The 115,343-nt window shown below is 69.6% G+C and carries 90 protein-coding genes and 1 pseudogene (2 of these 91 running past the window's edge); 49 read left to right on the top strand and 42 right to left on the bottom strand.

Features of this window, described 5'->3' with window-relative positions:
* The 5 genes from FK531_RS15105 to FK531_RS15085 all read right to left on the bottom strand — a co-directional run.
* On the bottom strand, positions 1-1,799 hold the 5' end (the start) of the coding sequence (locus tag FK531_RS15105) for a nitrate reductase subunit alpha (protein WP_142100679.1). Its footprint begins 1,906 nt before the window's first position; 1,799 of the gene's 3,705 nt are visible here — the first part of the coding sequence; it begins with the start codon at positions 1,797-1,799; its stop codon lies beyond the left edge, outside the window.
* Between the two features lie 52 nt (positions 1,800-1,851).
* Positions 1,852-2,178 (bottom strand): nitrite reductase (NAD(P)H) small subunit, encoded by a 327-nt coding sequence (locus tag FK531_RS15100; RefSeq protein ID WP_142100678.1) that lies wholly within the window; start codon positions 2,176-2,178, stop codon positions 1,852-1,854.
* On the bottom strand, positions 2,175-4,649 hold the full coding sequence (gene nirB, locus FK531_RS15095; RefSeq protein WP_142100676.1) for a nitrite reductase large subunit NirB: 2,475 nt from the start codon (positions 4,647-4,649) through the stop codon (positions 2,175-2,177). Before nirB ends, FK531_RS15100 begins: the two co-directional genes overlap by 4 nt.
* Positions 4,650-4,763: 114 nt before the next feature.
* Positions 4,764-5,624, bottom strand: a complete 861-nt coding sequence (locus FK531_RS15090; protein ID WP_142100674.1) for a haloalkane dehalogenase — start codon at positions 5,622-5,624, stop codon at positions 4,764-4,766.
* 110 nt (positions 5,625-5,734) lie between these two features.
* Positions 5,735-6,631, bottom strand: a complete 897-nt coding sequence (locus FK531_RS15085; protein ID WP_142100672.1) for a PAC2 family protein — start codon at positions 6,629-6,631, stop codon at positions 5,735-5,737.
* 51 nt (positions 6,632-6,682) lie between these two features.
* On the opposite strand from FK531_RS15085, the gene metH reads away from it, so the two are divergent.
* From metH to hisG, 8 genes are all read left to right on the top strand, one after another.
* On the top strand, positions 6,683-10,252 hold the full coding sequence (metH, locus tag FK531_RS15080; RefSeq protein WP_142100670.1) for a methionine synthase: 3,570 nt from the start codon (positions 6,683-6,685) through the stop codon (positions 10,250-10,252).
* Between the two features lie 8 nt (positions 10,253-10,260).
* Positions 10,261-10,932 (top strand): HAD family hydrolase, encoded by a 672-nt coding sequence (locus FK531_RS15075; protein ID WP_142100668.1) that lies wholly within the window; start codon positions 10,261-10,263, stop codon positions 10,930-10,932.
* 31 nt (positions 10,933-10,963) lie between these two features.
* Positions 10,964-12,472, top strand: coding sequence for an ABC transporter substrate-binding protein (locus FK531_RS15070; protein ID WP_142100666.1), 1,509 nt, complete (start codon positions 10,964-10,966; stop codon positions 12,470-12,472).
* Between the two features lie 5 nt (positions 12,473-12,477).
* Entirely contained in the window at positions 12,478-13,428 is a 951-nt protein-coding gene (locus FK531_RS15065) for an ABC transporter permease (RefSeq protein WP_142100664.1), read from the top strand.
* Positions 13,425-14,240 (top strand): ABC transporter permease, encoded by an 816-nt coding sequence (locus FK531_RS15060; RefSeq protein ID WP_142100662.1) that lies wholly within the window; start codon positions 13,425-13,427, stop codon positions 14,238-14,240. Before FK531_RS15065 ends, FK531_RS15060 begins: the two co-directional genes overlap by 4 nt.
* The gene (locus FK531_RS15055; RefSeq protein ID WP_142100660.1) at positions 14,237-15,880 is read left to right on the top strand and encodes a dipeptide ABC transporter ATP-binding protein; all 1,644 of its coding nucleotides are present in this window, start codon (positions 14,237-14,239) and stop codon (positions 15,878-15,880) included. The genes FK531_RS15060 and FK531_RS15055 overlap by 4 nt, the downstream gene beginning before the upstream one ends.
* An 83-nt stretch (positions 15,881-15,963) precedes the next feature.
* Positions 15,964-16,227 carry a phosphoribosyl-ATP diphosphatase gene (locus FK531_RS15050; RefSeq protein ID WP_142100658.1) on the top strand — a complete coding sequence of 88 codons (264 nt, stop codon included), beginning with the start codon at positions 15,964-15,966 and terminating at the stop codon, positions 16,225-16,227.
* Positions 16,228-16,280: 53 nt separating this feature from the next.
* Complete coding sequence (gene hisG / locus FK531_RS15045) at positions 16,281-17,132, top strand: ATP phosphoribosyltransferase (RefSeq protein ID WP_142100656.1); 852 nt, start codon at positions 16,281-16,283, stop codon at positions 17,130-17,132.
* Positions 17,133-17,204: 72 nt separating this feature from the next.
* On the opposite strand, the gene FK531_RS15040 is transcribed toward hisG, so the two are convergent.
* Together FK531_RS15040 and FK531_RS15035 are read right to left on the bottom strand one after the other, a co-directional pair.
* Entirely contained in the window at positions 17,205-18,014 is an 810-nt protein-coding gene (locus FK531_RS15040) for a thioesterase family protein (protein WP_142100654.1), read from the bottom strand.
* Positions 18,014-18,931 (bottom strand): RecB family exonuclease, encoded by a 918-nt coding sequence (locus FK531_RS15035; protein WP_246098172.1) that lies wholly within the window; start codon positions 18,929-18,931, stop codon positions 18,014-18,016. Before FK531_RS15035 ends, FK531_RS15040 begins: the two co-directional genes overlap by 1 nt.
* An 86-nt stretch (positions 18,932-19,017) precedes the next feature.
* Between FK531_RS15035 and FK531_RS15030 the strand changes: the two genes are divergently transcribed.
* On the top strand, positions 19,018-19,872 hold the full coding sequence (locus FK531_RS15030) for a tRNA (adenine-N1)-methyltransferase (RefSeq protein WP_142100652.1): 855 nt from the start codon (positions 19,018-19,020) through the stop codon (positions 19,870-19,872).
* 68 nt (positions 19,873-19,940) lie between these two features.
* On the opposite strand, the gene FK531_RS15025 is transcribed toward FK531_RS15030, so the two are convergent.
* Positions 19,941-20,405, bottom strand: coding sequence for a WKL family lipoprotein (locus FK531_RS15025; RefSeq protein ID WP_142100650.1), 465 nt, complete (start codon positions 20,403-20,405; stop codon positions 19,941-19,943).
* Between the two features lie 175 nt (positions 20,406-20,580).
* Here FK531_RS15025 and arc point away from each other — a divergent pair, with 175 nt between their 5' ends.
* A complete protein-coding gene (gene arc / locus FK531_RS15020) occupies positions 20,581-22,356 on the top strand; it encodes a proteasome ATPase (RefSeq protein ID WP_142100648.1) in 1,776 nt (591 codons plus the stop codon).
* Positions 22,357-22,426: 70 nt separating this feature from the next.
* Here arc and FK531_RS15015 read toward each other — a convergent pair whose 3' ends face one another.
* On the bottom strand, positions 22,427-22,951 hold the full coding sequence (locus FK531_RS15015) for an NUDIX hydrolase (protein ID WP_142100647.1): 525 nt from the start codon (positions 22,949-22,951) through the stop codon (positions 22,427-22,429).
* A 35-nt stretch (positions 22,952-22,986) separates the two neighbouring features.
* On the opposite strand from FK531_RS15015, the gene FK531_RS15010 reads away from it, so the two are divergent.
* The 12 genes from FK531_RS15010 (at position 22,987) to FK531_RS14955 (ending at position 35,821) form a co-directional block, all read left to right on the top strand.
* A complete protein-coding gene (locus tag FK531_RS15010; protein ID WP_142100645.1) occupies positions 22,987-23,370 on the top strand; it encodes a nitroreductase family deazaflavin-dependent oxidoreductase in 384 nt (127 codons plus the stop codon).
* A 298-nt stretch (positions 23,371-23,668) separates the two neighbouring features.
* The gene (dop, locus tag FK531_RS15005; RefSeq protein ID WP_142100643.1) at positions 23,669-25,168 is read left to right on the top strand and encodes a depupylase/deamidase Dop; all 1,500 of its coding nucleotides are present in this window, start codon (positions 23,669-23,671) and stop codon (positions 25,166-25,168) included.
* Between the two features lie 126 nt (positions 25,169-25,294).
* Entirely contained in the window at positions 25,295-25,489 is a 195-nt protein-coding gene (locus tag FK531_RS15000; RefSeq protein ID WP_077041654.1) for a ubiquitin-like protein Pup, read from the top strand.
* On the top strand, positions 25,486-26,370 hold the full coding sequence (prcB, locus tag FK531_RS14995) for a proteasome subunit beta (protein ID WP_142100641.1): 885 nt from the start codon (positions 25,486-25,488) through the stop codon (positions 26,368-26,370). Before FK531_RS15000 ends, prcB begins: the two co-directional genes overlap by 4 nt.
* A complete protein-coding gene (gene prcA, locus FK531_RS14990) occupies positions 26,367-27,167 on the top strand; it encodes a proteasome subunit alpha (protein ID WP_142100639.1) in 801 nt (266 codons plus the stop codon). Before prcB ends, prcA begins: the two co-directional genes overlap by 4 nt.
* A 166-nt stretch (positions 27,168-27,333) precedes the next feature.
* Positions 27,334-28,692, top strand: a complete 1,359-nt coding sequence (pafA, locus tag FK531_RS14985) for a Pup--protein ligase (protein WP_181762974.1) — start codon at positions 27,334-27,336, stop codon at positions 28,690-28,692.
* Between the two features lie 26 nt (positions 28,693-28,718).
* Complete coding sequence (locus FK531_RS14980) at positions 28,719-29,714, top strand: helix-turn-helix transcriptional regulator (RefSeq protein WP_142100635.1); 996 nt, start codon at positions 28,719-28,721, stop codon at positions 29,712-29,714.
* Positions 29,711-30,718: a helix-turn-helix transcriptional regulator gene (locus tag FK531_RS14975; protein WP_142100633.1), complete on the top strand. Its 1,008-nt coding sequence runs from the start codon at positions 29,711-29,713 to the stop codon at positions 30,716-30,718. The genes FK531_RS14980 and FK531_RS14975 overlap by 4 nt, the downstream gene beginning before the upstream one ends.
* A gap of 72 nt (positions 30,719-30,790) precedes the next feature.
* Positions 30,791-31,057 (top strand): Sec-independent protein translocase subunit TatA, encoded by a 267-nt coding sequence (tatA, locus tag FK531_RS14970; protein WP_142100631.1) that lies wholly within the window; start codon positions 30,791-30,793, stop codon positions 31,055-31,057.
* A 71-nt stretch (positions 31,058-31,128) separates the two neighbouring features.
* Positions 31,129-32,076, top strand: a complete 948-nt coding sequence (tatC, locus tag FK531_RS14965) for a twin-arginine translocase subunit TatC (RefSeq protein WP_142100629.1) — start codon at positions 31,129-31,131, stop codon at positions 32,074-32,076.
* 121 nt (positions 32,077-32,197) lie between these two features.
* Complete coding sequence (locus FK531_RS14960) at positions 32,198-34,915, top strand: DEAD/DEAH box helicase (protein ID WP_142100627.1); 2,718 nt, start codon at positions 32,198-32,200, stop codon at positions 34,913-34,915.
* Between the two features lie 111 nt (positions 34,916-35,026).
* Positions 35,027-35,821: a DUF4333 domain-containing protein gene (locus FK531_RS14955; RefSeq protein WP_142100625.1), complete on the top strand. Its 795-nt coding sequence runs from the start codon at positions 35,027-35,029 to the stop codon at positions 35,819-35,821.
* 48 nt (positions 35,822-35,869) lie between these two features.
* Here FK531_RS14955 and FK531_RS14950 read toward each other — a convergent pair whose 3' ends face one another.
* Complete coding sequence (locus FK531_RS14950; RefSeq protein ID WP_142100623.1) at positions 35,870-36,751, bottom strand: class I SAM-dependent methyltransferase; 882 nt, start codon at positions 36,749-36,751, stop codon at positions 35,870-35,872.
* Between the two features lie 85 nt (positions 36,752-36,836).
* Between FK531_RS14950 and FK531_RS14945 the strand changes: the two genes are divergently transcribed.
* Entirely contained in the window at positions 36,837-37,529 is a 693-nt protein-coding gene (locus tag FK531_RS14945) for a TetR/AcrR family transcriptional regulator (protein WP_246098171.1), read from the top strand.
* Positions 37,530-37,574: 45 nt separating this feature from the next.
* Here the strand turns inward: FK531_RS14945 and FK531_RS14940 are convergent, their stop codons facing one another.
* Complete coding sequence (locus FK531_RS14940; protein WP_142100621.1) at positions 37,575-38,537, bottom strand: 5'-3' exonuclease; 963 nt, start codon at positions 38,535-38,537, stop codon at positions 37,575-37,577.
* 37 nt (positions 38,538-38,574) lie between these two features.
* Here FK531_RS14940 and FK531_RS14935 point away from each other — a divergent pair, with 37 nt between their 5' ends.
* Positions 38,575-39,714 (top strand): M24 family metallopeptidase, encoded by a 1,140-nt coding sequence (locus FK531_RS14935; RefSeq protein ID WP_142100620.1) that lies wholly within the window; start codon positions 38,575-38,577, stop codon positions 39,712-39,714.
* Positions 39,715-39,795: 81 nt separating this feature from the next.
* Positions 39,796-40,755 carry a R2-like ligand-binding oxidase gene (locus FK531_RS14930; RefSeq protein WP_142100618.1) on the top strand — a complete coding sequence of 320 codons (960 nt, stop codon included), beginning with the start codon at positions 39,796-39,798 and terminating at the stop codon, positions 40,753-40,755.
* A gap of 258 nt (positions 40,756-41,013) precedes the next feature.
* Here FK531_RS14930 and FK531_RS14925 read toward each other — a convergent pair whose 3' ends face one another.
* Complete coding sequence (locus tag FK531_RS14925; RefSeq protein ID WP_142100616.1) at positions 41,014-41,457, bottom strand: winged helix DNA-binding protein; 444 nt, start codon at positions 41,455-41,457, stop codon at positions 41,014-41,016.
* A 131-nt stretch (positions 41,458-41,588) separates the two neighbouring features.
* Here FK531_RS14925 and FK531_RS14920 point away from each other — a divergent pair, with 131 nt between their 5' ends.
* Positions 41,589-42,209, top strand: coding sequence for a TetR/AcrR family transcriptional regulator (locus FK531_RS14920; RefSeq protein ID WP_142100614.1), 621 nt, complete (start codon positions 41,589-41,591; stop codon positions 42,207-42,209).
* Between the two features lie 113 nt (positions 42,210-42,322).
* On the opposite strand, the gene FK531_RS14915 is transcribed toward FK531_RS14920, so the two are convergent.
* The 3 genes from FK531_RS14915 to FK531_RS14905 form a co-directional block, all read right to left on the bottom strand.
* A complete protein-coding gene (locus FK531_RS14915; protein ID WP_142100612.1) occupies positions 42,323-42,577 on the bottom strand; it encodes a hypothetical protein in 255 nt (84 codons plus the stop codon).
* A 47-nt stretch (positions 42,578-42,624) separates the two neighbouring features.
* On the bottom strand, positions 42,625-43,077 hold the full coding sequence (locus FK531_RS14910) for a hypothetical protein (protein ID WP_142100610.1): 453 nt from the start codon (positions 43,075-43,077) through the stop codon (positions 42,625-42,627).
* A gap of 92 nt (positions 43,078-43,169) precedes the next feature.
* Entirely contained in the window at positions 43,170-43,583 is a 414-nt protein-coding gene (locus FK531_RS14905; RefSeq protein WP_142100608.1) for a TIGR03618 family F420-dependent PPOX class oxidoreductase, read from the bottom strand.
* A gap of 31 nt (positions 43,584-43,614) precedes the next feature.
* Between FK531_RS14905 and dprE2 the strand changes: the two genes are divergently transcribed.
* The 5 genes from dprE2 to FK531_RS14880 all read left to right on the top strand — a co-directional run bounded on the left by dprE2 (position 43,615) and on the right by FK531_RS14880 (position 48,105).
* Positions 43,615-44,352 (top strand): decaprenylphospho-beta-D-erythro-pentofuranosid-2-ulose 2-reductase, encoded by a 738-nt coding sequence (dprE2, locus tag FK531_RS14900; protein ID WP_142100606.1) that lies wholly within the window; start codon positions 43,615-43,617, stop codon positions 44,350-44,352.
* Positions 44,331-45,593: a precorrin-6y C5,15-methyltransferase (decarboxylating) subunit CbiE gene (gene cbiE / locus FK531_RS14895; RefSeq protein WP_435531056.1), complete on the top strand. Its 1,263-nt coding sequence runs from the start codon at positions 44,331-44,333 to the stop codon at positions 45,591-45,593. The genes dprE2 and cbiE overlap by 22 nt, the downstream gene beginning before the upstream one ends.
* Positions 45,590-46,339 carry a precorrin-4 C(11)-methyltransferase gene (cobM, locus tag FK531_RS14890; RefSeq protein ID WP_142100604.1) on the top strand — a complete coding sequence of 250 codons (750 nt, stop codon included), beginning with the start codon at positions 45,590-45,592 and terminating at the stop codon, positions 46,337-46,339. Before cbiE ends, cobM begins: the two co-directional genes overlap by 4 nt.
* The gene (locus FK531_RS14885; RefSeq protein ID WP_142100603.1) at positions 46,339-47,079 is read left to right on the top strand and encodes a cobalt-precorrin-6A reductase; all 741 of its coding nucleotides are present in this window, start codon (positions 46,339-46,341) and stop codon (positions 47,077-47,079) included. Before cobM ends, FK531_RS14885 begins: the two co-directional genes overlap by 1 nt.
* 108 nt (positions 47,080-47,187) lie before the next feature.
* Positions 47,188-48,105 (top strand): NAD-dependent epimerase/dehydratase family protein, encoded by a 918-nt coding sequence (locus tag FK531_RS14880; protein WP_142100601.1) that lies wholly within the window; start codon positions 47,188-47,190, stop codon positions 48,103-48,105.
* Positions 48,106-48,129: 24 nt separating this feature from the next.
* Here the strand turns inward: FK531_RS14880 and FK531_RS14875 are convergent, their stop codons facing one another.
* The 3 genes from FK531_RS14875 to FK531_RS14865 all read right to left on the bottom strand — a co-directional run bounded on the left by FK531_RS14875 (position 48,130) and on the right by FK531_RS14865 (position 50,879).
* Positions 48,130-49,008, bottom strand: coding sequence for an IclR family transcriptional regulator (locus tag FK531_RS14875; protein WP_142100599.1), 879 nt, complete (start codon positions 49,006-49,008; stop codon positions 48,130-48,132).
* A gap of 213 nt (positions 49,009-49,221) precedes the next feature.
* Complete coding sequence (locus FK531_RS14870; RefSeq protein ID WP_142100597.1) at positions 49,222-50,448, bottom strand: RNA polymerase sigma factor; 1,227 nt, start codon at positions 50,446-50,448, stop codon at positions 49,222-49,224.
* A 74-nt stretch (positions 50,449-50,522) separates the two neighbouring features.
* Positions 50,523-50,879 (bottom strand): YciI family protein, encoded by a 357-nt coding sequence (locus FK531_RS14865; RefSeq protein ID WP_142100595.1) that lies wholly within the window; start codon positions 50,877-50,879, stop codon positions 50,523-50,525.
* A gap of 211 nt (positions 50,880-51,090) precedes the next feature.
* On the opposite strand from FK531_RS14865, the gene FK531_RS14860 reads away from it, so the two are divergent.
* On the top strand, positions 51,091-51,735 hold the full coding sequence (locus FK531_RS14860) for a dihydrofolate reductase family protein (protein ID WP_142100593.1): 645 nt from the start codon (positions 51,091-51,093) through the stop codon (positions 51,733-51,735).
* Positions 51,736-51,750: 15 nt separating this feature from the next.
* On the opposite strand, the gene cobJ is transcribed toward FK531_RS14860, so the two are convergent.
* Genes cobJ through cobG form a run of 3 tightly spaced genes read right to left on the bottom strand, consistent with a single transcriptional unit; the run spans position 51,751 to position 55,041 of the window.
* Positions 51,751-53,238 carry a precorrin-3B C(17)-methyltransferase gene (gene cobJ / locus FK531_RS14855; RefSeq protein WP_142100591.1) on the bottom strand — a complete coding sequence of 496 codons (1,488 nt, stop codon included), beginning with the start codon at positions 53,236-53,238 and terminating at the stop codon, positions 51,751-51,753.
* Positions 53,238-53,864, bottom strand: a complete 627-nt coding sequence (locus FK531_RS14850; protein ID WP_142100589.1) for a precorrin-8X methylmutase — start codon at positions 53,862-53,864, stop codon at positions 53,238-53,240. Before FK531_RS14850 ends, cobJ begins: the two co-directional genes overlap by 1 nt.
* A gap of 19 nt (positions 53,865-53,883) precedes the next feature.
* Positions 53,884-55,041, bottom strand: coding sequence for a precorrin-3B synthase (gene cobG, locus FK531_RS14845; RefSeq protein ID WP_142100587.1), 1,158 nt, complete (start codon positions 55,039-55,041; stop codon positions 53,884-53,886).
* Between the two features lie 197 nt (positions 55,042-55,238).
* Here cobG and cobN point away from each other — a divergent pair, with 197 nt between their 5' ends.
* Entirely contained in the window at positions 55,239-58,928 is a 3,690-nt protein-coding gene (cobN, locus tag FK531_RS14840) for a cobaltochelatase subunit CobN (RefSeq protein ID WP_142100585.1), read from the top strand.
* A gap of 69 nt (positions 58,929-58,997) precedes the next feature.
* On the opposite strand, the gene FK531_RS14835 is transcribed toward cobN, so the two are convergent.
* Positions 58,998-60,359 (bottom strand): MFS transporter, encoded by a 1,362-nt coding sequence (locus FK531_RS14835; protein ID WP_142100838.1) that lies wholly within the window; start codon positions 60,357-60,359, stop codon positions 58,998-59,000.
* A gap of 235 nt (positions 60,360-60,594) precedes the next feature.
* Here FK531_RS14835 and FK531_RS14830 point away from each other — a divergent pair, with 235 nt between their 5' ends.
* Positions 60,595-60,975, top strand: a complete 381-nt coding sequence (locus tag FK531_RS14830; RefSeq protein ID WP_142100583.1) for a PPOX class F420-dependent oxidoreductase — start codon at positions 60,595-60,597, stop codon at positions 60,973-60,975.
* A gap of 18 nt (positions 60,976-60,993) precedes the next feature.
* Here FK531_RS14830 and FK531_RS22430 read toward each other — a convergent pair whose 3' ends face one another.
* The 11 genes from FK531_RS22430 to FK531_RS14775 form a co-directional block, all read right to left on the bottom strand.
* The gene (locus tag FK531_RS22430; protein ID WP_181762973.1) at positions 60,994-61,851 is read right to left on the bottom strand and encodes a hypothetical protein; all 858 of its coding nucleotides are present in this window, start codon (positions 61,849-61,851) and stop codon (positions 60,994-60,996) included.
* Positions 61,852-61,992: 141 nt separating this feature from the next.
* Positions 61,993-62,853, bottom strand: coding sequence for a hypothetical protein (locus FK531_RS22425; RefSeq protein ID WP_181762972.1), 861 nt, complete (start codon positions 62,851-62,853; stop codon positions 61,993-61,995).
* A gap of 140 nt (positions 62,854-62,993) precedes the next feature.
* Positions 62,994-63,380: an RNA-binding S4 domain-containing protein gene (locus tag FK531_RS14815; RefSeq protein WP_142100579.1), complete on the bottom strand. Its 387-nt coding sequence runs from the start codon at positions 63,378-63,380 to the stop codon at positions 62,994-62,996.
* A 24-nt stretch (positions 63,381-63,404) separates the two neighbouring features.
* Positions 63,405-64,841: a lipase maturation factor family protein gene (locus FK531_RS14810; protein WP_142100578.1), complete on the bottom strand. Its 1,437-nt coding sequence runs from the start codon at positions 64,839-64,841 to the stop codon at positions 63,405-63,407.
* Between the two features lie 138 nt (positions 64,842-64,979).
* Positions 64,980-65,339: a hypothetical protein gene (locus FK531_RS14805; RefSeq protein WP_142100576.1), complete on the bottom strand. Its 360-nt coding sequence runs from the start codon at positions 65,337-65,339 to the stop codon at positions 64,980-64,982.
* A gap of 163 nt (positions 65,340-65,502) precedes the next feature.
* Positions 65,503-66,834, bottom strand: a complete 1,332-nt coding sequence (locus tag FK531_RS14800) for a sensor histidine kinase (protein WP_142100575.1) — start codon at positions 66,832-66,834, stop codon at positions 65,503-65,505.
* The gene (locus FK531_RS14795; RefSeq protein WP_142100573.1) at positions 66,831-67,526 is read right to left on the bottom strand and encodes a response regulator transcription factor; all 696 of its coding nucleotides are present in this window, start codon (positions 67,524-67,526) and stop codon (positions 66,831-66,833) included. The genes FK531_RS14800 and FK531_RS14795 overlap by 4 nt, the downstream gene beginning before the upstream one ends.
* A 47-nt stretch (positions 67,527-67,573) precedes the next feature.
* A complete protein-coding gene (locus tag FK531_RS14790) occupies positions 67,574-67,867 on the bottom strand; it encodes a hypothetical protein (protein ID WP_142100571.1) in 294 nt (97 codons plus the stop codon).
* Between the two features lie 148 nt (positions 67,868-68,015).
* Complete coding sequence (locus FK531_RS14785) at positions 68,016-68,414, bottom strand: YchJ family protein (protein ID WP_246098170.1); 399 nt, start codon at positions 68,412-68,414, stop codon at positions 68,016-68,018.
* The gene (locus tag FK531_RS14780; RefSeq protein ID WP_142100569.1) at positions 68,411-69,775 is read right to left on the bottom strand and encodes a metallopeptidase TldD-related protein; all 1,365 of its coding nucleotides are present in this window, start codon (positions 69,773-69,775) and stop codon (positions 68,411-68,413) included. The genes FK531_RS14785 and FK531_RS14780 overlap by 4 nt, the downstream gene beginning before the upstream one ends.
* Positions 69,772-71,316 (bottom strand): TldD/PmbA family protein, encoded by a 1,545-nt coding sequence (locus tag FK531_RS14775; protein WP_142100568.1) that lies wholly within the window; start codon positions 71,314-71,316, stop codon positions 69,772-69,774. Before FK531_RS14775 ends, FK531_RS14780 begins: the two co-directional genes overlap by 4 nt.
* 146 nt (positions 71,317-71,462) lie before the next feature.
* On the opposite strand from FK531_RS14775, the gene FK531_RS14770 reads away from it, so the two are divergent.
* Positions 71,463-72,620, top strand: coding sequence for a sensor histidine kinase (locus FK531_RS14770; RefSeq protein ID WP_142100566.1), 1,158 nt, complete (start codon positions 71,463-71,465; stop codon positions 72,618-72,620).
* Between the two features lie 10 nt (positions 72,621-72,630).
* On the opposite strand, the gene FK531_RS14765 is transcribed toward FK531_RS14770, so the two are convergent.
* The 3 genes from FK531_RS14765 to FK531_RS14755 form a co-directional block, all read right to left on the bottom strand.
* Positions 72,631-73,776 carry a site-specific integrase gene (locus tag FK531_RS14765; protein ID WP_354003514.1) on the bottom strand — a complete coding sequence of 382 codons (1,146 nt, stop codon included), beginning with the start codon at positions 73,774-73,776 and terminating at the stop codon, positions 72,631-72,633.
* A 111-nt stretch (positions 73,777-73,887) separates the two neighbouring features.
* Positions 73,888-74,685, bottom strand: a complete 798-nt coding sequence (locus FK531_RS14760; protein WP_142100564.1) for an SDR family NAD(P)-dependent oxidoreductase — start codon at positions 74,683-74,685, stop codon at positions 73,888-73,890.
* 182 nt (positions 74,686-74,867) lie between these two features.
* The gene (locus FK531_RS14755; protein WP_142100562.1) at positions 74,868-75,794 is read right to left on the bottom strand and encodes an esterase/lipase family protein; all 927 of its coding nucleotides are present in this window, start codon (positions 75,792-75,794) and stop codon (positions 74,868-74,870) included.
* Positions 75,795-76,057: 263 nt separating this feature from the next.
* Between FK531_RS14755 and FK531_RS14750 the strand changes: the two genes are divergently transcribed.
* On the top strand, positions 76,058-76,789 hold the full coding sequence (locus FK531_RS14750) for an HAD family hydrolase (protein WP_181762970.1): 732 nt from the start codon (positions 76,058-76,060) through the stop codon (positions 76,787-76,789).
* Between the two features lie 74 nt (positions 76,790-76,863).
* Here FK531_RS14750 and FK531_RS22420 read toward each other — a convergent pair whose 3' ends face one another.
* The gene (locus FK531_RS22420; RefSeq protein ID WP_181762969.1) at positions 76,864-77,031 is read right to left on the bottom strand and encodes a hypothetical protein; all 168 of its coding nucleotides are present in this window, start codon (positions 77,029-77,031) and stop codon (positions 76,864-76,866) included.
* A 231-nt stretch (positions 77,032-77,262) separates the two neighbouring features.
* Between FK531_RS22420 and FK531_RS14745 the strand changes: the two genes are divergently transcribed.
* From FK531_RS14745 to FK531_RS14735, 3 genes are all read left to right on the top strand, one after another.
* A complete protein-coding gene (locus FK531_RS14745; RefSeq protein ID WP_142100558.1) occupies positions 77,263-78,366 on the top strand; it encodes a coiled-coil domain-containing protein in 1,104 nt (367 codons plus the stop codon).
* Positions 78,367-78,592: 226 nt separating this feature from the next.
* Positions 78,593-78,940 (top strand): hypothetical protein, encoded by a 348-nt coding sequence (locus FK531_RS14740; RefSeq protein ID WP_246098169.1) that lies wholly within the window; start codon positions 78,593-78,595, stop codon positions 78,938-78,940.
* Between the two features lie 339 nt (positions 78,941-79,279).
* The gene (locus FK531_RS14735) at positions 79,280-79,711 is read left to right on the top strand and encodes a hypothetical protein (protein WP_142100555.1); all 432 of its coding nucleotides are present in this window, start codon (positions 79,280-79,282) and stop codon (positions 79,709-79,711) included.
* A 73-nt stretch (positions 79,712-79,784) separates the two neighbouring features.
* Here FK531_RS14735 and FK531_RS22735 read toward each other — a convergent pair whose 3' ends face one another.
* Positions 79,785-79,994 carry a hypothetical protein gene (locus tag FK531_RS22735; RefSeq protein ID WP_246098168.1) on the bottom strand — a complete coding sequence of 70 codons (210 nt, stop codon included), beginning with the start codon at positions 79,992-79,994 and terminating at the stop codon, positions 79,785-79,787.
* A gap of 409 nt (positions 79,995-80,403) precedes the next feature.
* Between FK531_RS22735 and FK531_RS14725 the strand changes: the two are divergent.
* A pseudogene (locus tag FK531_RS14725) lies at positions 80,404-80,806 on the top strand (transposase); the annotation flags it as partial.
* Positions 80,807-81,146: 340 nt separating this feature from the next.
* Positions 81,147-81,728, top strand: a complete 582-nt coding sequence (locus FK531_RS14720) for a hypothetical protein (protein ID WP_246098191.1) — start codon at positions 81,147-81,149, stop codon at positions 81,726-81,728.
* A gap of 299 nt (positions 81,729-82,027) precedes the next feature.
* On the opposite strand, the gene FK531_RS14710 is transcribed toward FK531_RS14720, so the two are convergent.
* From FK531_RS14710 to FK531_RS14700, 3 genes are read right to left on the bottom strand one after another with little or no spacing between them, the layout of a single operon-like run.
* Positions 82,028-83,269 (bottom strand): RNA polymerase sigma factor, encoded by a 1,242-nt coding sequence (locus FK531_RS14710; RefSeq protein ID WP_142100551.1) that lies wholly within the window; start codon positions 83,267-83,269, stop codon positions 82,028-82,030.
* Positions 83,256-83,597, bottom strand: coding sequence for a YciI family protein (locus FK531_RS14705; RefSeq protein WP_142100549.1), 342 nt, complete (start codon positions 83,595-83,597; stop codon positions 83,256-83,258). The genes FK531_RS14710 and FK531_RS14705 overlap by 14 nt, the downstream gene beginning before the upstream one ends.
* A 13-nt stretch (positions 83,598-83,610) precedes the next feature.
* Positions 83,611-84,012: an SgcJ/EcaC family oxidoreductase gene (locus FK531_RS14700; RefSeq protein WP_142100547.1), complete on the bottom strand. Its 402-nt coding sequence runs from the start codon at positions 84,010-84,012 to the stop codon at positions 83,611-83,613.
* 203 nt (positions 84,013-84,215) lie between these two features.
* Here FK531_RS14700 and FK531_RS14695 point away from each other — a divergent pair, with 203 nt between their 5' ends.
* The 6 genes from FK531_RS14695 (at position 84,216) to FK531_RS14670 (ending at position 91,989) form a co-directional block, all read left to right on the top strand.
* The gene (locus FK531_RS14695) at positions 84,216-84,875 is read left to right on the top strand and encodes a response regulator (RefSeq protein WP_142100545.1); all 660 of its coding nucleotides are present in this window, start codon (positions 84,216-84,218) and stop codon (positions 84,873-84,875) included.
* Between the two features lie 92 nt (positions 84,876-84,967).
* Entirely contained in the window at positions 84,968-85,549 is a 582-nt protein-coding gene (locus FK531_RS14690; protein WP_142100543.1) for an FxsA family protein, read from the top strand.
* A 6-nt stretch (positions 85,550-85,555) separates the two neighbouring features.
* The gene (locus FK531_RS14685) at positions 85,556-87,133 is read left to right on the top strand and encodes an amidohydrolase (protein ID WP_142100541.1); all 1,578 of its coding nucleotides are present in this window, start codon (positions 85,556-85,558) and stop codon (positions 87,131-87,133) included.
* Positions 87,123-88,733, top strand: coding sequence for an apolipoprotein N-acyltransferase (gene lnt, locus FK531_RS14680; protein ID WP_142100539.1), 1,611 nt, complete (start codon positions 87,123-87,125; stop codon positions 88,731-88,733). Before FK531_RS14685 ends, lnt begins: the two co-directional genes overlap by 11 nt.
* A 52-nt stretch (positions 88,734-88,785) precedes the next feature.
* Complete coding sequence (locus FK531_RS14675; RefSeq protein ID WP_142100537.1) at positions 88,786-89,577, top strand: polyprenol monophosphomannose synthase; 792 nt, start codon at positions 88,786-88,788, stop codon at positions 89,575-89,577.
* Positions 89,578-89,622: 45 nt separating this feature from the next.
* A complete protein-coding gene (locus FK531_RS14670) occupies positions 89,623-91,989 on the top strand; it encodes an amino acid permease (protein ID WP_142100535.1) in 2,367 nt (788 codons plus the stop codon).
* 99 nt (positions 91,990-92,088) lie between these two features.
* Here FK531_RS14670 and FK531_RS14665 read toward each other — a convergent pair whose 3' ends face one another.
* Positions 92,089-92,427: an RNA polymerase-binding protein RbpA gene (locus FK531_RS14665; RefSeq protein ID WP_142100533.1), complete on the bottom strand. Its 339-nt coding sequence runs from the start codon at positions 92,425-92,427 to the stop codon at positions 92,089-92,091.
* Between the two features lie 454 nt (positions 92,428-92,881).
* Between FK531_RS14665 and FK531_RS14660 the strand changes: the two genes are divergently transcribed.
* Together FK531_RS14660 and FK531_RS14655 are read left to right on the top strand one after the other, a co-directional pair.
* Complete coding sequence (locus tag FK531_RS14660) at positions 92,882-93,214, top strand: hypothetical protein (RefSeq protein WP_142100531.1); 333 nt, start codon at positions 92,882-92,884, stop codon at positions 93,212-93,214.
* A 165-nt stretch (positions 93,215-93,379) separates the two neighbouring features.
* On the top strand, positions 93,380-115,343 hold the 5' portion of the coding sequence (locus tag FK531_RS14655; protein WP_142100529.1) for a non-ribosomal peptide synthase/polyketide synthase. Its footprint extends 5,042 nt past the window's final position; the window shows 21,964 of its 27,006 coding nt (coding positions 1-21,964); it begins with the start codon at positions 93,380-93,382; its stop codon lies beyond the right edge, outside the window.

The raw sequence follows: 115,343 nt of genomic DNA, 5'->3' as shown, positions 1-115,343 counted from the left end.
GGCCGGGACCAGTCGGAACCGAACGCCAGTGTCGCCCAGCCGGTGACTGGGCGGCACTTCTCCTGCCCGACGTAGTGCGCCCAGCCGCCGCCGTTCACGCCCTGGCAACCGGTGAGCATGGTCAGGGTCAGGAAGGACCGGTAGATCTGGTCGGAGTGGAACCAGTGGTTGGTGCCCGCGCCCATCAGGATCATCGAGCGACCGCCGGAACGATCGGCGTTGTCGGCGAACTCACGCGCGACCCGTGCCGCCGCGGCGGCGGGGACGCCGGTGACGGTCTCCTGCCATGCCGGCGTGTACGGCTCCTCGGTGTCGTCGTAGCCGGTGGGCCAGGTGCCCGGCAGGTCCGGGCGTCCGACGCCGTACTGGGCGAGCATCAGGTCGAAGACGGTGGTGACGAGCCGGCCGGCCACCGTCCGGGTGGGCACGCCGCGCCGCAGTACGCCGGGCGTCGAGGTGTCGTAGCGCGGGAAGTCGACCGCGACGGCGGTAGCGGCCATGTCGGCGTCGTCGTACATCGTCATCAGCGGGTCGACGCCGTGCAGGTCGAGGTTCCAGTGGCCCTTCCCGGACTCGGTGAACCGGTGTCCGAGGGAGCCGCCCGGTACCACAGTCTCGCCGGTCTCGGAGTTCAGCAGCACCGTCTTGTGCTCGGCGCCCTCGGAGGTGTCGCCGAGATCGGCTGCGGTGAGGAACTTTCCGGGGACGTAGCCGCCGGGTTCGCCGTTGACACCGCCACGTTCGTCCAGGGTGATCAGGTACGGCAGGTCGGTGTAGCGCTTGACGTAGTCGGTGAACCGCTCGGTGGTCTTCTCGACGAAGAACTCCTTGAGGATCACGTGCCCCATCGCCATCGCCAGGGCGCCGTCGGTGCCGGGCCGCGCGGGCAGCCACTGGTCCGCGAACTTCGTGTTGTCCGCGTAGTCGGGGGAGACCACGACGACCTTCTGGCCGCGGTAGCGGGCCTCGGTCATGTAGTGCGCGTCCGGGGTTCGGGTGACCGGGACGTTGGAGCCCCACATGATCAGGTAGCCGGCGTCGAACCAGTCGGCCGACTCGGGCACGTCGGTCTGGTCGCCGAACACCTGCGGCGAGGCCTCCGGCAGATCCGCGTACCAGTCGTAGAAGGACAGCATCGCGCCGCCGAGCAGCGAGACGAACCTCGTGCCGACCGCGTGCGAGACCATCGACATCGCCGGGATCGGCGAGAACCCGGCGACGCGGTCCGGTCCGTACTTCTTGATGGTGTGCACGTGCGCGGCCGCGACGATCTCGGCGGCCTCCCACCACTCGGCCCGCACGAAGCCGCCCTTGCCGCGAGCGGACTTGTAGCGCTTGGACTTCTCCGGGTCGGTGACGATGTCGGCCCAGGCGAGCACCGGGTCCTTCAGGCGCTCCTTGCCTTCCCGGTACATCTCGAGCAGTTCACCGCGCACGTACGGGTAGCGGACCCGGGCGGGCGAGTAGGTGTACCAGGAGAACGAGGCGCCGCGCGGGCAGCCACGCGGCTCGTACTCGGGCTTGTCCGGTCCGATCGACGGGTAGTCGGTCTGCTGCGCCTCCCACGTGATGATCCCGTCCTTGACGTAGATCTTCCACGAGCACGATCCGGTGCAGTTCACGCCGTGGGTCGAGCGGACCACCTTGTCGTAGGACATCCGGTCCCGGTAGAAGTCGTCGGAGGTGCGGCCGCCGATCTGGTGCAGCGTGCGCAGGTCGGGGGAGGCCTCGCCGCGCTGGAAGTGCTTGCCGAACTTCAGCAGTGCGTCCGCGTCCAACGTGCTGGGGTTCTGGGACATGAATACCTCTCGGGAAGAGCTCACGGGCCGGGCTGGGCTGTGATGACGACGGTCAGATCTCGACGTACACCGTGTCGCCGCGGATGCGGGCCGGGTAGGTGCGCACGGCGGGGACACCGTCGGAGGTGCAGACGCCGGTGTCGAAGGCGAAGACGTACTGGTGCAGAGGGCAGGTGACGGCGGCGCCGTCGAACTGGCCGTCGGCGAGGGGACCGGCCTTGTGCGGGCACACCGCGTCCATCGCGCGAACGGTCCCGTCCGCCAACAGGAACACCGCGACCTGGCGGCCCTGCACGGCGTAGGTCCGGCCCTCGCCCGGGGTGAGGTCGGTGACCGGGCCGACCGTCACCTCGGCCGCGGTGTGCGTCGGCGCGGTCATCGGACCGGCACCTGCGGCAGCGGAAGCAGCGGCAGCGACGGCGTGAACTGCGCGGGCGACTTCGGCTCGCTGCGCTCGAGCCAGGGGTCGCGGTAGCCCGCGACCGCCGATGTCATCCGCTCGTCCAGTCCGGCCACGACAGCCTCCTCGTCTCGAATCAGCAACGCCTGCAACCGTTCGAGTCCGATCCGCGGCACCCAGTCGTAGGTTCTCTCCAGCCACTTCGCGTCCTCGCGGTAGAACTGGATGAAGCGGCCGGCCAACTGCAGGACCGCATCCGCGGAGTCCACCGTGGCGAGCAGATCGCCCTTGCGGATGTGTGCCCCGGCGGCGCCGCCCACGTAGACCTCCCAGCGCCCGTCCCCGACGGACACGACGCCGAGATCCTTGCACAGCGCCTCGGAACAGTTGCGCGGGCAGCCCGCGACCGCGAGCTTGAGCTTGGCGGGGGTCTCGAGTCCCTGGAACCGTTCCTCGAGCGCGATGCCCAGCGCGGTCGAGTCGCCGAGACCGAAGCGGCAGAAGTCGCTGCCGACGCAGGTTTTCACCGTCCGCATGCTCTTGCCGTAGGCGTATCCCGACGGCATCCCGAGGTCGCCCCACACCTTCGGCAGGTCCTCCTTGCGGATGCCGAGCAGGTCGATGCGCTGGCCACCGGTCACCTTCACCAGCGGCACCTCGTACTTGTCGGCCACGTCGGCGATGCGCCGCAACTGGTCCGGGGTGGTCACCCCGCCCTTCATCTGCGGCACCACCGAGAAGGTGCCGTCGCGCTGGATGTTCGCGTGCACCCGGTCGTTGATGAACAGGGCGCCGCGCTCGTCCACCCAGTCCGGTCCCCAGACGGTGCGCAGCAGCGAGGCGAGCGGCATCTTCGCGGTCGCGTCCTCGCGGCCGTCGACGGCGAGCTCGGCGAACACCTGCGAGACCGCCCGCAGGTCGCGTTCGCGCACCGCGGCGATCAGTTCCGCCTTCGTCATCGGCACACACGGCACGTACCAGTCGGCAGCCGGATCCGCCTGCAGCGCACCGCCTGCCGCGCAGGCCACGATGTCGGCGACCAGGCCCTTGCAGGAACCGCAGCCCTTGCCCGCGCGCGTCTTCGCGACCACCTCGCCGAGGGTCGAGGCGCCGGCGTGCACGCACGCGACCAGGTCACCCTTGCTGACGCCGTTGCAGTTGCACACCTGCGCCTCGTCGGGCAGGTCAGCGGCAGTGGTGGTCGACCCGTCGGCGAGGTCGAACAGCAGCGTCAGGCGGTCCTCGGGGAGTTCGACCTTTCCGTCGAACGCCTGGGTGAGGAAGCCCGCTTTGCCGATCTCGCCCATCAGGGTCGCGCCGATCAGCTTGCCGTCCCGCACCACGACGTTCTTGTAGGTGCCGTTGCGCGAGTCGTAGAACTGCAGGAACTCGTCGCCGTCGAGTTCGGGACCCTTGACGCCCATCGCCGCGACGTCGACGCCGGCGACCTTCAGCTTCGTCGTCGACCGCGAACCCTGGTAGGCGGCTTCGGGATTCGTGCCGGTCAGGTGCTCGGCCAGGACGACGGACTGCTCCCACACCGGCGCGACGAGACCGTACGTCTCACCGCGGTGCTGGGCACACTCGCCGACCGCGTACACCGAACCCTCGTCCTCGCAGCGCATCTGGTCGTCGACGACGATGCCGCGCTCGACGACGAGGCCGCCCGCGCGGGCCAGTTCGGCGTTGGGGCGGATTCCCGCCGCGACCACCACCATGTCCGCCTCGAGGATGCTGCCGTCGGTGAACGACACCCCGGTCACGGCGCCCTTCTCGTCGCGCAGCACGGCACTGGTCCGTGCCGAGGTGTGCACGCCCACTCCCAGTGCCTCGATCTTGGCGCGCAGCACCGAGCCACCGCGCTCGTCGAGCTGCTGGTTCATCAGGTGTCCGGGGGAGTGCACGACGTGCACCGCGAGTCCCTGGGTGCGCAGGCCGTACGCCGCTTCGAGCCCGAGCAGTCCGCCGCCGATCACCACCGCCGTCACGCCGTCGCGGGCCTGGGCCATCTGCAGCATGCCGTTGGTGTCGGCGATCGTCCGGAACCCGAACACGCCGCGGGCGAGGCGACCGTCCGGCTCGCGCAGTCCGTCCATGTTCGGGAAGAAGGTGCTGGAGCCGGTCGCGACGACCAGCACGTCGTAGTCGACGACCCGGTCGCTCTCACAGGTGACGGACTTGGCGAACCGGTCCAGCCGCACGGCCCGGTCGCCCGCGAACAGCGTGACCCCGTTCTCCCGGTACCAGCTCATCGGGTTCAGGATCAGGTCCTCGTCGTCGGCGGAGGACTCGCCGGCGAGCACGTGCGAGAGCATGATGCGGTTGTAGTTGCCGTACGGCTCGTCACCGATCATCGTGATGTCGAACAGGTCGCGGCCGCCGCGACCGAGGATCTCCTCGACTGTGCGCGCGCCCGCCATGCCGTTACCGACCACCAGCAGTTTCCTCATGTATCGAGGGTGGGGCGTCCCGGTGACGCGGCGACTGCGAGGACGTTACGCCCGAATCAGGAAGTACTCACGAGTCGGTGGACCGCATTGTCAGGGTTCGTACACACGGCGGACTCAGCCGAAACGTTCGGCGATTGCGTCCGCGATCACGTCCGGCGCGTCCTCCTGGATGTAGTGCTTGGCGGTGGGGAGCTCCACGAGCACGTGATTCGGGAAGGTCGCCTTCATCCGGGGCAGGCAGGCGCCGGGCTTGAACGCGGTGTCCTTCATGCCCCACACCAGCAGCGCCGGTTTCGCTCCGAGTCGTGTCGGCACATCGGCGGCGAGCCGGCGCAGCAGCGGCTCCGCGGCGAGGATCTGCCGGGGCATCTCGGCCACACCCCGGCGCGCCCCCGGGGAGGGTTGCACCGCGCGGTAGTGATCCATCTCGCGTGGCCCGAGGCCGCGTGCCGTCCCCCGGGGAATCAGGCGTTCGACGAAGAAGTTCCTCTCGAGGATCGCGCGCTGCATCCATCGGGTGGACATCACGCGGCTGAAGCCCTTCATGGTCAGGTTGTCGGCAGGCCAGAACCAGGTGTTGCCCAGCACCACGCCGCGGACCCGGTCGGCGCGGTCGACGTCGACGGCCATGCTGATCGGTCCACCCCAGTCCTGGCCCATGGTGACGAACCCGTCGAGACCGAGATGGTCGACCAGCGCCCCGACAGTCCGCGCATGCTCCTCGATCGTGTAGCCGAAGTCGGCGGGCCGGTCGGAGAGGCCGAAGCCGAGGTAGTCGACGGCGATGCACCGGAAGTGCTCGCGCAGTCGGGTGACGATGTGCCGGTAGAGGAAGCTCCAGGTCGGGTTGCCGTGGCACAGCAGGATCGGGGTTCCTGCGCCCTCGTCGATGTAGTGCAGGCGGCCCGGCGCCGCGTCGAACCACCGCGATTCGAAGGGGTAGAGCGCCGGGTCCGGTGTGAAGTCGATTGTCATCACGGCTCCTCTGCCGCGGGTCCGTCCCGTTCCATGCTGCGCCCACCGCGCCGGTTTCGGAAGGCTGAGCCCCGGATTCCGGGGTTCAGCCTTCCGAAGTCGTCAACGGATCACATACCGCCGAAGCTGCCCGGACCGCGCCGACGCAGGTAACGCTCGAACTCGGCGGCGATCGCGTCACCGTCGATCTTGGAGATCACCTCGGAGATGTCGACCTCCGCGTCGCCGCGCTCCTCGAGCGACCGGACGTACTCGGCGATCTCCTCGTCCTCGGCCGTCATCTCGGTCACCGACTGCTCCCAGTCCTCCGCGAGCGACGGCAGCTCGCCGAGCGGGACCTCGACGTCGAGGACGTCCTCGACCCGCTGCAGCAGTGCCGCGGTGGCCTTCGGGTTCGGTGGCTGCGAGACGTAGTGCGGGACCGCGGCCCAGAACGAGATGGCGGGCACGCCCGCCTTGACGCACTCGTCCTGCAGCACGCCCGTGATGCCGGTCGGACCCTCGTAGCGGGTCTGCTCGAGGTTGAACCGTTCCGCCGACTCGGTGCTGTACGCGGTTCCGGTCACTGGCACCGGCCGGGTGTGCGGGGTGTCCGCGAGCAGTGCGCCGAGGATCACCACGGTGGTCACCCCGAGGTCCTCGATGATCTCGAGCAGGTCGTCGCAGAAACTCCGCCAGCGCATGTTCGGCTCGATCCCGCGCAGGAGCAGCACGTCGCGTTCGCTGCCGGGGGGCGAGCACACCGAGATCCGGGTCGCGGGCCACTGGATCTCGCGCGTGACGCCGTCGACCTGCCGGACCTGCGGCCGGTTGACCTGATAGTCGTAGTAGTCCTCGGAGTCCAGCTCGGCCAGCGGGCGTGCGTCCCAGGTCAACTCCAGATGTTCGACGGCGCCGCTGGCGGCGTCACCCGCGTCGTTCCAGCCCTCGAACGCGGCGACCAGAATGGGGTTACGCAGCGTGGGCACGTCGCCATCGGGCGTGACAAGGGGTTCGGTTGGACTCACCTGCCTAGCCTACGACCAGGGTGGTTCGCATCGCCCACTACTCTGGACGGCATGTCTGCCCCATTCCACTCCGCCCTGCTGGATGCGCTGTCACAGCGCGTTGTGATCGGCGACGGTGCCATGGGAACCATGCTGCAGGCCGCGGACCTCGGACTCGACGACTTCCTCGGCCTCGAAGGCTGCAACGAGATCCTCAACGAAACCCGCCCCGACGTGCTGCGCGACATCCACGCCGCGTACTTCGAGGCCGGCGCCGACGCCGTCGAGACGAACACCTTCGGCTGCAACCTGCCGAACCTCGCCGACTACGACATCGCCCACCGGATCCGTGACCTGTCCGAGCGTGGAACCCGCATCGCCCGCGACGTCGCCGACGAGATGGGTCCCGGCCGCGACGGCATGGCCCGCTTCGTGCTCGGCTCGATGGGACCCGGCACGAAGCTGCCCACCCTCGGCCACGCGCCGTTCGCGGTGCTGCGCGACGCGTACACCGAGTCCGCGCTGGGCATGATCGACGGCGGCGCCGACGCGATCCTCGTCGAGACCTGCCAGGACCTGCTCCAGGTCAAGGCGGCGATCATCGGCAGCCAGCACGCCATGGACCAGCTCGGGCGCCGCATCCCGATCATCACCCACGTCACCGTGGAGACCACCGGCACCATGCTGCTCGGCAGCGAGATCGGCGCCGCGCTGACCGCGCTCGAACCTCTCGGCATCGACATGATCGGGCTCAACTGCGCCACCGGCCCGGACGAGATGAGCGAGCACCTGCGGCACCTGTCCAAGCACTCGCGGCTGCCCGTGTCGGTCATGCCGAACGCCGGTCTGCCGGTGCTCGGTGCCAACGGAGCCGAATACCCGCTCACCGCAGAGGAACTGGCGATCGCGCTGAGCGGTTTCGTCACCGAGTTCGGCCTGGCGATGGTCGGTGGCTGCTGCGGCACCACCCCCGAGCACATCACCCGCGTGGCCGAGGCGGTCCGGCTGGTCGAACGCGGCGTGCGCAAGCCCAACCCGGAGCCGGGCACCTCGTCGCTGTACTCGGCGGTTCCGTTCGAGCAGGACGCAAGCATCCTGATGATCGGCGAGCGGACCAACTCCAACGGCTCGAAGGCCTTCCGCGAGGCCATGATCGCCGAGAACTACCAGAAGTGCATCGACATCGCGAAGGACCAGACCCGCGACGGCGCGCACATGCTCGACCTCAACGTCGACTACGTCGGCCGGGACGGCGCGCTGGACATGGCCGCGCTCGCAAGCCGATTCGCGACCGCCTCGACCCTGCCGGTGATGCTGGACTCCACCGAGCCGGAGGTGCTCCGCGCCGGTCTCGAGCATCTCGGTGGCCGCTGCGCGGTGAACTCGGTGAACTACGAGGACGGCGACGGGCCGGACTCCCGGTTCCAGAAGATCATGCGGCTGGTCAAGGAACACGGCGCCGCGGTCGTCGCCCTGACCATCGACGAGGAGGGGCAGGCCCGCACCGCCGAGCACAAGGTGCGGATCGCGCAGCGCCTCCTCGAGGACATCACCACCAACTGGGGCCTCGACGAGTCCGACGTCATCATCGACGCGCTGACCTTCCCCATCTCCACCGGTCAGGAGGAGGTGCGCCGCGACGGCATCGAGACCATCGAGGCCATTCGGGAACTCAAGCGCCTGCACCCGCGGGTGCACTTCACGCTCGGCATCTCGAACATCTCGTTCGGCCTCAACGCGGCCGCACGTCAGGTGCTCAACTCGGTGTTCCTGCACGAGTGCACCGAGGCCGGCCTCGACACCGCGATCGTGCACGCCTCCAAGATCGTGCCGATGGCCCGGATCCCCGAGGAGCAGCGGCAGGTCGCGCTGGACCTGGTGTACGACCGCCGGAGCGACGGCTACGACCCGCTGCAGAAGCTGATGGAACTGTTCGAGGGCGTCTCCGCGGCGTCCGCGCGCGAGACCCGCGCCCAGGAGCTCGCCGGCCTGCCGCTGTTCGACCGGCTCGAACGCCGCATCGTCGACGGCGAGCGGGACGGTCTGGAGGCGGACCTGGACGAGGCGATGACGCAGCGGCCCCCGCTCGAGATCATCAACGAGACGCTGCTGTCCGGCATGAAGACGGTCGGTGAGCTGTTCGGCTCCGGCCAGATGCAGTTGCCGTTCGTGCTGCAGTCCGCCGAGGTGATGAAGGCGGCGGTGGCCTACCTGGAACCGCACATGGAGGCCACCGACGAGGACGGCAAGGGCCGCATCGTGATCGCGACGGTCAAGGGCGACGTCCACGACATCGGCAAGAACCTCGTCGACATCATCCTGAGCAACAACGGCTACGAGGTGGTCAACCTCGGCATCAAGCAGCCGATCGCGACCATCCTCGACGCGGCCGTCGACAAGAAGGCCGACGTGATCGGCATGTCCGGGCTGCTGGTGAAGTCGACCGTGGTGATGAAGGAGAACCTGCTCGAGCTGAACGCCAAGGGCGTGGCCGAGCAGTTCCCGGTCCTGCTCGGCGGCGCCGCGCTGACCCGCTCCTACGTGGAGAACGATCTCGCCGACGTGTACGAGGGCGAGGTCAGCTACGCGCGGGACGCGTTCGAGGGCCTGCACCTGATGGACTCGATCATGGCGACCAAGCGCGGCGGCGGCCCCGACCCGGACAGCCCGGAAGCGTTGGCCGCGAAGGAGAAGGCGGCCGAGCGCAAGGCCCGGCACGAGCGGTCCAAGCGAATCGCGGAGGCGCGCAAGGCCGCCGAGGTGCCGGTCGTGGTGCCGGAGCGCTCCGACGTGGCCACCGACATCACGGTGCCGACGCCGCCGTTCTGGGGCACCCGCATCGTCAAGGGCATCGCCCTGGCCGACTACTCCGGGCTGCTCGACGAGCGTGCGCTGTTCCTCGGGCAGTGGGGCCTGCGCGGTCAGCGCGCCGGCGACGGCCCGACCTACGAGGAGCTGGTCGAGACCGAGGGCAAGCCGCGGCTGCGGTACTGGCTGGACCGGCTCGCGTCCGAGGGCATCCTCGCGCACGCGGCGGTGGTGTACGGCTACTTCCCGGCGGTCTCCGAGGGCGACGACGTCGTGGTCCTCACAGAGCCGACAGCCGATGCGCCGGAGCGGATGCGGTTCAGTTACCCGCGCCAGCAACGCGACCGGTTCCTGTGCATCGCGGACTTCGTGCGCTCGCGCGAGGACGCGCGCCGTACCGACCAGGTCGACGTGCTGCCGTTCCAGCTGGTGACGATGGGCCAGCCGATCGCGGACTTCGCCAACGAGCTGTTCGCGGCGAACAACTACCGCGACTACCTCGAGGTGCACGGCATCGGCGTCCAGCTGACCGAGGCGCTCGCCGAGTACTGGCACCGGCGTGTGCGAGAGGAACTCACCCTGCCGGGCGGGCACGCTCTCGCCGAGCAGGACCCGGCCGACGTGGAGGAGTACTTCAAGCTCGGATACCGCGGTGCGCGTTACTCGTTCGGCTACGGCGCCTGCCCGGAGCTCGAGGACCGCGCGAAGATGGTGGCGCTGCTCGAGCCGGAGCGGATCGGGGTCAAGCTGTCGGAGGAACTGCAGCTGCACCCGGAGCAGTCCACCGACGCGTTCGTGCTGCACCACCCCGAGGCCAAGTATTTCAATGTCTGAGGTCGCCAATGTCTGACCTGAAGGCCGTCCTCTGGGACATGGACGGGACACTGCTCGACTCCGAGAAGCTCTGGGACGTCGCCATGCACGAGCTGGCGGCCGAACTCGGCGGAGTGATGACCCCGCAGACCCGGCACGCGATCATCGGGGCGTCCGGCCCGGACGCGCTGGCGACGATCTTCGGCGCGCTCGAACTCGACCCGACACCGGCCGCGCTCGCGGACGCGACGGCCTGGCTGAACGCGCGGGTCACCGAGCTGTTCGCGCTCGGCATCCCGTGGCGGCCGGGTGCGCGGGAGCTGCTCGGCGTGGTCCGCGACAGCGGCCTGCGCACGGCGCTGGTGACCAACACCGAACGGGAACTGGCCGAGCAGGCGCTGAACACCCTGGGGCGCGAGCACTTCCACGTCACTGTGTGTGGGGACGAGGTGCCGGCGGGCAAGCCGCAGCCGGACCCGTACCTGCGCGCGGCGGAGCTGCTCGGTATCGCGCCGGAACACTGCCTCGCCGTCGAGGACTCGCCGACCGGTGCGGCCGCGGCCGAGGCGGCGGGCGCGGTGGTCCTGGTGGTGCCGTGCGAGGTGCCCGTGCCGACGGGACCGCGCCGGGTGCACCGTGAGTCACTGCACGGGCTGGGCGAGGACGACCTGATGTCGGTGTGGCGGTCGGTACAACCGTAGGTGCTCTCGTAGTCGTGGCAGGATCACTGCCATGACACGACGGTGGGGTGGGCTGCTTCGGGCAGCAGCCGCCGCGACCGTCGTCGTGGCCGCCGCGAGCGCCTGCTCCGCCGGCGCGGGACTGGCCGGGCCGAGCGGCCCGGACACCCTCACCGTCGCGCTCACCGCCAAGCCCGACAACCTCGACTTCACCCGCACCGCGGGCGCCGCGATCCCGCAGGCGTTGCTGGACAACGTCTACGAGGGCCTCGTGCGGCTCGACGACGCCGGCACTATCGTCCCGCTGCTCGCCGCGTCGTGGACCGTCAGCGACGACCGCACGGTCTACGACTTCGCGCTGCGCGAGGACGCCACCTTCAGCAACGGTGCGCACTTCACCTCCGACGACGTGAAGTTCAGCATCGAGCGGGTCAAGACCGACTGGACCGCGAACTCGCCCGCCGCGATGGCGGTGGTGGACCGGGTGGAGACGCCGACGCCGCACCTGGCGCGGGTGGTGCTGAGCCGGCCGAGCAACGAGTGGTTGTTCGCGATGACCGGACCGGTCGGGGCGATGTTCACCCCGGGCGGAGTCGGGCAGCTCGCGACCACCGCGATCGGAACCGGGCCGTTCACGGTCGCGCGGTGGAACCCGGGCTCGGAACTGCAGTTGGCCGCGAACCCACGCTACTGGGGATCGCCGCCGCCGATGAAGAATGTTCGGCTGCGGTACTTCTCGGACGCCACCGCCCAGGCGAACGCGTTACGCAGCGGCGGCGTCGACGTGATCTACGGACTCGGTGCGCCGCAGCTGCTCGGACAGTTCGCGGGTGATTCCAGGTTCACCGTCACTCAGGGCACCACCAACGGCGAGGTCACCCTGTCGATGAACGGGGCGGTCGCGCCGTTCGACGACATCCGGGTCCGGCGCGCCGTGATGTACGCAGTGGACCGGAAGGCGGTGCGCGACACCGCCTACGCCGGCTACGGCGAGCTCATCGGTTCGATGGTGCCCCCGACCGACCCCTGGTACGAGGACCTCACCGGCGTCTACCCGTTCGACCCGGATCGGGCGCGGGCACTACTCGCCGAGGCCGGGAACCCGCATCCGGTGGTCCGTTTCGACGTACCCAACCTGCCCTACGCCACCGCGGCCGCGCAGGTGGTCAGCTCGCAGCTCCAGCAGGTCGGATTCGCGGTGCGGACCACCCCCGTCGAGTTCCCGGCAGTCTGGCTGGACTCGGTGTTCACCCGGCACGACTACCAGATGTCGGTGATCCAGCATTCCGAGCCGCACGACATCGCCACCTTCGGGAACCCGAAGTTCTACTGGGGCTACGACAATCCGGCGGTGACCAGGCTGCTCGCCGAGGCCGACGCAGCCGACCGCACCGGCTACGTCGCCGCCATGCGCGAGGTGGCCAGGACCATCACCGACGACGCGGCCGCGGACTGGCTGTTCCTGTTCCCGCTCCTGGTGGTGGCGGACGCGGATCTGACCGGCCTGCCCCGCAACTCGACCTCGCTGGCGCTGGACCTGTCCCGGGTGCGGCGGGGGTAGCGCCGATGGCAGTCGCGCTCGCCCGCCGTCTCGGCATCTTCGTGCTCACCGCGCTCGTCGCGTCGGTGCTGGTGTTCGCGCTGCTCTCGGTGCTGCCGGGCGATCCCGCCCGGATCGCGCTCGGCGTGCAGGCCTCCGCGGAGGAGGTCGCCCGCGAGCGCACCGCGATGGGACTGGACGCACCGCTCTACCAGCGCTACGGCAGCTGGTTGTGGGGAATGCTGCACGGCGACATGGGAACGTCGTACCTGACCCGGCAGTCGGTGGGGCCGGAGATCTTCGACCGGCTGCAGGTGACCGCGTGGGTGGTCGGGGCGGGCATGGTGGTCGCGCTGGCGATGGCGCTGCCGCTCGGCGTCGCCGCCGCCGTCCGTGCCCGCAGGCCCGACGGGCTGGTGATCGGCGGAATCAGTCAGGTGGGCATCGCGATTCCCGCGTTCCTGGCCGGGGTGCTGCTCTCGACCGTGTTCGCGGTCGAGTTGGGCTGGCTGCCCTCGAGCGGCTGGCAGGCGCCCATCGAGGGCGTCGGAGGCTTCCTGTCGTACCTGGCCCTGCCCGCCCTCGCGCTGGGGTTGGTGCAGGGGTCCGTGCTGACGCGGTACGTGCGCTCGGCGGTACTCGACGAGCTGGGGGAGGACTACCTGCGTACCGCACGGGCCAAGGGGCTCACCAGGACTCAGGCGCTGCTGCGGCACGGCCTGCGTAACGCCGCCATCCCGGTGGTGACGGTCGCCGGCGTGCAGCTGACCACGCTGCTGATCGGCGCGGTGGTGATCGAGCGGGTGTTCGTGATCCCGGGTCTCGGCAGCCTGCTGCTCGACAAGGTCAGTCAGCGAGACATGGCGGAGGTGCAGTCGATCGTCATGGTGCTCGTGCTGGCCGTACTGGTGCTGAACCTGCTGGTGGACCTGGTGTCGACGGCGATCGACCCACGCATGCGGAGCGGTGCGAGATGAGGCGCCTACCGGGGACTCTGGTGTTGGGTGGGTTGTTGGTCGCGCTGGTGGTCGGCGCGGCGGTCGTCTCGTTCGTGTGGACCCCCTACGACCCGACGGTCGTCGATTCCGCATCCCGGCTACTGACACCGAGCAGTGCGCACTGGCTCGGCACCGACGACTTCGGTCGCGACATCCTGAGTTCGCTGCTGGTCGGGGCGCGCACCACGCTGCTGGTCGGTGTGGTCGCGGTGGCGGTGGCCGCGGTGATCGGCATCCCGGTCGGGGTCAGTGCGGGGATGCGGCCCGGTGCGACGGACGAGGTGCTGATGCGGGGCAACGACGTGCTGCTCTCATTCCCGGCGCTGCTGCTGGCCATCGTCTTCGCTGCGGTGTGGGGCGGTTCCACGCTGACCGCGATGACCGCGCTCGGCATCGGTGCCGCACCGGGATTCGCGCGGGTCTCGCGCGCGGGCACCCGCCAGGTGATGTCGCAGGACTACGTGCTCGCCGCCCGCGCCTGCGGTCAGCGGCCGTCCCGTATCGCGACTCGCCATGTGCTGCCGAACATCTCGAGTGAACTCATCGTGCAGGCCTCGGTCACCTTCGCGATCGCGGTGCTCGCCGAGGCCGCCCTGTCCTACCTGGGATTCGGCACCCCGCCGCCGACCCCGTCCTGGGGTCGGATGCTGCAGGAGTCGCAGCCGTACCTGTACCTGCAGCCGATGGTGATGCTGTGGCCCGGCCTGGCGATCGCGGTGACGGTGCTCGGGTTCAACCTGCTCGGCGACGGGCTGCGTGACCGGCTCGACCCGAAGGCGGTGCGGTCGTGACGATTCGGCCACTGCTCGAGGTCACCGATCTGAGCGTGCGTGCGGGCGAGCGCATCCTGCTCGACCGGGTCGGCTTCGGCCTCGACTCCGGCGAGCGCCTCGGGCTGATCGGCGAGTCCGGGTCGGGGAAGTCACTGACGGCGCTGAGCCTGATGGGGTTGCTGCCCGAGCCGCTGCGGGCGGGCGGCTCCATCACGCTCGACGGCGTCGCGGGGAACCTCGTGGACGCCGGGGAGCGGGCGTGGTCGAGGCTGCGCGGCGACGACCTGGCGATGGTGTTCCAGGAGCCGATGACCGCGTTGAATCCGCTGATGAAGGTCGGCAAGCAGGTGGCCGAGGTCATCGCCCTGCACGACCGGACCGTCGGGCGCCGGGAACGCCGGGCGGTGGTGCTGGACCTGCTCGCCTCGGTGAACCTGCCCGATCCGCCGCGGATCGCGCGGTCGTATCCGCACGAACTGTCCGGCGGGCAGCGGCAGCGCGTCCTGATCGCGATCGCGATGGCCAACCGGCCGCGAGTGCTGATCTGCGACGAGCCGTCGACCGCCCTGGACGTCACGACGTCGGCGCAGATCCTGGAGCTGATCGACACCGCGGTCCGCGAGCACGACACCGCGCTGCTGTTCATCAGCCACGACCTGGCCGTGGTCTCGCAGCTGTGCGAGCGGGTGCTGGTGATGCGCGGCGGCGAGATCGTCGAGTCGGGCCCGATCCGCACGGTGTTCGGGGATCCGCAGCATCCCTACACCCGGTCGTTGCTCGACGCCTCGCAGCTGCGTCCGGGTGGTTCGGGTTCGGGCTCGCACGAGTCCGCGGGCGAGGTGGTGTTCAACGCGTGCCCCGATCCGCTGATCGCGGTCCGGGGACTGGGCCGGACCTACCCCGGGGCGCGGTCCTCGCTGCTGCGTTCGGCCGAGCCGGTGCGCGCGCTGTCCGAGGCGTCCTTCGACGTCGGTGCCGGGGAGCGGTTCGGGGTGGTCGGGGAGTCGGGGTCCGGGAAGTCCACGCTGATCCGGATGCTGTGTGCGCTCGACACCCCGACTGCGGGTTCGATCCGGGTCGGCGGCCGCGAGATCGTCGGGGCCCGCGAACGTGACCTGCGGCAGTTCCGGCGCGACGTGTCGATCGTGTTCCAGGATCCGATGGGGTCACTGGACCCACGGATGAAGGTCGGCGACATCGTCGCCGAACCGCTGGCGGGCGCGGTCGGAGCTTCGGATCGGGACGCGTCGGATCGGGTGGCCGAGATGCTGGTCGCCGTCGGTCTCGAACCGGACATGGCCGGGCGCTATCCGCACCAGTTCTCCGGCGGCCAGCGTCAGCGCATCTCGATCGCCCGCGCCCTGATCACCGCGCCGAAGATCCTTGTCGCCGACGAACCGGTCAGCGCGCTGGACGTCTCGGTGCGCGCGCAGGTGCTCGACCTGCTCGCTCGACTGGTCGCCGACTACCAGTTGACGTTGCTACTGGTTTCGCACGACCTGGCGGTCGTCCGGCACGTCTGCGAGGTGGTCGCGGTGATGCACCGCGGCCGGATCGTGGAGTGCGGCCCCACCGAGGAGGTGTACGAGCGTCCCCGCGACCCGTACACCGCCCGACTGATCGAGAGCGCGCCGCGACTGGTCCTGCCCGACGCGTGACCTGTGGTCCCCACTCCAGGGGAAAGCAGGGAAGGGGCGGGGCGATGGGAGTCGCGTCGGCACTCGTGAAACAATGGTCAGCCGTGAAGACCTTCGACTCGCTGTTCGCCGAGCTGTCCGACCGTGCCGCCACTCGTCCCGAGGGCTCCGGCACCGTGGCCGCGCTGGATGCCGGCGTTCATGCCCAGGGCAAGAAGGTGATCGAGGAGGCCGGCGAGGTGTGGATCGCCGCCGAGTACCAGAGCGACGAGGAACTCTCCGAGGAAATCTCGCAGCTGCTGTACTGGGTGCAGGTCCTGATGGTCGGGCGCGGGCTGAAGCTCGAGGACGTCTACCGACATCTGTGAGCCCCGCTCGCAATCCCGGTAGACCCCCGTCGACCTTCCCGAAAGGAAGCACCATGCTGCGCGTCGCAGTACCCAACAAGGGCTCACTGTCCGAGTCCGCCGCCGAGATCCTCAGCGAGGCCGGCTACCGCCGCCGCACCGACTCGCGCGACCTGACCGTCCTCGATCCGTCCAACCAGGTGGAGTTCTTCTTCCTGCGGCCCAAGGACATCGCCATCTACGTCGGTTCCGGCGAGCTCGATCTCGGCATCACCGGCCGGGACCTCGCGCTCGACTCGGGCGCGCCCGTCTCCGAACGGCTCTCGCTCGGTTTCGGCCGTTCCAGCTTCCGATACGCCGCTCCCGCCGGCAAGCAGTGGTCGCCCGAGGACCTCGCCGGTCTGCGGATCGCCACCTCGTACCCCAACCTGGTCCGAAACGACCTGGCGCGCAGGGGTGTCGAGGCCACCGTCATCCGGCTCGACGGCGCGGTGGAGATCTCCATCCAGCTCGGCGTCGCGGACGCCATCGCGGACGTGGTCGGCAGCGGCCGGACGCTGCGCCAGCACAACCTGGTGGCATTCGGTGACTCGCTGTGCGACTCGGAGGGCGTGCTGATCGAGCGCGAGGGCTCCGACGGCTCCGACAAGGCGCGCAATCAGCTGATCGCCCGGGTGCAGGGCGTGGTCCGGGCGCAGCAGTACGTGATGCTCGACTACGACTGCCCGCGTTCACGTCTCGACGAGGCGCTGGCGATCACCCCGGGCCTGGAGTCGCCGACCATCGCGCCGCTGGCCGACGAGAATTGGGTCGCGATCCGCTCGATGGTCCCGCGCAAGGTCAGCAACGACGTGATGGACCAGCTCGCGGAGATCGGCGCCAAGGCGATCCTGGCCACCGACATCCGGACCTGCCGCGCCTTCTGACGCCGCTCTCGCTCACCGGCCCCGGCCGTGCACTGTCCGTGCACGGCCGGGGCCGCGGCATCTGGGCGGCCGTTATCGGGAGCGGATCAACACGGTCTGCAGCGACCGGCCGACGGGCCCCTTCTCGTCGTAGAGGATTCCGGCGCACATACCGACGCCGTCGGGTCCGGTGGACGTCTCCGCGGCGACACCGATCCAGTCACCCTCGGGGACACGGTGGACGTGCACGGTGAGGTCGGTGTTGAGGAACGTCCACTTGGTGATGTCGAGCTTGGCGCCGACTCCGTTGGCGACGTCGGCGACGGCGAACAGGTTCTGCATCGGCGTCATCGTCTCGCCGTCGACCAGCGGGACCCGGCTACGAATCCAGGTCCGTCCGGTCTCGTCCGTACCGGGGCTGGAAATCCAACGGAACTCCACCGCGTCGAGGTACCCGGGACCGATCTCCCAGTCGAGCCCGGTGACGGGACCGTCCGGTTGCCGAGCCATGTCCGGGTCGAAGGCGCGCTCGACGGCGGTGGTGTCCTCGGTCGCCATCCGCCAGCCACTGGCCTTCGCGACGGGACGGTAGCTGCCGTCGGGTGACGCGGCGAGCAGTTCGGCGCAGACCAGCTCGATGGAGCGGCCCGGGCGGTCCACCCAGGAGCGGATCCTGATCTCGGTCAACGGAACTGGGCCGAGGATCTCCACCACCACCCGGGTCAGCCGGGTCCCCTCGCGCGGAGCGCAGTTCTCCAACGCCCGCACCAGCAGCGCGGACGGGGGCGAGCCGTGTTGCATGGTGTCCCCCCACAGGCTCACGGTGGAACCGGTGGGCATGAACCGTTCCTGGCCGTCCACGGCCTGCGGCAGCGGCAGATAGAACGCCTCGTGACTCGTCATCACATCTCATCCTCACTCACGTCTTCGTTAGCGTCGGAAAGTATCTCCGGCCAACCAGGGTAAGCGGGCGGTGTGCCGCCGAATGCCGGGCATCGTGCCTTGTGGTCGCACCAGTTGCACAGGCGCCCCGGTTTCGGCGGGAAGTCTCCCGTCTGACCAGCCGCGAGGATCGCCTTCCAGATCGCTGACAGGGTGCGCTCGAACCGGAGTAGCTCCGCCTCGTCCGGCGCGTAGGTGAGGATCTCACCGTCGGTGAGGTAGATCAGGCGCAGTTGCGTGGGCACGATGCCGCGGGTGCGCAGCAGCACCAACGCGTAGAACTTCATCTGGAACAGCGCCTTGGACTCGGTCATCTCGCGGGGCGCGCGACCGGTCTTGTAGTCGACGACGCGGACCTCGCCGGTGGGCGCGACGTCGATCCGGTCCACGAAGCCGCGGAGCAGCACACCGTCGTCGAGTTCGGTTTCGACCCGCATCTCGCAGGATTCCGGCTCGAAGCGGGTCGGGTCCTCGAGCTTGTAGTAGCCCTCGATCAGTGCGCGTGCCTCGGCGAGGAAGGCCGCACGGTCCTCGACCGGTACCGCCGCCGCGGCCTCCGGGGACTCCGCCAGTACCCGCTCCCAGGCCGGGTCGACCAGCGTGACCGCCCGGTCCGGACCGCGCTCGGGAGCGGGCAGGCCGTAGAGGTCCTCGAGCGCGGCGTGCACCACCGTGCCCTTGATCTGGGCCTTGGACGGAGTCTCCGGGATCCGGTCGACCGCACGGAAGCGGTACAGCAGCGGGCACTGCTTGAAATCTCCCGCGCGGGAGGGTGACAGCGCCGGGCGTGAGCGCGACCGCTCGCCGGCGGCCGTCTCGGCGGTGGAGGATTCGGCGGCGGGGGATTCGGCGGGGGGCGACGCGGGAGTGATGCTCACACCTGGCAGGGTATGCGCAGGGTCCGACAGCTTCGTCGGGGCCGGCGCGAAGGTCGCCGGGGAACTCGATGAATGGAGTCGATCAGATGACAGGGCGCGAGCAGCGACCGAGTGGACCGTTCCGGGTGGGCGATCGCGTCCAGTTGACGGATGCGAAGGCACGCAAGTACACCGTGGTGCTCGAACCCGGCAAGGAGTTCCACACGCACCGCGGCGGCATCCTGCACGACGACCTGATCGGCACCCCCGAGGGCAGTGTGGTCACCTCCACCAACGGCACGCCGTACCTGGCGCTGCGCCCGCTGCTCGTCGACTACGTACTTTCCATGCCGCGCGGGGCGCAGGTTATCTATCCGAAGGATGCCGCGCAGATCGTGCACGAGGGTGACGTTTTCCCCGGTGCGCGGGTGCTGGAGGCGGGGGCGGGATCGGGCGCACTGACCTGCTCGCTGCTGCGGGCGGTGGGGCCGGAGGGGACGGTCATCTCGTACGAGGTCCGCGAGGACCATGCCGAGCACGCCGTGCGCAATGTCGAGAACTTCTTCGGCGAGCGGCCCGCGAACTGGGATCTGACGATCGCCGACCTCGCCGAGTTCGACCCGGACACCGCAGGCGGTCCGGTGGACCGGGTGGTGCTGGACATGCTCGCGCCCTGGGACGTACTGCCCGCGGTGTCGAAGGCGTTGGTGCCGGGCGGCGTGCTCGTCGTCTACGTCGCCACCGTCACCCAGCTGTCGAAGGTGGTCGAGGCGATGCGTGAGCAGGAGTGCTGGACCGAACCGCGGTCCTGGGAGTCGATCGTGCGCGGCTGGCACGTGGTGGGGCTGGCGGTGCGTCCCGAGCATCGGATGCAGGGCCACACCGCGTTCCTGGTCAGCGCGCGGAAACTGGCAGAGGGCACGGTGACCCCGAAGCCGCAGCGCCGCTCGGGCAAGGGCTAGGCGCTACGCGCCCGTGAGTACTTCCGGTCCTCAGCGGGGCCAGAAGTACTCACGGGCGGCGGAGCCGCCTACTGGACGCAGGTGAGCTTGCCCATCGAGAAGATGGTGCACACGGCGTCCTGCGATACGACCCACTTGCCGTCGACCTGGTCGAAGTTCACCTCGACCGGCGCGCCGCCGTGCGGTCCGGTGATCGTGGTGGTGGCGGTGACGGTGTCGGCGTCGACCGGGGTCACCTTGGTGACCTGGGCGGTCAGCGGGTAACCCTTGAGCACGCCGTTGAACTGCTCGAGCACCGCGGTCTGCTTGGCGCCGTCCTGGACCACGGCGACCTTCTCCGGGACCGCGACGGCGGGGTCGAAGAAGGTCGTGAGCGTCGCGCCCAGCACCTCGGCGGACGGCGCGGCGGCCGTAGCGGCGGCCGACGTGGTCGCGCTCGCTGCGGAGTCGCTGGAGTCGTCGGAACTGCAGGCGGCAGAACCGAGGGCGACGACGACCGCGCCTGCGGCGATGAGGAGCTTGCGGTTGATCACTGGTGGACCTTTCTCGAACGGCAGCGACTCTGCCACTTAGATAGGTGAGGCTAACATGGGTAACTATCGGGGGTGATCTGTCGAACGTCTCACACTGTGCGAACCAGACGGTGTCGGACCGCCTTTTTCCGTGAGCGGCTGTAGCGTTGACAGAACGAACTGGGAGGAGTCGCACATGAGCGCAACAGAGAATCCGGACTCGCTGGCTGCCAGGGCGGAACTCGAGGCCCTGCGGTTGGAGGCTGCCGGACTTCGCCGCCAACTCGCCCAGTCGCCTGAGCAGGTGCGCGAACTCGAGGCCCGGGTAGATTCCCTGTCGATCCGCAACTCGAAGCTGATGGACACCCTCAAGGAGGCGCGTCAGCAGTTGATCGCGTTGCGCGAGGAGGTCGACCGGCTCGGCCAGCCGCCCAGCGGCTACGGCGTGCTGATCACCACGCACGAGGACCAGACCGTCGACGTGTTCACGTCCGGTCGCAAGATGCGGCTGACCTGCTCGCCGAACATCGACACCGAATCGCTGCGCCCGGGACAGACGGTCCGCCTCAACGAGGCGCTGACCATCGTCGAGGCGGGATCGTTCGAGCGGATCGGCGAGATCTGCGCTCTCCGTGAGGTTCTCGACGACGGTGAACGCGCGCTGGTGGTCGGGCACGCCGACGAGGAGCGGGTCGTCTGGCTGGCGCACCCGCTGGCGCTGGCGGCCTCGGACACCACCGAGCACCCGGCCGACGAGGACATCGACTCGCCGACCCGGAAGCTGCGGCCCGGCGACTCGCTCCTGGTGGACACCAAGGCGGGGTACGCGTTCGAGCGGATTCCCAAGGCCGAGGTCGAGGATCTGGTGCTCGAGGAGGTTCCGGACGTCGACTACAGCGACATCGGCGGCCTCGGAAGGCAGATCGAGCAGATTCGCGACGCGGTGGAACTGCCGTTCCTGCACAAGGACCTGTTCCACGAGTACGCGCTGCGTCCGCCGAAGGGCGTCCTGCTCTACGGTCCGCCCGGTTGCGGTAAGACGTTGATCGCCAAGGCGGTGGCGAACTCGCTGGCGAAGAAGATCGCCGAGGCCCGCGGGCAGGACGCCAAGGACGCCAAGTCCTACTTCCTGAACATCAAGGGTCCCGAGCTGCTCAACAAGTTCGTCGGTGAGACCGAGCGGCACATCCGGATGATCTTCCAGCGGGCGCGTGAGAAGGCGTCCGAGGGTACCCCGGTGATCGTGTTCTTCGACGAGATGGACTCGATCTTCCGCACCCGCGGATCGGGCGTCTCCTCCGACGTCGAGACCACCGTGGTCCCGCAGTTGCTCAGCGAGATCGACGGCGTCGAAGGGCTCGAGAACGTCATCGTGATCGGTGCCTCGAACCGTGAGGACATGATCGATCCGGCCATCCTGCGTCCCGGCCGGCTCGACGTGAAGATCAAGATCGAACGCCCGGATGCCGAGTCCGCGCAGGACATCTTCTCGAAGTACCTCACCGAGCAGCTGCCGGTGCACGCCGACGATCTGGCCGAGTTCCACGGTGACCGGACCGCGTGCATCAAGGCGATGATCGAGCGTGTCGTGGACCGGATGTACGCCGAGAGCGACGACAACCGCTTCCTCGAGGTCACGTACGCGAACGGCGACAAGGAGGTCCTGTTCTTCAAGGACTTCAACTCGGGCGCGATGATTCAGAACATCGTGGACCGCTCGAAGAAGTACGCGATCAAGGCGGTCCTGGACACGGGGGCTCCGGGCCTGCGCGTGCAGCACCTGTTCGATTCGATCGTCGACGAGTTCTCCGAGAACGAGGATCTGCCGAACACCACGAATCCGGATGACTGGGCACGGATCTCGGGCAAGAAGGGCGAGCGGATCGTCTACATCCGCACGTTGGTCACCGGCAAGAATGCCAGTGCCAGCCGCGCCATCGACACCGAGTCCAACACCGGCCAGTACCTGTAAGCACGTCGAGTGTGGGCCGCGGCAACCCCGGTTGCCGCGGCCCACATCCGTCTCGAGGAGCAGATCGTGGTCAGGACCAGTAGTGGGCGAGCAGTGCGCGGGTGTCGGGCACGAACGGCCACGAGGGGTCGGCGAGGCGCGTGCACAGCTCGTCGTCGGTCCACCACCAGCCGTCGGTGACCTCCGAGGCCTGGTGGGTGATCGGACCGTCGGAGCGGCCCTCGAATGCGAAGAGGTGGCAGCGCAACGGTTTTCCCGCCCAGGTGCCGTCCCAGGCGATGCGCGCCAGCGGTGTCAGGGCGACGCCGGTGACGCCGAGCTCCTCGGCGAGCTCCCTGGTCGCGGTCTGTTCGGCACTCTCGCCCGGGTCCACGACGCCGCCCGCGAGGCAGTCGTGCATCCCCGCGAACACGGCCTTGTCGGGCGAGCGCCGATGGACGTAGATCCGCTCGCCGTCGAGCGAACGCAGCAGCACGCCGGCGCTCGCGTGCCACAGCCCCTCCGCATACACCCGCGATCGCGGCGCGGTCCCGACCGGCAGTCCGTGCGCGTCGTACACCGAGACGATCTCGTCGGCGCTCGGTGTCTGATCCATCTGCCCATCGTTCCACGCGGGGTTACGCTGACGGTGTGCCCCTGCCGCGCAAGCTCGCACGGATGAACAAGGCCGGCTTGAACCATGTCACGCGACTGTTCGCGGGCTGGCTCCCCGGATATGCGATCGTGCTGCACCGGGGTCGCAAGTCCGGTCGGCTCTACCGCACGCCCGTCAACGTGTTCCGCCACGACGGGGGATACCGGTTCGCGCTCACGTACGGCGCCGACAGTGACTGGGTGCGCAATGTGCGGGCGGCGGGGGAGTTCGACATCACGACCAGGGGGCGTCTGGTCACGCTGACCGACCCGACCACCGGCAGCGACGCAACCGCGGACTGGGCGCCGGTGGGGGTGCGGTCGGTGCTGCGCAGAATCGACGCGGGCGACTACCTGCAGTGCCGGCTCCAGCGCAACTAGCGAGACGACATTCAGCGCCGCCGCGTTCGTCGAGGACATCTGCTGTACCGAGGACGGTGGCCCGCCGTCAACTGGTCCGCTCGACGACCCGGACGCCCCGCTTCGTGGGCTCCAGGCGTTCGTTCAATCACCTGCAATAATGTCATAATCCAACTTATCGGCAATTGGGCCGAAACCGGAGGCGACGCACCTCGCGACACCTGCAAACGCCATGACCCGGACGGGTCCTCCGCCGGCTCCGGGCGTGCCGAACGGGGACCGACGTGGTGTGGGCGGTCGAGGATCTAGGCTCGTGGGCATGCAGCGGATCATCGGTATCGAGGTCGAGTACGGGATTTCATCCCCGACGGAGCCGGCGGCGAACCCCATCCTGACCTCCACCCAGGCCGTGCTTGCGTACGCGGCCGCAGCGGGGGTGCCACGGGCGAAGCGAACGCGGTGGGACTACGAGGTGGAATCCCCGCTCCGCGACGCGCGAGGATTCGACCTGGGCCGCTTCAACGGCCCGGCCCCGGTGATCGACGCCGACGAGGTCGGCGCCGCCAACATGATCCTCACCAACGGTGCGCGGTTGTACGTCGATCACGCACACCCCGAGTACTCGGCCCCGGAGGTCACCGATCCACTGGACGCGGTGATCTGGGACAAGGCGGGGGAGCGCGTGATGGAGGCGGCCGCACGCCATGCCTCCAGCGTCCCCGGCGCCCCGCGACTTCAGCTGTACAAGAACAACGTCGACGGCAAGGGAGCGTCGTACGGCACGCACGAGAACTACCTGTGCTCGCGCGACACCCCGTTCTCGGCGATCATCGCCGGGCTGACACCGTTCTTCGCGTCCCGGCAGGTGATCTGCGGATCCGGGCGGGTCGGCATCGGGCAGTCCGGCGACGAGGCCGGGTTCCAGCTGTCGCAGCGGGCCGACTACATCGAGGTCGAGGTCGGGCTCGAGACCACCCTCAAGCGGGGCATCATCAACACTCGCGACGAGCCGCACGCCGACGCGGACAAGTACCGCAGGCTCCACGTGATCATCGGCGATGCGAACCTCGCCGAGTGGTCGACGTACCTGAAGGTCGGTACGACCGCGCTGGTTCTCGACCTGATCGAGGCCGGCGTCGACCTGTCCGACCTGCAGCTGGCCCGGCCCGTCACCGCCGTGCACCTGATCAGTCACGACCCGACGCTGCGGCAGACGGTCGCGCTCGCCGACGGCCGCGAACTGACCGGTCTTGCCCTGCAACGGATCTACCTCGGGCGAGTCGCAGCCTTCGCCGAACGTGAGGGCAACGACGACCCACGCGTGGCGGACCTGCTCGACAAGTGGGCGATGGTTCTCGATCTGCTCGAGCGCGATCCGATGGAGTGTGCGCACCTGCTCGACTGGCCTGCCAAACTGCGCATCCTCGACGGCTTCCGCAACCGCGAGGGCCTGTCCTGGTCGGCGCCGAAGCTGCACATGCTGGACCTGCAGTACTCGGACGTCCGCCTCGACAAGGGTCTCTACAACCGGATGGTCGCGCGCGGTTCGATCGAGCGGCTGGTCACCGAGCAGCAGGTCCTCGACGCCGTGCACAATCCGCCGACCGACACCAGGGCCTACTTCCGTGGCGAGTGCCTGCGCCGGTTCGGTGCCGACATCGCCGCCGCGAGTTGGGACTCGGTGATCTTCGACCTCGGCCGCGACTCGTTGGTGCGCATTCCCACCCTGGAGCCGCTGCGCGGCAGCAAGGCGCACGTCGGGGCGCTGCTCGAGGCCGCGGACACCGCGGCGGATCTGGTCGACTCGCTCACCTCCTGACCCGCAAGGCACGACACGGCCACGAAATCCCGCTGTGTCGGTCCCGCTCGGTAGGGTGAAGGTCCCAGCACGGGCGCACACTGGTGCGCAGGTAGTTGTGCACGACATACGAGGAGGTCGGCGGCTATGGCGCAGGAGCAGACCAAACGCAGCGGCGGTGGCGACGACGACGACGCCCCGATCGGCGACGGCGCGGCAGGCCAGGAACGTCGCGAGAAGTTGGCCGAGGACACCGACGACCTGCTCGACGAGATCGACGACGTGCTTGAGGAGAACGCCGAGGACTTCGTGCGCGCGTACGTCCAAAAGGGCGGCCAGTGACGGCGGACCATCCGGCGTCGCGTTCCGCGGTAGGGGGCGAGCGGCTGCATTTCGGTTCGCAGCTGTCCTCGTTCTCCGAGCACCTGCGCGTCCATGCGCCGGAACTGTTGCCGGAGAACCGAATCGGCCGCGGTGCCGCCCTCGGGGGGAGGGGTGAGCAGATGAGTCACACGGACATCGCCCCGCACGGCACCACGATCGTCGCGCTGACCTTCGCCGGTGGCGTACTGATCGCGGGCGATCGGCGGGCCACGATGGGCAACCTCATCGCCAGTCGGGACGTCGAGAAGGTCTACGTCACCGACGACTACTCGGCGGCAGGTATCGCGGGCACCGCAGGCGTGGCGATCGAACTGGTGCGGCTGTTCGCGGTCGAACTCGAGCACTACGAGAAGATCGAGGGCGTCCCACTGACCTTCGACGGCAAGGCCAACCGGCTGTCGTCGATGGTGCGGGGCAATCTCGGCGCTGCCATGCAGGGTCTCGCGGTGGTCCCGCTCCTCGTCGGCTACGACCTCGACTCGTCGGACCCCGCCAAGGCGGGCCGGATCGTGTCCTACGACGTGGTGGGCGGCCGGTACGAGGAGCGCGCGGGATACCACGCAGTCGGATCGGGTTCGCTCTTCGCCAAGTCCGCGCTGAAGAAGATCTACGACCCGACCGGGGACGAGGCCGGCGCGTTGCGAGCGGCCATCGAGGCGCTCTACGACGCCGCGGACGACGACTCCGCGACGGGCGGTCCGGACCTGAGCCGCGGCCTGTACCCGACCGCCGTCGTGATCACCGCCGACGGCGCCGTCGTGGTGCCCGAGGAACGGGCAGCCGAACTCGCTCGGGCCGTCATCGCCGAGCGCACACAGGAAGCAGGTGGTACGCCGTGACGCTGCCGTACTATGCCTCGGCCGAGCAGATCATGCGCGACCGCTCGGAGTTGGCGCGCAAGGGAATTGCGCGCGGCCGTAGCGTCGTCGTGCTGACGTACGCGGACGGTGTGCTCTTCGTCGCGGAGAACCCGTCGACCGCTTTGCACAAGGTCAGCGAGCTCTACGACCGGCTCGGTTTCGCCGCGGTCGGCAAGTACAACGAGTTCGAGAACCTGCGGCGCGCCGGGATCATGCACGCCGACATGCGCGGCTACTCCTACGACCGTCGGGACGTGACCGGGCGACAACTCGCGAACGCGTTCGCGCAGACGCTCGGCACGATCTTCACCGAGCAGCCCAAGCCGTACGAGGTGGAGCTGTGCGTGGCGGAGGTCGGACGGCCGGAGCAGGGTAAGCACTCGCAGCTCTACCGCATCACCTACGACGGGTCGATCGCGGACGAGCAGCAGTTCGTGGTGATGGGCGGGGCGACCGAACCGATCGTAACCGCGCTGAAGGCGTCCTACGAGCCGGACCTGCCGCTCGACAAGGCGGTCGCCGTGGCCGTCAACGCCCTGCAGGACGGCACGTCGGTGCCCGGCAACGGCGAGCCCGAGCGTCGGATCATCGGAGTGCAAGCACTGGAGGTCGCAGTCCTGGACCAGACCAGGCCGCGGCGGGCGTTCAAGCGGCTCACCGGTGCGGTGCTTGCGGCGCTGCTGCCGACGAGCATGACCGACGCGTTGGTCGCCGGGGCACGCGAGTCCGAAGGCGCCGAGCCCTCGTCGACCGGGGATCAGCCCGACGCCTCCTGAGCGGACGCGTACCCGCCGGGTTGCCCCCGCGAAACCCCGAAACCGCACCGTCGACGAACCGACGGTGCGGTTTCGTTTGTCCGGGCTCCATGGCGGCGGAAAACGCACGAGGTGTCTGTGTGTCGTGCGGCCGTCAGTGTGGCCTTCCGCGTTGTACTGTCGAAGTGTGCAGCGACGAATCATGGGTATTGAGACCGAGTTCGGTGTTACCTGCACCTTTCACGGTCACAGGCGGCTGAGCCCCGACGAGGTGGCTCGCTACCTGTTCCGGCGTGTGGTGTCCTGGGGTCGTAGCTCCAATGTGTTCCTCCGCAATGGGGCTCGGCTGTACCTCGACGTGGGTTCGCACCCCGAGTACGCGACGGCGGAGTGCGACAGCCTGGTCCAGCTCGTCACCCACGACCGGGCCGGCGAACGGGTGCTCGAGGACCTGTTGGTCGACGCCGAGGAGCGGCTCGCCGAGGAGGGCATCGGCGGCGACATCTACCTGTTCAAGAACAACACCGACTCCGCAGGCAACTCCTACGGCTGTCACGAGAACTTCCTCGTGGTGCGGGCGGGGGAGTTCTCCCGTATCTCGGACGTGCTGCTGCCGTTCCTGGTCACCCGCCAGCTGATCTGCGGCGCGGGCAAGGTGCTGCAGACCCCCAAGGCGGCGACCTTCTGCCTGTCCCAACGCGCCGAACACATCTGGGAGGGTGTCTCCTCGGCGACCACCCGGTCCCGGCCGATCATCAACACCCGCGACGAGCCGCACGCGGACGCGGAGAAGTACCGCCGGCTGCACGTCATCGTCGGCGACTCCAACATGTCGGAGACCACGACCATGCTCAAGGTCGGCACCGCTGCGCTGGTGCTGGAAATGATCGAGGCGGGCGTCTCGTTCCGCGACTTCGCACTGGACAATCCGATCCGGGCGATCCGCGAGGTGAGCCACGACCTGACCGGCAAGCGCCAGGTCCGGCTCGCGGGCGGTCGCCAAGCCAGTGCACTCGACATCCAGCGGGAGTACTACTCGCGGGCCGTCGAGCACCTGCGCAACCGCGAGCACGACCCTCAGGTCGATCAGGTGGTGGACCTGTGGGGCCGGACCCTCGATGCGGTCGAGGCTCAGGACTTCGCGAAGGTGGACACCGAGATCGACTGGGTGATCAAGCGCAAGTTGTTCCAGCGTTATCAGGACAAGCACAACATGGAGCTGGCCGACCCGAAGATCGCCCAGCTCGACCTCGCGTACCACGACATCAAGCGTGGTCGCGGCGTGTTCGACCTGCTGCAGCGGAAGGGTCTGGCCAAGCGCGTCACCGAGGACGAGCAGATCGACGCCGCGGTGAACACCCCGCCGCAGACCACCCGGGCCAAGCTGCGCGGCGAGTTCATCTCGGCCGCCCAGGACGCTGGCCGCGACTTCACCGTGGACTGGGTGCACCTCAAGCTCAACGATCAGGCCCAGCGCACCGTGCTGTGCAAGGATCCGTTCCGGTCCGTCGACGAGCGGGTCGAGCGGCTGATCTCGTCGATGTGATCGCACCCCTACTAGGCTGCTGATCCGTGGCGATCAGCAAACTCGAGCGGTTGATGAACCTGGTCATCTGCCTGCTCTCGACCAGGCAGTTCCTGACGGCGGAGAAGATCCGGCGCAGCGTCGCGGGCTACGACGAGTCCGGCAGCGACGAGGCCTTCAGCCGGATGTTCGAGCGGGACAAGAACGAGCTCCGCGATCTCGGTGTCCCGCTCGAGACGGGACAGGCCTCCCGGTACGGCACCGTCGAGGGGTATCGCATCAACCGCGACGCCTACGAACTGCCCGAGATCGATCTGACGAGCGAGGAGGCTGCGGCCGTCGCGATCGCCGTCCAGCTGCTCGAATCGCCGGAGCTGACGTCCGCGGCGCAGGGCGCGGTGCTGAAGCTGCGTGCCGCGGGTGTCGTCGTCGACCAGGACACCGCGTCGGCACTGTTCACAGCGCTGCCCGCCCGCGTCCGTGGATCCGAGCCCGCGCTCGAGAAGCTGCTCGCCGCCATCGACGCGGGCCGCGCGGTCCGCTTCGAGCACCGGTCCGCGCGCAACGAACCGTTCACCACCCGAACCGTGCACCCGTGGGGAGTGGTCACCCACGACGGGCGGTGGTACCTGGTCGGGTACGACGTCGACCGGCGCGACACCCGGACGTTCCGGCTCTCCAGGATCGGTGACGACGTCACCGCCTTCGGCCCGGAGAACGCCGTGCACAAGCAGCCGGGCACCGACCTGCGCGACATCGTCAATCGCACCGTCGGTACCGCAGGCGTCGCGGGCACCGCCACGGTCGCGGTCCGGGACGGCCGAGCGCAGGAACTGCGCCGCCTCGGCAGGCCGGTGGGCTCGCACCCGGTCGGTGACCGTGCCGGGGTCGTGCTGGAGGTCCCGGTGCGATCCTGGGACTGGATCGCCCGGCTGATCGCCGGCTACGGGGAGGATGCGCTGGTGCTCGAACCGGCAGAACTACGCGAGGACGTGATGGGGCGACTGCGCGCCGCCGCGGGGATCACGGAGGCGGACCGATGAGCCAACGGCTGTCGCATCGGCTGCCCCGACTGCTCAACATGGTCCCGTACTTCATCGCGAACCCGGGGATCACCAAGGCCGAGGCGGCCGCCGAACTCGGCGTGAGCGTCACCCAGCTGACCAACGACCTGAATCAGCTGTGGGTGTGTGGTCTGCCCGGCTACGGCCCCGGCGACCTGATCGACCTGTCCTTCGCGGAGGAGACGGTCGACGTCACCTTCTCGGCCGGTATCGACCGGCCGCTGCGTCTGACGTCCACCGAGGCCACCGCCCTGCTCATTTCGTTGCGCTCACTCGTCGAGATGCCCGGCACCGCGGACCCGACCGCGATCGAGGGTGCGATCGCCAAGATCGAGTCGGCCGCCGGGGTGGCGGCCGCGGGCGGGATCGCGCAGGCGGGACGTCGTCCCGAGGCGGAGAGCCCGATCGCCGCGACCGTCCGGTCCGCGGTTCGGCGTGGCCGGGCGCTCGAGCTGACCTACTTCTCCGCCTCCCGCGACGCGGTCACCGAGCGGGTGGTCGATCCGGTGCGGATCGTGCTGGTGGACAACAACAGTTATCTGCAGGCCTGGTGCCGCGAGGCGGCGGGTGTCCGGTTGTTTCGGTTCGACCGGATCGACGCGGCCACCGAGCTGTCGGAACCGGCGCAGGCGCCCGCCGACGCCCGCGACGACACTCACGCGATGGACCTGTTCCACGACGACGACACCCTGCCGCAGGCGCGGCTCACGATCGCCCCGGACCATGCCTGGGTGATGGACTACTACCCGATGTCCGGTGAGGTGGTTCGCGGCGACGGCTCCATCGAGGCGTCCATGCGGTTCGGTTCGCTGGACTGGATGGCCCGACTGATGGCGGGTTTCGGCCCGGGTGTGCGGGTTCTCGAACCCGTCGAGCTGGTGGAGGCGGTCCGCGCACGGGCCGTGGCAGCCCTCGCCGCATACCGGGAGAGTGCCGACAGCACGGGCACGCGGGTCGCCGGCGAGCCGAAATCGGACACCTGAGTCTCGTTAATCTCCCGGGACTGAGGGGCACCTGTCCGGTAGCATCGAACCATCTGATCTTTGGAGGTTGAAATGGGCAGTATGAGCCCCATGCACTGGGCCATCGTGGCGCTGGTGGTCGTTATTCTGTTCGGTTCGAAGAAGCTGCCCGATGCAGCTCGTGGGCTCGGACGTTCGCTGCGGATCTTCAAGAGCGAGGTCAGTGAGATGCAGAAGGACGGCGCTGCTCCGGCAGCTGCCGCGCCTGCCGAGCAGCCCATTGCCCAGCTTCCCGCGGCCACCCCGGTGACGGATACGGCGCCCACTGTCGCCCCGCACCCCGAGCCCCGGACGTCCTAGTCCGGAGACCGAGTGATCCCGGGGCGCGGAGTGTGCCCCGGGCTAATGGCTGACCAGAGCTAGGGCCCACAGTGCGTATCCCTTTCGACCCCCGGCGCAGCAGGCGCAGGGTCAATCCCGACGGCACGATGTCGTTGATCGATCACCTCTACGAGCTGCGGACGCGGTTGTTGCTGTCGATCCTTGCGATCGTGGTCACCACCGCCTTCGGTTTCTTCTGGTACTCGCACCAGCTCTTCGGCATCGAGAGCCTCGGTGAGCTGCTCCGTGGTCCCTACTGCTCGCTTCCCGACTCCAGCCGAGCCGACCTGAGCCACGACGGCGCCTGCCGCCTGCTGGCGACCGGACCGTTCGAACAGTTCATGCTGCGGTTCAAGGTCGCGCTGACCGCCGGAATCGTGCTGGCCTGCCCCGTGTGGCTGTACCAGCTGTGGGCGTTCATCACCCCCGGCCTGTACTCGAAGGAAAGGCGCTACGCGGTCGGCTTCGTCGTCGCCGGCGCGGCCCTCTTCGCCACGGGCGCGGTGCTCGCCTACCTGGTGGTCGCGAAGGCACTGCACTTCCTGCTGACCATCGGCGACAATGTGCAGATCACAGCGCTCAGCGGCGCCGAGTACTTCGGCTTCATCATCAACCTGCTGATCATCTTCGGCGTCAGCTTCGAGATCCCGCTGTTGGTCGTCGCGCTGAACTTCGTCGGCGTCCTCAGCTACGAGAAGCTGAAGGCCTGGCGGCGCGGCATCATCATGGCCCTGTTCGTGTTCGCGGCGGTCGCCACCCCCGGACAGGATCCGTTCTCGATGCTCGCGCTCGCGCTCGCGCTGACGGTCCTGTTCGAGTTCGCCGTCCAGATCTCGCGTCTCAACGACAGGCGCAAGGCGAAGCTCGCGACGCAGGGGTGGGGCGGTCTCGACGACGACGAGGCCTCGCCGCTCGGCGAGACCGCTGACGTCGCCGCACCGACCCGGGTGGACGCCACGTCCCCGTCTGGGACGGACGACTTCTCCGACACGCTCTGACGCGGTAACTCCACCGCGCTCTGACGCGTGATCTCCACTGGTGAGGGGAACCGTCACTCGGTCTGACCGGGTGACGGTTCCCCTCACCGGTTGTGGGGGCATTGTTGGCTAACCTGACGGTGTGGAACTCGAGGCCTTCGCGGCGCAGCTGAGCTTTCCCCTTGACGATTTCCAGGCCGAGTCCGCTCGCGCGCTGGAGGCGGGGCACGGGGTGCTGGTGTGTGCGCCCACCGGCGCGGGCAAGACCGTGATCGGTGAGTTCGCGGTGCACCTCGCGCTGGTGTCCGGGCACAAGTGCTTCTACACCACCCCGATCAAGGCGCTGAGCAACCAGAAGTACGCGGACCTGGTCGAGCGGTACGGCAAGGCGTCGGTGGGCCTGCTCACCGGCGACCTCAGCATCAACCCCGAGGCGCCGGTGGTCGTGATGACCACCGAGGTGCTCCGCAACATGCTGTACGCGAACTCACCGACCCTGCGCGGACTGTCACACGTGGTGATGGACGAGGTGCACTACCTGGCGGACCGGTTCCGCGGCGCCGTGTGGGAGGAGGTCATCCTTCACCTGCCGCAGGACGTCCGACTGGTCAGCCTCTCGGCGACCGTCAGCAACGCCGAGGAGTTCGGCGCGTGGATGGAGACGGTGCGCGGCGACACCGAGATCGTCGTCGACGAGGTGCGACCGGTGCCGCTGTGGCAGCACATCATGGTCGGGAGGCGGCTGTTCGACCTGTTCGACAACTCGGCGCAGTCCGCGGACCCGACCGCCCGGCTGGTGGTCGACCAGGAGCTCGTGCGTCACCTCAAGCAGCGGCAGTCCCTGGACCGGGTGGATTCCTGGGAGCCGCGTGGACGCGGCCGGGGCGGCTACAACGGCAGCAACCATCGCCCGCTGCCGCGCCCGGAGGTGATCGCCCGGCTCGACGAGGAGGGCCTGCTGCCCGCCATCACGTTCATCTTCAGTCGCGCAGGGTGCGATGCGGCGGTCGCCCAGTGCCTGCGCTCGCGACTGCGGCTGACCACCGACGAGCAGGCCGCGGAGATCGCCGAGATCATCGAGCGGCACACCGGTGACCTGCCGAAGCACGACCTCGCCGTGCTCGGCTACTGGGAGTGGCGCGAAGGCCTCGAACGCGGCATCGCCGGGCATCACGCCGGCATGCTGCCCGCCTTCCGGCACACCGTCGAGGAACTGTTCGTCAAGGGCTTGGTACGCGCGGTCTTCGCGACCGAGACCCTGGCCCTCGGCATCAACATGCCCGCGCGCACCGTGGTCCTCGAACGCCTCGTCAAGTACAACGGCGAGACCCACGCAGAGCTGACGCCGGGGGAGTACACACAGCTCACCGGCCGGGCCGGCCGCCGCGGCATCGACGTGGAGGGGCATGCGGTGGTGCTGTGGCAGCCGGGCGTCGAGGCGACCGAGGTTGCCGGACTCGCGTCCACCCGCACCTTCCCGCTGCGCAGTTCGTTCAAACCCTCGTACAACATGTCGATCAACCTGATCGACCGCATGGGTGCGGCGGAGTCGCGGTCGCTGCTGGAGAGCTCGTTCGCGCAGTTCCAGGCGGACCGCTCGGTGGTCGGCATGGTGCGGGCGATCGAGCGCGACGAGGAGGCGCTGGCGAAGCTGCGGGACCAGCTCGGTGGGGTCGACGGCGAGTTCTTCGAGTACGCCCAGCTGCGCGAACGGGTCAAGGCCCGCGAGCGGCAACTCGAACGACAGGGCCGAACCGACAAGCGGCAGGAAGCGGTTTCATCGCTGACCTCGCTGCGTCGAGGCGATGTGATCGCCATCCCGGTCGGCCGACGGTCGGGCCTGGCAGTCGTGCTCGAGACCGACACCGACCAGAAGGACCCGCGACCGCTGGTGCTCACCGAGGACAAGTGGGCGGGCCGGATCTCCGCAGCCGACTTCCCGACTCCGGCAAAGGCATTGGGCAGCATGCGACTTCCGCGGCACGTCGATCACCGCACCGGCCGCAGTCGCCGGGACCTGGCCTCGGCGTTGCGGAGCACCGGTATCGTCGCCCCCAGCCGGTTCAGCAAGCGCAAGTCGCCCGCCGCCAGCGACCGCGAACTGGCCACGCTGCGCCGCGCGATGCGCTCGCACCCGTGTCACACCGACCCCGACCGGGACCGACTCAGCAACATCGGCGAGCGGTACAACAAGCTCGCCCGCGAGACCGAGACGCTGCGGCAGAAGGTCGCCGCGACCACGAACTCACTCGCCCGGACCTTCGACCGGATCCTGCGACTGCTCGGCGAGCGGGGATACGTCGAGGCCGGTGAGTTGGGCGGCACCGCCGCAGGGGGCCACGGTGTCACCGAACACGGTCGACGCCTGAGCCGGATCTACTCCGAGTGCGACCTGCTCGTCGCCGAGTGCTTGCGGCACGGGACGTGGAAGGGGCTCGGACCGGCGGAGATGGCGGCCGTCGTCTCGGCGATGGTCTACGAGTCCAGGCAGGACTCGGACACCGGGGATCGGGGACCGACCGCGCCGATCCGGCACGCGCTGGGTCTGACGGTCCAGTTGTGGTCCGCTCTCCGCGTCGACGAGGTCCGGCACAAGCTGCCGTTGACGAGGGAACCGGACCTGGGCTTCGTCACCGCCGTCTACAAGTGGGCCCGCGGCGAACCGTTGGTCGACGCTCTGCTGGCCGCGGGCGATCGCGGGCAGGCCCTGTCGGCGGGCGATTTCGTCCGCTGGTGCCGCCAGGTGATCGACCTGCTCGACCAGGTGCACATGACCGCGCCGGACGCCGAGGTACGCGGCGCGGCCTCCAAGGCCGTCGCAGCGATCCGCCGGGGTGTCGTGGCCGTCGACGCGGCCTGAGCGGTGCGGATGTGATTTGATTCGCTCGCTGTCGGATCACCGGACGCGACATCGCGGCGGGTGCGGCGGGGGACGAGTTGTGAACGGCGACAGTACGTGAGTGGAGGCAGGATGAGCGCACCGGAGAGCGGACCCACCGACCCCGACAAGCAGTCGACGGGGTCCGCGGGGGACGACGCGCAGCCGCCCACCCCGCAGCCGCAGGCGCAGGGCGTACCGCCAGAGCCCGCGCCCACCCAGCAGTGGCCCCAGCCCGGGCAGGTCCCGAGCCAGTACCCCCAGCAGCAGGTTCCACTGCAACAGGCTCCGCAGTGGGGCCAGCAGGCGTGGAGTGCGCAGCAGTCTCAGCCCCAGTACCAGCAACCCCAGTACCCGGCGGCCGGGTACCAGCAGCCCGCCTACCCGCAGGCGCAGTACCCGTACCCCGGCCAGTACCCCCAGCCGGGCGCCACTGCCGCCGGTCCGGTTCCGCCGCAGCCGTATCAGGCGCCCTACCCGGCGCAGTCGCAGCCCGGGCAGTACCCGCAGGGCCAGTACCCGACCGGCGCCTACCCCCAGCAGCCGTACTCCGGCCCACCCGGCGGCTCGAAGTCGAAGCTGCCGCTGTGGATTGGGCTCGGCGTCGGGGCGGTGGTCGTGATCGCGGGCGTGCTCGCCGCGATCCTGCTGCTCGGCGGCGGAACCACGCTGGACCAGACCGCCGCGCAGAAGGGCGTCGCGCAGGTGCTCACCGGTTCCTACGGCGTCACCAACATCACGGACGTCTCCTGCCCTGCCGACCAGAAGGTCTCCAAGGGCTCGAGCTTCACCTGCACCCTGAAGGTCAAGGGCGAGCCGCAGAAGGTGACGGTGACATTCACCGACGACTCGGGCACCTACGAGGTCGGCCGGCCGACGGGTTCCTGACCGCACGTTGGCGAACATCCGGGAACCCGACGACGACCGATGGGCGAATCACTGCTCGGCGTGCTTCCCCTGAGGACGCCACCGGGTTTCCGGAGTCAGCTCAACGACGCCGCTGTAGGGCGACTGCCCCGGCGCACGGGGATCGGGTTGGGGTCCGGCAAGGCCTTCGAGCGCGTCCGAGGACAGCCGGTCCAGGCGGCCCGCGGCGGCGAAGATCGATTCGAGGTATTCGACCCTCCAGCCGAGGGCTTCGAAGAAGGCCACTCCGTCGGCGGGCAAGAAGGTCCAGGGTGCGCGCTGTAGCAGGCCCTCGTTGCGGTCCACCATCAGTTGGGCGACGCCGGCGGCGCTGAAGTCCAGGCACCAGCCCGCCACCTGGGGGCGCCGCAAGGCCGACGCCAACGCGGCCACCGAGTCGTCGTCCAGGTACATCACCAGGCCCTCGCTCAGAATCAGCGCCTGATGGACGCCCTCCAGCGTGGCGTCGAGGAAAGCCGTCAGCGCGACATGGTCTGTGACGTCGACGGCGACCCTGGTCAGCTGGCACCGGGGCACCTGGTCGGCGAGCAGGGAGTTCTTTTCCTCGATCAGTCCCGGTAGGTCGACCTCGATCCATTCCAGCTCGGTGGGCAGGTCCATCCGGTATGGCCGGGTGTCCAGGCCGGCCCCGAGGTTGACCACCAGATCGCAACCGGCACGGACGGCGTCGGCAACTCGGTCGTCGATCTGTTTGGTGCGGGCGACCAGGAACCAGTCGTCGGCGATCTCTCGTCGAGCCGCCTCGGCTATCTCGCGGCCGCGGGTGCCGGCAAGGAGGCCCGCCAGCGAATCGTGGAACAGGGCGTCGGGCCGGGCGGACTCCACCGCCCGGTGCACGGCAACCCAGCGCGCCGTGTCGGAAACATTGGTCACCAGTGGTTCGTCGGTCATCGTTCGACTCCTTCGCCCCGGCCCGGGCGCCTCCCGGGTGTCTCTATAGTTATAGAGGATATGGTCGCCAAGCGATGGCTGTGTGGTGAGCACCACTTCGGGCGGCACCGGTGTGGGCGGGACGCGCGCGCAACAGGGAAGGATCGACGACATGGGCAACGACACCGTGAGGCCGGAAGAACGCATCTCCCGTCGGCAGCAGATTTGCGAGGCTGCCCTCGATCTCGCCGCGAGCGGGGGGAATCGGGCGGTGACCCATCATGCGGTTGACGACCGACTCGCGATCGCGCGTGGGTCGACCTCCTACTACTACCGAACACGCCAGGACCTGCTCGAAGCGGCCATCACACACTTGACCGAGGCATCTCGCGCTGCCTTTCATTCCGCATTGGAAAGCCACACACGCGGCGCCGACCCCGTCGCGACTGCAGCCGAGCTCATGGCACATCAACTCGACCTGCTGCTGGCCGACCGTCGTCGCGACGCCCTCGCGCGCTACGCGTTGGCCGCCGACGCCGCCCACGACGACCTCCTGCGCCGGGCGCTTGCGGGATGCCTGTTCTCACTGCCCGCCGCCCGAGTCCTGTTAGCCTCGCTGGGTGCGACGGATCCTCCGGCGGCAGCGCAGGATCTGATCAGCCTGCTCGAAGGTCTGCTCTTCGACCGCACTCACGGCGCCCGATCGATGCTCCACATCGAGGCAGGCACGCCAGCCAGCGTGGCAGACCTCCGGCCCGTCATCCATCGATGGCTCATCACCCTGAGCGCCGACTCCTGAGCGCCGACCGACGCGTGCCACCCGCAGTTCGGGGGCGTGCTCGACCTACTCGCGATGCGCTTCCCTCGGGGCGGCCATAGCCTCGGTCAGGCGGCGGATCGAGTTCTCGATCGCCAACTCGCCCGCGAGCGCAGCGAGGGCGTCCGGATCGGCCGGCGCGGTGGGCAGTTCGTCGCTGCCGGAGAGCCGCACGTCGGCGTCCGTGGCCACCCGGACCACCGGCAGCGCGGCGTCGAGGTAGTCCGCGGCTGCGGTGAGCTTGGCCCGAACTCCCTTGGCCAGACCGGATTCCGGATCGTCGACCGCGGCCCGCAACGCGGCCACCGAGCCGTACTCGAGCATCAGCGAGGACGCCGTCTTCTCTCCGACGCCCTTGACGCCCGGCAGTCCGTCGGACGGGTCACCGCGCAGCAGGGCCAACTCCGCGTACCCGATTCCGGGCCGGTCTGCGGGCACGCCGTACTTCTCGGCGACCTCGGCGGGGCCGAACAGTTCCGCCTTCGACAGCCCGCGTCCGACGTAGAGCACCCGCACCGGCACCGGGTCGTCGGCGACCACCTGCAGCAGGTCGCGGTCCCCGCTGACCACCACCACGGTGTCGGCACGCTCGCGGGCAGCCAGCGTGCCGAGGACGTCGTCGGCTTCGAAACCGTCCGCGCCGGCGGTGGCGATGCCCGCCGCGGCCAGCACGTCGAGGATCATCGGGACCTGCGGGGTCAGCGTGTCGGGCACCTCCTCGACGTCCGGCCCGGCCTCGTGCTCGGCGGCGACGCGGTGTGCCTTGTAGGACGGCACCAGGTCCACCCGGAACTGCGGTCGCCAGTCCAGGTCGAGGCACACCGCGAGACGGCTCGGCTGGTGCCGGGTGATCAACGCCGCGACCATGTCGGTGAAGCCACGCACGGCGTTGACCGGACGTCCGTCCTTCGACGTGAACGATTCGGGGAGCGCGTAATACGCGCGGAACCACAGGCTCGCGCCGTCGAGGAGAAGCAGGGGTCCAGTCATACGGCTCATCCTGCCAAACCTCGTTAGCCTGAGTGTCATGAGTGCACAGAGCTCCTCGAACGGACGATTCCCGACCGCCGTCTACGGTGAGCGCCTCCGGCGCGCCGCGGAGATCACCGCGGACGCAGGCTTGGACGCGTTGCTCATCACCCCCGGCCCCGACCTGAAGTACTTGATCGGTTCGGGCGCCGACTCGTTCGAGCGGCTGAGCTGTCTGGTGGTGCCCGCCGACGGCAGCCCGGCGTCGGTGGTGGTGCCAAGGCTCGAACTGGCGGCGCTCGGCGACTCGGCGACCTCGGAACTGGGCCTGCCGGTACGCGACTGGGTGGACGGCGTCGACCCGTATGCGCTGGTCGGGTCGCTGCTGCCGCAGCCGGGACGGACCGCCGTCGCCGAGGCGATGCCCGCGTTGCACGTCATCCCGCTGACCGCTGCGCTGGGCGCGCCGCCGATCCTGGCCACCGGGGTGCTGCGCGAATTGCGAATGATCAAGGACCAGGCCGAGATCGAGGCGTTGCGTCGTGCGGGCGCGGCGATCGACCGGGTGCACGCGCGGATGGGCGAGTGGCTGCGACCCGGGCGTACCGAGGCGGAGGTGGCCGCCGACATCGGGGCCGCGATCGTCGCGGAGGGACACACCGGGGCGGAGTTCATCATCGTCGGGTCGGGCCCGCACGGCGCGGACCCGCACCACGAGGTCTCCGACCGCACCATCGAGCCCGGGGACGTGGTGGTGATCGACATCGGCGGACCCGTTGCGCCGGGCTACAACTCGGACAGCACTCGGACCTACAGCATGGGGGAGCCGGGGCCGGAGGTTGCGGCGAAGTTCGCGGTCCTCGAACGCGCGCAGCAGGCCGCCGTCGATGCCGTGCGTCCGGGCGTGACCGCCGAGTCCGTCGACGCCGCCGCCCGTGACGTGCTCGCGGCCGAGGGCCTGGCCGACGTCTTCGTGCACCGCACCGGTCACGGGATCGGTCTGTCCGTGCACGAGGAGCCGTACATCGTGGCGGGCAACCGGATCGACCTCGCCGAGGGGATGGCGTTCAGCATCGAGCCGGGCATCTACTTCCGCGGTGACTGGGGTGCCCGGATCGAGGACATCGTGGTGGTCACCGCCGACGGCTGCGAGCCGATGAACACCCGTCCGCACGGACTCACCGTGCTGACTCCTTGACACTGCACACGGCTGTGTAAACGATGGTGTGTGACGCCGGACACACCGACGGTGCTCCCTCGACAGACCAGGACGTGCGCCATGACCGCGACTCCCGTGACCAGGCAAGGCTTCGGATCGATTCGGGCTGGTGGCCTGAACTGGGACGCTTTCCCGCTGAGGTTGTTCACCAAGGGGAACGCGCACTTCTGGGACCCACAGACCCTCGACTTCAGTCAGGACGCCGAGGACTGGGAGGGGCTGACCAGCGAGCAGCAGCGCAGCTCCTCCATGTTGTGCGCCCAGTTCATCGCCGGGGAGGAGGCCGTCACCGAGGACATCCAGCCGTTCATGAAGGCGATGTCCGTGGAGGGCCGGCTCGGTGACGAGATGTACCTGACCCAGTTCTGCTTCGAGGAGGCCAAGCACACGCAAGTGTTCCGGCTGTGGATGGATGCGGTCGGTCTGACCGGGGACCTGCATCGGTTCGTCGCCGACAACCCGTCGTACCGACAGTTGTTCTACGAGGAGCTGCCGGAATCCCTCGCTGTCCTGGAGACCGATCCGAGCCCGGCGAACCAGGTGCGGGCGTCCGTCACGTACAACCACGTCATCGAGGGCAGCCTCGCGCTGACCGGGTATTACGCGTGGCAGAAGGTGTGCACCGAGTGGCACATCCTGCCCGGGATGCAGGAGCTGATCCGGCTGATCGGGAACGACGAGCGTCGGCACATGGCGTGGGGCACGTTCACCTGTCGGCGGCACGTGGCCGCCGACGACAGCAACTGGGACGTCGTCCAGCAGCGGATGGCCGAGCTGATGCCGCTCGCGATCGGCCTGATCAACTGGAACAACGACCAGTTCGAAGTGCAGCCGTTCGGCCTGGACCCCGAGGAGTTCGTCGCCTACGCCGCCGACCGCGCCCAGCGCAGGCTCGGCGCGATCGAGTCCGCACGCGGCCGACCGATCGAGGAGATCGACCTCGACTACACCCCCGAGGTGCTCGAGGAGCAGTTCGGCGAGGAGGACGCAGCAGTGTTCGCGGAGTCCGCGGCCCGTTAGCGGCGAAGGAACTTCAAAGCCCGCTGCCCTCCGGGCGGCGCCTTCAATAGCCGTTCCAGCACGTTCGCTGCTTCGTCGTGGCTGGCGTCCGAGATCCGTTGCAGGCTGTGGTCAATCCTTGCGGATCCAGGCGGGCGTGATTCGTATTTCGCTGAGTCGCCAGCCTGCAGTCGTCCGTATTGCGGTGCCGACATCGTCCCACCGTCGCTCGTCGAGCAGGCGGGCGAAGCGCGTGAACAGGTCGGCGATCTCGGCGGTTCAGGTGCGGGCCAGTTCCTCAGCCATGCGGGCGGTGATGGTGGTCAGCACCCGGGCCGCGGTGGCCAGATCCTCGGGGGAGACCGCGCCATAGGCGGCGGCCACGATCGCACCCGTCTCGGCGCGGACCTTGCCGGCGAGCGCCGTACCGTCCTCGGTGGGCTCGACCAGATCAGCGGAAGTCTCTCGCAGCAGGCCGCTTTCGAGCAGTGCGGTCAGTGCGTTCCCGGCGTCACCGGGATTCCACTGGGTCATGGCGGCGACGCGGGTGATGTGGGCGGCCGGATCGACCGGCGCACCGGCGGCGACGGTCTGGTTGAGTACGATCCACTGCTTTTCGTCCAGCGTGGTACCGGCCAGTGCGCGGGTCAGAACCGCGGTGTGGTGCTTTTCGGCCTGGCCGATGACCGATGGGTTCAGGGTGACCGGGGCGGTGGTGTCCATGGCGATCTCCTCGTGCGGGGTGCTACTCGTTGACATGAACGATACTGACACTAAGTGTCATCAGTGTGCAAATACCAATTCACACTCCGTTTCTTTCGTGCCGGAGGTTCGTATGGGGCTACCATTCCGGAATGCCCATCGACGACCGCGCTCTACCGCTTCGTGAACGCAAACGGCTCCGCACTCGCCGCGCTCTGGCCGACGCTGCGCTACGGCTGTTCACCGAGAAGGGTTTCGCCGCGACCACTGTGGAGGAGCTGGTCGATGTGGCAGAGGTCTCGCGCAGTACGTTCTTCCGGGCCTTCCCCACCAAGGAGGCCGTGGCCGTCGAGGCCGAAACCGAGCTGTGGGCCGCCTATCTCGACGCCTTGACCGCCCACGACCTTGCTGGCCCGATGCTCGCCGCACTCCGGGACATCCTCACCGGCGTGGTCGCCGAGCTCCCGGACGACTGGGACGTCCGCTACGTCGCCACCCGCAAACTGGTCCTCACCGCCCCCAGCCTGCTCGGTCACGTCGAGTACACCCGATCCGGCATGGAAACCCAAGTAGCCCAACGGATATCGGACAAACTGGCACTCCCCGGCGGCGACCTGCGCCCCCGCGTTCTCGCCGAGCTGACCACCACGGCATGGAGCATCGCCGGCCGCGGCTGGGTCGCCGCCGATGCGAGCGGGGGCCGAGCCGATCTCCTCGAACGCCTGCATCAGGCATTCGCCGTCATCCCTGACGCACTCCAACTGTCGGCGTGAACCTGGTCCACCGTGCCTGATGTGCCGACCAACCCGAAGTGCACCGGCCACCGGGTGGATTGGTCACCGGACTGGAGTGATCTGCGACGTGATGGCGTGAGCGGCCAGGGAGTTCAGGAATTCAGTCGGGTCGACGACTTCGGCGGGGCCAGTGCGCCGGGTTTGAAGTCGTCGGACGCGAGCCGGGTGGCCGCCTCCACGGCCATGATCGCGGTGCCGCGGTAGGCGTCCGGGGGCCGGTGAGCACGCCGCGTACCGCGGTACCGTCGGATCCGATGGCGTCGAGCACCAACTCGTAGCGGAGGTCGGTGCCCGGCTCGGGCAGTGTCCAGCAGTTCGGGGGTGAAACTGGCGAGCTGGGCGAGCATGTGGCCGACATCCTGGCCAAAAGTCTGGAGTCGCGACGCGGCACCGGTCAGGCGATGAAGTTGCCGAACGTCGGGTTCGACTGGCACAACGGCATGCTGCCGAGGTTGATGGAGCCGAACACCATCGCCATCACGTTGCCGCGGCCGGTGTCCACGGTCTTGGAGTAGTACGGGTAGGCGCCCTCGAGATCCGCGATCCCGGTCTGGCCGGTGTCGAAGTTGACCCATGCGACGGTGACCTGTCCGGCGGCGGGGATCGGCGGCGCCGCCGGGAAAGTCTGGAACCTGATCTGCCCGGGATTGATTCCGGGCTCGGGTCCGGACTGTCCGGTCGCCCCGGTCAGCGACATCAGGCTGCCCTGGTTGGGGCAACCGATGGTCAGGGCCGGCGGCCCGAACGGGTGCGGTGGCAACGCCTGGCCCGGCGCCGCGACCAGCAGTGCGACGACCGCGGGCGTCGCGAGCGTCAGGATCCGAAGGGTTGTGCGTCGAGCGCCCATGGCTGCTCCTCGATTGGACGTCGCGAGCCCTGATTACCCCCGTGACTCAAGTCACACTAACGTCGGGGAGGGTGGCGAGTCGAGGGTCCTGCTCAGCGGCCGAGCAGCGTCGCCAGCCCCAGCGCGCGTCGCACGCTGACCTCGATCACCACCCGCTGCGGGTTCTCACGCGGCTGCCGGTAGCGGCGGGCGTACCGGGCCACCGCCTCGGCGACCGCGGCGGGCTCGGCGCTGACCCGGGCCGGACCTTCGAGGGTCAACCAGCGCGGCCCGTCGATCTGGGTGAGGGCCGCGTAGCCGCCGCGCTCGGCGTTGAGCGCCTTCTGCGAGCCGCCGTTGGTGATCACCCGTGCCAACTGAGTATCCGGATCCCAGGTGAACCCGACCGCGACCACGTGCGGGGTGCCGTCCCGGCGCAGCGTGGTCAGGGTGGCGAGGTGCCGATCGGCGAGGAATGCGAGCGCGTCCGTGGGCAACTCGGCGGGATTGAAGGGGGTGCGGGCCATGGTCAGACGCTAGTCCAGCACACTTGAGTGCATGAGCGTCGGATCGGTAGTCATCCTCGGTGGCCGCAGCGAGATAGGACTCGAGGTCGCCACCCGGCTCGCCCCCGGCAGGCCGGTGATCCTGGCCGCCAGACGCAGCGGGGATCTCGCCGACGAGCAGGCCGCAATCCGCGCCGCCGGCGCCACCACCGTGGATGCGGTCGAATTCGATGCGGACCACCTCGCCGATCACGGACGGGTGCTGTCGGAGATCGTCGAACGCGGACCGATCGACGTGGTGGTGCTCGCGTTCGGCGTCCTCGGCGATCAGGCCCGAGCCGAGTCCGATGCCCAGCACGCCGTCAACGTCGTCCACACCGACTACGTCGCCCAGGTCAGCGTGCTCACGCACCTCGCCCAACTGCTCCGGGCCCAGGGTTCCGGCCGGATCGTGGTGTTCTCCTCCGTCGCCGGCGCCCGCGTGCGGCGCGCCAACTACGTGTACGGCTCGGCGAAGGCCGGGCTCGACGGGTTCGCCAGCGGACTCGGTGACGCCCTGCACGGCAGCGGCGTCTCGCTGCTGCTGGTGCGACCGGGATTCGTGATCGGACGGATGACCGAGGGCATGAGCTCGGCACCGATGTCGAGCACGCCGGGGCAGGTCGCGGACGCGGTGGTCAGGGCGCTGGGCAAGGGCCGTGAGCGGGTCTGGGTGCCGGGCCTGCTGCGGCTGGCGATCGTCGTCATGCGGCTGCTGCCGCAACGGATCTGGCGCCGGATGCCCCGGTGACGCGGGTGACGCCGAAGAGCCTGAGCCTGCTGGCGCCGGTCGCGGTGGTCGGGATCGGCGCCGACGGCTGGGACGGGTTGTCGCCGAACGCGCGGCGCGCGGTCATCGGCGCGGACGTTCTGATGGGATCGCCGCGCCAGCTCGACCTGGTGCCGACCGGTGACGCACGGCGGGTGCCGTGGCCGACACCGCTGGTGCCCGCGCTCCCGGGACTGCTCGCCGAGCATGCCGGGCACCGCATCTGTGTGCTGGCCAGCGGCGACCCGATGTTCCACGGCATCGGCGTGACCCTGATCCGGCTGCTCGGCCCGAACCGGGTGCGGGTGCTCGCGCAGCCGTCGTCGGCGTCGCTGGCGTGTGCCCGGCTCGGCTGGGCGCTGCACGAGACGCCCGTCGTGTCCCTGGTGTCGGACCCGGTGTCGACCCTGCTGCCCGAGTTGTCGCACGACCGCCGGATGCTGGTGCTCAGCCGCGACGAACACACTCCCGCTCTCGTCGCAGAGTTGTTGCGCGAGCACGGTTTCGGCGAGACCGACATCACCGTTCTGGAGCAGCTGGGCGGTCCCGCGGAGGTCGGGTTCCGCGGACGGGCCGCCGGGTGGACGCGCGCGCCGGGCGACCGGCTGAACCTGCTCGCCCTGCACTGCCTGCGCACCCCGGGCGCCGTGCGCCACACCAGAATTCCGGGCCTGCCCGACGACGCGTTCGCCTCCGACGGGCAGTTGACCAAGCGGGAGGTGCGGGCGCTCACCCTCGCCGCGCTGGCACCCGAGCCGGGCGAACTGCTGTGGGACGTCGGCGGCGGGTCGGGCAGCATCGCGATCGAGTGGATGCGCACCGATCGGACCTGCCGGGCTGTCGGTTTCGAACGCGACGCCGATCGGCGTGACCGCATAGCCGAGAACGCGCTGCGACTCGGAGTGCCGGCACTCGAGGTTCGCGGCGCCGCACCCGCGTCGCTCGCCGACGCCCCGACCCCCGACGCGGTCTTCCTCGGCGGCGGGGTCACCGCACCCGGAGTGTTCGAGGCCTGCTGGGCCGCGCTCGACGTCGGTGGCCGGATGGTCGTCAACGCGGTGACCGCGGAATCGGAGGCACTGCTGCTGCGTTGGCGCAGCGAGTACGGCGGCGAGCTGCGCAAGTTCCAGATCTACCGCGGGTCCGCGCTCGGCGGCTTCACCGCCTGGCGCCCGCACCTGCCGGTGGCCCAATGGATCGCGACGAAGGAGACCAACGCGTGACAGTCCGCTTCATCGGCGCCGGCCCCGGCGCTGCCGACCTGATCACCCTGCGCGGGGCCCGGATCATCGGGCAGAGCCCGGTCTGCCTGTACGCGGGCAGTCTGGTGCCCACCGAACTGCTGGACCTGTGCCCGCAGGGTGCCGAGATCGTCGACACCGCGCGACTGAGCCTCGACGAGATCACCGACAGGCTGGTCGCCGCGAACGCCGCCGGCAAGGACGTCGCCCGGTTGCACTCCGGTGACCCGTCGATCTACAGCGCGGTCGCCGAGCAGACTCGACGGCTCGACGACGCCGGGGTCGGCTACGAGATCGTGCCCGGGGTGCCCGCCTTCACCGCGGCCGCGGCCGCGCTGGGCCGAGAGCTCACCGTTCCCGGTGTGTCCCAGTCGATCATCCTGACCCGGGTGTCCACCCTGTCCACGGCGATGCCCGAGGGCGAGGACCTGACCACCCTCGGTGCCAGCGGCGCCACCCTGGTGATCCACCTGGCGGCGCACCGGATCGACCAGGTCGCCGACGAACTGCGCGGAACGTACGGCGGCGACTGTCCGGTCGCGGTGGTCGCGTTCGCCAGCCGTCCGGACGAGGTGATCCTGCGTGGCACCGTGGATTCGATTGCCGCGCAGGTGCACGAGGCGGGGGTGACGAAGACTGCGGTGATCGTGGTCGGTCGGGTGCTCACCGCCGCGGGTTTCCCGGACAGCTACCTGTACTCGGCGACCCGGCCGCGCACGACCCACTGATGCGCCGGGTCCTGATCCTCGGCGGCACCTCCGACGCGCGCGCGGTGGCGGCAGCCCTGGTGGACGAGCCGGGGGTCGAGGTCGTGTCCTCGCTCGCCGGCCGTGTTCGTGATCCACGGCTACCCGAGGGCGAGGTCCGGGTCGGCGGGTTCGGTGGCGTCGACGGACTGCGAGAGTACCTGCGGGAGCATCGAATCGACGCCGTGGTCGACGCGACGCACCCGTTCGCGGCGCGAATCACCGCGAACGCCGCCACCGCCGCGGAACGTGTCGGAGTCCCGCTGCTGGTGTTGCGTCGGCCGGAGTGGTCGTCGGCGCCCGGAGACCTGTGGACCCACGTGCCTTCCCTCGCCGCCGCCGCGGCCGCGCTTCCGGCGCTGGGCAGTCGGGTGCTGCTGACGATCGGCCGTCAGGGCGTCGAGGTGTTCGCGACCGTCGACGCCGAGTTCTGGGTGCGGGCGATCGACCCACCCGACGGGGCGATGCCCGTTGGGGCGACACTGCTGCTGGCCCGCGGGCCGTTCGACGTCGAATCCGAACGGGACCTGATGCGCACCAACGCCATCGACGTGCTGGTGACGAAGAACAGCGGGGGAGCGCTGACGGAAGCGAAGTTGACCGCCGCCCGCGAATTGCGGGTACCGGTACTGATGGTGGACCGGCCCCCGCTGCCGGCGGGCTCCGCCGTCGTCACCGATGTCGCGGCGGCCGCGGCGTGGGCACGCCGGCCGGCGGACTGAGCTGGTGGTCCGTCGACAGCCCGTCCCGCTCTCCGAGAAGCACGCGATTCACGCACCTCGGTGTTCGATATGTTCCTGGATCAACCACTACTGCTGACAGGACCAACAATGAAGATCCTGATCGTCGGCGGCACCGGCATGATCGGCGCCCACACCGCACTGCACCTGCGAGAGCAGGGCAACGAGGTCACCGTGGCCGCGCGAAACCCGCGGGCCGCCGACTCGCCGGTGGGTGACTTCCCGGTACTGCTCGGCGACTACACCGAGCAGACGTTCACCGCCGCTCAGCTTTCGCCGTTCGAGGGCATCGTCTTCGCTGCCGGTCAGGACGTCCGACACATGGGCCGCGACGTCGACGAGGCGGAGTTCTGGGAGAAGACGCAGTCGGGGGGCGTGCCGAGGTTCGCGGCGCTGGCCAAGGAAGCCGGTGTCGCCCGGTTCGTCCAGGTGGGTAGCTACTACCACCACCTGCGGCCGGAGTACGCGGAGACGATGCCGTACGTTGCCGCGCGCAAGGCGGCTGACGAGGGGGCCCGCGCGCTGGCCGACGATTCGTTCAACGTCTCGACTCTGAACCCGCCGTCGATCCTCGGTGCCATCAGCGGGGTGTCCGCCAAGCGCTACCGGCGGCTGTTCTCCTGGGCCGCCGGCAACGAGCCGCAGATCCCGGACTTCGCGCCCACCGGTGGAACGAACTACATGTCGGCGGGTTCGCTCGCGGAAGCGATCTGGGGTGCGCTGCAGCGCGCCGAGTCCGGCAGGGCGTACCTGATCGGCGACCAGAACCTGAATTTCCGGGACTACTTCCAGATGCTCGTCGACGCCGCCGGGGGTAACCGCACCATCGAAGAGCGGAACGAGGAACATCCCCTCCTGCCGGACAGCTTCATCGTGCAGGGACGCGGCAACGTCATCGCCTACGAGCCGGACGCGGCCGAGACTGCGCTGCTCGGGTACACGCGCAACGACTGTGCGCGCGCGATCGCCGAGATGCACCAGATCGTGCTGGCCGCCACCGCGAACTGAAGCCCGAACGCACGGCTGGGTTGCTCAGATCCAGCCGTTGCGCTGTCGGGCCAGAATGCGAGCAGTGACCTCGCCCGACCAGGTCTCTTCCGGGACGGGCGAAGACTGCGCGGCGAGTCGAGGGTTGTCGAGCTCCGGATAGAGAGCCCGGGCGATCTCGCGGGACGCGTCCACGACAAGCGGCGCGACCCGTTCGAGCGGGGCGGTCCGGGCGTCACTGCACAGCGAGACGGCCGCGACCGCGCCCTCGGGTCCACGGATCGCGGAGGCGACGCAGCCCATACCGCGCACCGACTCACCGCGTTCGAATGCCAGCCCGCGGCGCTGCCGGATCCGGTTGAGCTCCTGATGCAGGGTGCCGAGATCGGTGATCGTGTTCTCGGTGCAGCGGTCGGGTCGGCTCGTGAAGAGGGCGTCGACGCGCTCGGGGGCCAACCACGCCAGCATCGCCTTGCCGCCCGCGGTCGAGTGCGCCTGCACACGGCCGCCGACCCGGGACGGCATCGAGATGGCCAGGCGCCCGCCGACCTTGTCGAGGTAGACGGCTTCGCGCCCGTCCAGGACCGACAGGTGCACCACCATGTTCGTCTGCATGTGCAACTGCAGCAGCAGCGGCGCGGCGGCCTCGCGGATCTCGGCGGTGCCGCCGCCGTCGGTGCCGAGGGCACGGCGGCCGAGCCGGTAGCCGAGGGCAGCGTGTTCGACCCAGTTCATCTTCACCAGCGAATCGAGGATCCGGTGCACGGTCGAGCGCGGCAGCCGCGAGCGGTTGGTGACCTGCTCCAGGGTCAACTGCGCCGCCCGGCCGTCGAACGCATCGAGGATCAGCGTCACGCGTTCGATCATGGAGAGCGGCGCCCCGCGTGTGCTCACCCGCACGGTGTTACCGGTGTCGACCGTCATCTGTTCTCCTCGGGTCCGGATCGAGGCCACCCGATCCGGAGAACTTGAGTGAATTCTGAAGTTGGGACAAGTGGTGACTGTGGACGGCCTCGACCGCCCGCGATGCTCTGTGACCCGCGCCTCGAAAGCCTCTCGGGGTGACAGGGACCACCGTGATACTAAGAACAAGCAACGATTATCACAAATACGTTGTGGTGAGCGTCCGGGACTCTGTCACGTCTCCGCGCTCGGGTGCTGCGCCCGCCGGAGCAGCCACTGGCGTTCGCGGGCATTGTCGGTCAACGCCGCTGCCACCTCGAACTCGGCGCGGGCTTCGTCGTCGCGTCCGAGCCGCGACAACAGGTCGCCGCGCACGCTGGGCAGCAGGTGGTAGGCGCGCAGGGCGGGCTCGTCGGCCAGGCGGTCGACGAGCGCGAGCCCGGCCTGCGGGCCCTGCGCCATCGAGACGGCCACCGCTCGGTTCAACACCACCACGGGGGACGGGGACAACGCGTACAGGCGTTCGTAGAGCGCGGCGATGCCGGCCCAGTCGGTGTCCTCGTACCGGACTGCCCGCACATGGCAGGCCGCGATCGCCGCCTGCAGCGAGTAGGGGCCGGTGCCGGCACGCAGGAGCGACTCGAGTCCGAGCCGGATGAACAGCCGGTTCCAGCGGCCGCGGTCCTGGTCGGCGAGCAGGACCGGTGCCCCGTCGCCCGCGACCCGGGCGCCGGTCCGTGACGCCTGCAGGTAGAGCAACGCGAGCAGACCGTGCACCTCGGGTTCGTCGGGCATCAGCGCCGCGAGCACCCGGGCCAGCCGCAGCGCGTCCTCGCACAGCCCGGGGCGCAGCAGGTCGTCGCCCGCGGTCGCCGAGTAGCCCTCGTTGAACACCAGATACACCACCTCGAGCACCGACGACAACCGCGCCGCCCGGTCGGCGCCGACGGGCACCTCAAACGGGACCCGGCGCGCCGCGAGGGTCCGTTTGGCCCGCACAATCCGCTGTGCGACAGTCGATTCGGGTGCGAGGACGGCACGAGCGACTTCCGCGGTGGTCAGCCCTCCGAGCAGCCGCAAGGTCAGCGCGATCCGAGCCGGGGCGGACAGCACCGGGTGGCAGGCGACGAAGATCAGCCGCAACAGGTCGTCGTCGATGTCGTCGGCATCGGGCGGCGACGACGGCGCGGGCGTGTCCTCCAGGTTGCGGCCGAACTCGACGAGCTTGCGGGCGTACGTCTGCTCCCGACGGACGACATCGACCGCGCGGTTTCGGACGGCGGCGACCAGCCATGCGCCCGGCCGGTCGGGGATCCCTGTCTGCGGCCACTGCTCGAGCGCGGCGACGAGAGCATCCTGCGCCAGTTCCTCGGCTCGGCCGACATCCCGCACGATCCGGGCCGCGGCCGCGATGACCCGCGGCGACTCGATCCGGAACACCGTCTCGATCGTCTCGTTCACCGCACGCGACCCCACGGATCCGATGACAGCAAACCCGCGGGGCCGGGTCAAGGCGGCCGCAATGTCGGCGGCGATCAGTCCTCCGCGATCTGACGCAGTTCGAGTGTCACGGTCCAGTAGTCCTCGTGCACCTTCAGGAAGCGTCGCGACCACTCGAGTGCCTCGGCCTTGTCCTTGCACTGCATGATGGCGTAGCCGCCTATGACCTCCTTGGTCTCGGTGAACGGCCCGTCGGTGTAGCTGAGCTCGCCACCGGACCAGGTGATCTTCGTGCCCTCCGAGCTCGGGGTCAGACCCTGGGTCTCGAGCATGACGCCGGCCTTGGTCACCTCGTCGAGCAAGGCGCCCATGCGTTCCATCAGTTCCGGGCTCGGGCCGTCGGCAGGGGCAGTGCGCTCGTCGACGTGGATGAGGGACAGGTAGCGCGGCATGGTGACTCCTCGGGTATCGCGGGCGGGGACTGTCCCCACCTCTACCTGTACGTCGATCGGCGGCGGTGGATTTCGACACGTCGCCGGAACTCGTTCGAGAATGTCCTTCCACGGGTCCGTCGACCGCTGGCGGCCGGCGGTCCCGCGCGCGGGAAGCAGAGTCCGGGTAGGTTTCCAGCCAATGAGCAGTGCGCAACCGGAGGAGCCCCCGATGACACCGTTGGTCCGCGTCCAGAACTTCGTCGTCTCCACCGACGGGTACGGCGCCGGCGAGGGACAGAGTCGCGAGCAGCCGTTCGGGCACGCAGATCCGACTGCCCTGATGTCGTGGGCGGGTGCGACCGCGCACTGGCCCAACCGCACCGACCCGGGCGGCAGCTACGGCCTCGACGACTACTTCACCCGCGACTTCCGGAACAACATCGGCGCCGAGATCATGGGCCGCAACAAATTCGGTCCACAGCGGGGTCCGTGGGAGAACCTGGACTGGCAGGGGTGGTGGGGCGACGAACCGCCGTTCCGCACGCCCGTCTTCGTCCTCACCCACCACGTGCGCCCCTCGTTCACCTTGGGGGACACCACGTTCCACTTTCTCGACGCGACGCCGCAGGAGGCCCTGGCGCGTGCATTCGAGGCCGCCGAGGGCCGGGACGTACGGATCGGCGGCGGCGTCGCCACCGTCCGGGAGTTCCTCGACTCCGGCCTGGTCGACACCCTGCACGTCGCCGTGGCCCCGGTCGAACTCGGTCGCGGCGAACGGCTGTGGACGAGCGCCGACGACCTGGTCGACCGCTTCCACCTCGAGAAGGTGCCCAGCCCCAGCGGCGTCGTGCACCACCTGTTCTGGCGGCGCTGAACACCTGCCCGGAACCTAGCCGGGGTAGCGCCGCGGGGTGAACACCTTCCGCTCGCCGCCGCTCTCGACGACCGTGGTGAGCGACGAACCGACGATCAGCAGGGTGCGCATGTCGATCTCTGACGGCTCCAGGTCGCCGAGTTCGACGATCCGCACGCTCTCCTCCGGGCCGGCGACGTCGCGGCCGACGATCACCGGGGTGGCGGGGGAGCGGTGCTCGAGCAGCAGGTCCTTCATCGCGCCGACCTGCCAGGTGCGCGAGCGCGACGCCGGGTTGTAGATCGCGATGGCCATGTCCGCGGCCGCGACCGCGGAGATCCGCTGCGCCACGATCTCCCACGGCTTGAGCCGGTCCGACAGCGAGATCATCGCGTAGTCGTGGCCGAGTGGGGCGCCGACCCGACTGGCGACGGCGTTCGCGGCGGTCATGCCGGGCAGCACGCGCACCGGCACGTCCGACCACTGCTCGTCGGCGGCCATCTCGATCACCGCCGCTGCCATCGCGAACACCCCCGGGTCTCCCGAGGACACCACGACCACCCGGGCGCCCCGCTTGGCCAGGTCCAATGCCATTGCGGCACGCTCGGACTCGACCTTGTTGTCGCTCGCGTGCCGGATCTGCCCGGGCCGCACCGGAACCCGGTTCACGTAGGTGGTGTAGCCGACGACGTCGGTGGCGCGGGCCAATTCGTCGCGCACCTCCGGCGTCGTCCAGGCGTCGTCACCCGGACCGAGGCCCACGACGGTGACATATCCCGACTCCGAAACGGTGTGCGCCGCCGGATTGTTCGAAGGACTCGGCACGATCGCGATGGAGAAGTACGGCACCTGCGACTCGTCGACCTCGGCGGCCGCGACCACCCGCTGCCGGTCGGTGCTGGCCCGTTCCACGTAACTGGCTTCGGCGAGGCGCCCCGAGTCCGAGAGCGCTTGGCGGACCGCCGGGAACGTGCGACCGAGCTTCAGGATCGCGGCGGAGTCGGTCGCACGCAGCCGCGCGGTGAGTTCCTCGACCGGCAGCGTGCCGGGCAGCACCGTGAGCACCTCGTCGCGCTCGACGAGGGGTACGCCGAGCGCGGCGGAGGCGGCGCTGATCGAGGTGACACCGGGGATCACCTCGGCGTCGAAGCGGTCGCACAGTCGCTTGTGCATGTGCATGTAGGAGCTGTAGAACAGCGGATCGCCCGCGGCGAGCAGAGCGACCGTCCGGCCGGCCTCGAGGTGTGCGGCGAGTCGCTCGGCGGCGACGGCGTAGAACTCGTCGATGGCGCCCTGGTAGCCGCCCGGGTGGTCGACCGTCTCGGTGGTCACCGGGTAGACCAGGTGTTCCTCGGTCTGACCCTCACGCATGTAGGGAGCCGCGACGGCCCGGGAGATGCTGCGGCCGTGCCGCGCACTGTGGAATGCGATCACGTCGGCCTCGCCGATGATCCGGGCGGCCTTGACCGTGACCAGTTCCGGGTCGCCCGGGCCGAGCCCGATGCCGAAGAGCTTGCCGGCCATCACTCGACCTCGCTGGCGATGGCGTTGAGGGCGGCCGCGGTGATCGCGCTGCCACCGCGCCTGCCCCGCACCACGAGGTAGTCGACCTCGCCCGCGCGCGCGATCAGGTCCTCCTTGGATTCGGCGGCGCCGATGAATCCGACCGGGCACCCGACGATCGCCGCGGGCTTGGGCGCCCCCTGGTCGATCATGTCCAGCAGGTGGAACAGTGCCGTCGGGGCGTTGCCGATCGCCACCACGGCACCCTCGAGCTTCGGACCCCACAGCTCCAGGGCTGCGGCCGACCGGGTGTTCTCGAGCTTCTCCGCGATGACCGGCACACGGGGATCGCCGAGCATGCAGACGACATCGTTGTTCGCGGGCAGACGCTTGCGGGTGACCCCCGACGCGACCATCGTCGCGTCGCAGAAGATCGGCGCGCCCGACCGCAGCGCCGACCGTGCCGCCGAGACCACGCCGGCGCTGAATGCGACGTCGTCGACGAGGTCGACCTGACCGCACGCGTGGATCATCCGGACCACCGTCTGCGACACGTCCGCGGGGAACCGCGAGAGGTCGGCCTCGGCCCGGATCGTGGCGAAGGACTGACGGTAGATCTCGGCTCCGTCGCGGATGTAGTCGGTCATGCGTCCCACGATAGTGGGATCAGGTGACGTCCCGATCCACCCGGTAGCCGTCGCTGGTCGCCACCACGTCCGCTACCTCGCCGCGCGGCCGACCGCACCGTCGCTCGCAGCCCACCCAGTGCTGGCGCCCCTCGACGGGCAGCTCACGGAAGTCCACTGCGGAGGCGAGATCGGCGCGGACGTCGGTCAGCGACTTCGCGCAGCCCGGCAACCCGGTGCACGCACTCACCTGCAGCCACGGCGAGTTCGCATCGAAGATCAATCCCATCGGCGCGAGCACCCGGACCACCTGTTCGGCAGTCCACTCGTCGAGATCGCAGAGCAGTACCGACTTCCACGGCGTCACGACCAGCGGCTTCTCCACAGCCGCCAGGAACTCGGCGGTCCGGGCGGGCAGCGTGCCCAGCCGCAGCCCCGCGGCCAGGGTGACCGCACCGTCGCCGTGGTCGAGCCAGCCGATCGGGCCCGCGTCGGGCGCGGACACGGCAACCGGATCGGCGGACGGGCTCAACCCGAGCCGGTCGAGGATCAACTCGGGGCCGCCGTCGATCTCGTGCAGTCGCCACTGCCGATCCCGGACCTCGAGCAGAGCGTGTGCGGCCGCCACCAACACATCGAGTCCGTCGGCCGCGTCAATCCTTGCGCCGCTGTCCCGCCCGGCCAGCATCAACGTCACCTCGCGATCGGTGACCGCGTGCAGGCCGATGTCGGCGGACAGCCCGGAGACGTCGCCGCGGCCGTCGTCGAGGCTGAACAGCACCCGACCCGGGAGGTCGGCGAGTGCCGGTCGGGCGCAGAGTGCGCGGTCGAGGTCGCGCACCCAGGCCCGGACGTCGATCAGGCCGCCGATCCGACCGGACAGGGGACTGGCGAGGATGTTGCGGACCCGTTCGTGGGTGGTCGACGGGAGCAGGCCGGCATCGGTGAGGCGGTCGGCGAGGGCAGGCGGGTCCGTCACGGCGCGGAACTGGACGTTGCCGCGTGAGGTCAGTTCGAGCTCCCCGTTGCCGAGGTCGCGGGCGGCCTCGGCCAGTGCCTGCAGCTGGGTGGGTTCGAGGAAACCGCCAGGCAGCCGGACGCGGGAGAGGGCACCGTCCGCCGCCTGGTGCACGGTCAGGGCACCGGGGCAGGCGTCGGGTCGGGAGCGATCGGTAGGGGAGGTTTCCGGAACAGACATCGCCGTCCAGGTTACGTCGTCCGCACCGGTACGATCAGCGGCGATTGCGGCAACTCGAGAGGAAACCGGTGTGAGTCCGGTGCGGTCGCGCCACTGTCACCTCGGTTCGCCGGGGGAGCCAGACCCTCCGAGCCTGCCGCCGAAGTCGCTGAACACCGAACCGAGCGGGGCGCGAAACCCCGAGGAGGCCACACCACGTGATCTTGCTTCTGTCGACGTCCGACACCGACCTGCTCAGTGCGCGTGCCAGCGGCGCCGACTACCGCTGGGCCAACCCCTCCCGACTGCTGGTCGGTGCCGATGAGTCGTTCCGCGGGCTCCACTCGGGCGACCTCCCGGGCCTGCTCGACGGCGTGGACCTGGTGGTGGTGCGCATCCTCGGCGGTCGCCGGGCCTGGGAAGAAGGCCTGGACGCGGTGCTCGCCGCCGGGAAACCGACGGTCGTGCTCGGCGGCGAACTCGCACCGGACGCGGAGCTGATGGAACTGTCCACCGTGCCGGGCGGCGTCGCCGCGCAGGCACACACCTACCTGGCCGAGGGCGGGTCGGCGAACCTGGCGAACCTGCACGACTTCCTCTCGGACACCGTGCTGCTGACCGGCTTCGGATTCGAGGCGCCGGTGCACACCCCGACCTGGGGTCACCTCGACCGCGCCGCCTTCCCGAATGGCCCATTGGTTCAGTCAGACCGACCGGGTGGGCCATTCGGGAAGCCCACCGTGGCGGTGCTGTACTACCGCGCCCAGCATCTGGCCGGGAACACCGACTACGTCGAAGCGCTGTGCCGGGCGATCGAGGAGTGCGGGGCACGGCCGATGCCGATCTTCTGCGCCTCGCTGCGCACCGCCGAACCGGAACTGCTCGACACCCTGCGCTCGGCCGACGCAATGGTCGTGACGGTGCTCGCCGCGGGCGGCACCAAGCCGGCCGGTGCGTCCGCGGGGGAGGACGACGAGTCCTGGGACGTGACCGAGCTCGCGGCGCTCGACGTGCCGATCCTGCAGGGCCTGTGCCTGACCAGCAGTCGCGAGGCCTGGGAGTCCAACGACGACGGACTGTCGCCGATGGACGTCGCGACGCAGGTCGCGGTGCCCGAGTTCGACGGTCGGCTGATCACGGTCCCGTTCTCGTTCAAGGAGATCGACTCCGACGGCCTGACCACCTACGTGCCCGACCCCGAGCGGGCGGCCCGGGTGGCGGGTATCGCGGTGCGGCACGCCCGGCTGCGGCACATCCCGGTGGCGGACAAGCGGATCGCGCTGATGCTCTCCGCCTACCCGACCAAGCACGCCCGGATCGGCAACGCGGTCGGCCTCGACACCCCGGCGAGCGCGATCGCGCTGCTGACGCAGATGCGTGCCGCCGGCTACGACCTCGGACCGCTCGACGGCGAAGACGCACTGCCCGGCCTCGCGGCGGGCGACGGCGACGCACTGATCCATGCGCTGATCGCGGCGGGCGGACAGGACCCGGACTGGCTGACCTCCGAGCAGTTGGAGGGCAACCCGATCCGCATCTCCGCCGAGCGGTACCGGCGGTGGTTCGCCACCCTGCCCGACGACCTGCGCGACGGCGTCGAGAAGCACTGGGGCGCCGCGCCCGGCGAGCTGTACGTGGACCGCGCCGCCGACCGCGACGGCGAGATCGTCATCGCCGCCATGCAGGTCGGCAACGTGGTGCTCATGGTGCAGCCGCCCCGCGGGTTCGGCGAGAATCCCGTTGCCATCTACCACGATCCGGACCTGCCGCCGAGCCACCACTACCTGGCCGCGTACCGCTGGCTGGCCGCCGACCAGGCCGACGGCGGCTTCGGTGCGGACGCGATCGTGCACCTCGGCAAGCACGGGAACCTGGAGTGGCTGCCCGGCAAGACGCTCGGCATGTCCGCCTCCTGCGGCACCGACGCCGCACTGGGCGAACTGCCGCTGATCTACCCGTTCCTGGTCAACGACCCCGGCGAGGGCACCCAGGCGAAGCGGCGCGCGCACGCCACCCTGGTCGACCACCTGATCCCACCGATGGCCCGCGCCGAGTCGTACGGCGACATCTCCCGGCTCGAGCAGCTGCTCGACGAGCACTCGAACATCTCCGCGCTCGACCCGTCCAAGCTGCCCGCGATCCGCCAGCAGATCTGGACGCTGATGCGCGCGGCGAAGATGGACCACGACCTGGGCCTCGCGGAGCGTCCCGAGGAGGACGTGTTCGACGACATGCTGCTGCACGTCGACGGCTGGCTGTGCGAGATCAAGGACGTGCAGATCCGGGACGGACTGCACATCCTCGGGCGGGCACCCGAGGGGGACGCCGAGGTCGACCTGGTGCTCGCCATCCTTCGGGCCAGGCAGATGTGGGGCGGGGAGCGCACCGTGCCCGGACTACGGGAAGCGCTGGGGCTCAGCGAATCCGAGGTCGGTGTCGACGGCACCGAGGAGCGCACTCGCGTCGATGCCGTCGAGGAGACCGCGCACGGACTGGTCGCCGCACTGCAGGCCGCGGAGTGGGATCCGACTGCGGCCGCACGGATCGGCGGCGCGCACGGCGAGCAGGTGGTCGCGGTGCTGGAGTTCGCCGCGGCCGAGGTGGTGCCGCGGCTGCGGCAGACCGCCGGCGAGATCGAGCAGGTGCTCCGCGCTCTCGACGGCCGGTTCATCGCCGCGGGTCCGAGCGGCTCGCCGCTGCGCGGGCTGGTGAACGTGCTGCCGACCGGGCGGAACTTCTACTCGGTGGACCCGAAGGCGGTCCCGTCCCGCCTGGCCTGGGACACCGGGCAGGCGATGGCCGAGTCGCTGCTGGCGCGTTATCTCGCCGACCACGGCGAGTACCCGCGGTCGGTCGGGCTGTCGGTGTGGGGTACCTCGGCGATGCGCACCTCCGGCGACGACATAGCGGAAGTCTTTGCGCTGCTCGGAGTCCGGCCGGTGTGGGACGAGGCGTCGCGCCGCGTCACCAGCCTCGAGGTGATCTCCCTCGAGGAACTCGGGCGCCCCCGCGTCGACGTCACGGTACGGATCAGTGGCTTCTTCCGTGACGCCTTCCCGCACGTGCTCGCCCTGCTCGACGACGCGGTGCGGTTGGTCGCGGCACTCGACGAGCCGGCCGAGACCAACTTCGTCCGGGCTCATGCTCAGGCCGACCTGGCCGAGCACGGAGACGACCGCCGGGCCACCACCCGCATCTTCGGCTCCAAGCCGGGCACCTACGGCGCCGGACTGTTGCAGCTGATCGACTCCAAGAGCTGGCGAGGCGACGCCGACCTCGCCGAGGTGTACACCACCTGGGGCGGGTACGCGTACGGTCGCGGGCTCGACGGCGCGCCCGCGTCGGAGGACATGCGCACCGCGTACCGCCGAATTGCGGTGGCCGCCAAGAACACGGACACGCGCGAACACGACATCGCCGATTCGGACGACTACTTCCAGTACCACGGCGGCATGGTCGCCACCGTGCGTGCGCTCACCGGGAAGTCACCGGAGGCGTACATCGGCGACAGCACCCGGCCCGACGCAGTCCGCACCCGCACGCTCTCCGAGGAGACCGCTCGGGTGTTCCGCGCCCGCGTCGTCAACCCGCGCTGGCTCGAGGCGATGCGCAGGCACGGGTACAAGGGCGCCTTCGAGATGGCCGCGACCGTCGACTACCTCTTCGGGTACGACGCGACCACCAACGTCGTCGCGGACTGGATGTACGAGAAGCTCGCCGAGACCTACGTGCTGGACGAGCAGAACCGCAAGTTCATGTCCGAGTCCAATCCGTGGGCACTGCACGGGATTGCGGAGCGTCTGCTCGAGGCGGCCGAACGGGACATGTGGGAGCACCCCGAGCAGGCCACCCTCGACGGGCTGCGTGAGGTGTACCTCGAGGCCGAGGGCGAACTCGAGGGGGAGTGATCCACCGAAAACGGCTGTGGCCGACCCGGCGTCCGGGTCGGCCACAGCCGTATCGGCAGGTTCTGTGCGTCAGACCTGCACGGGTCCGCGCCGGATCATGAGCGTGAACCCGATGGTCGCGAGCGACAGCACGATCAGCATCACTCCGACCGTGTTCAGACCGCTCACCGTGTTCGCACCGCTCGCCAGCGCCGTGCTCGACAGCAGCATCGTCGCGATCGAGGTTCCGATGCCGGAGCCGCCGGTGCGGATCACCGCGTTGGTTCCGGTCGCCTCACTGGTGGCGTGCTCGGGCACCGCTTCGACCAGCAGGTTCGGCAGCGCCGTGTAGGCGAAGGCCGAGGCGACGGAGACCGCGATGACCATCGCCATCATGCCGACCAGCGAGTCGTGGAAGGCCATCATCATCACCACCCCGACGAGGAACAGGGAGGTGCCGAGCAGCATCGACACCCGCGCGCCGACCTTGGCCGCGATCCGGCCGCTGAGCGGGGTGCAGACGAACCCGAACATCGAACCGACGAACGAGAGCCAGCCGGCGTTGGTCGGAGTCAGGCCGAGACCGAACGGCGCCGTCGTCGGGGACTGCAGGATCATCGGCACCAGCATCTGGACGACACCCATCGGGCCCACCGAGATCGCCAACGTCGCGAGCATGGTCAGGGCGAACTTGCGGTCGGTGAACTGCCGGACGTTCACGACCGGTGAGGTGACCCGCAGCTCCCACAGCACCCACAGGACCAGCGCGACCATGCCGCCGATCACCAGGCCGAGAGTGGCCGGGTCGGTCCATCCCCAGCTGGTGGACTTGCTGATGCCCAACAGCACTGCGGCGATGGCGGGTGCGAATGCGATGGTGCCGACGTAGTCCACCTTCTCCGTCGTGCCCTTCGGTGGGCGCCACGGCAACACGAACGCGACCAGCGCGATGGTGCCGAGCGCGTAGACGGCGGCGACCACGAAGATCATGTGCCAGGAGGCGTGGTCGAGCATGTAGCCCGCGATCAGCAGGGCCGCGGAACCGGCGGCCACCGCGGAACCGGAGATGACGGCGACGGCGACCGGGACTTTGGCGGGGGGCAGGTGCTCGCGGGCCAACCCGATGCACAGCGGCAGGATCGCGCCCGCGACGCCCTGGATGGCGCGTCCGGCGATGATCCAGCTCATGCTGTCGCCAACTGCGCTGACGATCGACCCGACGGCGGCTGTGGCCAGCAGCACGATCAGCACCCGTTCGCGGCCGTACATGTCGCCGAGTCGCCCACACACCGCCGCCGAAGCGGCCGCCACCAGCAGGAAGGCGGTCACGGCCCAGCCGGCCGTCGCGGCGTCAGTGTGGAAGTCCACGATGAACGTGGGGAGCGCGGCATACACCATCGCGGTCTCGAAGGCGCTGATGATCTCCACCGCCACGAGAACGGCGATGATCACCCAGATCGGCCGGCTCCGGTTGTACCGGCCCTTCCGTTCGGCGCCAGGGGGCACATGTTCGATACGGATGTCGTCTGTTGCAGTCACTGAACGCTTGTCTCCTGCGTTGGAACGAATACTGATCCCCGATGTGCGCGAAACGTCCCCGCGCGCACGACTGCTGAGGGTAGATTCTTCTGGACCTGTGCAACCCTATCTTCCCGGTGACCGAGACCACAGCCCGTACGCTGATGTCATGGATTCCACACTCGGCGACATCGGTGCCGCGAAGTACGTTCTGCTGACCACGTTCCGTAAGGACGGTACCGGTGTGCCGACTCCGCTGTGGGCGGCACTCGACGGTGACCGTCTGCTGATGTGGACCGTCACCGACTCGTGGAAGGTCAAGCGGATCAAGCGGTCGCCGACGGTGACGATCGCCGCGTGCGACGTACGCGGGAATCAGAAGGGCGCGGCGATCGAGGCGTCCGCGGCAGTGCTGGACGAGGCGGGCACCGACCGCGCGCGCGACGTCATCGCCGGCAAGTACGGGATCCTCGGTTGGCTGACGATGAAGGGGAGCCTGCTCCGCCGCGGCAGGACCGGCACGATCGGCTTGGCGATCACCGCCGCCTGATCGTGCCGGTCCGACCGGTCAGGACCCGGTGCTGCCGGTGCTGCTGCCGGCGGCCAGCGACCCGAGCGGTCCGCCGTCGCTGCTGCCGAGCGGGCCGAGAAGCCCGCCGAGGTCCGGTACGAGGTTGTACGTGAAGATGACCGAGGGGGTCTTGCCTGCGTCGGCGAGGCGGGTGGCTGCGCCGGTCGGCACCAGGTACGAACCGCCGCCGCCGCCCGTACCCGAAACCCCGCCGCCGCCGCCGTAGAGGCCTGCGCCGCCGTCGCCGCCGGTGCCCTCGCCCTCGCCGCCGACCGCGAGCGACCCGGCCTTGGCCGAGCCGCCGCCCGCCCCGCCCGCGACTGCGGTGCCGGCTTTGCCACCGCCCGTGCCGGTCGCGTCCAACCCGGCGTCACCGCCGGGTCCCCCCGGTGCTCCTCCGCCGCCACCGGGGGCGACGACGACGCGCGAAGCCAGACCGGCAGCGCGGTCGGCGATCGACTTGGTCGCAACCGACGACGCGCCACCGCCGCCACCGACCCCGTCGGCACCGGCACGGACGTACAGGGTCGAACCGGGGGTGACGGCGATGACGCCGTCGACGATCCCGCCCCGACCGCCCGCAGACCCCTGGCTCACCCCGGAGCCGCCGATCGCGGTGACGTGCATGCTGGTGACCCCGGCCGGCACGACCAGTGTCTGCTCGGCCGAGGTCCCGGTGACACCACAGGTCACCAGCGTTCCGGACTGCGCGCAGCCGACCACCACCTCCGCCGAGGCGACACCTGCGCCGGCCGCGGTGGCGACCACCGCAGTCGCCGCCACCCCGATCGCCGCGGCCGCTCCCATCGTGCGCCGGAATCGCGTCGACCCCGCTTGACGTACTCGCCTGTCCATCAACCAAACCTCGCTGAATTCTGTGCCGATCCGGGGCGGACGCCACCGGCGGGGGAAGCATGCCACGGGCGATGCCCGCAGGTGGGCGGTATCGCGGACATTCCGTCGCTCCTGCGGGCACCGAACCGAGCGCGTAAGGCGTTAGGAGCCAGTGCTTCCCGATCCGTCGGAACTGCCCGCGCTCCCGGACCCGCCGGAGCTGCCCGCACTGCCCGAGCCGTCGGAACTGCCTGCGCTCCCGGACCCGCCGGCGCTTCCGGTGTCGGTCACCACTCCTGCGGCGTAGTCGATGCGCACGGTGGCCCGGGATCCGCGGGCGGCAAGACTCGTCGTGCCACCGGCGGGGACGAGGAACGATCCGCCGCCGCCGCCGGTCACGGACCCGCCGCCGCCGTACAGGCCGCCACCGCCACCGTCGCCGATGGGGCCTCCCGAGCCGCCGTCGCCGAGAGCGCCGGCAGTGCCGCCGACACCGCCTGCGCCGCCGGCGTCCTGAGTCCCCGCCTGGCCCCCGGTCGCGACCGACGCGGATTGCCCGGCGTCACCGCCGGGACCGCCCGCCCCGCCGGCCCCGCCTCCGGGGGCGACGAGGAGCCTCGCCTGCAGACCCGAGGCCGTCCCGACCGAGGCGTACCCGCCGCCCGGGTTCAGTCCGCCGCCACCGCCGTTCCCCGTCACGATGTAGAGCTTCTGGCCAGCAATGACGGGGAGGTCCGCGACCACGGTGCCGCCGCGGCCGCCCTGGATCCCGCCGCCCTGGCCGCCGGTCGCCGTCACCGCCACGGTCGTGACGCCGCCGGGGATCGTGAGGTAGTACTCCGAGCCGGCGAAACTGTCGTAGTAGCAAGTTGTGTGCCCGATGGTGGTCGAACAACCAAGGGTTACCCCTTGCGCCGTCGCGGTCCCACCGACCAGCGTCGTGGCTGCACACGCGACCGCGAAACCGGCCGCGGTCGCGAGGCCCGCTGACCGCCGCACCCGCCCCGAACTCATCTGACCCATCATCAAGACACCTCGCTCACTCGTACCGCTTGCTGACACGCATTCGTACCGAGGCAAACGCCACCGGCGGGCGGAAGCATGACATGGACAGCGGTCCAGATGTGAGGGATTTGGGTTTACGACTCCGGTCGTTCGGCCGGCTAGTCTTCGTTGAAGCCGCGCAGCCGATTCAGTTCGCGCCGTTCACGTTTCGTCGGGCGGCCGGCGCCGCGATCACGCTGAGGGACGGCGAGCAGTACCTCGCGGGGCGGCGGCGGGGGAGTCTTGTCGATCAGACACAGCGCCGCCTCGGGTGCGCCGACCCGCTTCTTGAGCAGTCGCGCCACCACGACGATCCGCTCGGTTCCGGCGACGCGCACCCGCACCTCGTCGTCGACGCGCAGCAGTTGCGCGGGTTTAGCCGGGGACCCGTTCACTCGGACGTGGCCGGCCCGGCACGCGGCCGCCGCCGCGGATCGGGTCTTGAACAGGCGAACCGACCACACCCAACTGTCCAGGCGGACGCCCGAAGATTCTGCCGTTGACACGCCCCCAGCGTACTGGCCGACGGATCAGCGCCGCCCCGCGCCGCCGAGGGTCACCGGCCGCAGGAATTCGGACACCAGCTCCCGATCCCACCAGGCGCCGGTGGCGCGCCGACCGCGCCGGTCCGTGAAGTGGTACTCGTACAGCCGGGCCCGCACGAAGGTCGGGGGAGCTTCGCGGAACGGGTTGTGCCGCAGCAGTTTCAGTGTGGCTCGGTCATTCTCGAGCAGCTTCCCCATCAGGGCGAGGAACCAGGTGTCCGCGTAACTCGGCGAGATCGCGGCGAACCACATGAGCCAGTCGAGACGCAGGTGATAGGGGGCGAACTGGCGGGGACGACGGCCGGGATCGCCTGGCTTGCCCTTGAATTCGTACTCGCGCCACTGCGAGGTCGGGCCGGGAGGGGCGTCCGTCGTGCCCTCGAGCACGACCTCCATCCGGACGCGAGTGACGCTGCCGAACGCACCGTACGTGTTGACCAGGTGCCACCGGTTGAACGACGCGTTCATCATCTGGCGATGCCCGAGGAGGTTGCGCACTGGCCAGTAACTGAGCACCACCACCAACACGGTGACCGCCGCGACCAGGACTGCGAAGGCGACCGGCCCCGGCGCCGTTGCGGGCGGCGCGATCGGCAGGACGCGCTCGAGGAAGGACTCCGGCAGCACCGACAACCCCAGCACAATCGCGACCCAGTTCAGCCAGGAGAAGTTCCCGCTCGCCACCAGCCAGAGTTGGGTGACGACCATCAGTCCCGCGGCGGCCCCGGCGATCGGTTGCGGCGCGAACAGCAGGAACGGCACGACCAACTGGGTGACGTGATTTCCCGCTGCCTCGATCCGGTGCAAGGGCTTCGGGAGATGGTGGAAATACCAGCTCAACGGGCCCGGCATGGGCTGGGTCTCGTGGTGGTAGTACAGACACGTGAGGTTTCGCCAGCAGCGGTCGCCACGCATCTTGATCAGCCCGGCGCCGAATTCGAGCCGGAACAGCAGCCACCGCAGCGCGATCATCACCGCGAGCGGCGCCTCGGTCGTCGAGTTGCCCAGAAAGGTGGCGAGGAACCCGGCCTCGAGCAGCAGCGACTCCCAGCCGAAGGCATACCAGGTCTGTCCGACGTTCACGATCGACAGGTACAGCAGCCACATCGCGAACCACACGAGCATGCATGCGGCCAGTGGCAGCCGCGCCGTCACTCCCGCGGCCGTGAGAACGGCCAACCCGGCGCCGGTCCACGCGACGACCGCGAAGAAGCGGTCGGAGTAGTGCAGGTGGAAGACGCTCGGCGCCCGCCGGAAGCGCATGCCGCGGAGGTAACGGGGGATGGGGAGTAGTCCGTTCGTCCCGAGCAGTGCACGAAACTGGTTCGCGGCGCACACGAATGCGACGGCGTACAACACTGCCAGGCCCTCCGTGAAGAGCCATCGGCCGAGCCAGCTACCTCCCGCAGCAAACCAGTCCATCGCCGTCACCTCGATGACGGGTGCCCCGTGCAGGGCACCTGAATCGGACGCTACTCCGCGGAGGGCCGGGACGAGCGGACCGATTCATGTCCGCCGGTTCCCTGGACCGGGCGGACATGTGGCCGGCGGGCCCGGGGCTCAGGCGCCCGTCACGGCCATCGTCGGCGCGGACGCCGACTCGGCACCTTGGGCGCGCCGGGCCGAGCGCAGCTGCGGCGAGAATCGGTCGAGCACGGCCCGCAGGCCCGGCTGCTCAGCCGCCAACTCGTCCCACGCCACGTACGGTGGAGTTCCGTCCTCGATCGCCTGGTCCAGCTTCGCGGCCAAGTGATTGGTCCAGCGGTGCTGCAGGGCCAGGATGAGGCCGTCGACACCACCGAAGAGGCGCTCGGCGTCTGGCATGTTCGCAAACAGCAGCGGCGACTGCGCGTCAGCGGTCGCCCGCTCCAGAACCGTCTCGATGATTGCTGTGCGTGCGTGGACGTCGGACCATGACATTCTGATCGCCTCTGTGATTTCCGGTGTGCTACTGGGACAGAAGCAATTGTCGGCGGGAGGGAGGAGTCGTCGAGAGAGTAGCGCGCTACCCCATTTGTCGGGAATGAGAAGCTGGGTGTCGTAGGTAGCGGGCTACTCCACATGCGGGCCCTGTTCTTGCGGGTCAGGAAGCTGCCCGTGGCAGCCGCAGCACCAGGCGGACGCCGCCGAGCGGGCTGTCCTCGAACCAGGCCGCGCCCCCGTGCAGCTGCGCCTGCTGCCGGATCAGCGCCAGACCCAGCCCCGATCCGTCCGGCGCCGCGCCGGCGCCCCGGCGGAATCGTTCGAACAGCACCTCGCGGTCGCCGACCGGGACGCCCGTGCCGTCGTCGGACACCGTGACGACCACCGCGTCCCGACCGTCCCGGGCGGCGATCTCGATCACGTGTGCGCCTCCGTGCCGGATCGCGTTGGAGACGGCGTTGTCCACCGCCAGTCGCAACCCCGCCGGCAAGCCGGTGACAGTGAGCGTCGCGGGCACGTCCAACCGGACGGTCACCCCGCCGTAGCTTCGCGCCGCGTCCTGGGCGGCCCGGTCCAGCAGCTCGGCCAGATCGACCGGCACGAAGTCGGCACCCGACGACAGTTCGCCGGCCGCCAGCCGTTCCAGCGCACGCAGAGTTGCCTCCACCCGCCGCTGCGTACGCAACGCGTCGGCCAGGACCTCCTGGCGCGTGGCCGGCGACAGGTCCAGTGTCGCCGCCACCTCGAGGTTCGTGCGCATCGCCGTCAGCGGCGTGCGCAACTCGTGGGCAGAGGCCGCGGCGAAGTCGCGCGCCGTCTCCAGTGCCGACTCCCTGCGGGCGCGCTCGTCCGCGTTGGCGTCGAGCAGCTGCCGCAGGGCCGCGGCCAGCTCCGCGGCTTCCTTCGCCCCCGATACCCGGGGCGGTGGCGCCGCAGGGTCGACGCCGAGGCGGCGCGTCTGTTCGGCCAGCCGACGCAACGGGCGGACGGCCACCCCGGCGAACAGCCAACCCAGTGCCGCCGCCACGAGCACCGCGGCGAAGCCGATCACCACGGTCCACCGGTGCAGTCCGGAGATCGTCGACCGAGCCGGGGCGATCGGCGCCCCGACGGAGATCGTCGCGCCGAGCCCACTGATCACCTCGACCGTCCGCACCCGGTACTGCGTGCCGTCGACCGTCGCGTCGCTCCAGCCCTCCGGCGCCGGGGGCAACGCCGCGGCGGTCGTCGACAGCACCAGCTCACCTACGCGCAGCGTGCCTGCGTAGTCCGGCGGTAGCGGCAGCGGTCCCTCCAGGACCCGCAGGCTGGTGAGGTCGGCCGCGGTCACCTGGGTGACCGAGTCGAGTTTGGCGTCGAGTTGGGCCGTGACCTGGCGGTCGATGCCGACCCAGGCGACCCCACCCAGCAGCAGCACGACCAGCGCCGTGCCGAGGGCCGCCGCGGCCGTCACCCGCAGCCGCAGCGATACCGGTCCCCGGCGCACAGTCATCTCTCTCGCAGCACGAACCCGACGCCACGCACGGTGTGCAACACCCTGGGCACGCCGTCGAACTCCAGCTTGCGACGCAGATAGCTCACGAACACGTCCACCACGTTCGTCTCGGTCTCGAAGTCGTATCCCCACACCGACCCGAGCAGGGTCTCGCGACTGAGCACGATCCCGCGGTTCTCCGCCAACGCGGCGAGCAGGTCGAACTCCCGCTTGGTCAGGTGCACTTCGGTGCCGCCGACGTCGACGCGCCGGCCGAGCAGGTCGACGGCGACCGGGCCGACGCGGACCGTCCCCTCGGCGGGTGCGCTCGCGGGTTCCGGTCGCCGCCGCAGCAGGGCGCGGATCCGCGCGACCAGCTCGCCGAACTCGAACGGCTTGACCATGTAGTCGTCCGCACCGGCCTCGAGCCCCGCGATCCGGTCGTCCACCGCGCTGCGCGCGCTGAGCACGCATACCGGGACGTCGTTGTTCACCGCGCGCAGTGCCGTCACCACCCCCACCCCGTCGAGCACGGGCAAGTTCAGGTCCAGCACGACCAGGTCCGGATCGTGCTCGTCGACGGCACGCAGGGCGGCCGCCCCGTCGGCGGCCGTGAGGACCACGAAGTCCGAGAGCTCCAGGCCGCGCCGGAGCGCGGTCAGGACGTCGGCGTCGTCTTCGACGATCAGTACTTTCTGGACCGCAACCACTCCTTCATCTTGCAGCGTCGGGTCGCCCGTCGCGGACGAACGCGCGCTCAGGCCGCGGCCGGGCGAACTGCCAGCAGCGACTCCACCGAGTCCGCCCACCGCAGATAGCCCTCGGTCCACTGCTGCGCCGGTTCGGCGGCGAACAGCAGGACGTCGAGCTCGTCGTCGGGCGTGTCGCCCGGCAGCACCGAGGCCATCCAGCCGCGACCGGGCTCGGTGACGAGCACCTCACGGCAACTCTGCTCGTCCGCGACGATCGCGGCCAACCCGCGGGTCCGCAACTCTGCGGTCGTCGTGGTGACGCACCGCCGGTCCCAGTTCGTCTTCCGAATGCCCGACATGACGCCTCCTGGTCTCTCGAGATATCTTGCTCTCCAAGAGAATTCGCTTCCCTGAAAGCCTGTGACCCAAGACTAGAGTCGCGAGTTCAGGGTTCCGTTGCGGTCGAGTAAGGACTCTGTGAGAGTCGCGAACGGTGCCGGAACGGGCTCAGGCGAGCGCGTCCAGGTACACCCAGTGCCCGTCTTCGCGGACGAACCGACTGTTCTCGTGCAGCGAGTCCCGCACCCCCGACTGGCGGAGGTAGGCGACGAACTCGACGGTGCCCTCGGAATCGAACAGTCCGCCGCCGGTCGAGCCGAGCACGTCCAGTCGCAACCAGCGTTGTCCCGGATCGAGATCCAACCCGGGCGGACGGGTACTGCTGTGCCAGGTGCGCAGCAGGTAGTCGGCGTCGCCGACCGCAAAGGCCGAGTAACGCGACCGCATCAGCCGGTCCGCTGTCGGCGCCGCGGTCTCCCCGGAATGGAAACGACCACAGCACGATCCGTAGGTGTCTCCACTCGAGCAGGGGCAGCGCGCCGACGGGTCGAACACCGGCGCCGTCACCGGGCCTCGCTCACCGACGACATGTGGAAGTCGGGGATCCGTAGCGGCGGCATCGCGGTGCGCGTGAACCAGTCCTTCCATTCCCGCGGCAGCGTGGTCTCCGTGGCCCCCGCCTCACCGACCCGGCGCAACAGGTCCAGCGGACTCTCGTTGAACCGGAAATTGTTCACCGCGCCGGTGACCCGGCCGTCCTCGACGAGGTAGACCCCGTCCCGGGTCAGACCGGTCAGCAGCAACGTCGCCGGATCCACCTCCCGGATGTACCACAGCGTGGTCAGCAGAAGCCCACGCTCGGTGCGTGCGACCATGTCGTCGATCGACGCGTCGCTGCCGCTGGTCAGCAGCAGGTTGTCACCGGGTACCGCGACCGGGGCGCCGAACTCGCGAGCGGCGTGGCGCGGATACGCCAACGCGTTGACGGTGCCCTCCCGCACCCAGTCCACCCGGCCGGTCGTCATCCCGTTGTCGAACACCGACAGCGTCTCGCTGGACGAGGCGGTCGCGACGAACGGCGAGTACTCGAGTCCCGGCGCGGCCGGGTCGGAGTACAGGGTCAGCGGGATGTCGGTCAGGCGTTCGCCGACGCGGGTGCCGCCCGGTCGGGACAGTGCGGTGTGACCCTCCTGCGCGCCGCGACCTTCCATCGTCCACATCAGGTAGATCATCAGGTCCGCGACCGCGGACGGCGGCAGCAGTGTCTCGTACCGCCCGGCGGGCAGCGAGACGGTGCGGTCCGCCCAGTCCAGTCGGGTAGCCAACTGGGACAGCAGGTTCGGTATCGACACGTCTGCGAAGTCGCGGGTCCCGGCACCGACCCAGGCGCTCGCGTCGCCGCGCTTGCCGTTGACCTCCACCGAACCGGTCGGCTGGGTGAACCGGCGACGGACCCCGGTCGAGGTGCCCAACCAGGTGCTGTGGAGCTGATGGTGCGCGAACCCGTACAACCGGTCGGCGCCGTCGAAGCCGTCGGCGAGATCGCCCGCCAGCCCCCCGAAGACGTCGATTCCGGTCTCGGCCGGCGGGTCGTCCCAGCCGCCGTCCGCCGCGCCGCCCCCGGGGATCAACTCCATCGCGTCCTCGGCCGGTCGGGCGGACCGGGCGGCCTCCTCGCTGGCCCGCACGACCGCCACGATCTCGGCGGGGTCGACGCTGCTCGAGCTCACCGTGCCGACCCGCGCACCCTCGCCGCCGCGCACGACCGAGACCACCGTCCACGACCGGGAGGTGGAAACGCCGTTGGTGGTCATGGAGTTTCCCGCCCACCGCAGCGACGCCTCGCCCGCATCGGTGACGATCACCATCGACTCGTCGACAGTGCGCAGCCCCAGCGCCCGTTCGATCAGGTCCTGCGCCGGAATCACAGCCCGCCCTCCGTTCGTGTGTTGAGTACGTTCACGCCGCGAAAGAGCGCGGACGGGCAACCGTGGCTGACGGCCGCGACCTGCCCGGGTTGCGCCTTGCCGCAGTTGAACGCACCGCCGAGCCGCCACGTCGAGCGGCCGCCGACCGCCTCCATCGAGCCCCAGAAGTCGGTCGTGGTCGCCTGGTACGCGACGTCGCGCAGCTGGCCGTCGAGTCGGCCGTCCCGGATCCGGTAGAACCGCTGCCCGGTGAACTGGAAGTTGTAGCGCTGCATGTCGATCGACCAGCTCTTGTCCCCGACGACATAGACGCCGTCCTGCACCCGCGCGATCAGCTCGTCGGTGGTGGTGTCCGACTCCGGGTCCGGCTGCAGTGACACGTTCGCCATCCGCTGGATCGGCACGTGGTGCGGGGAGTCCGCGTACGAGCAGCCGTTCGAACGCTCGAGTCCGAGCCGGGGTGCGAACACCCGGTCCAACTGGTAGCCCACCAGCGTCCCGCCCCGCACCAGGTCCCAGTTCTGCGAGGCGACTCCGTCGTCGTCGTAGCCGATGCTGGCGAGACCGTGCGGCTCGGTGCGGTCCGCGGTGACGTGCATGGCCGGCGTCCCGTACCGCAACGTGCCCAGCTTGTCGGGCGTCGCGAACGAGGTGCCCGCGTACGCCGCCTCGTAGCCGATCGCCCGGTCGTATTCGGTGGCGTGCCCGATGGATTCGTGAATGGTCAGCCACAGGTTGGACGGGTCGATCACCAGGTCGGTCGGGCCCGCGGTCACCGACGGCGCCTTCGACTTCTCGGCGAGCCACTCGGGAATCCGCGCCAGCTCGGTGTCCCAGTCCCAGCCCGCCCCGGTGACATTCCCCGTCGCTGCGCTCGCCCCGGTGAGGTACTCCCAGCCGCGACCGACCGGCGGCGCCAGGGTGCGCATCGTCTCGAACCCACCCGCCGACGCGTCCACGGAGACGGCCTCGAGTTCCGGATGCAGGCGCACCCGCTGCTGGGTGATCCGCGAGCCGGCCAGGTCCGCGTAGAACGTCTGCTCCTTGACCTGCAGCACGCTCGCGGTGACGTGGTCGACGCCGTCCGCGGCCGACAACCGTCCGGAGTAGTCGGAGAGCAGCTCCACCTTCTGCGCCGTCGGTACCGCGAACGGATCGAGTTCGTAGTCGGAGACCCACACCGCGTCGCGGTACACCGGTTCGTCGGCCAGTTCGACACGTTCGCGGTTCAGCGTCCGCAGCGCCCGCGCCACCTCGACCGCCTGCGCCGCAGTCCGGGCCGCGGACTCCGCGCTCAACTCCGCGTGCGAGGCGAAACCCCACGTGCCGTCCACGACCACGCGCACCGCGAGGCCGAGCTCGTCGCCGTCCACCGCGGACTGCACGATGCCGTCACGCATCCTCAGCGACTGCGTGCGCAGCCGGTGCACCCGCAGGTCGGCGTGCGTGGCCCCGGCGGTACGCGCCGCGGACAGCGCCGCGTCGGCCAGGGGATGCAGTGGCAGGGCCAGGAAGTCCGGATCGACGTCGCGTGTGCTCACGGACGACAACGCTATCCGAGTATTCGGATTCGCTCCGCGCGCTCCGCAACCCTGGCTCAACCGCGAGTTGGATCAGGGACGCCCGAGAAGAACGCCAGTCGCAACTTGGCTTCGTTCTCCCGACCGCTACTTCTAGGCTGGCGGTCATGCGGAGGTTCAGCCTGTGGCTACGCGGCAAGCCGTTCGTCGCGGACTCGATGTTGGCCGCGGTCTTCTTCGCGCTCGAATGCCTCTCCGCCCCGAACGGTCGGTCGCCGGCGTTGTTCGTCCTGCTCGGTGTGCTGCTGAGTGTCCCGATCGCATTCCGCAGACGACTGCCGGTGCTCGCCGCCGTCACCATCCTCGGGGCTTCCATCCTGACCACCGCGGTCAGCGACTGGATCGGCGACGACCGCGTCACCCATCCCGCCCAGCTCGGCCTGATCGTGATGCTCTACACGCTGGTCGCGTACGTCGGTCGGCGTCCGGCCGCGATCTACCTCGTTGGTCTCACGGCCGACGCCGCGTTCGCGATCTCGATGCTGCACCAGGAAGTGCTGACGACTGCCGCGTTCATCGCACTGATCTATGCGCTGGCCTGGATCACCGCGGAGTTCCTCGGCGCCCGCCGCCTCTACGACGAGGAGGTCGCCGCGCGCCTCACGGTCGCCGAGTACGACCGCGACCGACGTGCGGAGGAGGCAGTGGCGGGCGAACGCACCCGCATCGCGCGCGAACTGCACGACGTGGTCGCGCACGCGGTGAGCGTGATGGTGGTGCAAGCGGACGGCGCCTCCTACTCGCTGCCAGGGAACACGGAGGCGGCGCAGAAGGCGCTGGGCAACATCTCCTCGACCGGTCGCGAGGCTCTGTCGGAACTACGGCGCACGGTGGCACTGCTGCGCACCGAGCAGACCCCGGCGGAGATGCCGCAGCACGGCTCCGCAGGCCTCGCGAAGGTCGTCGCGATGATGCGTGACGCCGGACTCGGCGTGGAACTCGAGATGACCGGCGAACTCGACGACATCAGACCCGCTGTCAGCCTGGGCATTCACCGGGTGGTGCAGGAATCGTTGACCAACGTGCTTCGGCACGCGGGACCCTCGCCGCGGGCGTGGGTCGCGGTGCGCCGCCGCGCCGAGGACGTGCTGGTGGAGGTCACCGACAACGGCAGCGGGTCGAGCACTTTCACCCACGGATCGGGGAACGGGCTGGTCGGCATGCGCGAGCGGGTCGCGGTGCTGCAGGGCAACCTCGAGACCGGCAGGCTGCCGGACGGGAGTTGGCGGGTGCGTGCGGAACTACCTCTCACGCTGGAGGACTGAGACCCGCGCGTCACAGGCCGAGCGCGGTGACGGCATTACCGTGCAAGCCTGCGTGCTGACGCGAGTAGATCGCGATCATCCGCTGGTCGGTGTGTCCGCTCTGGGTCATGATCTGTTCGGCGCTCGCGTCGTTGCGGACGGCCTGGGTGACGAACCCGGCCCGGAGACTGTGCCCGCCGAGCAGTGCCACGAATTCCTCGGCGTAGCCGGCGCCGATGGCGCGCCGCTGGATCATCGACGCAATCGCCTGTCCCGACAGGGCTTTCGCGCCAAGCCCGCCGGTGCGGTGCACAGGTCGGAACAGCGCCCGCAGCGCCGACTCGGGGCGCCCCAGCACGCCGCGGCAGCGGTGCTCGAGCGGGTCGGCGTCGGGCTCGGCGAGCAGTGCGCTCACCGCGGGCCTGCCGTCACGATCCCACGCGTCCAACACTTCTCGCCACCGCCAGTACGCGCACACCGGGCAGGTGATCTCGGCGACACCGTAGGGGAGGGTCACCGTGCGGCCCGCCGCGGCCTGGTCGGTCTTCGACCTGCGGATCGTCACGTACAGCCCGTCCGCGCGGTGCGGCACGACGTCACCGACCGCCAGCGCCGACAACTCGGACCGGCGCATCGCACCGGTCAGCCCGACCAGCAGCAGTGCCGTGTCTCTCCGTTCGGCCACCCGGTCGGCCCACGAACCGTGCGCGGCGCGGCCGCGCATGGACTCGACAATGGTGCGGACGTCCGCGGTGAGCAGCGGTTCGCGGCGGACCGGGGGTGTGGCCCTGGTGCGGGCGATGCCACGCAGGATCTCGCGGACCGCGGGGGACTGGCCTGGCTTCGGATGGCCTGCGAGGGAGTGGATCTTGTTGATCGAGGCGACCCAGCGGGTCATGGTCGCCGACGCGTAGGCGGGCCGCCCGTCCTGGCGAACCTCCGCGGACTTCTCGGTCAGGAACCAGCCGACCAGGTCGGGGGACGCCGGGATGGGGGTGCGCCCGACTCGGTCACACCAGCGGGTGAAGTTCTTCCAGTCGCTCAGCTGCGCGGCCCGTGTGTTGGGGGAGACCGACTCGACGCGCAGGCGGTGCATGGCCGCGGCGGCATCGGCGGGGACCGCGAGTGCGCTGCTCGCCGGGTCGTCCGCGGGGAGGGTCTCGAGTTCGGCAGCCACCCATGAAAGATACGTCAGGTGGTCCGGCGCGTTCGCCGTCCGAAGGGGTCTTCCATTGCGGCGCGGACGGATTCGAGCCTGCCGCCGGCGATCTCGAGACGAACGAACGGCTCAGTCGCCGAGCATCGAGCGGCGCCCCGCGGCCAGCGGGCTCTGCGCGGTCATCCCGCCGTCGACCACCAGCGTCTGGCCGGACATGTACCGCGACTCGTCCGACGCCAGGTAGACCATCGCGTACCCGATGTCCTCGGCGCTGCCCAGCATGTCCAGGGCGTTGGCCGCTTGGATGCCGGCAACCACGTCCGCCGGCAGGTTGTCCCGCAGCGCCGGCGTCATGATCGCGCCCGGCGCCACCGCATTGCAGCGGATCCCTTGGCGGCCGTACTGCGTCGCGATGTACTGCGTCAGTCGGATCACCGCAGCCTTCGCCGAGCCGTACGCGCACTGCAGCGAGTCGCCGAGCAGTCCGCCCACCGAGGCGGTGTTGACGATCGACCCGCCACCGGCCTCGATCATGTGCGGGATCGCGAGTCGCGACGCGACGACGGTGCTGCGCACGTTGAGGGCCATGACCCGGTCCCACTCGTCCAGGTCCAGCCGCAGCAGGTCGAGGTCCTTGTGAGGGTTGCTGCCGCCGACGTGGTTGCACAGCGTGGTGATCCCGCCGAACTCCGCGACCGCGCGGTCGATCATCGAGGCCACAGCTGCCTCGTCCATCACGTCCACGCCGACACCGACGGCAGTGGCGCCGCTCTCGCGGATCTCGCGAGCGGTCTGCTCGGCCGCCGATTCGTGCAGATCCGCAACCAGCACCTGCGCACCTTCGGCGGCCATCAGTTGCGCCGCCGCGCGGCCGATGCCGCTGGCGGCACCGGTGATGACGACCTTCTTGCCTTCGAGCCTGTTCACTGTCTTGTTCCTTTCGTCCGACATCTGCGGAGAGCGAGCTGTGCCGCGCGGCCGCTCGCATGTGAACCACCACCTGCGTCAACGGTGTTGACATCATGAAGTCAACACCGCCGGCAAGCGGATGTCAACACTGTTGACGAATGTCGCTTGGGGCGATCATGGAACCGTCCGGGTTGGCCTCGTCAGTTCACAGTCCCGACAGTCCCCACGGGCGCAGGCAACACCACCGCACAAACCGCCTTCCCGGTCCACCCCGGATCCAGTGCCTCCCGCACCACCTCGATCGCGACTGGGTCGTACGGCAGCTGCAGATGATCCGCGTAGTCGGTGGCGCACCGATCTTGCAGGACCTCGTTTCGCACATTCGGACCATCCGACAACAGCCCGGTGAGGTACGGCGTCGCGACCTCGTCGTTTCGGGACACGATGTCGGTGAAATGCACATCCGGCAACCGCGCCGGGTCGGGATTCAGCTCGGCGAGGAACGGCGACGCGGCTGCCAGCTGGCGGCATTGTGCACACACCCGCGAGAGCCCGTCCGCCGCACCCGCAATCGTCAACAGACCGGCCGTCCCGTCGAGATCGGATCCGTGGAACGGAGTTCCGAGGCTCACCAGGTTGCGAACCGATTGCGCTCCACCGAGTTCGGTGAGGTACCAGAAGCCGACGGCCCCGCCGACGGAGTGCGCGACGATGTCGACCTTGCCGGCGCTGGTCGCTTCCCGCACCCGCGTGACGAACGTGTCGACTTCCCGGGCACTGTCCTGCACGCTGGCGAACCCGCCGTAGTCGCCGAACGTGGTCGTGCCGATGGTGGTGCTGAAAACGCAGTATCCGTCGTTGGCCAGTATCGGTGACAGCGTCTGCCATGCCAGCGTGTCGGTGGCGGCGAAACCATTCAACAGGACAACAGGATTCGGATGTTCACGACTCGGCTTGCACGACATGTCGTTCGCTCCCGGCGGGGCCTGCCCCGGGTGGGTGAGCTGTGCTGCCACGCCGTCGGGATAGCCATGCGGAACGGGATACGTCGTGTTCGCCTGCGCCGCCCCACCTCCCGCAGCAAGGGCGAGGGCCACCAGGGCACTGACCAATGTCGTCCTACGCATCGCCGTTCGCCTCCAGATATCGAGTCAACGCCCAACACATCTTCGGCCAGAACAGTTCGGTCACCGTCCGGCGACCGAGACTACGCCAATTCGATTGCGCGATCCCCGTGTTCGACCGCGAACAACGTGCTGCCGCAGACAACTTCGCGAATCAGACATTCCGCGTCAGGCAGTCCGATCCTCTGCCGGACTCTGGGCCACCTGCGGAGGACCGACGGCCCCCTCCTGGTCGTCCGGGCCCGGACTCGCGCGATGATCATCCCGTGGCAGATGTGATCTTCTTCGATCTGGACGGCACCCTGGTGGACCATCGAAGCGCGGTCTGGGAAGCGATCGGCCAGATCGCGGCGGCCGCACCGAACGCGATGGCTCCACCGGAGGAGCTGGCGACGTTGTGGTGGACGCTCGAGGCGCGGCACATGCGGGAATACCTGTCCGGTCAGTGCTCTTTCGACGAGCACCACCGACGCAGGCTCCGGTCCTTCCTGCCGATGCTCGGCGAGCAGGTTCCTGAAAGTCCCGGTCTTCTCGACGACTGGATCGCCGAGCGCTACCTCCCCGTGTTCGAGGAGTCCTGGCGGTGCTATCCCGATGTCCAACCATGCCTGGAGGCCCTGAAGCGACTTCCCGACGGACCGCGGCTGGCTGTGCTCACCAACGGGGATCCCGAGCAGCAGTGCGCCAAACTCTCCCGCTTCGGCCTCCTCGAGTACTTCGAAACCGTCCTGACCCCGACCGAACTCGGTGCGGCCAAGCCTGCCGCCTACGCCGGCGCCTGCCGGCGGATGCGGACGGACCCCGCGCGGGCAGTCAACGTCGGCGACATGCTGGAAAGCGATGTCACTGCTGCCGCGGTCGCCGGGCTCACCGGCATATGGCTCGACCGCGGCATCGACTTCGTCACCGGAGGACCATCGCCGACGGCAGACGAGACGGTGCTCCGCATCGAACGGCTCACCGACCTACCCGCCCACCTGTCACGCACCAACGCCTGACCGGACCTCGAGGCGGTCGTGAGCGGCGGCAGCCCGAACCCGTACCAGGATGGGCGGCGGTCCGGTCGGCACGCTCACACGCCCTTCAGAAATCGGATGTAGAACGCCCCGAACACGAGGACAATTCCGACGTTCACCAGCAACCGTCCCCAGAACAGGTGCCTGAAGAACAGGACGTCCACGCCAACCACGACGACTACCAGCGCGAGCACGTAGAGCACGACGGCCGTGTGCCTTTCCATCCCTCCGTTCTACTACTGCCGGCGCCGTCACGCCCGCCCCATTGCGTGAGTCTCCGATTTCCCTCGCCCAACCCATTCCGGCGACGGGGTGTTCGCCGAGTGCCCCGCCACGGTTCCGTCCCACGAATCAATCGCATCTCGTAACTCACGATAAGTGGGGATTATGACGATCACGAATCATCGTTTCATAACTGCTGGCATAACGTAACGCAATACGTTACGTTACTAAACATGCCTGAACAGGAACGGCCGGGGGATACCCACGCGACCGCCGCGGACGCGACGAACGACAGCGCCCGAGAGGAGCAGAAGCCGAGGCCGGGCCGACCCCGCCAGTACGCCAGCGATGCGGACCGGGTCCGCGCGTTCCGTTCGCGGCGCAAGGCCCGGGAGCAGCAAGGCGAACTCGACGCACTCGCGACCGCCACACCGAGCGAGGCTGTCGGGACCCTCGAGCGGACCCTCGAGGACCTCCGGACCGTCACCACCACCTCGATCGAGCAGTTCAACGTGTTCGCCCGCCAGATCACCGCGGCCGTGGACAAACTCAGCGACCCGGACACGCTCGACGTGGCGCTGCACCGCGCCACAGTCGAACTCGCGCAAACGAAGGCGAAGTACGAGGCAGACCTGGCGGAGTTGAGGGCGAAGCATGACGCCGCGGTGGAGGACCGGGCGAACGCGGACGCCGCCGTCGATGCGGTCGACGCCGAACTCGCGGCCGCGATCGCCGATCATCGACTCGAGCTCGAGCGGTTGTCCGCCGACCACCAGACCGAGCTCCGGGACCTCGGCCAGACGCACGCCGACGAACTCCGGACCGCCACCGAGCACGTCGCAGCGGTCGAGGCGGACCGCGACACTCGTCTGGCGGCCGCCGGATCGGAACTGGGCGGACTGAGAAGTCAACTCCGCGAAGCGCAATCAGGGTCCGAGGCTGCGGAGCGACGGGCCGCCACCGCCGAGCAAGCCGCGGTCGCCTCCGAGCAACGCGCCACGCAGGCCGCCGCTGCGACCGAGCAACGCCTCGCGCAGGTCACTGCCGCGGCCGAGCAGCGCATCGTCGATCTCCGCGCCGCCGCCGAGCACGCCGCAACCACGGCGGCGACGACCATCTCGAGGCTCGAGAAGTCCGTCGACCACGAACGCGCCGCGGCGACCGCCGCCCGCGAACGCGCCGACGCCCTCAGGGACGACCTCGAGCGTGCGCGCCTCGACGCCGGCGAAGCGCGCACGGCCGCAGCCGCACTGCGCGAGAAGGTGGACGAGCTCCGCGCGCCGAAGAACCGGCCCGGCGAAACCGAAGAAGGGGACACCGAGTCGGCGATACGCTGACACCCCAGCAGGTCGGGACGGGTCCCACACCGGAGGTCACGTCATGCGCCGCGTATCGATTCCTCGTTCGGTCGCCGCCGGGGCGATCACATCTACGGCAGCCCTGGTGCTCGCCGTCGGCTCGTCCGTCCCGGCGACAGCCGACCCGTCATCGACGACCATGGAGTTCCAAGTTCCGGTGCGACACATCGCGGGATGCATCCCCGGTCTCTTCGTATGTGTCAGCGTGCCGCCGCTCACGACCGTCACCCCGACGGCAACCACGGGCGCACCGGGCGAGGTGACCTTCGCGGCGACGCCGCCGACGCGGACCTGGACGGGATTGAGCGGTTGCCTCGACGTGACGGTGCACTGGCTGAACCTGACCACCGGCGCTTCCGGTGCCGCCACGCTCCGACCAGTTCCGTACGACTACAGCCGCCCCTACACACCGGACAACTGGTGCCGGTACATCCCCGCGACGGCGGTCACCGGAAGCGGCACGATCGCCGCGAGCGCCGACATCGGCGCGCCCGCCCCCGGGGCCTACCAGTTCCTGGTCACCCCGGGCGTCGGGATCATCCCGGTGCCCTGAGGAGCCGATGGCCGGCCCGGCGGATGCGGACCATTCCAACGTGTCTTGTTTGACGGTCGTCATGGACGATCTCGGGAGCGACCGCGCGAGTACGCTGACACTCCACGAGGGTCGGGTCGGATCCAACGCGGAAGGCTCACGCCATGCGCCGTGCAGCAATTCATCGTTCGTTCGTTGCCCTGGCCGCGGCATATGTCTCCGTCTTGCTCTGCACGTCAGACGTCGGCGCGTACACCTGCGGGAACCCTGCCGGCGTCGGGTATCGACTCGTGATCAACCCGGGGATCGGCACATTCCAGGTCCGCTAGCCCTGGGCCCGAACCGTTCTTGGAGGTCGCCATGATCGACTTCGTTCGCCGAGCGATCACCTGCGCGGCCATCGCGGCCGGTTCGGTTCTGGCGCCGGCCGCCATCGCCTCCGCAGCGGTCACCGTTCCGTTCCAGATCAACCCCGCGCCGTTCGGAAACCCGAACGGCAGCTTCGACGCTCCCGCGGTCCGCTGCGTAGCCGTGGTCGGCGAGCAGCCTGGGACGGTGACGATCACCGGCTCGGAGGAAGGCAGACGTGAAGGCAGATGGGCGTGCCAAGTTCGGGGCGACGTGTACTGGCTGAACCTGTCGACCGGAGCCGCCGGCTCCGCCCGGATGTCGCTCGCCCAGTACGGCTACCCGGCGGCAATCCTGTCGACCGGAACCGGGCAGGTCGTCCTCACCGTCATACCCGAACCCGGCACGACCACACCAGGTTTCGTAACCGTCTACGTTCCGTAGACGACGGCCTCCGCCGGTGAGGTCCCGCTCAGCGCCTCGAGCAGCTCCAGCCGTCCGGGGACTGCCGGGTCGGTCAGGGGACCGTCCAGACACCGGCGCCGGGCGTGCTGGCGAGTATCCGGTAGCCGGGCCCATCGGGAATCGTGACCGAGGCGACCACCGTCCCGGAACCGGTCTCGACCGAGGTGCCGTAACGGTTGTCGAGGTATGCGACACCCGCTGCACCGGTGGAGATGTTTCGCCAGTGGACGTGGACACCGGTGTACGGCCCCAAACGGGTCACTCCCGGAGTGTCAGGGTCGGTAGTGGCGGTTAGGTAGGAGTAGCCCGAGCTCGGGAGTCCGGTCACACCGACGCTGAGACCGGCGACGGGAATGGGGAAGACAGTGTCGGTCGGTACGGCGGCGGCAGGGTGTGCCGCGAAAAGCAGTGCAGCGCCGGCTCCGGCGACGATGGATGCTCGGCGTAGACGGTGACGTTGTCTCATCGACGGACCTCCATGCATGGTGGCCCGCTCCAAGCTCCGAACGCCGGCGCCGGCCGAAGAAGCTCTCATTCTACGGCCGATACGGGTGGAGCAATGAACAGAACTTGTGGATCCTGGGAGGTCGCACCCTCCCGGAAGATGAGCTGCAAGGAATCGAAAATTCTGATCAAGACCAGCGTTGGCGCGCTGGCGGGTAGGCACGCCCGTGCTCACGGTATTAGACGTCATCGACGACTCCAACGAGGCCCGTGCTGCGGGCGGTGCGGGCCGGTCGCTGCTCGACGAGATCGTCCGGGACGGCGCCCGAAAGATGCTGGCCGCCGCGCTGCAGTCAGAGGTCGCCAACTACATCGCCCGACACGCCGGTGAGGTCGACGAGAACCGCCACCGGCGCCGCGCGTCAAGCGAAAGCCTTTGCGCAGCGGGACCTCTGCCAGGTCGACTACTTCTACATGTGGGTCGACGGCATCTACCTGAAGATCCGCCTCAGGTGGGAGAAACTGTGCTTGCTGATGATGCTCGGACTGCGCGCGGACGGCCGCAAGGACCTTGTCTCCCACACCGACGGGTACCGGGAATCGACCGAGGCGTGCCCGGACCTGTTACGCAGACGATGCGACTCAGCCGCAGCGCCGACGAATCACCGTTCTCCATCGACACCGACCGCGTCATCTACTTGCGCCCTGAGAACCACTGCCATGGATGGCGGTGCTCTCGCGGCGTCAGGTGGGGCGAATGACACCGCTCCTGTGCCTCTGCGGGGAGTACGCGAAATCGAGGCTTTGGTGCCACCCTCCACCTCGGCAGCCAAACCCCTACCCCAATCTGGGTTCTCGTCATCATCTCGATCAGACTCACCGCCGCTCATAGTGCCTCGACTGGCGACTCAGGCGACGCCGCCAAGACCTGCAGTAACTCCAATGGGGGCTGGGAGGTCCCTACGTCCTGATGCCCCACTCGATCTCGGGTCTGTACGCGATGTGGTGGGCCACCCATCGCGCGGACGAGGTCGCCGCAGTTGTGGGGCTGGACGACGAGCGCTACACGACCGGTCTTGCCGGGGACTCTCCTGCGTGGCCGGGCTGGATGTCCGCCGTCACCGCGGTTGGCGGTGTACGAGACCTGATCGCCCTGGACAAGAGCACCGACTACCTGGGCCTGGTGGCTGACTACCGGGAGAGCCTCGGCGACTCCGCCGAGTACACCCCGGACCAGCAGGATCTGTACCTGCGCGGGTACTCATGGGTGTTGAACCCGACCATGCTGGACGAGGCCGCCCACGAAGCCGAGAACGTGCAAGAAATCAAGGGGGCCACGTTCCCGGCGTCGATGCCCGCGATGTCAATCCTTGCATCTTCATCACTCCTAGTAGACCCGGAATGGGAGTCCTCACACCGCGCGGCGATAAGCAACTCGGCGAACCAGCAGGTCACGATCATGGACGGCCACCACTACCTGTTCCATGCCCACGCCGCGGCGATTGCCGAGATGACACAGCAGTTCCTCGACAAGCATGTCCAGACTCAATGACGATGAGCGAGATCAAGTTCGAATTCCTACCTGAGAACGATGGGACGATCGAGAGTCCTCGAATCTGATCTCCGCCGACGACATCGAAACCGTCGTCAGGTAGCGCCGACGACGCGACAGCACTGCCATCTGTGGCCCTGAGTCACATTGCGCCGCAGCGCGACCGATCCCGTGCACGACACCAATCCAGCGAGTTTATCGTTGCCAACACCGGCGACGGGCTCGCCGCCTCCCGCGCCCGCGGCCATAAGGGCGGTCGGCCTGCGAAGCAACACCGGCCACCTGCCCGCATCTGTGCTTCAGGTCAGTTCATGCAGCTTCGCCGTGAGGAAGTCACGCTCGACGGCATTGCCGGTGAGCAGGATCGCTTCTTGGTAGGCGGTTCGAGCTCGGTTGGTGTGGCCGAGTTCGGCGAGGAACTGGGCGCGCGCGGCCGCGAGATAGCTGTAGCCGGCCAACTGGGGTTCAGCGGCCAGTTCGTCCAGAGCGGCCAGACCCGCCGCGGCACCGTCAGCGAAGCCGAGAGCCACCGCGCGATTGAGCGCCACCACCGGCGAGGGCCACAGTTGGATCAGAACTGTGTACAGGCCGAGGATCTCGCGCCAGTCGGTGCGGTCGTAGCTGGGCGCCTCGGTGTGAACCGCGGAGATGGCGGCCTCCAGGGTGTAGCGGCCCGGATCCTTGCCCAGCGCGGCCCGGACCAGGGCTATGCCCTCACCGATCTGAGTGCGGTTCCAGAGGTTCCGGTCCTGCTCGGAGATCCGGACCAGCTGCCCGTTCTCGTCGGTGCGGGCTTCGCGACGGGCGTCGGTCAGCAGGATCAACGCCAGCAGGCCCGACACGTCGGGGTGGTCGGGGAACAGATCGTGCAGCATTCGGGCGAGGTCGAGTGCCCGTTCGGTGAGATCGCGTCGCGCCAGCTCGTCACTGTAGGGCGCAGTGTGTCCGGTGGTGAACAACAAGTGCACGACATTGAGCACAGCCTCGATTCGCGCCGGCAACTCGGCGGGCGCGGGCACTCGGTAGGGAATGCGCGCGGCGGCGATCTTCTTCTTGGCGCGGGTGATTCGTGCCGCCATCGTCGATTCGGAGACGAGGAACGCGCGGGCGACCTCGGCGGTGCTCAGCCCGCAGAGCAACCGCAATGTCAGGGCGACCTGCGCCTCGACGGACAGTGCCGGGTGGCAGCAGGTACAGATCAGTCGCAGCAGATCGTGGTGGATCGTTCCATCGGCCCGCTCGACGGCGATATCCGCGATGTCCTGATCGACATCGTCGGAGACCAGCAGGGGCAGTGCCCGTTTCATCGTCGACTGGGAGCGCAGCAGGTTCAGCGCGCGGTTGCGAGCGACCGTGGTCAGCCAGGCACCCGGCTTGGTGGGTACTCCGTTGGCGGCCCAGTTGGTCAAAGCGTGAGCATAGGCTTCTTGGACGCACTCTTCGGCTTGGTCGAGATCGCGGGTGACGCGCACCGTCGCGGCGAGCACAAGGGCCCACTCGCGTCGGTGCGCGTCCGCGACGGCCTGTTCAGGAGAAGACACGAACCGGCCGAATCTCGATGCCGCCGTAATCCATCGGGATCTGTCGTGCGACGGCCATCGCCTCGTCCAGATCGGCGGCCTCGATCACGTAGAAACCCACCAACTGTTCCTTGGTCTCGACGAACGGGCCGTCGCTGACGAAGAAACTGCCTCCGTCCTTCGGACGGATACAGGTCGCTGTGGTGCTGCCTTCCAGTGCGACCCCGTCCGCCAGTGCAGCCTGGTTGGCCGCGATGAACGCCTGGTGGTCGGGCGCCATGTTCTCGCCCGCGTAGGTGTCACCGAGCGCTCGTTCGTCCTGGTAGATCAGGGCGAGATACTGTGCCATTGCCTCGTTCTTCCTAGCCGGCGTGGGCCGGGCTGTTGTGGTAGGCCGCGATCAGCCACTTGTCGTCACGCTTCTCCAGCACCCACGTCGCGTTGGCAACCCGGTCCGCGGGCACCAGGGCCTCACCAGGAAACAGGATGCCGGTCTCACTGACAACGACCGCGGCGTCCGCGCCCAGGAATCGGATGCTCCGAATCTCGTCCCTGGTGGTCGAACCCTTCAGAACCGACGCGAACCCCTCGGCCATCTTCTGGCGGACCTCTTCCTTGGAACGCCGGTAGGAACCCGGCAGGATCGCGGTGGCGTCCTCGGTGTAGTCCGCGACGAAGGCATCGGCGTCGGTGCCCCACGCGTCGTAAACCCCCGCCAAGACGGCTCGGATGGCGGCTTCGTCCTTGCTTCGGGTCTCGCTCATGGCCCGTTCTCCTTCACGATGTCCTGGCCCGCCGATCGGGCCATTCACCTACACGACACTCGGGGGCGACCGGAATCGACAGCGACGCTAAAAATGGTCGCCACAAAGTCGAAAACAGGTTGGTCACTGCGGCAGGCCCCGTGCGCCACCACGCTCGGAACTGCTCGGCTCACCCGCACGATCGGTCGGGCTAGTGTGTTCGCGTGCCGATCACCGTGTTGCTTGTCGACGACCAGGAACTCATGCGAATGGGCTTGAAGATGGTGCTCGACGCCCACGACGACCTGGCGGTGGTCGGCGAGGCCGCGGACGGCGCCGCGGCCGTCACGGAGGCCCGCCGGCTCGCACCGGACGTCGTGTTGATGGACGTCCGGATGCCGATCGTCGACGGTGTCGCCGCGACCGAGCAGATCATCGAGTCGGGTTGTCCGAGCAGGGTGCTGGTGATGACGACCTTCGACCTCGACGAGCACGCCCTCGGCGCCCTCCGGGCCGGTGCGAGCGGCTTCCTCCTCAAGGACACCCCACCCGAGGACCTCGTCTCCGCCATCCGCAGTGTCGCCGCCGGCGACGCCGTGGTCTCCCCGAAAGTGACGCGCAGGCTGCTCTCGAGGTTCATATCCGAGGACCGCACCCCGACCCGCGCACCGGAGATCCTCGACGACCTCACCGACCGGGAGCGCGAGGTACTCGAGCACCTCGCCACCGGGCTGTCGAACGCGGAGATCGCCAACGGCCTGCACCTCTCGGAGGCGACGGTCAAGACCCACGTCGGCCGGATCCTCACCAAGCTCGGCCTGCGGGACCGGGTCCAGGCGGTCGTGCTCGCCTACGAGACCGGCCTGGTCACGCCCGGTTCCTAGCCGGCGGTCGTCGAGCATCCGGACGGTCCGGGAGAAAATCGGGCATCCCGCGCGTTGAACGGGACAACAGCCCCTCTCCGAAAGGACCGGCAATGATTCCGGCGTTGTTCCTTCTCTACGTCGTGGTCGAGGTCGCGGCGGTCATCGTGGTCGGCAACGCCATCGGCGCGGGCTGGACCGTACTGCTGTTCCTGCTCGGTTGGGCGGTCGGGGCGTGGCTGGTCCGCTCGCAGTTCCGCCGGGTGTTCGAACAGTTCCGGCAGGCGGGCCGCGGCAACCGGTCCGCCGGAGGCGCCGTCGCCGACGGCGCGCTGGTCGCGGCCGGGACCGTACTGCTGATCGTCCCGGGCCTGGTCACCTCCGCGCTCGGTCTGCTGTTGCTGATCCCGCCGACCCGCCGCGTGCTTCGTCCGCTGGTCCTGCTGTTCGGCGGCCGCAAGATCGGTCTCGCCACCGCTGCCGGTACCGCCGGTGCCGGTGCGTACGCGCGGACCCGACGTCACACCGTCGTCGACGGCGTGGTCGTCGAGGACACCGTCGTGACCGACACGGTCGGCGATCCCTTCGGCTACGGAACCGCCGACTACCGGCGGGGCGGCCCACTGGCAATTGAGGGCGAGGTCATACTTCCCGATCCCAGTGCGGGGTATCCCGGCCGCGGGCGGGCAGACTGACCCTTCGTGAGTACCCAATTGTTGGTCGGCGGCCGGATCTACAGCCCGACCGCACCGGATGCGACCTCGATGGCAGTGACCGACGGCACCGTCGTCTGGGTCGGTGAGGATCGCCCCGGACGCGCCCTGCACCCGGACGCCGAGATCGTCGACCTCGACGGCGCCTTCGTCGCACCGGCCTTCGTCGACACGCACGTCCACACGACCGCGCTGGGTCTCGCGCTCACCGGACTCGACCTGACCGGCGCGCGTTCCCTGCGCGAATGCCTCGACCTGGTGCGCGCCTACGCCGCCGTCCACCACGATGCCGTCGTCTGGGGACAGGGTTGGGACGAGACCGGCTGGCCCGACTCCGACCGCTGTCCCAGCACGGCCGAACTCGATGCCGTCGCCCCGGGCCGCGCGGTCTACCTCTCCCGCATCGACGCCCACTCCGCCGCGTGCTCCACCGCGTTGCGAGAGGCCGCCGGGACGCCCGGCCAGGACCCGGTCACCGCCGAGGACCACCACCGCGCCCGCTCCGCCGCTCGCGACCTGCTCACTCCCGACCAGCGGCGGCGCGCCCGCACCGCAGCACTGGACCGGGCCGCCGCCAACGGGATCGCCGCCGTCCACGAATGCGCCGGTCCCGACATCGCCGGCCGCGACGACCTCGCCGAACTCCTCGCGCATCCGCACTGCGTGCAGGTCCGCGCCTACTGGGGTCAGGCCGTCACCAGCGCCGAGGAGGCCGCCGCGCTGCTCGCGCAGACCGGGGCACACGCCCTCGGCGGCGACCTGTTCGTCGACGGGGCAATCGGCTCGCGCACCGCGTGGCTCAGCGAGCCGTACGCCGACCGCCCGACGACCGGCAGCAGCTACCTCGACGTCGACGCCATCGCAGCCCACGTGCGCGCCTGCACCCTTGCCGGTGTCCAGGCCGGCTTCCATGTGATCGGCGACGCCGCGACCACCGCCGCGGTGGCAGCATTCGAGCTGGTCGCCGTCGAACTCGGTGGGCCGAAGGTCGCGGCCTGCGGTCACCGCCTCGAGCACCTCGAGATGATCACCCCGGACCAGGCCGCCACCCTCGGCCGGCTCGGTGTGGTCGCGTCCGTGCAGCCGGCGTTCGACGCGCTGTGGGGCGGGCCCGACGGCCTCTACGCGCGGGCCCTGGGCGCCGAGCGCGCCCGCGCCATGAACCCGTTCGCCGCGATGGCCTCGACGGGGCTGTCGCTGGCCTTCGGCTCGGACGCCCCGGTCACCCCCGTCGACCCGTGGTCGATGCTGCGCGCCGCCGTCGACCACCACACCGACGGCCACGGCCTCTCGCCGCGCGCCGCGTTCTCCGCCGCCACCCGCGGCGCCTGGCGGGCGGGCGGCGTCCGCGACGGACTCGCCGGCACTCTGGTCCCGGGAGCCCCGGCCTCGTACGCGGTGTGGGAGACCGGCGAACTGGTGGTCAGCGCGCCCAAGGACTCGGTGCAGCGCTGGTCGACGGACCCGCGTTCGCGGGTGCCGGCACTGCCGCGACTCGAGGCCGACGCGCCGAATCCCGTCTGCCTGGCCACCGTGCACCGCGGGACCACCATCTATGCGCGCTGATTCCGTGACGGAGGGGGAGAAGGAACCGGCGACCCCCACCCGCGCCTGGCTGCCCACCCTCCGCGACTCGGCAGCAGCGATCTGCTCCGGCCTGCTGCTGTTCGCGAGCTTCCCGCCCCGACCGCTGTGGTTCCTGGCACCGGTCGGCGTTGCCCTGCTGGTGCTGGTGCTCACCAGATGGGGCGGCGACGGCCCGCCTCGGCGGCTCCGCGGCGGCTTCGGCTACGGGTTCCTGGCCGGGCTCGGGTTTCTCGTCCCGCTGCTGCCCTGGGTGGGGGAGTACGTCGGCCCGATGCCGTGGCTCGCGCTCTCGACCGCCGAGGCGGTGTTCGTCGGACTGTTCGGCGTGCTCGTCGTCGCACTGGCCCGACTACCGCTCGCGGCGCTGTGGCTGGCCTGCGCGTGGTCGCTGACCGAATGGCTTCGCTCGAGCGTCCCGTTCGGTGGATTCCCTTGGGGCCGACTGGCATTCGGGCAGTCCGAGGGTTGGCTGCTGTCGGTCGCGAGTGTCGGTGGGGCTCCGCTGCTCAGCTTCGCGGTCGCGCTGACCGGAACCGGACTGGCCTCGCTGGTCACCGCACTACTCCGCGACCGCACGCCGCGTGCCTGGCTCCCGGCGGCCGCACTGACCGTGGTCGCACCGCTGCTCGCCGCCGCACTCTGGCCGACCGTGCCCGGTCCGGACTCCACCGATCCCGGCGCGGGCGACCGCACGATCACCGTCGCCGCGATCCAGGGCGGCGTCCCACGACTCGGACTCGAGTTCAATGCGCAGCGGCGCGCGGTGCTCGACAACCACGTCCGGCAGACCATGCGACTGGCCGACGACATCGACGCCGGGCGGCAGCCGCGCCCCGACGTGGTGATCTGGCCGGAGAACGCCTCCGACATCGACCCCCTCCGCAATTCCGACGCCGCCACCGAGATCGGCGCCGCCTCCCGGGCCGTCGGGGCGCCGATCCTGGTCGGCGCGGTGCTGGTGAACGGGGACGGAACCACCACCAATTCGGTCATCGTCTGGGACGGTGTCGACGGACCGCAGGAGCGGCACGACAAGAAGATCATCCAGCCGTTCGGCGAGTACCTGCCCTACCGCGGGTTCTTCCGCCACTTCTCCTCGTACGCGGACAAGGCGGGCAACTTCGTACCCGGCGACGGCAATGGTGTCGTCCACGCCGCCGGGATCCCCATCGCGGTGGCGACCTGTTACGAGGTCGCGTTCGACCGGGCCCTGACGGAGGCGGTCCGTGCGGGCGCGAAGCTGATCGCGGTCCCCACCAACAACGCCACCTTCGGCGACACCGAGATGACCTACCAGCAGCTCGCGATGTCGCGGGTGCGCGCCGTCGAACACGGGCGGTCGGTCGTCGTGGCCGCCACGTCCGGGGTGAGCGCGATCGTCGGCCCCGACGGACAGGTGCAGCAGTCGTCGTCACTGTTCACCCCCACCACATTGGTGGCGCAGGTGCCGCTGCGCACCTCCACTACGCTGGCTACTCGACTCGGCCCGATTCCGGAGTTCGCTCTGTGCATCGGCGCCGGACTGGCCCTCGTCGTCGCGCTGGTGCGTCGACGCAGGTCGGCCGCGCCGCTCAACTGACGGCGCGATCGAATTTGACGGAAACCAGCCACGGCTGGCGGAGAGGATCTTGATGAGCCCGGGCACGCCGACCGAGAACACGCCGAACGACGACACACCGAGCGCGCACACCTTGGTGATCATTCCGACCTACAACGAGCGGGAGAACATCGAGCTGATCATCGGCCGGCTGCATACCGCAGTGCCCGGTGCCCACGTCCTCGTCGCGGACGACGGCAGCCCCGACGGCACCGGCGACATCGCCGACAAGCTCGCGGCGTCCGATCCCGCGGGCCGGATCCACGTCCTGCACCGAACCGAGAAGAACGGACTCGGCGCCGCGTACATCGCCGGGTTCCGCTGGGGCCTGGACCGCGACTACCGGGTACTGGTGGAGATGGACGCCGACGGCAGCCACGCGCCCGAGCAACTGCACCGGCTCCTCGACCAGATCGACCAGGGCGCCGACCTGGTGGCCGGCTCGCGGTACGTGCCCGGCGGCTCGGTCGTGAACTGGCCGAAACGTCGCGAGTTCCTCTCCCGCGGCGGCAACCTCTACTCGCGGCTCGCCCTCGGCGTCACGATCAAGGACATCACGGGCGGTTTCCGCGCGTACCGCCGCGAGGTGCTCGAGGCCCTCGACCTCGACTCGATCGAGTCGCACGGCTACTGCTTCCAGGTGGACCTGGCGTGGCGTTCGCTCCAGCAGGGATTCACGATGGTCGAGGTCCCGATCACGTTCACCGAACGCGAGTTCGGGGAGTCCAAGATGGACGGCAATATCGTGCAGGAAGCCCTGCTCAAGGTCACCGTGTGGGGGATGCGCAGCCGCTGGAACAAGGTGCGGGCGCTGCTGCGCAAGTAGCGTCGCCGCTTTACGCCGCTCACCCCACGGGGTGACGATGTCCTGGTGACGTCCAAGGACGGTTCCATCAGGTCGCCTGACCACCTGCCCGAGTCGATCGGATACGCGGTCAAGCGCCTGTTCCTCGGCAAGCCGCTCATCACCGAGCAACTGAAGACGGAACGACTGTCCAATCCGATAGCGCTCGGAGTGCTCTCTCCCGACGCGATCTCCTCGTCCGCGTACGGCACCGAGGAAATTCTCATCGAGTTGCTGCCCTTCGCCGGGCTGGCGGCGTTCACGTTACTGCTGCCGATCACCGGCGTGATCCTGGTGATCCTGGTGCTGGTCGCCGCGTCCTACCGTCAGGTGGTCATGGCCTACACCAGGGCCGGCGGCTCGTACATCGTCGCCAGGGAGAACTTCGGGCCACGGGTAGCGCAGATCGCAGCTGCGGCCCTGCTCATCGACTATGTGGTGACGGTCGCGGTCCAGGCCGCAGCGGGCACGGTTGCGGTCGTGTCGGCGATACCGGCGCTGGGTCCGTACAGCCTCGAGATCACCGTCTGCATCGTCGTCTTCATGTGCTACGTCAACCTGCGAGGCCTACGCGAGGCGGGCAGGCCGTTCGCGATCCCGACCTACTTCTTCACGGTCATGATCGGCCTGATGATCGTCGTCGGAGTGGTCCGAGAGGTCTTCTGGGGCCTACCGAAGTACGACGCCGTGAACATCGCGGGCGCAGTCGAGATCCACCAGGGCAACGGCCTGGTGATGGGCGCGACGATCCTGGTGTTGTTGCGCGCGTTCGCGAACGGTGGGTCGTCGTTGACGGGTGTCGAGGCGATCTCCAACACCGTCAGCTTCTTCCGCAAGCCGGAGGGACCGAACGCACGCAAGGTTCTGACCGTCATGGCGTGCATCCTCGGCTTCCTCGTCGCAGGCGTGTCGTATCTGGCCTTCGCCACCCACGCGACGCCGTACGCGGCGGGCTACCCGTCCGTCCTCTCGGAGGTGGCCCGCACCGTGTTCGGCAGCGGCACCCTCGGCCACGTCCTGTACGTGCTGGTCCAGATCGCCACCGCCGCAATCCTCTTCACCGGCGCGAACACCAGTTTCAACGGCTTCCCGGCACTGGCCAACTTTGTCGCCGAAGACCGGTTCCTGCCGCGGCAACTGACCAAACGCGGACACCGGCTCGTGTTCTCCAACGGCATCATCGTGCTGACCGTGCTGTCTGTCGCACTACTCATCGGGACGGGTGGATCCGTCAATGCCCTGGTCCCGTTCTACGCGATCGGGGTGTTCACCGGGTTCTCGATGGCCGGTTACGGAATGACCAAGCACCACCTGACGCTGCGCGAACCGGGCTGGCGGCACAAGCTCGCGATCAACCTGTCGGCGGGCATCCTCTCGACCGTCGTGGTGGGGATCTTCGCGGTGGCCAAGTTCACCGAGGGCGCGTGGCTGGTGGTCGTGGTGTTCCCGGTTCTGGTGTTCATCCTGATGCGCCTGAACCGCGAGTACCGGGCCGAGGCCGCCATCCTGGAGGAGTTCCGGACCGAACAGGCCGAGCAGGTCAACTACGCCCGGCACCGGGTGTTCGTCCTGGTGAACTCTGTCGATCTCGCGGTCCTCGAGGCGCTTCGATACGGGCGGGGACTCGGCGCGGACACCGTCACGGCTCTGCATTTCATGATCGACGCCGCGCAGGCCGAACGGTTGCGCAAGCGGTGGGACCACTTCGAACTGACCACCCCCCTGAAGATCATCGACTGCCCGGACCGTCGCGTGCCGCACGCGGCCCAGCGAGCGGTCCTCGAGGCACTCGCCCAGTACCCGAACACCCACGTCACACTGCTTCTGCCACGGCGCAGCTATGCTCCGCTGCTCGGTCGACTGCTGCACGACCGGACCGCGGACAAGGTCGCGCGGGCGGTCAGCCGGATCCCACATGCCGCGGCCACCATTGTCCCGTTCGACGTGCAGTCGCAGATCCGGCAGGCCTTCCCCGACCTGTTCGAAGAACGCATCACGCGCCGGGTCGAGAAGATTCAGGCCCGCATCGCGGGCGACGACCAGTCCCGAATCGACGCCTACGAACGTCCGGACGCACCGCCGACCATGATCTCGGTGACGGGGCTCATCGCCGGGCAGCGCGCGACCGTCGAGGGCCGGGTACTGAAGGTCCGTGACGGCACAACGGGCGCTGGAACCGCGCTGGAGATCGAGATCAACGACAGTACCGGCGCTCTGCAAGTCAAGTTCACGCCGACGCACGGCGGCGAAGACATCGTTCCAGGCCAGCTGCTGAGAGTGACCGGCAGGGCACGGGCGTCCAGGAACAAGCCGATCCACATGGTCGACCCGACCTACACGATCATCGAAATGCCAGACGGGTCGGTGACCACGGACACGAAGACGACCCCGTGACACGACGATGCCCCGGAGGGAAGTCCCTCCGGGGCATCGTCGGATATCCATGAACGCCGGCTACGCTCCGCGGCGCTGCGCCCGTAGACGCCGGCTCCGCTACGCTCCGCGGCGCTTGGTCTTCAGCAGGTCCAGCCGCTCCTTGAGCAGCTCCTCGAGCTCCTCCACGGACCGACGCTCGAGCAGCATGTCCCAATGGGTGCGCGGGGGCTTGACCTTCTTGACCTCGGGTGCGGCGCCCTCGAGCAGGGTGCCCTCGAGGCCGTTCTTGCACAGCCAGGTGCCGGGGATCTCGGCCTCGTCCGCGAACGGGACGTCGAACTCCTCGCCGTTGTCGCAGCGGTAGCGCGCCATCCGACGAGGGGCCAGGTCGTGGTCGCGATCAGTCTCGTAGCTCACCGCTCCGAGTCGGCTCCCTCGAAGTACGCGATCTGCCATGGTGGTGTCCTCTCCTCGGCTGCCCTACACAAAAGCTTCATCACACGCGAGCACGCCGGGTTCGGCGGACCGAGCGTTCCCACTCATCTACAACGACACGTGTACCCAATTGGTTCCCGCGCCCCGCCGGTTCCAGCGGTCGGCGCAGACTCGGCCATCTTACTCGGTCGGAGGAACCGCACCGCACAGTGATCGCAGGCCGCAAGTTCGCCGAACCGCAAGTCACCTCGCCGCGGGTGCCCGCGGGGAGGGTGGTCGAAGTCGACCCCAAGGGTGCCTGTCCCGACGATCCGCGATCGGGAACCCTCGTGGAGGACGAATCCGCAACCCCACGGCCCACCGGGAGCACCTGATGGTCAACAGCACCAGTCGCGAACCGCACCACCTTCGCGCTGACCGCCGCCCGTCCACCGTCGGCCGACTGGCACCGCCGTCGCGCAGTAGGGTGGGGGCCGTGGCTGGCACTTCTCGCAGACCGGAATCGTGCGTGTGGTGTGGCCGACAGGTCCCCGACATCGGGATCGGCAGGCGGCGCCGCTACTGCAGGCAATCGTGTCGGCAGCGCGCGTACGAGCAGCGTGCCGCGGTCCGGGGCACGACGATCGCGCCCGACTCGATGGTGCTCACCGCGATCGAGGCCACGGCGGTCATGGACCGGATGTTCGAGGTTCGATGTGCGGCCGAGGACGTCGCGACGGCCGCGGCCGAAGGAGCTGCACCGGACGAGGTCGCGGCTTTGTGTGCCGATCTGGTTCGTCTGGCGCGCGAGGCCGAACGGTTCCGCTGACACCGAGTCTTCCGAAACCGTCAGTGAATAAGCCGATCTCGCTAACACCTCGGCTCGACGTATCGATAAAAGTTGAGACGGCAAACGTCCGTCCCGATACTCTGAAAAGACAGACCGCAACACGCCGATGGTGAACCGTAACTGTCTCTATGCGTGAGGATTAAGATGAAGGATTACTCCTCGACTGATCCGACACAAGGCGCCACGCCGTCACGAGCCGCGGAAACCAGTCCCGACAGCTCATCCGACGCCTTCCCACTCTCCGCCGTTCAACGCAGCATGTGGTTCAGCCAGCAGCTGAGTCCCACCGTGCCGACCTTCATCGCCCAGTACATCGAACTGCGCGGAGACGTCGACCTCGACCTGCTCCGCACCGCCGCGCGCACCGCGGCCATGGAGTTCCAGTCACCCTTCCTGCGACTGGTCGACGTCGACGGCGAACCACGGCAGCGGTTCGACCCGTCGATCGACAGTTCGATCGCCTTCCTCGACTTCCGACAGGAGGCCGACCCGGCCGGCGCCGCTCATGTCTGGATCGACAACGACTACGTGACGCCGATCCGACTCACTCGCGACCGCCTCGTGGACATGACGATCCTGCAAGTCGCCGATCGAGAGTATCTGTGGTACACCCGAATTCACCACGTCGCACTCGACGGGTACAGCGGCATGACGATGGTCAACCGGATTGCGGCATTGTACACCGCTGCGACGAAAGGCGTTGAGCCCGAACCGAATCGGTCCCTCGACCTGCGGGCACTGTACGAGCTTGACCAGAAGTACCGCGGGTCGAGCAGGTTCGAGGCCGATCGCGAGTACTGGGCCGAACACGTGCGGGGTCTCGAGGAGGGCTCCACTCTCGCGCGCCGAGAGGGGCCCGCCGCGGCCCGCAGCAGGCTCGAGAGCGCCGAGTTGACCGACGAGGCCCTCGCCCGACTCGACTCCTCGGACGAACTCGGTGGCACCTCCGCCGCCACACTCATCGCGGGGTTCGCCTGCTACCTGTCTCGAATGACGGGCAGCGAATCCGTCCTGGTCAATCTGCCGGTGTCCGCGCGGACCACCGCGCCGTTGCAACGGTCGGGTGGCATGCTCGTCAACGTCGCGCCGCTGCGGATCACGGTGCTACCGCAGGACTCGGTCGCCGATCTCGTCCAGCGGGTGCAACTCGAGCTGATGGGGGCCCTTCGTCACCAGCGCTGCAGCCTCGAGGACATTCGCCGCGACGCGGGCCTGACCGGCACCCGCAACGGTCTCGCCGCGCCGATGGTCAACGTGATGCTCTTCCACCAGGAGATCACCCTCGGGTCGGTTGTCGGCGAGTACCACATCGTCACCTCCGGTCCGGTGCAGGACCTGCTGGTCAACATCTATCAGAGCGGGTCTCCCGCCCGGACTCTCGTCGACTTCCGCGGCAACCCGAATCGCTACGACGACGAGGAACTACGCACCCATCACCGTCGATTCGTCGACTTGATCGAGGAGATGCTCGCCGCCGACGCGACCGCGCGGGTCGCCGACCTGCACCCGGAATCGGCGCGCCTGGGCGAACTGATGGCCCGTGAGAAGGCGGGCGTGGAGTTCTGGACGCACGAGCTGGCCGGCCTTCCCGAGGCGCCGTCGCTGCCGCCCGCCGGCCGACGCACCGACGCCGAGCGATCCGGACGCGGAAAACTCGACGTCCAGCTCGACGCCGGACTGCACCTCGCCCTCACGGACCTGTCCAGCCGTCTGGGCGTCGACTCGTTCACGGTGCTGCACACTGCGCTGGCGGTGCTGCTGGGAAGGCTCACCGACAGCGACGACATCGTGGTCGACACCCCGGTCTGGGTGCACTCGGACAAGCCGCCGGACGGTGACCGGGCGCCGGGCACCCGCAACAGCGTGCCGCTGCGCACCCCGCTCGACCCCGCCGCATCGTTCGCCGACCTGATCCTCGGCTCGCAGGACATCGAGCGACGTGCCTTCGAGCACGCAGACCTTCCGCACGACCGCATCGCCGCGGCCTTCGGCGCCGATGCGCCGCGATCCCGGATGGTGCTCGCCCTCGGCAACGACGGCACGCACGCCACCGGCGGCGGCCGCACCGTCACGACCGCCGGACTCGACACCGACCAGCCCGAGTTCGGGCTCGAACTCACCGCCCGGTTCGACGCCGACGACGCCCCAGCCGGACTGGACGCGCACATGGCGTTCGCGCTCAGCCACTTCCGCGAAGCCGACGCCGCCACCTTCGTCGATCGCTTCGCGAGACTTCTCCTCGCCGCCGCGTCGGATCCCGACCGGACGGCATCCGACGCGCCGATCCTGTCGGACACGGAGAGTGCCGCGCTGACCCCGGTACGCGGCCCGGCCGACGTCACCGTGCTCACCCTGGCGCAGATTCTCGACGCCGCGGCGACGGCGGACCCCGGGCGGGAGGCACTCGTCTGCGGCGACCGCCGACTGTCCTATCGCGAGCTCGACGACAGTTCGGCCGCGCTCGCCGGTCGGCTACGCGGCCGCGGCATCGGACCGGGTTCTGTTGTGGCCCTGGCGATTGCCCGGTCGATCGAGTCCGTGACCGCGGTCTGGGCGGTGGCCCGCACCGGCGCCGCCTTCCTGCCCGTCGATCCCAACTACCCGGCCGACCGGATCGAGCACATGCTCACCGACTCCGGCGCCGCGCTCGGTCTGACGGTGGGAGCGCACCGCGACGACCTGCCGCACCAGGTCGAGTGGGTGGTCCTCGACGATCCGACGCACGCCGACGCCCCGGCGGACGTCGCAGAGGTGCCCGGGCGCCGGGCCCACATCGACGACGCCGCCTACCTCATCTACACCTCCGGTTCCACCGGCGTACCGAAGGGCGTCGTCGTCACCCACCGGGGGTTGGCGAACTTCGCCGCGGAGGAACGCGAACGGTTCGCGATCACCCCCGACTCGCGGACACTGCACTTCTCGTCGCCGAGCTTCGACGCGTCCGTGCTCGAACTGCTGATGGCCGTCGGCTGCGGCGCCACGATGGTCGTCGCGCCACCGACGGTCTACGGCGGAGTCGAACTGGCCGACCTGCTGAGCCGCGAGCGGGTGACGCACGCGTTCGTCACACCCGCGGCCCTGGCCTCGGTCGACCCCGCCGGGCTCGGCCACGTCGAATGCGTGGCCACCGGCGGCGACGTCTGCCCGCCTGCCCTCGTCGAACAGTGGGCCACGACAACATCCCCGAGTTCCCGCGTGCCGACATCGTCGCGCGGGACAGGCCGCCGGATGTTCAACGCGTACGGCCCGACCGAGACCACGGTCGTCGCGGGGATCAGCGGCGCTCTGCGGCCGGGCGAACCGGTGACCATCGGCGGACCGTCCCGCGGCACCGGCGAGATGGTCCTGGACCGGCGTCTGCGGCCGGTGCCCGCGGGCACGGTCGGAGAGCTGTACGTGACCGGGTCGGGTCTCGCCCGCGGTTACCGGCACCGGTCCGGGTTGACCGCATCGCGTTTCGTCGCTTGCCCGTCGCTGCCCGGGGAGCGGATGTACCGGACCGGTGACCTCGTTCGGTGGAACGATCGACGCGAACTCGAGTACCTCGGCCGCAGCGACTTCCAGATCAAGATTCGCGGCTTCCGCATCGAGCTGGGCGAGATCGACAGCGTGCTGCGCACGCACCCCACCGTCGACTTCGCGACGACCACGGGGCACACGCGGGCCTCGGGCGACGTCGCGCTGGTCGGCTACGTGCTGCCCGCGGCGGGCGCCGTCGTCGACGAGGCGGACCTGCTCGCGCACGCCGCGCAGGCACTGCCCTCGCACATGGTGCCCGCGGCAATCGTGGTGCTCGACACGATCCCGCTGACCCCGGCCGGCAAGCTCGACCGCAGGGCCCTGCCCGAACCTCGGTTCGCCACCGGCACTGCGGACTACCGGGCCCCCGGCTCCGACGCGGAGCGGCGGATCGCCGCGGTGTTCGAGGACCTGCTGGCGGTCGAGCGCGTCGGCATCGACGACAGCTTCTTCGACCTGGGCGGAGACTCCCTCATCGCGACCCGTGTGGTCGCCAGGACCAACACGGCACTGGGAACCTCGCTCGGGGTGCTGGACCTGTTCGAGGCGCCCACGATTGCCGCCCTCGCGGCGCGGGCGGAACAAGCGACAGGCGCTGCGACCCGACCTCGGCTGGCACCGCGCCCGCACACGGGACCGGTCCCGGTATCGATGGCACAGCAACGGATGTGGGTCGTCAACCAGGTCGATCCCACCTCCGCCGCCTACAACATCCCGATCGCGGTCCGGCTGACCGGCGAGCTGGATGCCGCGGCGATCGATGCGGCACTCGCGGACGTCATCGAGCGCCACGAGACACTGCGCACGGTCTTCCCGAACACCGACGAGGGTCCGGTCCAGGTGGTGCTGCCCGTCGCCGAGGCGACCCCCGAGCTGACGCCGCTCGACGTCGATGCGACCGACGTGCACGGCGCGGTCACCGCGCTCGCCACGGAGGGGTTCGACGTCACGGCCGCGCCACCTGTGCGGGCCCGACTGCTGCGCGTCGACGCGACCACACACCTGCTGGTCCTCGTCGTCCACCACATTGCCGCGGACGGGCTGTCGATGACGCCGCTCGCACGAGACGTGTTGACCGCCTACGAGGCCCGCAGCGCCGGTCGCGCCCCGCGGTGGAGCCCGCTCGCGGTCCAGTACTCGGACTACGCACTGTGGCAACGCGAACTGCTCGGCACCGAGGACGATCCCGACAGCCTGCTCACCCGGCAACTGCACTTCTGGTCCACGGCACTCGAGGGCGCTCCCGAGGTGTTGTCGCTGCCGACGGACCGGCCCCGCCCGCCCCGCCCGACGATGCGCGGCGGCATCGTCGACTGCACCATCGACCCGGCACTGCATCGGCAACTGCTCGACGTCGCCCGGCAGAGCGGCACCAGCCTCTTCATGGTCCTGCACGCCGCGCTCGCCGTCCTGCTCGCGACATCCAGTGGTGAGCGGGACATCTCGATCGGGTCGCCGGTGTCCGGTCGCGGTGAGGCCGAGCTCGACGACCTGGTCGGCATGTTCGTCAACACGGTGGTACTGCGCGCCCAGGTCGACCCGGCGGGGACCTTCGCCGAACTGCTCGACCGGGTGCGCGCCGACGACCTCGCCGCGATGGGCGAACTCGAGGTGCCCTTCGATCGGCTGGTCGAGGCGCTGCACCCGTCCCGCGCGGCCGCGGATTCGCCCCTGTTCCAGGTGATGTTGGTACTGCAGGGTGCGGTGGACGGGCGCCTGGCGTTGCCGGGCCTGAGCGCGGAGGTCGAGGACGTCGACACGGGGGCGGCCAAGTTCGACCTTCAGGTGATCGCGACCGAACGCACCGACGACAAGGGTGAACCGGGCCCGATCGACACCCAGTTCTCCTTCGCCCGAGATCTTTTCGACAGGTCGACGGTGACCTCTCTGGCGGATCGCTTCGTCCGGGTGCTGGCAGCGGTCGCGCAGGATCCCACCGCTCTCGTCGGCGACCTCCCGCTCGTCGGTGTCGACGAGCGTAGGTGCGTGGTGCAGGAGTGGAACTCCACCACCGTCGCGGTGCCCGAGACGACGCTGGTGGAACTGTTCGACGCCCAGGTCGCGCGCACGCCCGATGCCGTAGCGGTGGTGTTCGGCGATGTCGAACTGACCTACGCGGAGTTCGACGGGCGGTCGAATCGCCTCGCCCGGGCACTGATCGACACCGGGGTGGGGCCGGAGAGTCATGTCGCGGTGGCCATGCGCCGCTCGGTGGACCTGCTGGTGGGGATCTACGCGATCGTCAAGGCGGGTGCCGCGTACGTGCCGCTCGACCCGGACCATCCGGCCGCACGCACTCGGTACGTGCTCGACAGTGCGGCGCCCGCCTGCGTAATCACCACCGCCGCCGAGCGCGGCGCGGTCCCGGACGACGCGACAACCGTCGAGATCGACACCCTCGACCTGTCCGGCTACGAGGCCGGGCCGCTGACCGAGGCGGACGGCGTGCCCGCGCGCCCCGACAACACCGCGTACGTCATCTACACCTCCGGCTCGACCGGCCGCCCGAAGGGCGTTGCGGTGAGCCACCGCTCGATCGTCAACCGACTGCAGTGGATGCAGCACGCCTACCCGCTCGACGGGACCGACGTGGTCCTGCACAAGACGCCGGTGACCTTCGACGTGTCGGTGTGGGAACTGTTCTGGGCGTTGCAGGCCGGGGCCGCTGTCGTGATCGCGGCGCCGGACGGACATCGGGACCCCGGCTACCTGTCCCAGTTGATCGCCGACCGGCACGTGACCACCATGCACTTCGTGCCGTCGATGCTGGCGGCGTTCCTGGCCTCGGCTCACGCCGACCAGTGCGCCGGACTGCTGCGCGTGTTCTGCAGCGGCGAGGCACTGCCCCCGGCGACCGCGACGGCGTTCCACCGCTTCAGCGGTGCCGCACTCCACAACCTGTACGGCCCGACCGAGGCCGCCGTCGACGTCACCGCCTGGGAGAGCACGGCCGCCGACGTGACAGGCGTGCCGATCGGTGCGCCGGTGTGGAACACCCGGACCTACGTGCTCGACTCCCGGCTGCACCCGGTACCGGTGGGGGTGCGCGGCGAGCTCTACCTCGCCGGCGTCCAGGTGGCCCGTGGCTACGTCTGTCGCACCGACCTCACCGCCGACCGGTTCGTCCCGGATCCCTTCGGCGAGGACGGCGCCCGGATGTACCGCACCGGCGACGTGGTCCGGTGGCTCGAGCGTCCCGGCCGCGCACCGGGCCGGCCGAGCAGCGGCGTACTGGAGTACCTGGGACGCACCGACTTCCAGGTCAAGGTGCGTGGACAGCGGATCGAGCTCGGTGAGGTGGAGGCCGCCCTGGTGGCCGACCCCACCGTCGCGCAGGCGGTCGTCGTGGTCCACCGCGACGAGATCACCGGGGAGTCCCTGATCGGGTACGTGATCGCCGAGCCGGGTGCCGAGGTGGACCCGGACGCGGTGCGCGCCACCGCATCCACGGAGCTGGCCGCCTACATGGTGCCGGCGCAGATCCTGGTGCTGGACGAGTTCCCGCTCGGCGCCACCGGCAAGCTCGACCGTCGGGCCCTGCCGGAACCGGAGTTCCTCGCCTCCTCTGCGGAGTTCGTGGCACCGCGCAACCCGGTGGAGGAGATCCTCGCCTCGATCGTCGCCGACCTGCTCGGGCTGCCGCGTGTGGGCGTGCACGACAACTTCTTCGACCTCGGCGGCAACTCGCTGATCGCCGCGCGCCTGGTCGCCCGGGCGAACGGTGCGCTGTCCACCTCGATCGGCGTGCGTGAGGTCCTCGACGCGCCGACCGTCGCGACGCTGGCGCTGCGCATCGAGTCGGGAACCGCACACGGGCAGGGCCGCGCGCCGCTGGTGCCGGCGACGCGCCCCGACCCGATCCCGGTTTCCTTGGCGCAGAAGCGTATGTGGTTCGTCAACCAGTTCGACATCACCTCGCCCGCCTACAACATCGCGCTGGCCATCCGGCTGACCGGGGACCTCGACGTCGACGCCCTCCGCGGTTCCATCGGCGACGTCCTGTCCAGGCACGAGTCGCTGCGGACGAAGTTCCCGCTGCGCGGAGCCGAACCGACGCAGGTGATCGTCCCGGCCGCAGAGGTCCTGCCCGACCTGACCGCCGAACCGGTCGAGGCGGCCGCACTGCGCGGCCGGATCACCGACATCACCGACGCCGGCTTCGACGTCACCCTGGCGCCGCCGGTGCGGGCTCGGCTGCTGCGGGTCGAGACAGGGTCCGGTTCCGAGACAGAGTCCGAGTACGGAGCCCGAACGGACACAACCGAACACGTGCTCGTCATCGTCGTGCACCACATCTGCGCGGACGGGTTCTCGATGGCGCCGCTGGCCCGGGACGTGATGGTCGCGTACGGGGCCCGCAGCAGCGACCAGGGTCCGCAATGGACCCCGCTGCCGGTGCAGTACGCCGACTTCACGCTGTGGCAGCGGGCGGTCCTCGGCAATGTCGACGACCCGGACAGCCTGCTCGCGGAGCAGCTGGACTACTGGACCTCGGCTCTCGACGGACTCCCGGACCTGCTGAGCCTGCCGACCGACCGACCGCGCCCGGTGGAGCAGTCGTTGCGCGGCGCGACGGTCCCGTTCACGGTCGACGCCGCGCTGCACCGCAGGCTGGTCTCGACCGCCCGCGAACGCAACTCGACAGTGTTCATGGCGATGCACGCCGCCCTGGCGGTGCTGCTGGCCCGGTCGAGCGCGAGCACGGACATCGCGATCGGCACCCCGATCGCCGGCCGCGGCGAGGCGGCACTCGACGATCTCGTCGGCATGTTCGTCAACACCCTGGTGCTGCGCAGCCAGGTCGAGCCGGAGATCTCGTTCACCGATCTGCTCGTCGCCGTTCGCGAGAGCGACCTCGAGGCCTTCCACCGCGCGGACCTTCCGTTCGAGCGGCTCGTCGAGGCGCTCGCGCCGGAACGGAGCACCGCGCATTCTCCGCTCTTCCAGGTGATGTTCGAGTTCCGCAACAACGAACGTCCACGCCTCGAACTGCCGGGACTGACGGTGACCGGCATCGACCTGGGCACCGAGATCTCCAACTTCGACCTGCAGCTGACATGCACCGAGGAGTTCGACGAGTCCGGCGCGCCCGCCGGCATCACCGCCGGATTCACGTACGCCACCGACCTTTTCGACAGTGCCTCGATCGCGGAACTCGGCGAGCGGCTGGTGCGGATCCTCGCCGCCGTCACCGAGAACCCCGACGCCGCCGTCGGCGACGCCCCGATCCTGACCGCCGAGCGAGCCGCTGCGCTCACCCCGGTCCTCGGCGGCGACCCGGTCACTCCGCGAACCCTGCCCGCACTGCTCACCGCGGCGGCCGCACTCCACCCGGAGCAGCCGGCGCTGGTGTCGGGGGACCGGGCGATGTCCTATCGCGAGCTCGACGCCCGGTCGAACAGGTTGGCCCGGTTGCTGATCGGACGCGGTGTCGGTCCGGAGTCCGTCGTCGCGGTGTCCATGCCCCGGTCGATCGAGTCGGTGCTCGCGGTGTGGGCGGTGGCGAAGTCGGGCGCCGCGTACGTCCCGGTCGACCCGAACTACCCGCGGGACCGGATCACGCACATGCTCGAGGATTCCGGTGCCGTCCTCGGTCTCACCCTGCAGTCGCATCACGACGCGCTGCCGACCCTGCCGCGTCATCTCGTGCTGGACGAGGACGGCGTCGACGAGGCCCTCGCCAGGTGGTCGGACGCGCCGGTCACCGATGCCGATCGCCTCCAACCACTCACCCTGGACCATCCGGCGTACCTGATCTACACCTCGGGGTCGACGGGGACACCGAAGGGTGTCGTGGTCACCCACCGCGGCGTCGCGAATCTCGCGGAGGACGTGCGTACCCGGTTCCGCGTCACGCCCGAGTCCCGGACGCTGCACTTCTCGTCGCCGAGTTTCGACGCATCGGTGCTCGAACTGCTGATCGCGTTCGGGGCGGGCGCGACGATGATCGTGGCGGGCCCGGACATCTACGGCGGCGACGAGCTCACCGGACTACTCGCCACCGAACACGTCACGCACGCGTTCGTCACCCCGGCCGCGTTGGCGTCGGTGGACGCCCACGCTCTCGTCGACCTCGAATGTGTGGTCACCGGCGGAGACACCTGCCCGCCGGAACTGGTCGCGCAGTGGGCGAGCGGGGACCGCTCGATGTTCAACGCGTACGGGCCGACGGAGGCCACCGTCGTCGCGAGCCTCACCGGTCCGATGGACGCGGACCGCCCGGTCACCATCGGTGGGCCGCCGCGCGGCACCGGCGTGATGGTTCTGGACACCCGGCTGCGCCCGGTCCCGGTCGGGGTGACCGGCGAGTTGTACGTCACCGGGCCCGGCCTGGCGCGGGGATACCGGGGCCGGCCGGGCACCACCGCGGAACGATTCGTCGCCGACCCGTACACCGGCGGGCGGATGTACCGCACCGGCGACCTGGTGCGGTGGAACACGCACGACGAACTGGAGTACCTGGGCCGCAGCGACTTCCAGGTCAAGATCCGCGGCTTCCGCATCGAACTCGGCGAGATCGAGTCCGCGCTCATGCGGCATCCCGCGGTCGCGCGCGCGGTGGTGGCGACCCGGACGGACAGCGCGGGCAGACCGCGACTCATCGGGTACGTGGTCCCCGCGGTCGAATCCTCCCCGGGTGCTGCCGCTGCCCTCGACGCCCCCGTTGTCGATGCCCCGGAGATCCTGACGTTCGCCGGCGCCTTCCTGGCGCCCTACATGGTGCCCTCGACGCTGGTGGTGCTCGACGAGCTGCCGGTCACCCCGGTCGGCAAACTGGATCGGAAGGCCCTGCCCGAGCCCGACTTCACGCTGCGGACCGAGTCCCACCGGGCGCCGCGCACCGACACCGAGACGGCGCTCGCCTCGCTGTTCGCCGAGGTGCTCGACGTCGAGTCGGTGGGCGTGGACGACTCGTTCTTCGCCCTCGGCGGCGACAGCATCATGTCGATCCAGTTGGTGGCCCGTGCCAAGGACCACGGGATCTACCTCTCCCCGCGTGATGTGTTCGAGCGCAAGACCGTTGCCGGTCTCGCCGAGGTGGCGATCGCGACCGATGCCACCGACCTGCCCGTGCTCGCCGAACTGCCCGGCGGCGGAGTGGGGGACATGCCGCCCACTCCGATCGTCCGGTGGCTGCTCGAACGCGGCGGCCGGTTCGACCGGATGTCGCAACCGACGCTGCTGCACGCACCGAGCGACCTCACCTCGATCGAACCGTTGATCGCCACCGTGCAAGCGGTTCTCGACCGCCACGACATGCTCCGGGCCCGGCTCCGCGCAGACGAGAACTCCGACGCGGGCGTGGTGCTCGAGGTCCGCCCGCCCGGGTCGGTCGACGCCGCGACCTGCGTGCGGCGGATTCCGGTGGTTGCAGCTCCCGGTACTCCGGAGTTCACGGCGGCGGCCCTCACCGTGCTCGACGCGGCCCAGGACCGCCTCGACCCCGCGAACGGGGTGATGCTGCAGGTGGTGTGGCTCGATTCGGCCGGGGGCGACGGCAGGCTCCTGGTGGTCGTGCACCACATGGTCGTCGACGGAGTGTCCTGGCGGGTCCTGGTGCCAGACCTCGCGGTCGCGTGGGCGCACGTACAGGCCGGTCAGGCGCCGACGCTGGCGCCGGTGGGCACCTCGATGCGGAGTTGGGCGCACGCCCTCGTCGACGCGGCCGCCGAGCGTGGCGACGAGTCCGCACTCTGGCGTGGGATTCTCACCGGTTCCGATCCGCGGCTCGGCTCCCGACCTCTCGATCCCGCCGTGGACCTCGAGTCGACGGTCGAGCGGGTCACCGTCGAGTTGTCCGCGGAGGTCAGTGACGGTGTGCTGACGGCACTTCCGCAGAAGTACCGCGGCAGCGTCAACGACGGCCTGCTCACCGCGTTGGCGATGGCGCTGACGCGCTGGCACCGCACCCACGGGGCCACCGACACGACCGACGCACTGGTCGGTCTCGAGGGCCACGGTCGCGTGGACCAGGTCGTCGGCGGCGCCGACCTGTCCCGCACCGTCGGGTGGTTCACCTCGATTCACCCGCTGCGACTCGACCTGAGCGGCATCGACCTCGACGACGCGTTCGCGGGCGGCCGGTCGGCGGGGGCGGCGGTCAAGGCCGTCAAGGAACAACTGCTCACAATCCCGGACAACGGCATGGGATTCGGCCTGCTGCGCTACCTCGACCGGGTGCGAGGCCCCGAGCTCGCCCAACTGCCGGCGCCGCAGGTCAGCTTCAACTACCTGGGCCGGTTCACCGCGGACCTGTCCGAGGCCAGCCCGGAATCCGGGTGGACCCCCTCGGGCGAGGTCGACATGGAACGGGCCCAGGACCACGACATGCCGGTCGCCTCGGCGCTGGACGTCAACGCGGTGACCACCATGGTCGGTGACCGGCCACAACTGCGGGCCACCTGGGCGTTCCCGACCGGGGTCCTGACCGGGGACGAGGTCCGCGAGATCGCCGAACTGTGGACGAGCGCGCTGGCCGCGTTGACCCGGCACGCCTGCGGTCCGAATGCGGGCGGTCTGACCCCGACCGATCTCGCCCTCGTCGACCTCGACCAGTCGACCATCGACCGGCTCGAGGCCGAACACCCGACGCTCACCGACGTGTGGTCACTCTCGCCGCTGCAGTCGGGACTGCTCTACCACGCCCAGCTGGCGGACCAGTCGATCGACTCCTACACCGTCCAGCTCACGCTCGAGCTGCGCGGCGCCGACCCCTCGCGGTTGCGGCGCGCCGGCCAGGCCCTGCTCGACCGTCACGTCAACCTGCGCGCCTCCTTCGTCTACGACGACGAGGGCACACCGATCCAACTGGTGCACGAGGGCATCGGCCTGCCCTGGGCGGAGATCGATCTCACCGGGCGCGACGACGGTGACGTCGAGCGCGACATCGAGCGGCTGATGGACGAGGACCGGGCACGCGGGTTCGACATGGGCACCCCGCCCCTGCTGCGCTTCATGCTGATCCGGACCGGAACCGACGAGCACCGGCTGATCGTGACCAACCACCACATCCTGCTCGACGGCTGGTCCATGCCGCTGGTCCTGCGTGACCTGCTGACCCTGTACGCGACCGACGGGGACGCGAGCGCCCTGCCACGGGTCAACCCCTACCGGGACTACCTGACGTGGATGTCGCGGCGCAGCGTGGCGGAGTCCGCGGCGCTCTGGCAGCGGGCGCTCGCCGGGATCGACGAGCCGACCCTGCTCAGCCCGCTGGACGTCGGCCGGGTGCACGCCGGCAAGTCCCGCGAAGTGCTCCTCGACTTCGACGCCGACCGGACCGCTCGTCTGCGGGCGGTCGCCCGTGAGCGTGGCCTGACCCTGAGCACGATGATCCGGGCCGCCTGGGGAATCGTACTGGGGGAGTTGACCGGTCGCGAGGACGTCGTCTTCGGCGGCACCGTGTCCGGCCGACCGCCGCAGATTCCCGGGATCGAGTCGATGGTCGGGCTGTTCATCAACACCCTGCCGGTGCGGATCGCGCTCGACCCCCGCGAAACCCTCGGCGCGCTGCTCGCCCGGGTCCAGTCCGAGCAGGCCGATCTCCTCGACCACCACTACCTCGGCCTGACCGACATCCAGGAGCTGTCCGGGCCGGCCGCGGCGTTCGACACCCTCACCGTGTTCGAGTCCTACCCGATGGACCGGGCAGCCCTCACCGAGGACACCGACATCGCCGGTATGCACGTGCTCGACGTACACGACACCGCCAACGCCGCCCACTACCCGTTGGCCCTGATCGCCGCCGCCAACGACCAGCTCACGCTCAAACTCGAGTACTTCCCCGATCTCTTCGACGCCGAGCGCATCGACAGCATCGGCGCCCGCCTACGCCGGGCACTCGACGCACTGGCCACCGCACCGGACCTGCCGCTCGCGGCGCTGCGCCTGCTGTCCGCCGAGGAGGAGACAGCGCTGCTGCCCGTCCGCGGACCGGACACGACGGGTGCGGTGAATCGCACGCTTCCGCAGCTGCTCTCCGACGCCGCGGCCCGGCGCGGACATGCACTCGCGCTGACCTTCGAGGGGCGCGAGATCAGCTACCGCGAACTCGACGAGTCCTCGAACCGACTGGCCCGCACCCTGATCGACCTCGGCGCGGGACCGGAAACCTTCGTCGCGCTCGCTGTTGCCCGTTCACCCGAATCGGTGACGACGATGTGGGCCATCGCGAAGACCGGGGCGGCCTTCGTGCCGGTGGACCCGAACTACCCGGCCGAGCGGATCGAGCACATGATCACCGATTCCGGTGCCACGCTCGGAGTCACGGTCGCGGCGGCCTGCGACCGCCTGCCGGACGGGACCCGGTGGGTGGTGCTCGACGACACCGCCACCGCGGTCCGGCTCGCCGCCACGTCCGCCGACCCGATCACCGACGCCGACCGCGCCTCGACGCTGCGGATGTCGAACCCCGCGTACATGATCTACACCTCCGGCTCGACGGGCACCCCGAAGGGCGTGGTGGTCACGCACGCCGGACTCGACAACTTCTCCCGTGAGCAGCAACGGCGGTACGCGACCACCGAGGCGTCCCGCACCATGCACTTCGCCTCGCCCAGCTTCGACGGCTCGATCCTGGACTACCTGCTGGCGTTCGGACCGGGCGCCACGATGGTGATCGCGCCGCCGACCGTCTACGGCGGTGTGGAGTTGGCGCAGCTGATCGCCACCGAACACGTGACGCACTCCTTCGTCACCCCGGCGGCGCTGGAGACCGTCGATCCGGCCGGGCTGGACGAATTCGGCACCGTCGTCGTCGGCGGCGAGGCCTGCCCACCGGAACTGGTGACGCGCTGGGGGCCCAACAGGCACCTGCACAACGGGTACGGCCCCACCGAAGCCACCGTCATGTCGAACATCAGCGATCCGCTGGTCCCGGGCGAGCCGGTCACCATCGGCGCCCCGGTCCTCGGTGTCTCCGAGGTGGTGCTCAACTCGCGGCTGCAGCCGGTCCCGATCGGGGTACCCGGCGAGCTGTACCTGTGCGGGCCGGGATTGGCCCGCGGCTACCACGGTAGGCCCGGACTCACCGCGGACCGGTTCGTCGCGGACCCGTACGGCGAGCCGGGGGAGCGGATGTACCGGACCGGCGACATCGTGCAGGTCCGCGCCGAGGGCGGCCGGACATCCGGGGCGAGCGAAGCGACGGGGAATGTGGTCGTGGAGTACCTGGGCCGCAGCGACTTCCAGGTCAAGATCCGCGGCTTCCGCATCGAGCTCGGCGAAATCGACAACGTCGTCTCCTCGCATCCCGGTATCGACTTCGCCGTCACCCTCGGCAGACGCACCCCCGCGGGGGACACCCGGCTCGCGACCTACGTCAAGACCGCGCCCGACCGCCGGGTCTCGGCCGCCGAACTCCGGGAGTTCGCCGCGACCCGGTTGCCCGCGCACATGGTGCCCGAGTCGGTCACCTTCCTGGACGAGATCCCGCTGACCCCGGTCGGCAAGCTGGACCGCACCGCCCTGCCCGAACCGGACTTCGTGTCCGGGGCGAGCGAATTCGCCGCGCCGACCACCGAATTGGAGGCGACCGTGGCGGACGTGTTCGCCGCGACCCTCGGCGTCGACCGGGTCGGTGTGGACGACGACTTCTTCGACCTGGGCGGCAACTCGCTGATCGCCACCCGCGTCACCGCCCGGATCAGTGCCGCACTCGGTACCGCGATCGGGGTGCGTGCGCTGTTCGAGGCGCCGACCCCGCGGGCACTCGCCGAGTGGGCGGGCCGGTCGGCACCCGCTGCGGTCCGGCCTCCGCTGGTTGCCGCGGACCGCCCCGCGCACCTCCCGCTCTCCCTTGCACAGCAGCGGATGTGGTTCCTCAACCAGTTCGACACCGCCTCGCCTGCCTACAACATCCCACTGGCCGTGCGGCTGACCGGCGACCTCGACACCACTGCGCTGCAAGCCGCGGTCACCGAGGTTCTCGACCGGCACGAGTCGCTGCGCACCCTGTTCCCCCTCGTGGCGGGTGAACCGACGCAGGTGATCGTCCCCGCCGCACAGGTGCTGCCCGAGTTGCCGACGGAGTCGGTCGAGCCGGCCCGACTGCCGCGGTGGCTCGCCGACTTCACCTCCGCGGGGTTCGACGTCACCGCGGCCGTCCCGGTGCGCGCCGTCCTGCTCGAGTGCGCACCGGACGAGCACGTGCTCGCGATCGTCGTGCATCACATCTGTGCCGACGGTTTCTCGATGGCACCGCTGGCCCGCGACGTGATGGTTGCGTACACCGCCCACACCGGCGGTTCGACGACGCGGCGCGAACGGCTGACGGTGCAGTACGCCGACTTCGCGCTCTGGCAGCGCGAACTGCTCGGCGACGCGGAGGATCCGGACTCCCTGTCGGCCACGCAACTGCGGTTCTGGCGGGAGTCGCTGTCCGGTCTGCCGGAGGTGCTGGCGTTGCCGTCCGACCGGCCGCGGCCGGTGCAGCGCGACTTCCGCGGCGACCGGGTGAGGTTCGCGGTGGACCCGGCGGTGCACCGGGCGTTGACCGAGATTGCGCGGCAGACCGGTTCGACGATGTTCATGACGGTGCACGCCGCCCTCGCCCTGCTGATGTCACGGCTCTCCGGTGCCGACGACCTCGCCATCGGCACTCCCGTCGCGGGCCGCGGCGAGGCCGCCCTCGACGAGATGGTCGGCATGTTCGTCAACACCCTCGTCCTGCGCAGCCGACTCGACGCGGACCGGTCGTTCCGCGAGCTGGTCGCGGACCTGCGCGAGAGCGACCTGGCCGCGTTCGGGCACGCCGACCTGCCGTTCGAGACCCTCGTCGACGCGCTGGCGCCCGAACGCTCGACCAGTCACACCCCCCTGTTCCAAGTGCTCCTCGAGTTCCAGAACAACGAGTTGCCGAGCCTCGAGTTGCCGGGACTGACCGCCACCGGCGTCGAACACGAACTCGCCGTGGCGAAGTTCGACCTGCAACTGACCCTCACCGAGGATGCCGACTCCGGCGACGCCCCGGCCGGGATGTCGGGGGCGTTCACCTTCGCCACCGACATCTTCGACGCGGCCACCGTGACGCGGATCGCCGAACGGTTCATCGCCCTGCTGACGACGGTGACCAGCGCACCGGACCGGCCCGTCGGCGACGTCGACATCACCACGGACGCCGAACGCCTGGCGATGAGCACCGAATGGAACACCCCGGGTCGCCGTGCCGAGGCAGTCACCCTGGCCGACGAGTTCGCCCGCGCCGCAGCCCGGACCCCCGAGGCGGTCGCCGTCACCGCCGGCGACGGGTCGCTCACCTACTCCCAACTCGATGCGCGTTCGAATCGACTCGCGCGCATCCTGATCCAGCGCGGCGCGGGCCCGGAGGACCTCGTCGCGGTGGCGTTGCCGCGGGGCGCCGAACTGGTCGTGGCGCTGCTCGCGGTGGTCAAGTCCGGGGCCGGCTACCTGCCGCTGGACGTGAGCTACCCGGCCGACCGGCTCGCGTTCATGCTCGCCGACGCAGCGCCGGTCTGCACGCTGTCCACCGTCGCCGACGTCGGCAGGTTGCCCGAGAGCGCGGTCCCGACGGTCCTGCTGGACACCGCGGAGACCGTCCGCGTGCTCGACTCCACCCCCGACGCGGCCGTCACCGACGCCGACCGGCGTGCCCGGACCGCCCCCGGGGACGTCGCGTACGTCATCTACACCTCCGGGTCGACCGGTCGACCCAAGGGCGTGCAGGTCGCGCACCGCAACGTGCTCACCCTGTTCGCGAACACCCGCGACAGCTTCGGCCTCGACGAATCCGACGTGTGGACGATGTTCCACTCGTACGCCTTCGACTTCTCGGTGTGGGAACTGTGGGGACCGCTGCTGCACGGCGGACGCCTCGTCGTCGTCGACCACGACACCGCCCGCTCGCCGGAGGCGTTCGTCGAACTTCTCCGCCGCGAGCGGGTCACGGTGCTGAACCAGACCCCGACCGCCTTCTACCAACTGGCGGAGGCGGACCGGCTCACCCCCGGACGCCTGGAGTCGTTGCGGTACGTGATCTTCGGCGGCGAGGCACTGGACTTCGCCCAGCTCGGCCGCTGGTACACCCGACACGACGCGACCGCGCCGCAGCTGGTGAACATGTACGGCATCACCGAGACCACCGTGCACGTGACCCGGCTGCCGCTCGATCCGGCGGTGGCCGCGACCGCGTCGGCGTCCGTGATCGGCCGCGGGCTGCCGGGGCTGCGGGTGTCGATCCTCGACAGCCGGCTGCGCGCGGTGCCGCCGGGTGTCACCGGCGAGATGTACGTCGCGGGTGACCAGGTCACCCGCGGCTACCTCGGCCGGTCCGCATTGACCTCGACCCGCTTCGTCGCCGACCCACTCGGCGCCGGCGGCCGGATGTACCGGACCGGCGACCTGGCCCGCTGGAATCACCAGGGTCAGCTGGAGTACCTGGGCCGCAGCGACTTCCAGGTCAAGATCCGCGGCTTCCGCATCGAGCTCGGCGAGATCGAGGCCGAAGCGCTGCGCTTCCCCGGCATCGCGCAGGCCGTCGTGGTCGTCCACGACGACGGGGAGGGCCGCACGCGACTGGTCGGGTACGTCGTCCCCGAACCCGGCGCACAGGTCCGGCGGGCCGAACTGCTCGAGCACCTGTCCGCCGAACTCGCCTCGCACATGGTCCCGGCGACGATCGTCGAACTGGACCGGCTGCCGTTGACCGCGAACGGCAAGCTGGACCGCAAGGCGTTGCCGGAACCGGACTTCGGTGCCCTCGCCGCACCGGGACGCGCCCCGCGCACCGGGCCGGAGGCGGTACTGGCCGGGCTCTTCGCCGAGGTGCTGGGTATCGGCTCCACCAGCGATCACAGCGGCGCCGCCGGAACCTCGGTCGGTGTCGACGACTCGTTCTTCGCGCTCGGCGGCGACAGCATCATGTCCATCCAGCTGGTGGCGCGGGCCAAGGACGCCGGCCTGTCCCTGACGCCGCGCGAGGTGTTCGAGCACAAGACGGTGGCCGCGCTCGCCGCGGTCGCCGAGCGGACGGGCCCCGGTACTCCCACGGCGCTCGAGGAACTGCCCGGCGGTGGCATCGGCGAGCTGCCCATGACCCCCGTCCTGCACTGGTTGCTCGAGCGGGGCGGCGACCCGCGCCGCTACACGCAGACCGCCCTGCTGACCGTCCCCGCCGACGCCGACCGCGACACCCTGGAGCGCACACTGCAATCCGTCCTCGACCGGCACGACATGCTCCGGGCGCGGCTGATACGGGACAGCCGCAGCGTCGAGGTGCCGGCGCCTGGCGCGGTCCGCGCCCGCGACCTGCTGACCCGAGTGGACGCCCCGACCGTGACGGGGACCGAGTTCGAGCAATTCGCCTCGGCGGCGTTGCGAGCGGCCGCGGGCCGGCTCGACCCGGATGCCGGGATCATGCTGCAGGCGGTCTGGTTCGCACCCGAATCCGGTTCCGGCAGGCTGCTGTTGGTGATCCACCACGCCGCCGTCGACGGGGTGTCCTGGCGAGTGCTGGTGCCGGACCTGGCCACGGCGTGGGCACAGGTCCGCGGCGGCGGTCAGGCGCAGCTCGCCCCGGTCGGCACCTCGATGCGGCGGTGGGCGAACGCCCTCGCCGATGCCGCGCCGGACCGGACCGGCGAGATCGCGCACTGGCGTTCGGTGCTGGCCGAGCCCGACCCCGTGCTCGGGTCGCGGCCGCTCGACCGCGACGTCGACCTGAACTCGACGTTGGAGCGGGTGCGGGTGGAGGTGCCGACGGAGATCACCGAGGCACTGCTCACCGCGGTGCCCGAGGCCTTCCACGGCGGTGTCAACGACGGCCTGCTGACCGGGCTCGCGCTGGCGCTCGCGCGCTGGCGCCGCGACCGCGGCCAGAACGGATCCGCGACGCTGGTCACCCTCGAGGGTCACGGCCGTGAGGAGTCCGCGGTCCCCGGTGCCGACCTGTCCCGCACGGTCGGCTGGTTCACGACCCTCTTCCCGACGCGCCTGGACCTGTCGGGCGTCGACGTCACGGACGCGTTCGACGGCGGACCTGCCACCGGTCGAGCGGTCAAGGTGATCAAGGAGCAATTGCTCGGCGCACCCGACCACGGTATCGGCTTCGGGATGCTGCGGTACCTCACCGACGGTTCCGCCCTCGGCGGTCTGGCCGTCCCGCAGATCAGCTTCAACTACCTGGGCCGGCTGACCGGGACGTCGGTGCCCGCCGACACCGATCCGGGTTGGCTCCCGGTCACCGATGTCGACCTCGACGACGCGCCGAGCCCCGACATGCCGGTGGCGACGGCACTCGACGTGAACGCCGTGACCCTGGCCTCACCGGACGGCCCGCGACTGCGCGCGACATGGGCGTTCCCCGCGGGTGTGCTGTCCGCGGAGGAGGTCCGCGATCTCGCCGACGCCTGGGTGGAGGCGCTCACGGCGATCGCGCGGCACGCGTCGGCGCCCGCGGCGGGTGGATTCACCCCGTCCGACCTCGATCTCGTCGACCTCGACCAGGACGCGATCGACCGACTCGAGGCCCGCTTCCCGCGCCTGACCGAGGTGTGGTCGCTCTCGCCGCTGCAGTCCGGGCTGCTCTTCCACTCCCAACTCGCCGACGCGACCGTCGACCCGTACGTCGTCCAACTGACCCTGGAACTTCGCGGAGTCGTGGATACCGAGCGGGTGCGGCGGGCGGGTCAGGCGCTGCTCGACCGGCACCCGAACCTGCGGGCCGCGTTCGTCCACGACGAGGCCGGCTCGGCGGTCCAGGTCATCGCCGATCGAGTCACGTTGCCGTGGACCGAGATCGACCTGTCCGGCGGCGATGTCGACGAGGCGACCCGCGACCGCGAGTTCACCGCCGCGCTGGACGCCGACCGTGTCGCCGGCTTCGAGATGACCGCACCGCCACTGATGCGGATGCTGCTGGTCACGATGGCGCCGGGCGAGTACCGGCTGGTGCTGACGAACCATCACATCCTGCTCGACGGCTGGTCGACACCGCTGATCGTGCGAGACCTGTTGACGCTGTACGCGACCGACGGCGACGCCGCCGACCTGCCGCGGGTACGGCCGTATCGGGACTACCTGGACTGGATGTCGCGGCGAGACGTCGCGGAATCCGTGCACGCCTGGCGCGGCGCGCTGGCGGGCCTCGACGAGCCGACCCTGCTGGCACCGACCGCCACCACCGGTCGACCGCCGTCCGCCGGGTCGCGCGAGCACGCGCTCTCACTGTCCACGGAGCAGACCGCCTTGCTGCGCACCATGGCCCGCGAGCGCGGCATCACCCTCAACACGGTCGTCCAGACCGCGTGGGGTCTCGTGCTCGGCGCGCTGTCCGGTCGCCGCGACGTGGTGTTCGGCGGTACCGTCTCCGGTCGGCCTCCGCAGATCCCGGGGATCGAAGCGATGGTGGGCCTGTTCATCTCGACGATCCCGGTGCGCATCGCGCTGAATCCGCACGAGAGCGTCGGGGACCTCCTCGACCGCGTCCAGACCGAGCAGGCTCGACTGCTCGACCACCATCACCTCGGCCTCGCCGAGATCCAGGACGCCGCGGGCCCCGGCGCACAGTTCGACACGTTGACCGTCTTCGAGTCGTACCCGATCGACCGTGCGGGCCTCACCGAACAGACCGACATCGCGGGCCTGCGGGTGGCGGGGATCAGCGGGCGAGACTCCATGCACTACCCGCTCGCGCTGGTCGCGTCGGAAGACGACCAGCTGCACCTGAAGTTCGAGTACAGCGCGGACGCGTTCTCCGACGGCGAGATCGAGCAGATCGCGCACCGGGTCCGGCGGGTGCTCGAACTGGTCGGGGTAGGTCCGCAGACCCCTGTGGCACGCGTGCACGCGCTCGACGAGGCCGAGCTGGACCGGTTGCTGCCGGTACGCGGTGCCGCCGGCACCACCGAGCGCACCCTGCCGCAGATCCTCGCGGACGGGGTCGCGATCGATCCGGACGCCGTCGCGCTCACCATCGACGGTCACGAGGTCACCTACCGCGAACTCGACGAGCGGTCCAACCAGCTCGCCCGCGTCCTGATCGGTCTCGGCGCCCGACCGGAAACCTTCGTCGCCCTCGGTATCGCGCGCTCGGTCTCCTCGGTGCTGTGCATGTGGGCGGTCGCGAAGACTGGCGCCGCGTTCGTCCCGGTCGACCCGAACTACCCGGCCGACCGCATCGCCCACATGCTGACCGATTCCGGCGCAACCGTCGGGCTCGCGCTCAGCGCGCACCGCGGCAGGCTCCCGGACTCGGTGCCGTGGCTCTACCTCGACGCGCCCGCGTTCGCGGAGCGCTGCGCCGCGCAACCGGCCGGTGCGGTCACCGAACGCGACCGGATCGCGCCGATCGACCAGCGCAACGCCGCGTACCTCGTCTACACCTCGGGTTCGACAGGCACCCCGAAGGGCGTGGTGGTCACGCACTCCGGACTCGACAACTTCGCCCGCGACCAGATCCAGCGATTCGGCGCCTCACCGCGCTCGCGCACACTGCACTTCTCGACCCCGAGCTTCGACGGGTCGGTCTTCGAGTACCTGCAGGCCTTCGGATCGGGCGCCACCATGGTGATCGCCCCGACGACCGTCTACGGCGGCACCGAGCTCGCGCAGCTGATCAAGTCCGAGGGCATCA

The organism is Rhodococcus spelaei, assembly GCF_006704125.1.
In the GTDB taxonomy this organism is placed as follows: Bacteria; Actinomycetota; Actinomycetes; order Mycobacteriales; family Mycobacteriaceae; genus Rhodococcus_G; species Rhodococcus_G spelaei.
Note: the sequence above shows the minus strand (reverse complement) of the source record. Positions and strands in the feature narration are given on the sequence as shown.

Bases quoted from the DNA above. Each gene is read 5' to 3' on its own strand.
- FK531_RS15100 (WP_142100678.1), bottom strand. From the start codon at position 2,178: ATGACCGCGCCGACGCACACCGCGGCCGAGGTGACGGTCGGCCCGGTC.
- nirB (WP_142100676.1), bottom strand. From the start codon at position 4,649: ATGAGGAAACTGCTGGTGGTCGGTAACGGCATGGCGGGCGCGCGCACA.
- FK531_RS15090 (WP_142100674.1), bottom strand. From the start codon at position 5,624: ATGACAATCGACTTCACACCGGACCCGGCGCTCTACCCCTTCGAATCG.
- metH (WP_142100670.1), top strand. From the start codon at position 6,683: ATGTCTGCCCCATTCCACTCCGCCCTGCTGGATGCGCTGTCACAGCGC.
- FK531_RS15075 (WP_142100668.1), top strand. From the start codon at position 10,261: ATGTCTGACCTGAAGGCCGTCCTCTGGGACATGGACGGGACACTGCTC.
- FK531_RS15070 (WP_142100666.1), top strand. From the start codon at position 10,964: ATGACACGACGGTGGGGTGGGCTGCTTCGGGCAGCAGCCGCCGCGACC.
- FK531_RS15065 (WP_142100664.1), top strand. From the start codon at position 12,478: ATGGCAGTCGCGCTCGCCCGCCGTCTCGGCATCTTCGTGCTCACCGCG.
- FK531_RS15060 (WP_142100662.1), top strand. From the start codon at position 13,425: ATGAGGCGCCTACCGGGGACTCTGGTGTTGGGTGGGTTGTTGGTCGCG.
- hisG (WP_142100656.1), top strand. From the start codon at position 16,281: ATGCTGCGCGTCGCAGTACCCAACAAGGGCTCACTGTCCGAGTCCGCC.
- FK531_RS15040 (WP_142100654.1), bottom strand. From the start codon at position 18,014: ATGACGAGTCACGAGGCGTTCTATCTGCCGCTGCCGCAGGCCGTGGAC.
- FK531_RS15030 (WP_142100652.1), top strand. From the start codon at position 19,018: ATGACAGGGCGCGAGCAGCGACCGAGTGGACCGTTCCGGGTGGGCGAT.
- arc (WP_142100648.1), top strand. From the start codon at position 20,581: ATGAGCGCAACAGAGAATCCGGACTCGCTGGCTGCCAGGGCGGAACTC.
- FK531_RS15015 (WP_142100647.1), bottom strand. From the start codon at position 22,951: ATGGATCAGACACCGAGCGCCGACGAGATCGTCTCGGTGTACGACGCG.
- dop (WP_142100643.1), top strand. From the start codon at position 23,669: ATGCAGCGGATCATCGGTATCGAGGTCGAGTACGGGATTTCATCCCCG.
- FK531_RS15000 (WP_077041654.1), top strand. From the start codon at position 25,295: ATGGCGCAGGAGCAGACCAAACGCAGCGGCGGTGGCGACGACGACGAC.
- FK531_RS14975 (WP_142100633.1), top strand. From the start codon at position 29,711: ATGAGCCAACGGCTGTCGCATCGGCTGCCCCGACTGCTCAACATGGTC.
- tatA (WP_142100631.1), top strand. From the start codon at position 30,791: ATGGGCAGTATGAGCCCCATGCACTGGGCCATCGTGGCGCTGGTGGTC.
- FK531_RS14955 (WP_142100625.1), top strand. From the start codon at position 35,027: ATGAGCGCACCGGAGAGCGGACCCACCGACCCCGACAAGCAGTCGACG.
- FK531_RS14950 (WP_142100623.1), bottom strand. From the start codon at position 36,751: ATGACCGACGAACCACTGGTGACCAATGTTTCCGACACGGCGCGCTGG.
- FK531_RS14940 (WP_142100621.1), bottom strand. From the start codon at position 38,537: ATGACTGGACCCCTGCTTCTCCTCGACGGCGCGAGCCTGTGGTTCCGC.
- FK531_RS14935 (WP_142100620.1), top strand. From the start codon at position 38,575: ATGAGTGCACAGAGCTCCTCGAACGGACGATTCCCGACCGCCGTCTAC.
- FK531_RS14930 (WP_142100618.1), top strand. From the start codon at position 39,796: ATGACCGCGACTCCCGTGACCAGGCAAGGCTTCGGATCGATTCGGGCT.
- FK531_RS14925 (WP_142100616.1), bottom strand. From the start codon at position 41,457: ATGGACACCACCGCCCCGGTCACCCTGAACCCATCGGTCATCGGCCAG.
- FK531_RS14920 (WP_142100614.1), top strand. From the start codon at position 41,589: ATGCCCATCGACGACCGCGCTCTACCGCTTCGTGAACGCAAACGGCTC.
- FK531_RS14915 (WP_142100612.1), bottom strand. From the start codon at position 42,577: ATGCTCGCCCAGCTCGCCAGTTTCACCCCCGAACTGCTGGACACTGCC.
- FK531_RS14910 (WP_142100610.1), bottom strand. From the start codon at position 43,077: ATGGGCGCTCGACGCACAACCCTTCGGATCCTGACGCTCGCGACGCCC.
- FK531_RS14905 (WP_142100608.1), bottom strand. From the start codon at position 43,583: ATGGCCCGCACCCCCTTCAATCCCGCCGAGTTGCCCACGGACGCGCTC.
- dprE2 (WP_142100606.1), top strand. From the start codon at position 43,615: ATGAGCGTCGGATCGGTAGTCATCCTCGGTGGCCGCAGCGAGATAGGA.
- FK531_RS14885 (WP_142100603.1), top strand. From the start codon at position 46,339: ATGCGCCGGGTCCTGATCCTCGGCGGCACCTCCGACGCGCGCGCGGTG.
- FK531_RS14880 (WP_142100601.1), top strand. From the start codon at position 47,188: ATGAAGATCCTGATCGTCGGCGGCACCGGCATGATCGGCGCCCACACC.
- FK531_RS14875 (WP_142100599.1), bottom strand. From the start codon at position 49,008: ATGACGGTCGACACCGGTAACACCGTGCGGGTGAGCACACGCGGGGCG.
- FK531_RS14865 (WP_142100595.1), bottom strand. From the start codon at position 50,879: ATGCCGCGCTACCTGTCCCTCATCCACGTCGACGAGCGCACTGCCCCT.
- FK531_RS14860 (WP_142100593.1), top strand. From the start codon at position 51,091: ATGACACCGTTGGTCCGCGTCCAGAACTTCGTCGTCTCCACCGACGGG.
- cobJ (WP_142100591.1), bottom strand. From the start codon at position 53,238: ATGGCCGGCAAGCTCTTCGGCATCGGGCTCGGCCCGGGCGACCCGGAA.
- FK531_RS14850 (WP_142100589.1), bottom strand. From the start codon at position 53,864: ATGACCGACTACATCCGCGACGGAGCCGAGATCTACCGTCAGTCCTTC.
- cobG (WP_142100587.1), bottom strand. From the start codon at position 55,041: ATGTCTGTTCCGGAAACCTCCCCTACCGATCGCTCCCGACCCGACGCC.
- FK531_RS14830 (WP_142100583.1), top strand. From the start codon at position 60,595: ATGGATTCCACACTCGGCGACATCGGTGCCGCGAAGTACGTTCTGCTG.
- FK531_RS22430 (WP_181762973.1), bottom strand. From the start codon at position 61,851: ATGGACAGGCGAGTACGTCAAGCGGGGTCGACGCGATTCCGGCGCACG.
- FK531_RS22425 (WP_181762972.1), bottom strand. From the start codon at position 62,853: ATGGGTCAGATGAGTTCGGGGCGGGTGCGGCGGTCAGCGGGCCTCGCG.
- FK531_RS14810 (WP_142100578.1), bottom strand. From the start codon at position 64,841: ATGGACTGGTTTGCTGCGGGAGGTAGCTGGCTCGGCCGATGGCTCTTC.
- FK531_RS14805 (WP_142100576.1), bottom strand. From the start codon at position 65,339: ATGTCATGGTCCGACGTCCACGCACGCACAGCAATCATCGAGACGGTT.
- FK531_RS14800 (WP_142100575.1), bottom strand. From the start codon at position 66,834: ATGACTGTGCGCCGGGGACCGGTATCGCTGCGGCTGCGGGTGACGGCC.
- FK531_RS14790 (WP_142100571.1), bottom strand. From the start codon at position 67,867: ATGTCGGGCATTCGGAAGACGAACTGGGACCGGCGGTGCGTCACCACG.
- FK531_RS14770 (WP_142100566.1), top strand. From the start codon at position 71,463: ATGCGGAGGTTCAGCCTGTGGCTACGCGGCAAGCCGTTCGTCGCGGAC.
- FK531_RS14755 (WP_142100562.1), bottom strand. From the start codon at position 75,794: ATGCGTAGGACGACATTGGTCAGTGCCCTGGTGGCCCTCGCCCTTGCT.
- FK531_RS22420 (WP_181762969.1), bottom strand. From the start codon at position 77,031: ATGGAAAGGCACACGGCCGTCGTGCTCTACGTGCTCGCGCTGGTAGTC.
- FK531_RS14745 (WP_142100558.1), top strand. From the start codon at position 77,263: ATGCCTGAACAGGAACGGCCGGGGGATACCCACGCGACCGCCGCGGAC.
- FK531_RS14735 (WP_142100555.1), top strand. From the start codon at position 79,280: ATGATCGACTTCGTTCGCCGAGCGATCACCTGCGCGGCCATCGCGGCC.
- FK531_RS14720 (WP_246098191.1), top strand. From the start codon at position 81,147: ATGCCCCACTCGATCTCGGGTCTGTACGCGATGTGGTGGGCCACCCAT.
- FK531_RS14705 (WP_142100549.1), bottom strand. From the start codon at position 83,597: ATGGCACAGTATCTCGCCCTGATCTACCAGGACGAACGAGCGCTCGGT.
- FK531_RS14700 (WP_142100547.1), bottom strand. From the start codon at position 84,012: ATGAGCGAGACCCGAAGCAAGGACGAAGCCGCCATCCGAGCCGTCTTG.
- FK531_RS14690 (WP_142100543.1), top strand. From the start codon at position 84,968: ATGATTCCGGCGTTGTTCCTTCTCTACGTCGTGGTCGAGGTCGCGGCG.
- lnt (WP_142100539.1), top strand. From the start codon at position 87,123: ATGCGCGCTGATTCCGTGACGGAGGGGGAGAAGGAACCGGCGACCCCC.
- FK531_RS14675 (WP_142100537.1), top strand. From the start codon at position 88,786: ATGAGCCCGGGCACGCCGACCGAGAACACGCCGAACGACGACACACCG.
- FK531_RS14665 (WP_142100533.1), bottom strand. From the start codon at position 92,427: ATGGCAGATCGCGTACTTCGAGGGAGCCGACTCGGAGCGGTGAGCTAC.